Source organism: Stenotrophomonas ginsengisoli, from assembly GCF_001431485.1.
In the GTDB taxonomy this organism is placed as follows: Bacteria; Pseudomonadota; Gammaproteobacteria; order Xanthomonadales; family Xanthomonadaceae; genus Stenotrophomonas; species Stenotrophomonas ginsengisoli.
Genome location: NZ_LDJM01000014.1, coordinates 1 through 113,235 on the forward strand (window position 1 = coordinate 1; position 113,235 = coordinate 113,235).

The 113,235-nt window shown below is 66.4% G+C and carries 107 protein-coding genes, 2 tRNA genes and 1 riboswitch; of the genes, 40 read left to right on the plus strand and 69 right to left on the minus strand.

Annotated elements, in window-relative coordinates; genetic code table 11:
- Positions 1-313: 313 nt before the first annotated feature.
- Entirely contained in the window at positions 314-1,522 is a 1,209-nt protein-coding gene (gene tyrS, locus ABB30_RS05760) for a tyrosine--tRNA ligase (protein WP_057637365.1), read from the minus strand.
- A gap of 169 nt (positions 1,523-1,691) precedes the next feature.
- Here tyrS and ABB30_RS05765 point away from each other — a divergent pair, with 169 nt between their 5' ends.
- Positions 1,692-3,113, plus strand: coding sequence for a peptidoglycan DD-metalloendopeptidase family protein (locus ABB30_RS05765; protein ID WP_057637460.1), 1,422 nt, complete (start codon positions 1,692-1,694; stop codon positions 3,111-3,113).
- A 3-nt stretch (positions 3,114-3,116) separates the two neighbouring features.
- The gene (locus ABB30_RS05770; RefSeq protein WP_057637366.1) at positions 3,117-4,241 is read left to right on the plus strand and encodes an anhydro-N-acetylmuramic acid kinase; all 1,125 of its coding nucleotides are present in this window, start codon (positions 3,117-3,119) and stop codon (positions 4,239-4,241) included.
- Positions 4,242-4,247: 6 nt separating this feature from the next.
- Here ABB30_RS05770 and ABB30_RS05775 read toward each other — a convergent pair whose 3' ends face one another.
- The 3 genes from ABB30_RS05775 to ABB30_RS05785 form a co-directional block, all read right to left on the minus strand.
- A complete protein-coding gene (locus ABB30_RS05775; RefSeq protein WP_057637367.1) occupies positions 4,248-4,460 on the minus strand; it encodes a hypothetical protein in 213 nt (70 codons plus the stop codon).
- Positions 4,461-4,532: 72 nt separating this feature from the next.
- Positions 4,533-5,837, minus strand: a complete 1,305-nt coding sequence (locus tag ABB30_RS05780; RefSeq protein WP_245626433.1) for an AmpG family muropeptide MFS transporter — start codon at positions 5,835-5,837, stop codon at positions 4,533-4,535.
- Positions 5,834-6,634: an exodeoxyribonuclease III gene (locus ABB30_RS05785; protein WP_057637368.1), complete on the minus strand. Its 801-nt coding sequence runs from the start codon at positions 6,632-6,634 to the stop codon at positions 5,834-5,836. The genes ABB30_RS05780 and ABB30_RS05785 overlap by 4 nt, the downstream gene beginning before the upstream one ends.
- A gap of 102 nt (positions 6,635-6,736) precedes the next feature.
- Between ABB30_RS05785 and pyrE the strand changes: the two genes are divergently transcribed.
- Both pyrE and ABB30_RS05795 read left to right on the plus strand, forming a co-directional pair.
- Positions 6,737-7,393, plus strand: coding sequence for an orotate phosphoribosyltransferase (gene pyrE / locus ABB30_RS05790; RefSeq protein WP_057637369.1), 657 nt, complete (start codon positions 6,737-6,739; stop codon positions 7,391-7,393).
- 21 nt (positions 7,394-7,414) lie between these two features.
- Positions 7,415-8,071, plus strand: a complete 657-nt coding sequence (locus tag ABB30_RS05795; protein WP_057637370.1) for a hypothetical protein — start codon at positions 7,415-7,417, stop codon at positions 8,069-8,071.
- Between the two features lie 97 nt (positions 8,072-8,168).
- On the opposite strand, the gene ABB30_RS05800 is transcribed toward ABB30_RS05795, so the two are convergent.
- From ABB30_RS05800 to coaBC, 3 genes are read right to left on the minus strand one after another with little or no spacing between them, the layout of a single operon-like run.
- Positions 8,169-10,505 (minus strand): phosphomannomutase/phosphoglucomutase, encoded by a 2,337-nt coding sequence (locus tag ABB30_RS05800; protein WP_057637371.1) that lies wholly within the window; start codon positions 10,503-10,505, stop codon positions 8,169-8,171.
- 36 nt (positions 10,506-10,541) lie between these two features.
- Positions 10,542-11,000: a dUTP diphosphatase gene (dut, locus tag ABB30_RS05805; RefSeq protein WP_057637372.1), complete on the minus strand. Its 459-nt coding sequence runs from the start codon at positions 10,998-11,000 to the stop codon at positions 10,542-10,544.
- Positions 10,997-12,250 carry a bifunctional phosphopantothenoylcysteine decarboxylase/phosphopantothenate--cysteine ligase CoaBC gene (gene coaBC / locus ABB30_RS05810; RefSeq protein ID WP_057637373.1) on the minus strand — a complete coding sequence of 418 codons (1,254 nt, stop codon included), beginning with the start codon at positions 12,248-12,250 and terminating at the stop codon, positions 10,997-10,999. Before coaBC ends, dut begins: the two co-directional genes overlap by 4 nt.
- A gap of 111 nt (positions 12,251-12,361) precedes the next feature.
- Here coaBC and radC point away from each other — a divergent pair, with 111 nt between their 5' ends.
- The 9 genes from radC (at position 12,362) to ABB30_RS05850 (ending at position 20,855) form a co-directional block, all read left to right on the plus strand.
- Positions 12,362-13,036, plus strand: a complete 675-nt coding sequence (gene radC, locus ABB30_RS05815) for a RadC family protein (RefSeq protein WP_057637374.1) — start codon at positions 12,362-12,364, stop codon at positions 13,034-13,036.
- A 95-nt stretch (positions 13,037-13,131) separates the two neighbouring features.
- Positions 13,132-14,820: an arginine--tRNA ligase gene (gene argS / locus ABB30_RS05820; protein WP_057637375.1), complete on the plus strand. Its 1,689-nt coding sequence runs from the start codon at positions 13,132-13,134 to the stop codon at positions 14,818-14,820.
- Between the two features lie 25 nt (positions 14,821-14,845).
- On the plus strand, positions 14,846-15,745 hold the full coding sequence (locus tag ABB30_RS05825; protein ID WP_057637376.1) for an SPOR domain-containing protein: 900 nt from the start codon (positions 14,846-14,848) through the stop codon (positions 15,743-15,745).
- A 105-nt stretch (positions 15,746-15,850) separates the two neighbouring features.
- Positions 15,851-16,603 carry an SDR family NAD(P)-dependent oxidoreductase gene (locus ABB30_RS05830; protein ID WP_057637377.1) on the plus strand — a complete coding sequence of 251 codons (753 nt, stop codon included), beginning with the start codon at positions 15,851-15,853 and terminating at the stop codon, positions 16,601-16,603.
- A 189-nt stretch (positions 16,604-16,792) separates the two neighbouring features.
- Positions 16,793-17,002: a hypothetical protein gene (locus ABB30_RS16165; RefSeq protein WP_152980598.1), complete on the plus strand. Its 210-nt coding sequence runs from the start codon at positions 16,793-16,795 to the stop codon at positions 17,000-17,002.
- A 135-nt stretch (positions 17,003-17,137) separates the two neighbouring features.
- Positions 17,138-17,590, plus strand: coding sequence for a hypothetical protein (locus ABB30_RS05835; RefSeq protein ID WP_057637378.1), 453 nt, complete (start codon positions 17,138-17,140; stop codon positions 17,588-17,590).
- A gap of 371 nt (positions 17,591-17,961) precedes the next feature.
- Positions 17,962-19,059: a helix-turn-helix transcriptional regulator gene (locus ABB30_RS05840; protein ID WP_211263460.1), complete on the plus strand. Its 1,098-nt coding sequence runs from the start codon at positions 17,962-17,964 to the stop codon at positions 19,057-19,059.
- On the plus strand, positions 19,056-20,069 hold the full coding sequence (locus ABB30_RS05845) for a GTPase family protein (RefSeq protein ID WP_057637380.1): 1,014 nt from the start codon (positions 19,056-19,058) through the stop codon (positions 20,067-20,069). Before ABB30_RS05840 ends, ABB30_RS05845 begins: the two co-directional genes overlap by 4 nt.
- Positions 20,070-20,078: 9 nt before the next feature.
- Complete coding sequence (locus ABB30_RS05850) at positions 20,079-20,855, plus strand: YaaW family protein (RefSeq protein WP_057637381.1); 777 nt, start codon at positions 20,079-20,081, stop codon at positions 20,853-20,855.
- Positions 20,856-21,064: 209 nt separating this feature from the next.
- Here ABB30_RS05850 and speA read toward each other — a convergent pair whose 3' ends face one another.
- Positions 21,065-22,954 (minus strand): arginine decarboxylase, encoded by a 1,890-nt coding sequence (gene speA / locus ABB30_RS05855; protein ID WP_057637382.1) that lies wholly within the window; start codon positions 22,952-22,954, stop codon positions 21,065-21,067.
- Between the two features lie 241 nt (positions 22,955-23,195).
- Between speA and speE the strand changes: the two genes are divergently transcribed.
- Together speE and ABB30_RS05865 are read left to right on the plus strand one after the other, a co-directional pair.
- A complete protein-coding gene (speE, locus tag ABB30_RS05860; protein ID WP_057637383.1) occupies positions 23,196-24,053 on the plus strand; it encodes a polyamine aminopropyltransferase in 858 nt (285 codons plus the stop codon).
- A gap of 245 nt (positions 24,054-24,298) precedes the next feature.
- Complete coding sequence (locus ABB30_RS05865) at positions 24,299-24,952, plus strand: RIO1 family regulatory kinase/ATPase domain-containing protein (RefSeq protein ID WP_057637462.1); 654 nt, start codon at positions 24,299-24,301, stop codon at positions 24,950-24,952.
- A gap of 62 nt (positions 24,953-25,014) precedes the next feature.
- Here ABB30_RS05865 and ABB30_RS05870 read toward each other — a convergent pair whose 3' ends face one another.
- On the minus strand, positions 25,015-25,353 hold the full coding sequence (locus ABB30_RS05870) for a P-II family nitrogen regulator (RefSeq protein ID WP_057637384.1): 339 nt from the start codon (positions 25,351-25,353) through the stop codon (positions 25,015-25,017).
- Positions 25,354-25,509: 156 nt separating this feature from the next.
- On the opposite strand from ABB30_RS05870, the gene ubiK reads away from it, so the two are divergent.
- The 4 genes from ubiK to ABB30_RS05890 all read left to right on the plus strand — a co-directional run bounded on the left by ubiK (position 25,510) and on the right by ABB30_RS05890 (position 29,116).
- A complete protein-coding gene (ubiK, locus tag ABB30_RS05875; protein WP_057637385.1) occupies positions 25,510-25,770 on the plus strand; it encodes a ubiquinone biosynthesis accessory factor UbiK in 261 nt (86 codons plus the stop codon).
- Positions 25,771-25,782: 12 nt separating this feature from the next.
- Positions 25,783-27,294 (plus strand): YifB family Mg chelatase-like AAA ATPase, encoded by a 1,512-nt coding sequence (locus ABB30_RS05880; protein WP_057637386.1) that lies wholly within the window; start codon positions 25,783-25,785, stop codon positions 27,292-27,294.
- 142 nt (positions 27,295-27,436) lie between these two features.
- On the plus strand, positions 27,437-28,159 hold the full coding sequence (locus tag ABB30_RS05885) for a hypothetical protein (protein WP_152980599.1): 723 nt from the start codon (positions 27,437-27,439) through the stop codon (positions 28,157-28,159).
- 9 nt (positions 28,160-28,168) lie between these two features.
- The gene (locus ABB30_RS05890; RefSeq protein ID WP_057637388.1) at positions 28,169-29,116 is read left to right on the plus strand and encodes a TrbL/VirB6 family protein; all 948 of its coding nucleotides are present in this window, start codon (positions 28,169-28,171) and stop codon (positions 29,114-29,116) included.
- On the opposite strand, the gene ABB30_RS16590 is transcribed toward ABB30_RS05890, so the two are convergent.
- Both ABB30_RS16590 and ABB30_RS05895 read right to left on the minus strand, forming a co-directional pair.
- Entirely contained in the window at positions 29,067-29,324 is a 258-nt protein-coding gene (locus tag ABB30_RS16590) for a hypothetical protein (RefSeq protein WP_162531802.1), read from the minus strand. The genes ABB30_RS05890 and ABB30_RS16590 overlap by 50 nt on opposite strands.
- Positions 29,325-29,346: 22 nt before the next feature.
- Positions 29,347-29,423: transfer RNA gene (locus ABB30_RS05895), tRNA-Arg, on the minus strand.
- 194 nt (positions 29,424-29,617) lie between these two features.
- On the opposite strand from ABB30_RS05895, the gene ubiA reads away from it, so the two are divergent.
- Positions 29,618-30,520, plus strand: a complete 903-nt coding sequence (ubiA, locus tag ABB30_RS05900; protein WP_057637389.1) for a 4-hydroxybenzoate octaprenyltransferase — start codon at positions 29,618-29,620, stop codon at positions 30,518-30,520.
- A gap of 2 nt (positions 30,521-30,522) precedes the next feature.
- Here ubiA and ABB30_RS05905 read toward each other — a convergent pair whose 3' ends face one another.
- Entirely contained in the window at positions 30,523-31,212 is a 690-nt protein-coding gene (locus ABB30_RS05905; protein ID WP_211263461.1) for a ComFC family protein, read from the minus strand.
- Positions 31,213-31,396: 184 nt separating this feature from the next.
- On the opposite strand from ABB30_RS05905, the gene ABB30_RS05910 reads away from it, so the two are divergent.
- Genes ABB30_RS05910 through bioC form a run of 3 tightly spaced genes read left to right on the plus strand, consistent with a single transcriptional unit; the run spans position 31,397 to position 34,241 of the window.
- The gene (locus ABB30_RS05910) at positions 31,397-32,545 is read left to right on the plus strand and encodes an aminotransferase class I/II-fold pyridoxal phosphate-dependent enzyme (protein ID WP_057637390.1); all 1,149 of its coding nucleotides are present in this window, start codon (positions 31,397-31,399) and stop codon (positions 32,543-32,545) included.
- Positions 32,546-32,549: 4 nt separating this feature from the next.
- Positions 32,550-33,314 carry a pimeloyl-ACP methyl ester esterase BioH gene (bioH, locus tag ABB30_RS05915; protein ID WP_057637464.1) on the plus strand — a complete coding sequence of 255 codons (765 nt, stop codon included), beginning with the start codon at positions 32,550-32,552 and terminating at the stop codon, positions 33,312-33,314.
- 45 nt (positions 33,315-33,359) lie between these two features.
- Positions 33,360-34,241, plus strand: a complete 882-nt coding sequence (gene bioC / locus ABB30_RS05920) for a malonyl-ACP O-methyltransferase BioC (RefSeq protein WP_057637391.1) — start codon at positions 33,360-33,362, stop codon at positions 34,239-34,241.
- 37 nt (positions 34,242-34,278) lie between these two features.
- Here bioC and ABB30_RS05925 read toward each other — a convergent pair whose 3' ends face one another.
- Both ABB30_RS05925 and ABB30_RS05930 read right to left on the minus strand, forming a co-directional pair.
- Positions 34,279-34,698, minus strand: a complete 420-nt coding sequence (locus ABB30_RS05925) for a ketosteroid isomerase-related protein (protein WP_057637392.1) — start codon at positions 34,696-34,698, stop codon at positions 34,279-34,281.
- Between the two features lie 11 nt (positions 34,699-34,709).
- A complete protein-coding gene (locus tag ABB30_RS05930; protein ID WP_083489727.1) occupies positions 34,710-35,336 on the minus strand; it encodes a YdcF family protein in 627 nt (208 codons plus the stop codon).
- A gap of 245 nt (positions 35,337-35,581) precedes the next feature.
- Here ABB30_RS05930 and ABB30_RS05935 point away from each other — a divergent pair, with 245 nt between their 5' ends.
- Both ABB30_RS05935 and mnmG read left to right on the plus strand, forming a co-directional pair.
- Entirely contained in the window at positions 35,582-36,196 is a 615-nt protein-coding gene (locus ABB30_RS05935) for a hypothetical protein (RefSeq protein ID WP_057637394.1), read from the plus strand.
- A 484-nt stretch (positions 36,197-36,680) separates the two neighbouring features.
- Positions 36,681-38,573, plus strand: coding sequence for a tRNA uridine-5-carboxymethylaminomethyl(34) synthesis enzyme MnmG (mnmG, locus tag ABB30_RS05940; RefSeq protein WP_057637395.1), 1,893 nt, complete (start codon positions 36,681-36,683; stop codon positions 38,571-38,573).
- 88 nt (positions 38,574-38,661) lie between these two features.
- Here the strand turns inward: mnmG and ABB30_RS05945 are convergent, their stop codons facing one another.
- The 16 genes from ABB30_RS05945 to ABB30_RS06020 form a co-directional block, all read right to left on the minus strand.
- Positions 38,662-39,072, minus strand: a complete 411-nt coding sequence (locus tag ABB30_RS05945; protein ID WP_057637396.1) for a hypothetical protein — start codon at positions 39,070-39,072, stop codon at positions 38,662-38,664.
- Positions 39,073-39,301: 229 nt separating this feature from the next.
- On the minus strand, positions 39,302-40,195 hold the full coding sequence (gene rarD, locus ABB30_RS05950) for an EamA family transporter RarD (protein ID WP_057637397.1): 894 nt from the start codon (positions 40,193-40,195) through the stop codon (positions 39,302-39,304).
- Positions 40,192-41,091 carry a drug/metabolite exporter YedA gene (gene yedA, locus ABB30_RS05955; protein ID WP_057637398.1) on the minus strand — a complete coding sequence of 300 codons (900 nt, stop codon included), beginning with the start codon at positions 41,089-41,091 and terminating at the stop codon, positions 40,192-40,194. The genes rarD and yedA overlap by 4 nt, the downstream gene beginning before the upstream one ends.
- 64 nt (positions 41,092-41,155) lie before the next feature.
- Positions 41,156-42,811 (minus strand): M28 family metallopeptidase, encoded by a 1,656-nt coding sequence (locus ABB30_RS05960; protein ID WP_057637399.1) that lies wholly within the window; start codon positions 42,809-42,811, stop codon positions 41,156-41,158.
- A 69-nt stretch (positions 42,812-42,880) separates the two neighbouring features.
- Positions 42,881-43,948, minus strand: coding sequence for a DUF4344 domain-containing metallopeptidase (locus ABB30_RS05965; RefSeq protein WP_057637400.1), 1,068 nt, complete (start codon positions 43,946-43,948; stop codon positions 42,881-42,883).
- Between the two features lie 57 nt (positions 43,949-44,005).
- Positions 44,006-44,956, minus strand: coding sequence for an MBL fold metallo-hydrolase (locus tag ABB30_RS05970; RefSeq protein WP_057637465.1), 951 nt, complete (start codon positions 44,954-44,956; stop codon positions 44,006-44,008).
- A 41-nt stretch (positions 44,957-44,997) separates the two neighbouring features.
- Entirely contained in the window at positions 44,998-45,288 is a 291-nt protein-coding gene (locus ABB30_RS05975) for a hypothetical protein (protein WP_057637401.1), read from the minus strand.
- Between the two features lie 24 nt (positions 45,289-45,312).
- A complete protein-coding gene (locus tag ABB30_RS05980) occupies positions 45,313-46,611 on the minus strand; it encodes a tryptophan--tRNA ligase (RefSeq protein ID WP_057637402.1) in 1,299 nt (432 codons plus the stop codon).
- 102 nt (positions 46,612-46,713) lie between these two features.
- A complete protein-coding gene (locus tag ABB30_RS05985) occupies positions 46,714-46,926 on the minus strand; it encodes a CsbD family protein (protein WP_057637403.1) in 213 nt (70 codons plus the stop codon).
- A 190-nt stretch (positions 46,927-47,116) separates the two neighbouring features.
- Positions 47,117-47,251 carry an entericidin A/B family lipoprotein gene (locus ABB30_RS05990; RefSeq protein ID WP_057637404.1) on the minus strand — a complete coding sequence of 45 codons (135 nt, stop codon included), beginning with the start codon at positions 47,249-47,251 and terminating at the stop codon, positions 47,117-47,119.
- Positions 47,252-47,303: 52 nt separating this feature from the next.
- Entirely contained in the window at positions 47,304-47,456 is a 153-nt protein-coding gene (locus ABB30_RS05995) for an entericidin A/B family lipoprotein (protein ID WP_057637466.1), read from the minus strand.
- A 112-nt stretch (positions 47,457-47,568) separates the two neighbouring features.
- A complete protein-coding gene (rocF, locus tag ABB30_RS06000) occupies positions 47,569-48,489 on the minus strand; it encodes an arginase (protein WP_057637405.1) in 921 nt (306 codons plus the stop codon).
- A 196-nt stretch (positions 48,490-48,685) separates the two neighbouring features.
- Positions 48,686-48,761: transfer RNA gene (locus tag ABB30_RS06005), tRNA-Thr, on the minus strand.
- 8 nt (positions 48,762-48,769) lie between these two features.
- Positions 48,770-49,546, minus strand: a complete 777-nt coding sequence (locus tag ABB30_RS06010; RefSeq protein WP_057637406.1) for an SPOR domain-containing protein — start codon at positions 49,544-49,546, stop codon at positions 48,770-48,772.
- Between the two features lie 9 nt (positions 49,547-49,555).
- Positions 49,556-50,293 (minus strand): type III pantothenate kinase, encoded by a 738-nt coding sequence (locus ABB30_RS06015; protein ID WP_057637407.1) that lies wholly within the window; start codon positions 50,291-50,293, stop codon positions 49,556-49,558.
- Positions 50,290-51,252, minus strand: a complete 963-nt coding sequence (locus tag ABB30_RS06020; protein ID WP_245626434.1) for a biotin--[acetyl-CoA-carboxylase] ligase — start codon at positions 51,250-51,252, stop codon at positions 50,290-50,292. The genes ABB30_RS06015 and ABB30_RS06020 overlap by 4 nt, the downstream gene beginning before the upstream one ends.
- Before the next feature lie 165 nt (positions 51,253-51,417).
- Between ABB30_RS06020 and ABB30_RS06025 the strand changes: the two genes are divergently transcribed.
- Both ABB30_RS06025 and ABB30_RS06030 read left to right on the plus strand, forming a co-directional pair.
- Positions 51,418-51,675, plus strand: coding sequence for a hypothetical protein (locus ABB30_RS06025; RefSeq protein WP_245626435.1), 258 nt, complete (start codon positions 51,418-51,420; stop codon positions 51,673-51,675).
- Positions 51,642-52,454 carry a M90 family metallopeptidase gene (locus tag ABB30_RS06030; RefSeq protein WP_057637409.1) on the plus strand — a complete coding sequence of 271 codons (813 nt, stop codon included), beginning with the start codon at positions 51,642-51,644 and terminating at the stop codon, positions 52,452-52,454. The genes ABB30_RS06025 and ABB30_RS06030 overlap by 34 nt, the downstream gene beginning before the upstream one ends.
- 3 nt (positions 52,455-52,457) lie before the next feature.
- Here the strand turns inward: ABB30_RS06030 and ABB30_RS06035 are convergent, their stop codons facing one another.
- The 4 genes from ABB30_RS06035 to dusA all read right to left on the minus strand — a co-directional run bounded on the left by ABB30_RS06035 (position 52,458) and on the right by dusA (position 56,213).
- Positions 52,458-53,834, minus strand: coding sequence for an ATP-binding protein (locus ABB30_RS06035; protein WP_211263464.1), 1,377 nt, complete (start codon positions 53,832-53,834; stop codon positions 52,458-52,460).
- Between the two features lie 65 nt (positions 53,835-53,899).
- The gene (locus tag ABB30_RS06040) at positions 53,900-54,583 is read right to left on the minus strand and encodes a response regulator transcription factor (protein ID WP_057637411.1); all 684 of its coding nucleotides are present in this window, start codon (positions 54,581-54,583) and stop codon (positions 53,900-53,902) included.
- A 78-nt stretch (positions 54,584-54,661) separates the two neighbouring features.
- A complete protein-coding gene (locus ABB30_RS16960) occupies positions 54,662-54,994 on the minus strand; it encodes a hypothetical protein (RefSeq protein WP_211263462.1) in 333 nt (110 codons plus the stop codon).
- Between the two features lie 220 nt (positions 54,995-55,214).
- Complete coding sequence (gene dusA / locus ABB30_RS06050; RefSeq protein WP_057637468.1) at positions 55,215-56,213, minus strand: tRNA dihydrouridine(20/20a) synthase DusA; 999 nt, start codon at positions 56,211-56,213, stop codon at positions 55,215-55,217.
- A gap of 242 nt (positions 56,214-56,455) precedes the next feature.
- Between dusA and ABB30_RS06055 the strand changes: the two genes are divergently transcribed.
- A complete protein-coding gene (locus ABB30_RS06055; RefSeq protein ID WP_057637413.1) occupies positions 56,456-58,285 on the plus strand; it encodes a cyclic nucleotide-binding and patatin-like phospholipase domain-containing protein in 1,830 nt (609 codons plus the stop codon).
- 18 nt (positions 58,286-58,303) lie between these two features.
- Here the strand turns inward: ABB30_RS06055 and ABB30_RS06060 are convergent, their stop codons facing one another.
- The 4 genes from ABB30_RS06060 to ABB30_RS06075 are packed head-to-tail and all read right to left on the minus strand — an operon-like array spanning position 58,304 to position 64,115.
- Positions 58,304-58,654: a DUF3307 domain-containing protein gene (locus ABB30_RS06060; RefSeq protein WP_057637414.1), complete on the minus strand. Its 351-nt coding sequence runs from the start codon at positions 58,652-58,654 to the stop codon at positions 58,304-58,306.
- 36 nt (positions 58,655-58,690) lie between these two features.
- A complete protein-coding gene (locus tag ABB30_RS06065) occupies positions 58,691-60,898 on the minus strand; it encodes a CHASE2 domain-containing protein (RefSeq protein WP_152980601.1) in 2,208 nt (735 codons plus the stop codon).
- Entirely contained in the window at positions 60,895-62,709 is a 1,815-nt protein-coding gene (locus ABB30_RS06070) for a FecR family protein (protein ID WP_057637416.1), read from the minus strand. The genes ABB30_RS06065 and ABB30_RS06070 overlap by 4 nt, the downstream gene beginning before the upstream one ends.
- An 8-nt stretch (positions 62,710-62,717) precedes the next feature.
- The gene (locus ABB30_RS06075; protein ID WP_057637417.1) at positions 62,718-64,115 is read right to left on the minus strand and encodes a surface lipoprotein assembly modifier; all 1,398 of its coding nucleotides are present in this window, start codon (positions 64,113-64,115) and stop codon (positions 62,718-62,720) included.
- A gap of 164 nt (positions 64,116-64,279) precedes the next feature.
- On the opposite strand from ABB30_RS06075, the gene pncA reads away from it, so the two are divergent.
- The gene (gene pncA / locus ABB30_RS06080) at positions 64,280-64,921 is read left to right on the plus strand and encodes a bifunctional nicotinamidase/pyrazinamidase (RefSeq protein WP_057637418.1); all 642 of its coding nucleotides are present in this window, start codon (positions 64,280-64,282) and stop codon (positions 64,919-64,921) included.
- Positions 64,922-65,428: 507 nt separating this feature from the next.
- Here the strand turns inward: pncA and purU are convergent.
- The 6 genes from purU to ABB30_RS06110 all read right to left on the minus strand — a co-directional run bounded on the left by purU (position 65,429) and on the right by ABB30_RS06110 (position 70,191).
- Entirely contained in the window at positions 65,429-66,280 is an 852-nt protein-coding gene (gene purU / locus ABB30_RS06085) for a formyltetrahydrofolate deformylase (protein WP_057637419.1), read from the minus strand.
- Between the two features lie 68 nt (positions 66,281-66,348).
- Positions 66,349-66,597: a DUF2798 domain-containing protein gene (locus tag ABB30_RS06090; protein WP_057637420.1), complete on the minus strand. Its 249-nt coding sequence runs from the start codon at positions 66,595-66,597 to the stop codon at positions 66,349-66,351.
- A complete protein-coding gene (locus ABB30_RS06095; RefSeq protein WP_057637421.1) occupies positions 66,594-67,688 on the minus strand; it encodes an NADH:flavin oxidoreductase/NADH oxidase in 1,095 nt (364 codons plus the stop codon). Before ABB30_RS06095 ends, ABB30_RS06090 begins: the two co-directional genes overlap by 4 nt.
- Before the next feature lie 92 nt (positions 67,689-67,780).
- Positions 67,781-68,587 (minus strand): NAD-dependent protein deacetylase, encoded by an 807-nt coding sequence (locus ABB30_RS06100; RefSeq protein WP_057637422.1) that lies wholly within the window; start codon positions 68,585-68,587, stop codon positions 67,781-67,783.
- 41 nt (positions 68,588-68,628) lie between these two features.
- Positions 68,629-69,048: an acyl-CoA thioesterase gene (locus ABB30_RS06105; RefSeq protein ID WP_057637423.1), complete on the minus strand. Its 420-nt coding sequence runs from the start codon at positions 69,046-69,048 to the stop codon at positions 68,629-68,631.
- A gap of 144 nt (positions 69,049-69,192) precedes the next feature.
- A complete protein-coding gene (locus ABB30_RS06110; protein ID WP_057637424.1) occupies positions 69,193-70,191 on the minus strand; it encodes a ribonucleotide-diphosphate reductase subunit beta in 999 nt (332 codons plus the stop codon).
- A 137-nt stretch (positions 70,192-70,328) separates the two neighbouring features.
- Here ABB30_RS06110 and ABB30_RS06115 point away from each other — a divergent pair, with 137 nt between their 5' ends.
- Positions 70,329-70,679: a four helix bundle protein gene (locus tag ABB30_RS06115; protein WP_057637425.1), complete on the plus strand. Its 351-nt coding sequence runs from the start codon at positions 70,329-70,331 to the stop codon at positions 70,677-70,679.
- Positions 70,680-70,794: 115 nt separating this feature from the next.
- On the opposite strand, the gene ABB30_RS06120 is transcribed toward ABB30_RS06115, so the two are convergent.
- On the minus strand, positions 70,795-73,179 hold the full coding sequence (locus tag ABB30_RS06120; protein ID WP_057637426.1) for a ribonucleoside-diphosphate reductase subunit alpha: 2,385 nt from the start codon (positions 73,177-73,179) through the stop codon (positions 70,795-70,797).
- A gap of 195 nt (positions 73,180-73,374) precedes the next feature.
- Positions 73,375-73,602, minus strand: a riboswitch (cobalamin riboswitch).
- A 166-nt stretch (positions 73,603-73,768) separates the two neighbouring features.
- Here ABB30_RS06120 and ABB30_RS06125 point away from each other — a divergent pair.
- Both ABB30_RS06125 and dapA read left to right on the plus strand, forming a co-directional pair.
- The gene (locus tag ABB30_RS06125; RefSeq protein ID WP_057637427.1) at positions 73,769-75,604 is read left to right on the plus strand and encodes a Na/Pi cotransporter family protein; all 1,836 of its coding nucleotides are present in this window, start codon (positions 73,769-73,771) and stop codon (positions 75,602-75,604) included.
- A 193-nt stretch (positions 75,605-75,797) separates the two neighbouring features.
- Positions 75,798-76,697 (plus strand): 4-hydroxy-tetrahydrodipicolinate synthase, encoded by a 900-nt coding sequence (gene dapA, locus ABB30_RS06130; RefSeq protein ID WP_057637428.1) that lies wholly within the window; start codon positions 75,798-75,800, stop codon positions 76,695-76,697.
- 76 nt (positions 76,698-76,773) lie between these two features.
- Here dapA and ABB30_RS06135 read toward each other — a convergent pair whose 3' ends face one another.
- The 4 genes from ABB30_RS06135 to ABB30_RS06150 form a co-directional block, all read right to left on the minus strand.
- A complete protein-coding gene (locus ABB30_RS06135; protein ID WP_057637429.1) occupies positions 76,774-77,004 on the minus strand; it encodes a hypothetical protein in 231 nt (76 codons plus the stop codon).
- A 112-nt stretch (positions 77,005-77,116) separates the two neighbouring features.
- Positions 77,117-77,752, minus strand: a complete 636-nt coding sequence (locus tag ABB30_RS06140; protein WP_057637430.1) for a class I SAM-dependent methyltransferase — start codon at positions 77,750-77,752, stop codon at positions 77,117-77,119.
- A 21-nt stretch (positions 77,753-77,773) separates the two neighbouring features.
- Complete coding sequence (gene zapE, locus ABB30_RS06145) at positions 77,774-78,871, minus strand: cell division protein ZapE (protein WP_057637431.1); 1,098 nt, start codon at positions 78,869-78,871, stop codon at positions 77,774-77,776.
- Between the two features lie 2 nt (positions 78,872-78,873).
- The gene (locus tag ABB30_RS06150; protein WP_057637469.1) at positions 78,874-79,545 is read right to left on the minus strand and encodes an alpha/beta hydrolase; all 672 of its coding nucleotides are present in this window, start codon (positions 79,543-79,545) and stop codon (positions 78,874-78,876) included.
- Positions 79,546-79,610: 65 nt separating this feature from the next.
- On the opposite strand from ABB30_RS06150, the gene ABB30_RS06155 reads away from it, so the two are divergent.
- Positions 79,611-80,477 (plus strand): hypothetical protein, encoded by an 867-nt coding sequence (locus ABB30_RS06155; RefSeq protein WP_057637432.1) that lies wholly within the window; start codon positions 79,611-79,613, stop codon positions 80,475-80,477.
- A gap of 74 nt (positions 80,478-80,551) precedes the next feature.
- Here ABB30_RS06155 and ABB30_RS06160 read toward each other — a convergent pair whose 3' ends face one another.
- The 3 genes from ABB30_RS06160 to ABB30_RS06170 form a co-directional block, all read right to left on the minus strand.
- Positions 80,552-82,276, minus strand: a complete 1,725-nt coding sequence (locus ABB30_RS06160) for an ExeM/NucH family extracellular endonuclease (RefSeq protein WP_083489719.1) — start codon at positions 82,274-82,276, stop codon at positions 80,552-80,554.
- A 104-nt stretch (positions 82,277-82,380) separates the two neighbouring features.
- Positions 82,381-82,899 (minus strand): c-type cytochrome, encoded by a 519-nt coding sequence (locus ABB30_RS06165; RefSeq protein WP_057637434.1) that lies wholly within the window; start codon positions 82,897-82,899, stop codon positions 82,381-82,383.
- 125 nt (positions 82,900-83,024) lie between these two features.
- Positions 83,025-83,567: a thermonuclease family protein gene (locus tag ABB30_RS06170; RefSeq protein WP_211263463.1), complete on the minus strand. Its 543-nt coding sequence runs from the start codon at positions 83,565-83,567 to the stop codon at positions 83,025-83,027.
- Between the two features lie 217 nt (positions 83,568-83,784).
- Here ABB30_RS06170 and ABB30_RS06175 point away from each other — a divergent pair, with 217 nt between their 5' ends.
- The 3 genes from ABB30_RS06175 to ABB30_RS06185 are packed head-to-tail and all read left to right on the plus strand — an operon-like array spanning position 83,785 to position 88,604.
- Entirely contained in the window at positions 83,785-84,954 is a 1,170-nt protein-coding gene (locus tag ABB30_RS06175; protein WP_057637436.1) for an isovaleryl-CoA dehydrogenase, read from the plus strand.
- Positions 84,955-84,958: 4 nt separating this feature from the next.
- Positions 84,959-86,569: a carboxyl transferase domain-containing protein gene (locus ABB30_RS06180; RefSeq protein WP_057637437.1), complete on the plus strand. Its 1,611-nt coding sequence runs from the start codon at positions 84,959-84,961 to the stop codon at positions 86,567-86,569.
- A gap of 4 nt (positions 86,570-86,573) precedes the next feature.
- Positions 86,574-88,604, plus strand: coding sequence for an acetyl/propionyl/methylcrotonyl-CoA carboxylase subunit alpha (locus tag ABB30_RS06185; protein ID WP_057637438.1), 2,031 nt, complete (start codon positions 86,574-86,576; stop codon positions 88,602-88,604).
- Here the strand turns inward: ABB30_RS06185 and ABB30_RS06190 are convergent, their stop codons facing one another.
- A complete protein-coding gene (locus tag ABB30_RS06190; protein ID WP_338062341.1) occupies positions 88,605-89,783 on the minus strand; it encodes a putative peptide maturation dehydrogenase in 1,179 nt (392 codons plus the stop codon).
- A 68-nt stretch (positions 89,784-89,851) separates the two neighbouring features.
- Between ABB30_RS06190 and ABB30_RS06195 the strand changes: the two genes are divergently transcribed.
- Positions 89,852-90,172 (plus strand): NHLP-related RiPP peptide, encoded by a 321-nt coding sequence (locus ABB30_RS06195; RefSeq protein ID WP_083489722.1) that lies wholly within the window; start codon positions 89,852-89,854, stop codon positions 90,170-90,172.
- Between the two features lie 16 nt (positions 90,173-90,188).
- On the opposite strand, the gene ABB30_RS06200 is transcribed toward ABB30_RS06195, so the two are convergent.
- The 4 genes from ABB30_RS06200 to aceB form a co-directional block, all read right to left on the minus strand.
- Entirely contained in the window at positions 90,189-92,681 is a 2,493-nt protein-coding gene (locus tag ABB30_RS06200) for a putative peptide modification system cyclase (protein WP_057637441.1), read from the minus strand.
- Between the two features lie 19 nt (positions 92,682-92,700).
- Positions 92,701-93,747, minus strand: a complete 1,047-nt coding sequence (locus tag ABB30_RS06205; RefSeq protein ID WP_057637442.1) for a GGDEF domain-containing protein — start codon at positions 93,745-93,747, stop codon at positions 92,701-92,703.
- A 190-nt stretch (positions 93,748-93,937) separates the two neighbouring features.
- Positions 93,938-95,272 (minus strand): isocitrate lyase, encoded by a 1,335-nt coding sequence (gene aceA, locus ABB30_RS06210; protein ID WP_057637443.1) that lies wholly within the window; start codon positions 95,270-95,272, stop codon positions 93,938-93,940.
- 56 nt (positions 95,273-95,328) lie between these two features.
- Positions 95,329-96,969, minus strand: coding sequence for a malate synthase A (gene aceB, locus ABB30_RS06215; protein WP_057637444.1), 1,641 nt, complete (start codon positions 96,967-96,969; stop codon positions 95,329-95,331).
- 111 nt (positions 96,970-97,080) lie between these two features.
- Between aceB and ABB30_RS06220 the strand changes: the two genes are divergently transcribed.
- A complete protein-coding gene (locus ABB30_RS06220) occupies positions 97,081-98,046 on the plus strand; it encodes a LysR family transcriptional regulator (protein ID WP_057637445.1) in 966 nt (321 codons plus the stop codon).
- A gap of 12 nt (positions 98,047-98,058) precedes the next feature.
- Here ABB30_RS06220 and ABB30_RS06225 read toward each other — a convergent pair whose 3' ends face one another.
- From ABB30_RS06225 to ABB30_RS06260, 8 genes are all read right to left on the minus strand, one after another.
- Complete coding sequence (locus ABB30_RS06225; protein WP_057637446.1) at positions 98,059-98,724, minus strand: hypothetical protein; 666 nt, start codon at positions 98,722-98,724, stop codon at positions 98,059-98,061.
- Between the two features lie 202 nt (positions 98,725-98,926).
- On the minus strand, positions 98,927-99,529 hold the full coding sequence (locus tag ABB30_RS06230) for a 1-acyl-sn-glycerol-3-phosphate acyltransferase (protein WP_057637447.1): 603 nt from the start codon (positions 99,527-99,529) through the stop codon (positions 98,927-98,929).
- A 4-nt stretch (positions 99,530-99,533) separates the two neighbouring features.
- Positions 99,534-99,965: an alternative ribosome rescue aminoacyl-tRNA hydrolase ArfB gene (gene arfB / locus ABB30_RS06235; RefSeq protein ID WP_057637448.1), complete on the minus strand. Its 432-nt coding sequence runs from the start codon at positions 99,963-99,965 to the stop codon at positions 99,534-99,536.
- A 17-nt stretch (positions 99,966-99,982) separates the two neighbouring features.
- Positions 99,983-100,930 (minus strand): hypothetical protein, encoded by a 948-nt coding sequence (locus ABB30_RS06240; RefSeq protein ID WP_057637449.1) that lies wholly within the window; start codon positions 100,928-100,930, stop codon positions 99,983-99,985.
- A complete protein-coding gene (locus tag ABB30_RS06245; protein WP_152980604.1) occupies positions 100,927-103,356 on the minus strand; it encodes an LTA synthase family protein in 2,430 nt (809 codons plus the stop codon). The genes ABB30_RS06240 and ABB30_RS06245 overlap by 4 nt, the downstream gene beginning before the upstream one ends.
- A gap of 4 nt (positions 103,357-103,360) precedes the next feature.
- A complete protein-coding gene (locus tag ABB30_RS06250) occupies positions 103,361-104,623 on the minus strand; it encodes a YaiO family outer membrane beta-barrel protein (protein ID WP_152980605.1) in 1,263 nt (420 codons plus the stop codon).
- On the minus strand, positions 104,620-106,134 hold the full coding sequence (locus ABB30_RS06255) for a glycosyltransferase family 2 protein (protein ID WP_083489724.1): 1,515 nt from the start codon (positions 106,132-106,134) through the stop codon (positions 104,620-104,622). Before ABB30_RS06255 ends, ABB30_RS06250 begins: the two co-directional genes overlap by 4 nt.
- Positions 106,131-107,180: a HEAT repeat domain-containing protein gene (locus ABB30_RS06260; protein ID WP_057637452.1), complete on the minus strand. Its 1,050-nt coding sequence runs from the start codon at positions 107,178-107,180 to the stop codon at positions 106,131-106,133. Before ABB30_RS06260 ends, ABB30_RS06255 begins: the two co-directional genes overlap by 4 nt.
- 168 nt (positions 107,181-107,348) lie before the next feature.
- On the opposite strand from ABB30_RS06260, the gene ABB30_RS06265 reads away from it, so the two are divergent.
- Positions 107,349-107,849, plus strand: a complete 501-nt coding sequence (locus tag ABB30_RS06265; protein WP_057637470.1) for a DUF2059 domain-containing protein — start codon at positions 107,349-107,351, stop codon at positions 107,847-107,849.
- 9 nt (positions 107,850-107,858) lie between these two features.
- Here the strand turns inward: ABB30_RS06265 and ABB30_RS06270 are convergent, their stop codons facing one another.
- The 4 genes from ABB30_RS06270 to ABB30_RS06285 form a co-directional block, all read right to left on the minus strand.
- Positions 107,859-108,740, minus strand: coding sequence for an NAD-dependent epimerase/dehydratase family protein (locus ABB30_RS06270; protein WP_245626436.1), 882 nt, complete (start codon positions 108,738-108,740; stop codon positions 107,859-107,861).
- A gap of 81 nt (positions 108,741-108,821) precedes the next feature.
- Positions 108,822-109,559, minus strand: a complete 738-nt coding sequence (locus tag ABB30_RS06275) for a pseudouridine synthase (protein WP_057637454.1) — start codon at positions 109,557-109,559, stop codon at positions 108,822-108,824.
- Positions 109,559-111,181: a ubiquinone biosynthesis regulatory protein kinase UbiB gene (gene ubiB / locus ABB30_RS06280; RefSeq protein WP_057637455.1), complete on the minus strand. Its 1,623-nt coding sequence runs from the start codon at positions 111,179-111,181 to the stop codon at positions 109,559-109,561. The genes ABB30_RS06275 and ubiB overlap by 1 nt, the downstream gene beginning before the upstream one ends.
- Positions 111,181-111,825, minus strand: coding sequence for a ubiquinone biosynthesis accessory factor UbiJ (locus ABB30_RS06285; protein ID WP_057637456.1), 645 nt, complete (start codon positions 111,823-111,825; stop codon positions 111,181-111,183). The genes ubiB and ABB30_RS06285 overlap by 1 nt, the downstream gene beginning before the upstream one ends.
- Positions 111,826-112,058: 233 nt before the next feature.
- Here ABB30_RS06285 and ddlA point away from each other — a divergent pair, with 233 nt between their 5' ends.
- On the plus strand, positions 112,059-113,153 hold the full coding sequence (ddlA, locus tag ABB30_RS06290; RefSeq protein WP_057637471.1) for a D-alanine--D-alanine ligase: 1,095 nt from the start codon (positions 112,059-112,061) through the stop codon (positions 113,151-113,153).
- Positions 113,154-113,235 lie beyond the last annotated feature (82 nt).

The window sequence follows — 113,235 nt, forward strand, 5'->3', positions numbered from 1 at the left end:
CAGCGCCTGTTCCGCTTCGCGTTGACTTTCGTCGTAGCGAGCCGCCCATTATAGCGGACTTTTTGCTTCCGTCAACACCTCATTTCGAGGACGTTGCGATCGCGACTTTGACGTAGCTACGAGAGCTTTTGCCGAAGCGAGCCGCACATTATGACAGGATTTTCATCCTTGTCAACACCTTGCCGGCTTGGCGTGCTGTCGTGTTGGCGGTGATGCGCGCCAGTCGCGACGGGAGGTGAACTATGCGCCTTTTCAGCGGTGATGGGAAGGGGTTTTACTTCGCCATCACCGCTTCGTTCAGCAAACTGCGCGGTCAGCCCGCCACCAGCAGGACACGGGCGAAATTGCGCTTGCCCACCTGCAGCAGGCCCTCGAAGCCCGGCAGGTACAGCTGCTGGGCATCCTCGACCACCTCACCATTGACCTTGACCGCACGCTCCTTGAGCTTGCGCGAGCCTTCCGAGTTGCTGGCGGTGATGCCGGCAGCGGTCAGCAGGGCGGCAATGCGCAGGCCTTCGGCCGGCACCACCACCTCGTTGAGTGGCAGCAAGGACACATCGCCCTGCCCGGTCACAGCCGCCTGCCAGCCGGCAATGGCCTTCTCGGCGGCGCCGGCATCATGGAAGCGCGTGGCCAGCTCACGGGCCAGGCGCAGCTTGACCTCGCGCGGATTCAGGCCTGCAGCGACCTGCTCACGCAACGACACGGCCTCGGCCTGACTGATATCAAAGGACAGCAGCTCGATCCACTTCCACATCAACACGTCATCGATCTTCATCGTCTTGGTGACGATGTCGATGGCCGCTTCGTCGATACCAATATAGTTGCCCAGCGACTTGGACATCTTGTTGACGCCGTCCAGACCCTCCAGCAGCGGCATGGTCAACACCACCTGCGGCTTCTGCCCGTGGTGTTCCTGCAGGCCTCGGCCCATCAGCAGGTTGAATTTCTGGTCGGTACCGCCCAGTTCGACGTCGGCCTCCAGTGCCACCGAGTCATAGCCCTGGACCAGCGGGTACAGGAACTCATGGATGGAAATGGACTGCTGGGCGGCGTAGCGCTTGGCGAAATCGTCGCGCTCGAGCATGCGCGCCACGGTCAGCTGGCTGGCCAGGCGGATCATGTCGGCCGCGCCCATCTTGCCGAACCATTCGGAATTGAAGCGGACCTCGGTCTTTGCCGGGTCCAGCACCTTGAACACCTGTTCCTTGTAGGTCTCGGCATTGGCCAGCACGTCTTCGCGGGTCAGCGGCTTGCGGGTGGCGCTCTTGCCGGTCGGGTCACCGATCATGCCGGTGAAGTCGCCGATCAGGAAAATGACCTGATGGCCCAGATCCTGGAACTGGCGCAGCTTGTTCAGCAGCACGGTGTGCCCCAGGTGCAGGTCCGGGGCAGTCGGGTCGAAACCGGCCTTGACCCTCAACGGACGGCCACTGGCCAGCTTCTCGCGCAGCTCCTCGACCTTGAGCAGCTCTTCGGCACCCCGCGAGATCAGGGCAATGGATTCGTCAATCGTGGACATCTTGGTCGTTCTCCCGGCAGTGCCGTCAAATTACTGAACCATGTTAACGGCTGGTTAAAGCTCCGACAAACCGGCAAAGCCAATGATGACAAGGGTTTGACGGGGTGTTTCCAGCCCACTATGGTAGCCCGGTTTGCGAAAACCATACGCTTCAGTCAGGAATTTGATGATGACCAACCGCAATCCGGACGCCCTGCGCAAGCAGCGTTTCAAAGCCCGTTTGTCGGTACAGCACGAAAACAGCCTGCACAGCCGTATCAAGCAACACCTTCCGGCCGCCTTCAATGAACGCTGGACCCGCCGCCACTGGATCCACGCCGGCCTGTTCGCCAGCATCGGCATCATGGTGGCCACCATCATCCCTGGCTTCTCCCAGCCCCACGAGGGCGCCGGCTACAGCCACGCCAGCCTGCCGCTGGAGCTGCCGGCCCTGCAGGAGCTGCAGGACGGCCAGCCAACCTCGACCTGGCAGACATTCCAGGTCAGCGCCGGGCAGACCCTGGGCGCGATCTTCAACGAACTGCAACTGCCGGCCTCGGTGATGCACCGGGTGCTGGAGAACGAACACGCGCGTACCGCCTTCGCCCGCCTGCGCCCGGGCACCGAAATCGCCTTCAACATTCCGCGCGATGGCCAGTTGCACGGCCTGCGCTTCAACCGCGATGCCGGCCACCGGGTCGAGTTGAACCTGGAAGGCGAGAACATCGCCGCCACCGTCACCGCCCGCGAGACCACCACACGCACCGCCGTAGCCACCGGTGAAATCCGCAGCTCGCTGTATGCCTCGGCCAGCCGCGCCGGCCTGCCGGCCAGTGCGATTTCGGTGCTGACCGATGAAATCTTCAAGTACGACATCGACTTCTCCAAGGACGTACAGCCGGGCGACCGCTTCAACGTGGTCTACGACGAGTCCTGGCGCGAAGGCGAGCGTGTTGATGGGGCCAAGGTGCTGGCCGCCACCTTCACCACCGGCGGCAAGACCTATACCGGCTTCCGCTTCGAGCGCAACGGCAAGGCCGAGTACTTCGATGCCGATGGCCGCCCGTTGAAGAAGAGCTTCATCCGCTCGCCGATCCAGTTCGCCCGCCTGAGCTCCAACTTCGGCGCCCGCCACCACCCGGTGCTGGGCCGCATGCGCATGCACAAGGGTGTGGACTACGCCGCCGGCACCGGCACCCCGATCATGGCCGCCGGCGATGCCCGGGTGCAGTTTGCCGGAGTCCAGCGCGGCTACGGCAACACCGTGATCCTGGACCACGGCCGCGGCCACACCACCCTGTACGCGCACATGTCGCGCTTCGGCAAGTACCGTGCCGGCCAACGCGTCAACCAGGGCGAGGTGATCGGCTATGTGGGTTCCACCGGCCTGTCCACCGGCCCGCACCTGCACTACGAATTCCGCGTCAATGGCGTGCACCGCAACCCGCTGTCGGTGACCATGCCGCCGCCGGAACCGCTGCGCGGTGCCGACCTGGCCGCCTTCCAGGCCCAGGTGGCCCCGGCCATGGCCCGCATCCGTGGCATGGAAGAAGTGATGTACGCACAGGCCCAGCCCAAGCCGCAGGCGCCGGCCACCCGCAGCCAGGGCTGATCCATGCACGACAACCTGCAGGCCCGCTCCCTGTACGTGGGCCTGATGTCCGGCACCAGTGCCGATGGCATCGACGCGGCCCTGGTCCGGATTGACGACCAGGGCCGCTGCCGTTTTGTCCACGGCATCACCGCGCCCTGGGATGCGGCCCTGCGCGCGCAGCTGATCGCCCTGGGCCAGGGCCAGGAGCCCGCCGGGCTGGACGCGGTGGGCGAACTGGACGCGCGCATCGGCCTGGCCTTCGCTGATGCCACCAATACCCTGCTGCAGCAGGCCGGGGTCAGTGCCAGGCAGGTGGCTGCGATCGGCTCGCACGGGCAGACGGTGCGCCACCGGCCGCAGGCCGCGATCCCCTTCACCCTGCAGCTGGGCGATGCCAGCCGGATTGCCGAACACACCGGCATCACCACGGTGGCCGACTTCCGCCGCCGCGATGTCGCCGCCGGTGGCCAGGGCGCGCCGCTGATGCCGGCCTTCCACCTGGCCATGCTCGGCAGCAGCGACCAGCACCGCGCCGTGCTCAACCTGGGCGGTATCGCCAACCTGACCCTGCTTTCGCGCGAGGGCCACACCGGCGGCTTTGATACCGGCCCGGCCAATGCGCTGTGCGATGCCTGGTGCCAGCGCCACACCGGCCAGGCCTACGACGCCGATGGCGCGCTGGCCGCCCAAGGCCAGGTCGATGCCGAACTGCTGGCCGCCCTGCTGGCCGAACCGTGGTTTGCCAGCCCGCCGCCCAAGAGCACCGGCCGCGAACAGTTCCATCTGGACTGGGTGGACAGCCACCTGCACGGGCGCAACCTGCCCGTGGCCGATGTCCAGGCCACCCTGCTTGAACTCACCGCCACCACCGTGGCAGATGCCCTGCGCCGCAGCCAGTCCGATACCCGGCAGCTGCTGGTGTGCGGTGGTGGTACCCACAATGCGCTGCTGATGCGGCGCCTGGCCGCCCACCTGCCGGGCGTGCAGATTGCCTCGATCGCCGAGGCCGGGCTGGACCCGGATTATGTCGAAGCGATGGGCTTTGCCTGGCTGGCCTGGCGTGTACTGGCCGGCCTGCCCGGCAACCTGCCGGCGGTCACCGGCGCGGCCGGGCCACGCCTGCTTGGTGCGATCTACCCGGCCTGAGCCGGCTCAGGGCAAGGACTGCAGGGCGGCAATGGCTTCGGCCAGCGCGCTCTGCTCGGGGTTGGCAAAGCTGCTGTCACCAGCACGCTCGCCGTGGAACAGCCCGCTTTCGAGCAGGGCGATCAAGGTCTGGCCCTGGGTCCAGCCGCGGGTCAACGAGATACGTCGAACCCGCTCCACCAGCAGCGGGTCGACATCGGCAATGATCAGGTCGGGCACGCAACAACTCCTCAAGCTGCCCGTTGCGCCCCCTGTCGCGCAACGGCGGGCAGGAGCCATGCCCTGCCCGGATCAGCCCCCCTGCTCCTCCGGCCTGGCCGAGGATACGACAAGCCCGTGGCGTTTGCGTAGCACAAAGAACAGCCCCACCGCCGGCAGGGCCAGCACCGTGGACAGCCAGAAATAGCTGGCATAGCCCGAATAGGCCTCCACGATCGCCCCGGAGTAGAAGCCCAGGATCTTGCCCGGCAACATGATCAGCGAGGAGAACAGGGCGTACTGGGTGGCGGTGTAGCGCAGGTTGATCAGCGCGGACATGAAGGCCACCGCGCAGGTGCCCAGCAGGCCCTGGGCCAGGTTTTCACCGGAAATCACCAGGGTCAGCAGGCCAAGGTCACCGTTGGCCCCGATCAGCAGCAGGTACAGCAGGTTGCTGGCCGCACCGCAGATGATGGCCACCAGCAGCGGCCAGTACACCCCCCAGCGGGCCACCGCCAGGCCGCCGAGGAAGGCCCCGGCCAGGCCGATCCAGATGCCGTAGACCTTGGTCACCCCGGCAATCTCGGTCTTGGTGAAGCCCTGGTCCAGGTAGAACGGGCCGATGATGCCGCCGACCAGGGCCTGGTCGGAAATCTTCATCGACAGGATGAACAGCAGCAGCAGCGCCGCCGTGCCCCAGCCGAAACGCTGGAAAAAATCGGCAAACGGGGCCACCACGCCCTCGCGCAGGCCCTCCATCCAGCCCTCGGTGCGCACCCGCAGCACATCCGGCTCACGCGCCAGCAGGCAGGCCAGCAGCGGGATGGCCATGGCCGCTGCCATGATCCGGTACACCCAGTGCCAGGCGATGTGGTCGGCCAGCACCAGGGCCACGGCACCGGTGACGATCAGGGCGATGCGGTAACCCAGCGAGTAGGTGGCCACCAGCGCGCCCTGGAACTCGGGCGGGGCAATCTCCACCCGGTAGGCATCCACGGCGATGTCCAGGGTCGCCCCGGCCACCGCCACGGCGATGGTCACCCACACAAACAGGGCCAGCTGCTGCGGGCCGACCAGCGACATGCCGACCAGGCCGGCAATCACCGTGCCCATGGCCAGCAGCAGCCAGCTGCGGCGCTGGCCGAAATGGCCCAGCAGCGGCAGGCGCAGGCGATCCAGCAGCGGCGCCCAGAGGAACTTCAGCGAGTAGGCCAGGCCGGCGCTGGCGATCATGGTGATCTGCTTGAGCTCCAGCCCGCCCTCGCGCAGCCAGTAGGCCAGGGTGCCGGCCACCAGCAGGAACGGCAGGCCGGAGGCGAAGCCGAAAAAGAACAGGGTCCACGCCGAGGGCTGGGCAAAGGCCTGCCACAGCGAGGGTTTGGCGGCGGCGGTGGTCACGGGCGGTAGTCCACGGTGAACGGGGCATGGTCGGAGAAGCGGTCATCGCGGTGGATCGAGCAGCCGGCCAGACGCTGGCGCAGGCCCGGGGTCACCAGCTGGTAGTCGATGCGCCAGCCCACGTTGTTGGCACGGGCCGCGCCGCGGTTGCTCCACCAGGTGTAGTCCTCGCCACGCGGGTTGAGCGCGCGGTAGGCATCGACCCAGCCACGGTTGCCGGCCAGGTCTTCCAGCTCGGCGCGGTCGGCGCAGAAGCCGTTGAACCAGTCGCGCTCCTCGGGCAGGCAGCCGGAGTTTTTCTGGTTGGACTTCCAGTTCTTGATGTCCAGCGCGCTGCGCACGATGTTCCAGTCACCGCACAGCACGTAGTCGCGGCCGCTGGCCAGCCACTGGTCCAGGATCGGCTTGAGCCAGGCCATGACTTCGAACTTGAAGCCCTGACGCAGCTCGCCGGACGAGCCGGAAGGAATATAGAAGGAGACCACGCTGAGGTTGCCGAAGCGCGCCTCGATGTAGCGCCCCTCGTCATCGAACGGGGCCCAGCCCAGCGAGGTGATCACCTCATCGGGCTCCTGCCGGCTCCAGATCGCCACCCCGCTGTAGCCCTTCTTGGTGATCGCATCGCGGTAATGGCAGTGGTAACCGGCCGGGCGGAACTGCGGATCGCCCAGCTGGTCGATCTGCGCCTTGGTTTCCTGGATGCACAGGACGTCGGCGTCCTGGCCGGCAAACCACTCCATGAAGCCCTTGGTGGCGGCGGAACGGATGCCGTTGGCGTTGAAACTGATGATGCGCATGGGACACGGATGGATAACGTCGAAGCGGCAAGCGTACCGCAAGCGCCGCAGCAGACCACCGGCAACCGGTATCCTTGTCGGCACCTGTTGCTGGACACCCCCATGACCGACCATCAAACCCGCTTCTTGAACCTTGCGCTGGCCGCCGATGCGCTGCGCTTTGGCCAGTTCACGCTCAAATCCGGCCGTGTCAGCCCCTACTTCTTCAATGCCGGGCGCTTTGACTCCGGCGCCCTGATGGCCGGGCTGGCCGCTTGCTATGCCGATGCCATCGACGCGGCCGGGCTGGAATTCGACCTGCTGTTCGGCCCGGCCTACAAGGGCATTCCGCTGGCCACCGCGATTGCCTGCCAGTTTGCCGGCAGCGGCCGTGACCTGCCGCTGGCCTTCAACCGCAAGGAAGCCAAGGACCACGGCGAAGGCGGCACCCTGATCGGCGCCCCGCTGGCCGGCAAGCGCGTGCTGATCGTCGATGACGTGATCACCGCCGGCACCGCCATCCGCGAAGCCCTGGCCATCATCCGCGCTGCCGGTGGCATCCCGGCCGGCATCGTGGTGGCCCTGGACCGCCAGGAGATCGCCAGCGACAACGACAGCCGTTCGGCCGCCCAGGCCGTGGCCGCCGAGGCGCAGATCCCGGTGGTGGCCGTGGCCGGGCTGGGCGACCTGCTTGCCTTCGCCGACGGAAACCCCGACCTTGTCAGCTTCCGTCAACCGCTGCTTGACTACCGCACCCGCTACGGCTGCCAGGCCGCTTGATCCCGCGCTGAAGGAAGGCCCATGTCCGCTATCCGCCTGTTGTCCCTGATTCCCGTGCTGGCCACCGGCCTGCTGGCCGGCCCCGCGCTTGCCCAGCAGGCGCCGCCGGCCAAGAAGCTGTACTGCTGGGACCAGGGCGGGCAGCGTGTCTGCTCGGACACCCTGCCCCCGGAGGCGGTCAATGCCGCCCGCGACGAGTTCAACGCCCGCAGCGGCCTGCGCAGCCGGCAGGTGGATCGCGCCATGAGCAGCGACGAACGCACCGAGGCCGCCCTGGCCAAGGTCCAGGCCGACAACGAGCAGGCCGCCGAGCAGTCACGCCGCCGCACCGAGCAGGCCCTGCTGTCCTCGTTCAACAGCGAGGCCGAGCTGCGCCGGGTGTTCGACGAGCGCATCGCCATGGCCGACAACAACATCAACACCGCCCGCTACAACATTGCCAACCTGCGCCGCGCCCTGGTCAGCCAGCTCAGCCAGGCCGGTGATCGTGAGCTCAATGGGCAGAACGTGGCCGACAAACCGGCCGCCGACATCATGGAGCGGCGGCGCGAACTGGCCACCCAGCTGCGCCTGCTGTCTGCCTTCGAGCAACAGCGCAGCGAACTGGATGGCGAGATCGAACAGACCCTGCAGCGCTACCGCAGCCTGAAGGGGCTGGTCGCCGCGCACAACGGCTGATCCACCGCTCTCCGCTACCACAACCTGCCCTGCAAACAAGACACCCCGGCTTCTGGCCGGGGTGTCTTGTTGTGGGCAACCGGCAGGCATCGCTGCCTCAGAAGCTGTCGGCCGCCTCGGGCAGCAGCTGGGCCAGCTGGCGCCGGAAGATGTCACGAATGCGATCCAACGCCTGCTGGTCATCCCCCTCGAAGCGCAGCACCAGGGCCGGTGTGGTGTTGGAGGCCCGCAACAGGCCCCAGCCATCGGGGAAATCGGCGCGCAGGCCATCCACGGTGGACAGGCGGGCAGCAAAGAACTCGCTGTCCTGCACCTGGGCGGCGGCCGTGAACAGGGTCACCAACGCGTGCTGGGTGCCCTCTTCCACCGCCACCTTGATCTCCGGGGTGGAGACCGGGTCGGGGATCTCCTCCAGCACCTCCTCCATGGTCTCCTCGCGCTGAGCGAGGATTTCCAGCAGGCGGGCGGCGGCGTACAGGCCGTCGTCAAAGCCGTACCAGCGCTCCTTGAAGAAGAAGTGGCCGCTCATCTCGCCGGCCAGCTCGGCATCGGTCTGGCGCATCTTGGCCTTGATCAGCGAATGGCCGGTCTTCCACATCAGCGGGCTGCCGCCGTTGCGCAGGACAAAGTCGGACAGCTTGCCGCTGCACTTGACGTCGTAGATCACCTGCGCGCCCGGGTTGCGCATCAGCACATCGGCGGCGAACAGCATCAGCAGGCGGTCGGCGTGGATCAGCCGACCCTCGGCGGTGACCACGCCCAGACGGTCGCCATCGCCGTCGAAGGCCACACCCAGGTCGGCACCGAAGCGCTTGACCGTGGCCACCAGGTCTTCCAGGTTGTGCGCATCGCTGGGGTCGGGATGGTGGTTGGGGAACTCCCCGTCCACATCGCAGTACAGCGGGATCACTTCGGCACCGATGGCCTCCAGCAAGGCCGGCGCGATCATCCCGGCCACGCCGTTGCCGGCATCGGCCACCACCTTGAGCGGGCGCTCCAGCTGCACATCACCGGCGATGCGCTGGATGTAGGCATCGGTCACATCATGCTGCTGCACGCTGCCCGGCACGGCGGCCTGCAGCAGGCGGCCTTCGGCAATGCGCGTGTGCAGGGCGGTGATCGCCTCGCCGGACAGGGTCTCCCCGCCGAGCACGATCTTGAAGCCGTTGTATTCGGGCGGGTTGTGGCTGCCGGTGACCACCACGCAACTGCCGGCGCGCAGGTGGTAGGCGGCAAAATACGCCACCGGGCTCGGCGCCAGGCCGATGTCATGGACCTCGCAGCCACTGTTGCGCAGGCCCTCGATCAGGCCGGCCGACAATTCCGGCCCGGACAGGCGGCCATCGCGGCCGACCACGATGTCGCGCAGGCCACGCTCGATCAGCTCGCTGCCGATGGCCTGGCCGATCATCTCGGCAACCGCGCCGTTGAGATCACGCCCGACCACACCGCGGATGTCATAGGCACGGAACATGCCGGCGGCCACGTTGATGGCCGGCACCACGGCCACCGGCGGCGGTGCCTCCACGGCCGCCACCTCCGGCTGGGCCTGGATGTGCTCCTGCATCGCCTCGCGCAGGGTTGCCCCCTGTTCTTCCGGCTCGGCCGGCTTGCGCCGCCGCTTGACTGCGGCAGCCACCGGCAGCCGCGAGGGGCCCAGCAATGCCAGTACGGCGACCAGGAACAGCAACAGGGCCACCACCGCGCACGACAGCGCGCCCAGGCCCAGTGGTGCGGCGGACACTTCCGGCAGGGCCGCCACCACGCGCAGACCGGTATCGGGCACGGCGCGGGCCATCGCCTCGCCGCCGCTGCCCAGTGCGCGCTGGCCCTGCTCGACCACGGTGTAGCCCCCCTGACGCAGGCCCAGATAGGCCGCCTCGGGCACCACGGCACCATCCAGGGCAGCGGTCAGGCGCGGCAACTGCAGACGGATGTAAACCAGCGACGGCTGCTCACCGAACTGGATCGGTGCGGCCACACCCAGGCGCGGTGCGCCGGCGTCCTTGACCACGCGGACCGCCGCCTGGCCATCCAGTACGGCCTGCTCCAGCAGGGCCAGACGCGACCAGCCGAAGGCGGCCGGATCGGCATAGGCGTCCCCCAGCCGGGCCGGATAAATCTTGACGTCTTCCACATCGCGCATGCCGTCGCGGAAGGCCAGTTCGAAAGCGGTCATGTCACCGGCGGCCGCGGCAGCCTTGACGGCCGGCAGCTCCAGCTGGCGTGCCATTTCCTGCTGGTGCGCCCGCACCGCATCTGCCGTGCCGGTGACCACCGCATCGCGGGCCAGTTGCAGCTGCCCGGCGGTGCGCTCGGCCTGCCACTGGTTGACCGCATTCCAGGCAAACAGCCCACCCAACAACACCAGTGCGCCCGCCAGCAACAGCGTGGAGCGACCGGGACGCTTCCCGGTACCTCGGCCAATGTCCATGATTTCCCGCTCCCCCTTATTTTCCTGCGTACGCCGTCAGCCTACGCCGGTATGACCGAAGCCCCCGGCACCACGCGCAGTGGCAACAAATGTATCCACGACCTCAAGCTGCACACGCGCAACCGGCATGACCACCAGCTGCGCGATACGGTCCCCAGGCTGAATAGTGAACGCTTCGCGCCCGCGGTTCCAGACACTGATCAACAACGGGCCCTGGTAATCGGCATCAATCAGGCCGGTGCCGTTGCCCAGCACGATGCCATGCTTGTGGCCCAGACCCGAGCGCGGCAGGATCACCGCGCACAGGTTGGGATCACCGATATGGATGGCCACCCCGCTGGGCACCAGCGCCGCGTCACCCGGTGCCAGCACCAGCTCGGCCTCCAGGGCCGCGCGCAGGTCCATGCCGGCGCTGGCCTCGGTGGCATAGGCCGGCAATGGCCAGTCCTGGCCAAAGCGCGAGTCCAGCAACTTGATCTGCAACGGGATGCTCATGCGTCCAACCTCTGTCCAATCAGTTCCAGCAATTGCCCGGCCAGCTGCTGCTTGCTGGTGCTGGCAAACTCGCGTTCGCCATCGGCCCAGTAGGCAGTGGCGGCATTGTCATCACTCTCAAAGCCCGAACCGGCCATGCCGACCCGGTTGGCGATCACCAGGTCCAGGCGCTTGGCGGTGAGTTTGCCACGGGCGTACTTCTCCACATCGTGGGTTTCGGCGGCAAAGCCCACCACCAGCTTGAGGGCACCGGTCTGCTCGGCCACCTCGGCCAGGATGTCCGGGGTACGCACCAGCTCCAGGGTCATGCCGGTGGTCTGCGCGGTCTTTTTCAGCTTCTGGTCCGACACCACCCTGGGCGTGTAATCAGACACCGCTGCCGCACCGATATAAATGTCGGCCGGCAATGCCGACAGCACGGCCTGGCGCATCTGCGCGGCCGAACGCACATTGACCCGCTCCACCCCGTCCGGGGTTGCCAGCTGCACCGGGCCGGCAACCAGCACCACCTGGGCACCACGGGCGGCGGCGGCCGCCGCCAGGGCAAAACCCATCTTGCCGCTGGAACGGTTGCCGATGTAGCGCACCGGGTCCAGGTCCTCGTAGGTCGGGCCGGCACTGATCAGCACCCGCAGCCCCTGCAGACGGCTGTCCACCACGGCCGCCGCCGGCGCTTCAGTGCGGCCACCGGTTTCGGCCTGGGCCAGGCCGGCAATGATCGCCGGCACCTGGGCCAGACGCCCCGGGCCGGATTCGCCTTCGGCCAACGGACCGTCTTCCGGGCCGATCACCTGGGCCCCCCGCCCGCTCAGGGTGGCGATGTTGGCCTGGGTGGCCGGGTGCAGCCACATGTGGTGGTTCATCGCCGGGCAGACCGTCAACGGCGCCGCACTGGCCAGGCACAGGGTGCTGACCAGGTCATCGGCGTGGCCACCGGCCAGGCGGGCGATCAAGTCGGCGGTGGCAGGGGCGATCACGATGCGGTCGGCCCAGCGCGCCAGCTCGATATGGCCCATGGACTGCTCGGCGGCGCTGTCCCACAGGCTGGTGCGTACCGGCAGCCCGGACAGGGCCTGGAAACTCAAGGGGGTGACGAACTGCTGCGCCCCTTCGGTCATGGCCACCTGCACGATGGCACCGGCATCACGCAGACGGCGCACCAATTCCAGCGCCTTGTAGACCGCAATCCCGCCGCCGACACACAGCAGCAGTTTCTTACCGGTCAATGCCCCGCTGAAGGGGGCCTCCACAGTGGCGTTACTCACGGGCGCGAAGTCCTACAAAATCGAAGGCCGCTAGCTTACCCGATGGCTTGCGCGGCCCTGATGCCCCAGCGGCATGAGCAGCGCCATTTTTGGCATATGCACATCCGTGACTGGCCCAGCGACGAACGCCCCCGTGAAAAACTGCTCGCCCGCGGTGCCGGCGTGCTGTCCGATGCCGAGCTGCTGGCCATCTTCATCGGCTCGGGCAGCCGCGGCCTGGATGCGGTGCAGACCGCGCGCCAGCTGCTGGCCGGGCATGGCCCGCTGCGCGCCCTGCTGCAGACCCCGCCGGCCGCACTGGGCAAACTGCCCGGGCTGGGCCCGGCCTGTGCCTGCCGCCTGGCCGCTGCGCTGGAGCTGGGCCAGCGTCTGCTGGCCGCCGAGCTGAGTCGCGGGGTCCTGGTCAGCGACCCGGACGCGGCCGGGCGCCACTTCAGCCAGCGCCTGCGCCACCAGCCGCGTGAGGTGTTCGCGGTGCTGTTCCTGGATACCCGCCACCGCGCCCTGGCCTTCGAGGAACTGTTTGCCGGCACCATTGACGGGGCCGAAGTGCATCCGCGCGAGGTCATCCGCCGCGCCCTGGCCCACAATGCGGCCGCGGTCATCGTTGGCCACAACCACCCTTCAGGCAACCCGGAGCCGTCGGCAGCCGACCGCGCCCTGACCCAGCGCCTGCGCCAGGCCCTGGAACTGGTGGACGTGCGCCTGCTGGACCACCTGGTCATCGGCGACGGGGCACCGGTGTCGCTGGCCGCCCGCGGCTGGGTCTAGAAGCCTCCCCGCGCCGCCCATTTGGGAGCGATTGGGCCCCGCGGCGCTGGCTAAGGTAAAATGGGCGATTCCGCGCTCCAAATGCAGATACTTACGTGAAACCACAACTCCGCGCCCTCATCGGCCAAGGCATCGCCGCCTTGCGCGCCAACGGCACCCTGCCTGCCGACCTCCTGTCGCCGGATTTCGTGGTCGAACGACCCAAGACCCGCGAGCATGGTGATTTCGCCACCAATGCAGCCATGCTGCTGGCCAAGGCCGCGCGCACCAACCCGCGCGCAGTGGCCCAGGCCCTGGTCGATGCCCTGCCGGCCAATGAACTGGTGGCCAAGGTCGACATCGCCGGCCCCGGCTTCATCAATTTCCACCTGTCCCCCAGCGCTTACCAGCGGGAAACCGCCCTGGTCCTGAAGGACGGCACCGATTACGGCCGCAACCTGAGCGGCAACGGCAAGACCGTGGGCGTGGAATACGTCTCGGCCAACCCGACCGGCCCGCTGCACGTCGGCCACGGCCGCGCCGGCGCGATCGGCGACTGCATCGCCCGCGTGCTGGAAGCCAACGGCTGGAATGCCAAGCGCGAGTTCTACTACAACGACGCCGGCGTCCAGATCGACAACCTGGCCCTGTCCACCCAGGCCCGCGCCAAGGGCTTCAAGCCCGGCGATGCGCAGTGGCCGGAATCGGCCTACAACGGCGACTACATCAACGATGTGGCCCAGGCCTACCTGAGCGGGGCCAGCGTCGAGCTGGAAGGCTCCACCGTGGTCGGTGCCGGCGATGCCGACGACCTGGAAGCGATCCGCCGCTTTGCCGTGGCCTACCTGCGCAACGAGCAGAACCTGGACCTGGCCGCTTTCGGCGTGGATTTTGACATCTACTTCCTGGAAAGCTCGCTGTACAAGGACGGCAAGGTCGCCGAGACCGTGGCCCAGCTCAATGCCTCCGGCCACACCTACGAGGAAGGCGGCGCGCTGTGGCTGCGCTCCACCGATTTCGGTGACGACAAGGACCGCGTGATGCGCAAGTCCGACGGCACCTACACCTACTTCCTGCCGGACGTGGCCTACCACCTGTCCAAGTGGCAGCGCGGCTACGTGCGTGCGATCACCGAACTGGGCGCCGACCACCACGGCTCGCTGGCCCGCGTGCGCGCCGGCCTGCAGGCCCTGGACGTGGGCATCCCGAAGGGCTGGCCGGAATACGTGCTGCACCAGATGGTCACCGTGATGCGTGGCGGCGAGGAAGTGAAGCTGTCCAAGCGCGCCGGCTCCTACCTGACCCTGCGTGACCTGATCGAGGAAGTCGGCGCCGATGCCGTGCGCTGGTTCCTGATCGCGCGCAAGCCGGATTCGCAGCTGACTTTCGACATCGACCTGGCCCGCCAGCAGAGCAACGACAACCCGGTGTTCTACGTGCAGTACGCCCATGCCCGCGTGTGCTCGCTGCTGCGTCAGGCCCAGGAAAAGGGCCTGGGCTACGTGCAGGCCGACGGCATTGCCAAGCTCAACACGATCGACGATGCGGTCTCGATGACCCTGATGTATGAAATCTCGCGCTACCCGGAAGTGGTGGAAACCGCTGGCGAAGCGCTGGAGCCGCACCTGATTGCCCAGTACCTGCGTGAATTGGCCAACGCCTTCCACACCTGGTATGCCGGCACCCCGGTGTTGGTGGATGATGCTTCCGAGCGCAATGCCAAGCTGGCATTGGCCGGCGCAGCCCGTCAGGTTCTGGCCAATGGCCTGGGTCTGCTGGGTGTGAGCGCACCGGAAAAGATGTAAGCGCAGACCGGAGACCGTACAGCCCATGGCTGGAGCACGACGCAACAAGCGCCAAGCAAAACGCAACACCGATACCGGCACCCCGGCGTGGGTCTGGCTGATTGCCATCGCGGCCGTGGCCGCGGTGGTGTTCATGGCCATGCCCGGGTTGTTCAAGGGTGAAGGCGACGGCTTCCTGCGTGCCGGTCCGCGTCCGAACCCGGATGCGGTGCCGGCCCCGGTGGCCGATGCCGATATCGACGCCCCGGCCTCGCTGCCGCGCCCGGCCACCAACCGTGGCAACAGCGCGGCCACCGGCAGCAGCGAACGCCCGGCACAGCCGTCGTATGACTTCTACACCCTGCTGCCCGGCAGCGAGGTGCAGATGTCCGACGCCGAGCTGGCCGCCACCGCGCGTGCCGAGGCCGAGCGCCTGGCCCGCAACCAGCGCCAGGCGGCGGCCAGCGAATCGCCGCTGCCCACGCCCAGCCAGCCGGTGCCGTTGAACGAGAACCCGGCACCGGTCAGCGAGGCCCAGCGGGCCCTGGCCGCGCTGGAAGGCCGGGCCGTACCCAAGCCGGCAGCCCAGCCGGCACCGGTCAATGAACGCCCGGCCGGCAACGAGCGTCCGCCTGCCAGCGCACCGGCAACCGCGCCGGCCAGCGCCAGCCGCCCGGCTGCCGTGACGGCCAGCACCACCGAGCCGGCCGGCAACGTGCGTTACCTGCTGCAGGCAGGTGCGTTCTCTGCCCAGGGCGAGGCCGAAGGCACCAAGGCCCGCCTGGCCATGGCCGGGGTGGGCGCCCGGGTCGAACCGGCGCAGATCAATGGCACCACCGTGTACCGGGTGCGCATGGGGCCCTACAACTCGGCCAGTGAACTGGCTGCGGCCAAGGCCAAACTGGAGGCCGCCGGCCTGCAGGCCATGGCGATCAAGGCCCAGTAAACCCACGCAATACCCACAACGCCCGGCCCGCCCGGGCGTTGTACTGTCTGGCAGCGTCCATTGGTGCGAAAATCACCGTTCTTTACTGCTGCTGGATCACCTTCCATGACTCGTACTGCCCTGATCACCGGTGCCACTTCCGGTTTCGGCGCCGCCGCCGTGCGCCAGTTCGTTGCCGCTGGCTGGCAGGTGATTGCCACCGGCCGCCGCGCCGAGCGCCTGGCCGCTCTGGCGGACGAACTGGGTACGGACAAGGTGCACGCGGCCTGCTTTGACATCCGCGATGCCGATGCCATGGAAGCAGCGCTGTCGGCACTGCCGCCGGCCTTTGCCGGCATCGACCTGCTGGTCAACAACGCCGGCCTGGCCCAGGGCACCGCCCCGGCCCAGCGCGCCAGCCTGGATGACTGGCGCACCATGATCGACACCAACATCACCGCCCTGGTCACCCTGACCCACCGCCTGCTGCCGGGCCTGATCCAGCGCCGTGGTGCGATCATCAATGTCAGCTCCACCGCCGCCACCTACCCCTACCCCGGCGGCAATGCCTACGGCGGCACCAAGGCTTTCGTCAGCCAGTTCTCGCTGGGCCTGCGCAGCGACCTGCACGGCACCGGCGTGCGCGTCACCGCGATCGAACCGGGCATGGCGGAAACCGAATTCACCCTTGTGCGCACCCACGGCGACCAGGCCGCCTCCGATGCCCTGTACGGCGGCGCCAACCCGATGACTGCCGAAGACATCGCCGCACAGATCCTGTGGGTGGCCAACCTGCCGGCCCACCTGAACATCAACCGGATCGAACTGATGCCGGTCAGCCAGTCGTTTGCCGGCTTCCAGGTCGCCCGCGAAGGCTGATGACCCATGTACCTGGAGGCGACACCGGTTGTCGCCTCGTACCGGCACGCTGCACTCCCCAGCCAGTCACGGCCTGCAGGAGAGCAGCACATGTTGAAAGTCATTGGTGGTGTAGTGGTCTACGGTTTCGCCCTGTTCGGCTTGGCCACCTACATCGAAAAGCTCCACAACGACTGCCGGGACTGAGCCATGGCCTTCCCCGTTCCGCCACAAACCTTCCGCTGTAACGATTGCCAGTGGAAGAAGACCATTCCGCATACCATCGGCGATGTGCGCATGCCCGGGCTTAATCACATCGACTGCTGCAGCCGCTGCGGCAGCAGCAATATCCAGCGCTTCCCCGCTTCCCCACTGGAAATAACCCTTGCCCGGCTGGGTGGCTTGCTCGGCCCGCGTTGAGCTAGGCAATTATTTTGTCCAAGACACCACTCCCATGGGAAGGCGGCCCAAGCCGTGAGACCTCCCCCATTCGGGGGAGAGTTCATCGCAGCTTCGCCCTGCAATCATCGCTGCAGCTCACCTACTGCTTCCGCGATGTCTTACTTGCGCATTGAAAACCGCCATTTGTTGCTCGCCTTGTTGCTGCCAGCCGGCGCCATGGCTGCCTGCCCGTCCGGGCAGGACACGCTGTTTGCCTGCAGCACCACCAATGGCAAGCAGGTCCAAGTCTGCGATGCCGGCCGCAGCATTGGCTACACCTTCGGCCGTCCCGGGCGGGCACCGGAACTTGCCCTGAACGTGCCGCGCAACCGTGCCAGCACCTACCAGTGGCCCGGTGCCGGGCGCACCACCACCTATTCCGTCACCGTACCCAACGGCGACACCACCTACACCGCGTATTCCACCTTTGACCGTCTGGCCGACGAGCTGGATTTCCAGCACGGCATCCAGGTCGAAGTGCGCGGCCAACAGGTCGCCAACCTGCGCTGCCGCGAGCCCGGCCTGATCGACAACCTGGAAGGCGTGGACTTGCCACCGGCCGGATGAGCGCGAACCCACTCCGCTACCAAAACCACGGCTATGCCGTGGTTTTTTCATTAAGCCTGCTCCACGACTCAAGTAGAGACGACACCGACCGCTAACAGATTGATAGAAAATTTCGAGATGCAATCACTGATAGAGGCGTGATGTATTGCTCAATTTGCTCACAGAAGGCATATTCAGCCAAGGGGACCGGCAAGGAAATGCCGGAAGCAAGCAAACGACGTAAGGAAGCTGCAGTGGTGGCATCTCTGATTCTGCTCAAGTTCTTGACGATGGACAGCGTCCTAGACCGGTGCGTTGTTCCGCCACCGCACGAGCGGACACATTCAGCGACACCCACTGTCGCCTGCTGGCACTAGTTTGTGGACGACACCATGGAAGAGTTCGTCGCCGCCATGCCGCACCGTACCTCGCTGGAATCAGCCAGGGATCCCCTGCTCAGGAACCTCATCCTGCTGCGGATGATTCCCCGCTACCCCAGCAGCATCTCCACCACCGAATTGCATGAGGCCCTTGCACGCGAGGGCTTTGAGATCAGCCTGCGCTCGCTGCAGCGCGACCTCGATGGCAAGCTCAGCCAGCACTTCGACCTGCTCTGCAGCAAGGACGACCTCGACCCGGCCATCGCCAGCCTGCGCCCGTACCGCTGGAGCTACCAGCCGCATGTGCGCCCCGGCCTGCCGTTGATGAGCGCGGCCGAAGCCATGGCCTTCCAGCTCTGCGAAGGTCACCTGCGCCACCTGCTGCCACCCGGCGTACTGGGCCAGCTGGAACCCCACTTCGCCGAAGCCAGGCAAACCTTGAGCAAGCGAGAAGGCAGTCGCCACGCCCACTGGCTGGAGCGCGTGCGCAGCCTGCCCAACGGCAAGGCCCTGCTGCCGGCCGTGGTGGCACCGGATGTCTGGGAAAAGGTCGCCATCGCCGTACTGGAACAACGCCAGCTGCAGGTGGACTACTTCAGCCGCGCCAAGGGCGAGGTCAAAACCATGACCCTGCACCCCAAGGGCCTGGTTTCCCGCGGCCCGACCACCTACCTGATTGCCAGCGTCGGCGATTACACCGATATCCGCCATTTCGCCCTGCACCGCATCCAGCAGGCGCAGCTGCTGACCATCAGCTCCCGCGACGGGGAATTCAACATGGACGCCTACCTGCCGGAAGCCGCGTTTACCCCGAGGCAGGGAACCGGGATGGTCGAGCTGGTAGCCGACGTGCATCCGGATATCGCCAGCATATTGCGCGAAACCCCGCTCGGTGAAGATCAAACCTTGGAGCCTCTGCCGGGTACCGTTTGGCTGCGCCTGACGGCTTGTGTGCCGGATGACCAGGAAACGTACTGGTGGGTCATGGCCCTAGGGGCAGGCATCCTCGTTCACGAGCCATCTTCGTTGCGAAAATCCATCATTAAAAATAATCAATCCCTGCATTTCATGTACACGCCCAGCGTCATGCAGAAATCCACCACTGGATGAAATTCAGCACCAATGACATACATCAACAAACAAAGGACATCTCAATGAAAAATACTGAATTCCTCTCCAACCTCAGCACGGCCGACGCAAAAAAACTAAGGGACCGCATCCGCGAAACCAAGATCAACGTGCTGCTGGTTGGCGGCACCGGTGTCGGCAAAAGCTCAACTATTAATGCGCTTTTTGATAGCCAAGGAATGGATAATCGCGCCAAGGTCGGCGACAGCACCAAGCCTGAAACGATGGAGATCGATTCGTATGAGATGGAAAACCTGATCATATGGGACACGCCCGGGCTGGGCGACAGTATTGAAAAAGATGCGACCCACAAGATAAAGATAAGCGAAATACTCAGGCGCAAGGATGCAAATGGGCAACCTCTTATTGACCTGGTATTCCTCATACTGGACTCCAGTAGCCGTGATTTCAGCTCTGCTTTCACTCTTATTGAAAAAGTCATCTTGCCGAACCTGATTGAAGGCGATCGCGATCGACTCCTGATTGGCCTCAACCGGGCCGACAACGCGATGAGTGGCCATTTTTGGAACAAGAGCGAGAACAGGCCAGAACAGAAACTGATTGAACGACTGGAAGAGCAGGTCAAGACGGTCAGCGAGCGCATCAAGGCCGACACAGGATTGGATATTGAGCCCATTTATTATTCTGCCGGTTGCGAGATTGATGGAGAAATCCTCTCACACCCCTACAACCTGCAAAAACTACTGAGCTTTATCATGGACCGCCTGCCGAAGAAAAAGCGCGCAGCCATTGCCATGCACATCAATGAGAACGAGGCAAACTTTCGTTCAAACGACGAAAAGGCCGATTATGCGGAGAAAATAGAAAAATCTATTTTCGACTCGGTAACCTACTGGATAAAGGACGTCATTGGCGATGTGGCCGGCCAAGTCGGCAGCATGGTCAAGACCGTCGTCACCGACCCTAAAAACATCAAAATAGCTGCTGGCTGGGCCTTTTCCGCAATCACCGCATTCCTCAAGAAAAAATAAGGAAATAAAATGGCCTACCGCTTTGATGAAGACCTGGAGTTCCTTAGGGAAATTTCTAGCTGCGACCTTAATGATCTTGTGGAATGCCTGACCAAAGACAAAGATGGCGGTGCACTTTGGACCGAGGAACTAACCAGCAATCCTACGTACAAAAAATATCACCCCGATCATTCAAAATACTGGGAACTTATTGCCGCCGAGTGCCAATGCTTTGGCGCTAACAGCCTGATGACTGCATTGCGCGGCGGAAAAGGGGTTTTGTATCGAGAGGTACTTGCCGATGTTTGTGACAACCTGAAAGTCAAAGGGATTGTAAAAAACGATCACACACTGGATATCGAAAACAAACTTTTGACTAAGGTTCTTAGTGATGCGATCGAAAAAATGCCAGAAGAGGATCGTATAGATTTCGCAAAGACCATTGGTATGAGCAGCTTAAAGTCATTGACTCCTGCTGCCATGACTGCTGCAATCCAGCTTGCATTCAAAGCCGGCGGATTCAAGTCGTACCAATTAACATTGATAGCTGCCAACGCTATCTCCCGCGCCATTCTTGGGCGCGGCCTAGCACTGGCAGGAAATGCAGCATTAACACGAACGGCATCCATGCTGGCAGGGCCTGTGGGATGGGCCATCGCAGGCGCTTGGACCGCCGTAGACATCGCAGGGCCGGCTTATAGAGTCACGATGCCTGCAGTAATCCAGATCGCCCTCCTGAGAAAAAAGCATCAGACTGAACGTGACGGAATCTTGAAGGACATTGAACGGGAATTGGGGGAGGCGTGAGAGAGTGGTCGGCCATAGCCGACAACTTGGCCATCATCGATCAGCACCATTCTGGAACTGACGCGGCGCTGCCCAGGTGCCACAAAGTCGACGAAGCCTTCACTCAGGTGAAAGCGAATAGGATTTCAGTGAATCCATCGCGATTTTCAGTACAGCTGTAAAAAAGCCACGCTGCTACAGCGTGGCTTTTCCATACGCTTCACTACGGCTCAAACCAACGGCTCATCACTCAGGTAGGTGTAACCGGTCAGGCCTGCTTCCAGCGCGGCATCCAGTTCGGCGGCGCGTTCGGCATCCAGATTGGCTGCCGCCACGCGGGCCTTGTAGGCATCACGCAGGTCATCGAGCTTGTAGCCGACGTAGTCCAGCATCACGTCGGTGGTGTCGCCGCGGCGCTGCTGGGTGATGACATAACCATCGTCATCGACCAGCACTTCCACCGCGTCGGTGTCACCGAACAGGTTGTGGATATCACCCAGAATCTCCTGGTAGGCACCGACCAGGAAGAAGCCGAACAGGTAGCTCTCGCCGTGGCCCAGGCTGTGCACCGGCAGCGAGGTATCCAGCGACTCGTTCTCCACATAGGTCTTGACCACACCATCGGAGTCGCAGGTCATGTCGCACAGGATGCCGCGGCGGTCCGGGGTCTCGTTCAAGCGCTGGATCGGCACGATCGGGAACACCTGGTCGATCGCCCACACGTCCGGGATAGATTCGAACACCGAGAAGTTGACGAAGTACTTGTCCACCAGGCGGTCGTTGAGCTCGTCCAGGATCGGGCGATGGCTCTTTTCCTCGTGGCTCAGGCGTGCACGCACGCCGTGGGCGATGGCATAGAACAGGTCATCGATGCGCGCGCGGTGGGTCAGGTCGATCTGGCCCAGGGCGTAGGCGCTCAGGCCTTCGGCATGGAAGTGCTGGGCTTCCTGGTACAGCTCCACCGCCGGGCGCACGTCCAGCTCTTCGTGGATCTCGCGCAGGTGGCGGATCGCGGCGGGCTCGTCATCAAATGCTTCCGGCACGCGGCCTTCCGGAGCCTGTTCCACTTCGGCCACATTGGCGATCAGCACCGCGTGGTGGGCGGTCATGGCGCGGCCACATTCGGTGACCACGCGCGGCTGCGGCAAGCCATGCGCCTCGCAGGCCTCGGCCAGCGGCTGCACGATGTTGCTGGCGTAGGCATGCAGGCCATAGTTGATCGAGCAATAGCTGCGCGAGCGGGTGCCTTCGTAGTCGATACCCAGGCCGCCGCCCACGTCGACGTGGCTGATCTTCGCGCCCAGGCGCGACAGCTCGACGAAGTAGCGGGTGGCCTCGCGCATGCCGTTGGCGATGTCGCGCACGTTGGAGATCTGGCTGCCCATGTGGAAGTGCAGCAGGTTCAGGCAGTCGGCGTACTCGCTGTCGCGCAGGGTCTTCCACAGGTCCAGCACCTGGCGCGGGGAGAGGCCGAACTTGGCCTTGTCACCGCCGCTGTTCTGCCACTTGCCTGCACCCAGCGACGCCAGACGCATGCGCACGCCCAGGCCCGGCTTGACGTCGAGCTTGCGCGCCTCGTCCAGCACCAGCTTCAGCTCGGACGGCTTCTCAATGACGATGAAGGTCTGCAGGCCGAGCTTGCGCCCGATCAGGGCCAGACGGATGTACTCGCGGTCCTTGTAGCCGTTGCAGACGATCAAGCCACCCGGGCGCGACAGCGCCAGCACGGCCATCAGTTCCGGCTTGGAGCCGGCTTCCAGGCCAAAGCCCTCACCGTGGTTGCTGGCCAGGGTGCCGGCCACGCCACGGTGCTGGTTGACCTTGATCGGATACACCGCGGTGTAGCCACCGGTGTAGTCCCAGTCGGCCTGGGCCTGGGCGAAGGCGGCCTGCAGCTTGCCCAGGCGCTCGTTGAGGATGTCCGGAAAACGCACCAGCAGCGGCAGCTTGGCGCCATTGGCGCGGGCGGCCTGCACAACCTGTGGCAGCGAAACAACCGTACCGGATGTACCGGAAGGCTTGACCACGATGTGGCCGTTGGCGTCCACATCAAAATACCCATCAGACCAGTGGGGAATGGAATAGGTCTTGCGGGCCTGGTCGGCGGACCAATCGCTCATCGGCGTAAGAACTCGGTGGTGGGTGAAAGGACGCGCATTCTACCCCCCATCGCCGCCAATATTCCTATACAATCCGCGCCCGCGCCGGCCCCCTCGGGGGAACCCCCGGCCGCGTGAAAGATGAACGCGCGCCACGCGTCTGTCCGCGGTCCTCCAAGGCAGTACGTCCGAAGCGACTTTTTTGAGTCCCCTTGGCCCCTCGTTGTTCCCGCAACCCCAAGGCCAGCTTGCAGGAAACACCATGAGCGACAACTCCCAGTGGTACATCGAACACTTCCAGCCGACCGGTTCGGCCATCGGCTTCCGTATCAACGGCAAACTCGATGAAGTGCAGTCCCCGTTCCAGAAGATCGAAATCTACGACTCCACCGATTGGGGGAAGTTGATGATCATCGACGGCGCGATGATGCTCACCACCAAGGACAACTTCTTCTACCACGAGATGATCAGCCACCCGGTGCTGTTCACCCACCCCAACCCGAAGCGGGTGGTGATCATCGGCGGCGGCGACTGCGGCACCCTGCGCGAAGTGCTCAAGCACCCGGGCGTGGAAAGCGCCACCCAGTGCGACATCGACGAGCAGGTCACCCGCATGGCCGAGAAGTACTTCCCGGAACTGTGTGAATCCAACGGCGATGCGCGCGCCGAACTGCTGTTCGACGACGGCGTGGCCTACATGGCCAACCTGGAGCCGGGCAGCGTGGACGTGGTCATCGTCGATTCGACCGACCCGGTCGGCCCGGCCGAAGGCCTGTTCAACAAGGCCTTCTTTGAAAGCTGCTTCCGCGCCCTGAAGGACGACGGCCTGCTGGTGCAGCAGAGCGAATCGCCGCTGGCCCTGCTGGACCTGATCCGCGACATGCGCGCGGAAATGGGCAAGGCCGGCTTTGCATCCTTCAAGACCCTGCCGTTCCCGCAGCCGTGCTACCCGACCGGCTGGTGGTCGGTGACCGTGGCCAGCAAGCAGGCAGGCTTCGGTTTCGGCTTCCGTGCCGACGACTCGGCCAACAAGCCGTTCGACACCCTGTACTACACCGCCCACCAGCACAACGCGGTGCTGGTTGCCCCGCCGTTCGTGGCCAAGGCACTGGGCGAATAAGCCACATCCAGGCACTGCCCCGGCACCCCGCAGCCTCGCGCTGCGGGGTGTTTTTTTGTGCCGCAGCGCACGGAACGGAGCGTTTCATGTGCGCGCTCTCACATTTTTTTTACATTCAGGGTTTCTGAACCGGTCGGTATTAAAATTACCGGCATCGGCGCACTCCCCCTCTGCGCCCCAATCACCCCGGCAGTGACGGCGTTTGCCCGCTGTGCGGTGTGGAGAAGCCCATGAATGCCATTGTGATGCTGCCTGACCATGCGGTCGGCCGCCCCGTTGCCGAAAACCAGCTGCTCAAGCGCGGTGAACGCCTGCTCGAACCGGACGTGTACCGGGCCCGCATCAATGGCCGTCTGGCCGTGATCAAGGACTACCGCCGCTACCGCGGCACCGTGCTGGCCCCGTTCGCTCGCCTGCTGGTGCGTCGCGAGGCCCGCGTGCTGCGCCAGCTGGCCGGCTGGAAGCATGCGCCGGCCCTGCTCGGGGTGATCGGCGGCCTGGCCCTTGGCATGGAGTACGTCAACGGCCAGACCCTGAGCAGCCTGCAGGCCGCCGATGCGCAGGTCTTCGACCAGCTGCACAAGGCCCTGGAGCGCCTGCACCAGCAGGGCATCACCCACAACGACCTGCACGGCACCAATGTGATGGTGGCGGCCGGTGTGCCGGTGTTGATCGATTTCACCTCGGCCTGGCGCACGCCGCGCTGGCGCCACAACAATCCGCTGGCCCGCCAGCTGCGCCGCAGTGACCTGAAGAACCTGCTCAAGCTGCGCAAGCGTGTCACCGGTACCGAGGTACCCAGCGAGCTGGCCGCCAGCCTGGCCGAGCCGGGCTGGGTCCGGCTGATCCGCCAGGGCTGGAAGCAGGCCTACCGCCGTTTCAAGGCCCACAACGCCTGAAACCACAACGCCCCGGCCTGGTCCGGGGCGTTTTTTTGCAAGACGTCATTGCGGGCGGCCGCTTACAGCGCGTCGGCATCCATCTCGCCGGTGCGGATGCGCACCACCCGGCCCAGCTCGTAGACGAACACCTTGCCATCGCCGATCTTGCCGGTGCCGGCGGCCTGCACGATCGCCTCGACCACTTCCTCCACCTGCTCGTCGGTGACCGCCACTTCCAGCTTCACCTTGGGCAGGAAGTCGACCACGTACTCGGCACCGCGGTACAGCTCGGTATGCCCCTTCTGGCGCCCGAAGCCCTTGACCTCGGTGACAGTGATCCCGGTCACCCCGCGTTCGGCCAGTGCCTCGCGCACGTCATCAAGCTTGAACGGCTTGACGATGGCCATCACCATTTTCATCGGTTCTCTCCCGCTGTTGCTGCAATTCCCACAGCATACCTGCCGGCCCGCGCCCCGGCAGCCGGGCGTTGGCCTTACCATCCTCCCCAGCACCTGCCGATGGCTGCCAAGCCTTCTTTCCCGGCACGCTCGCAACCATGTCCACAGGAACCTCCCATGATTGATCTGAAGCACATCGACGAGATGGCACGCCGCCTCAGCGACCTGGTCCCGCCAGGCCTGCGCCAGTCCCAGCAGGACGTGCAGGAGGCCTTCAAGGGCGCCCTGCAGGCCGGCCTGTCCAAGCTGGACCTGGTCACCCGCGAGGAATTCGACATCCAGCGCGCGGTACTGCTGCGCACCCGGGAAAAGCTCGAGGCACTGGAAAAGACCGTCGCCGCCCTGGAAGCGGCCAGCCATGGTGACAAGACGCCCTGACCGAGGCACGGCATGAGCCTGGCGCTGGTGCACAGCCGTGCCCGCGCCGGCATCGATGCCCCGGCCGTACGGGTGGAGGTCCACCTGTCCGGCGGCCTGCCGGCGGTGCAGATCGTCGGCCTGCCTGAGGCAGCGGTACGCGAATCGCGTGACCGGGTACGTGCGGCCCTGCTCTGTGCGCGTTTTGAATGGCCACAACGGCGCATCACCATCAACCTGGCACCGGCCGACCTGCCCAAGGAGGGCGGCCGTTTTGACCTGCCCATTGCCCTGGGCATCCTCGCCGCCAGCGGCCAGATCCCGCTCGACTCACTGGACGGCAAGGAGTTTGTGGGTGAGCTGGCCCTGACCGGCGAGCTGCGCCCGGTCGATGCGGTGATCCCGGCCGTGATGGCCGCACACAGCGCCGGCAACACCCTGGTCCTGCCAGCGGCCAATGCCGACGAAGCGGCCCTGGTCAGCCAGGCCAGCACCGCAGTGGCCACCACCCTGCTCCAGGTGTGTGCCGCCCTGCAGGGCCAGCAGCCCTTGCCCGCACCGCAACCCGGCACACCCAGCCCACCGCCCGGGCTGCCTGACATGCGTGATGTGCGTGGCCAGGCCCTGGCCCGGCGGGCGCTGGAGGTCGCTGCCGCCGGTGGCCACCATCTGCTGCTGGTCGGCCCACCCGGCTGCGGCAAGAGCATGCTGGCCGGCCGCCTGCCCGGCCTGCTGCCGGCACTGGAGCAGCAAGCCGCACTGCAGACTGCCGCCATCCACAGCCTGAGCCAGGCCCGCCCGCACACCGCCGGCCACTGGTGCCAGCGGCCGTTCCGTGCCCCGCACCACAGCGCCAGTGCGGTGGCCCTGGTCGGCGGTGGCTCGCACCCACGCCCCGGCGAGATTTCCCTGGCCCACAACGGCGTGCTGTTCCTCGACGAACTGACCCAATGGCAGCGCGCGGTACTGGAGGTACTGCGCGAGCCGCTGGAGACCGGCCAGGTGACCATCGCCCGCGCCGCCCGCAGCACCACCTTCCCCGCACGTTTCCAGCTGGTGGCTGCGATGAACCCCTGCCCCTGTGGCTGGGCCGGCGACAGCAGCGGGCGCTGCCACTGCAGCCACGAGCGCATCGCCCGCTACCTGGGACACCTTTCCGGCCCGCTGCTGGACCGTATCGACCTGCAGGTGCGTGTTGCCCGCCTGCCACTGGAACTGCTTTCCAGCCAGGTCAGCGAAGCCGAAGCCAGCGCCTGCATCGGGCAACGGGTGGCCGCGGCACAGCAGCGGCAATCGCACCGGCAGGGCTGCGTCAACGCGCACCTCGATGCTGCCGGCACCTTCCGCCATTGCCCCTTGGCCAGCCCCGAACAGCACTTGCTGGAACAGGCTGCCGAGCGCCTGCAGCTGTCCATGCGGGCGGTGCAGCGCAGCCTGCGCGTGGCCCGTACGATTGCCGATCTGGAAGGCCATGAGCAGATCCAGCGCGCGGACCTGGCCGAGGCGCTGGGTTACCGGCAAAACGCCACGGCAATACCACGCTGAGCCGCCCGGCGGAAAAACACCGCGGCGCACAGCCCGGTAACACCACCCCGCCGCCCGGCATTCACCGACAGCCAGCCGCCGCAGGCACGTGCACAGTGAACTTGCCGCATGCGGCAACGCCCAGTCATCGTCGGGAGCCATCATGACCAGATCACGGAAGATCTCGCGCGCGTTGCACGCATGCGGCCACAGTCTGGCCCTGCTCGGCCTGCTGCACGCCGGCCAGGCCCGGGCCTCGGGCATGCCGGTGTTCGATGCCAGCAACTGGGCCGAAAGCATCGCCCAGCTCAAGCAACTGCAGGCACAGCTGCAGACGATGAAGCAAATGGCCGAGACCAGTGCACGCGGCCATGCCCAGCACCTGATCGACAAACACGTCTACCGTGGCCGGCGCAGTCTTCGACATGAGCAGACGCTACTGGCCGAGGACCATGCCGTGGACCTGCGCTGCAGCGCTTCGCGCACCCCCTCGCACCTGTTGCGTGATGCCTGTACGCAGTGGGTGACTGCCCAGAACCGCCGCTACAACACCGCCATCCAGCTGCAGCAACAGCTGCAGCAACGTGAGCAGCATTGGCTGGAACTGCTGGAGCAGCGCAGCCAACTGGAAAGTGAGCACAGTGGCCTGCTGCAATCCCACAACAGCCAGATGGCGGCATTCCAGGCGCAATTGCAGATCGACCTGCAATTCAGCCAATCGCTGATCCAGTCCCACAACATCCACGTGGACACCCTGCAGCAGCAGTACGTGCAGCAATTGCGCACCTACTTCCATGGCCAGGCCGCACCGGATCCCTTGGCCCGCCAGGCGCAGCTGCTGCTTTTCCAGGCCAGCCTGCGTCTGGCTGCCGACAAACGCCGCTGAGCCACGCCCATGCACAGCCAATGGTCAGGACAACTGGAAGATGCGCTGTATTTCTCGCTGATCAAGCGCTTCATCGACAGTGAGCTGGAGCAATACGCCAGCAACCTGCTTGATCGCGTTGGCGGGCTGATGGTCAGCGTGGCACTGCCACTGCTGACCCTGTGGATCATTTGGCGCGGCTGGGAAATCATTACCGCGCGCCAACGCGATTCGATGATGGCGCAGGTGGTGGACCTGCTGCGCGTGAGCGTGGTGGTGATGGTGGCCAGCACCGCTGCCCTGCATCACGACTCGTTGTATCGCCTGCTCACCGATGGCATCAGCGACACCGCCGTGAGCCTGGTATCAGGCAAGCCAAGCGGGGCAATCCTGGGCGATATCGACCGGGGCTTTGCCGTGATGGACCTGGCCTATTCGCGGCTGCAGCAGATTGAAACCGGCGATGACACCCAGGCCGGCAACCTGCGCGACAAGAGCAGCGAGCTGGCCAGCCTGGGTGCCGCCAGCCCGGCGGTGGTGGGCAGCGCGATGATGGTGCTCAACCGTTTCATGCTGGCCCTGCTGATCGGCCTGGGTCCGTTCTTCGTGCTCTGTCTGGTGTTCAAACAGGGAGAAAGCCTGTTCCGTGGCTGGCTCAGCGCCTTGGTTGCCTGTCAGGTCTCACTGGCGGTACTGAGCGTGGCCATCAGCCTGGCGATGGACCTGGTGGTGGCCATGGGGGCCACCCTGTGGCTCAGCGATACCCTGCTGGCACCCGGCCTCGGGCTCGATGCCGGCGGCATCTACAACATGGCACGCCTGCAGGCAGCCACCGGGCTGATCCTGAGCACCTTGATTCTGGGCGCGCCACCGGCAGCGGCCGGGCTGTTCCGCAGCGCGCTGGCCAACTTCTCGCCATACAGCCCGTTCAACAAGGGCAGCGAGACGGCCGCGGCCAATCGCGGCAGGAGCCATTGAGCATCAGCATCAGCATCAGCATCAGCATCAGCATCAGCATCAGCATCAGCATCAGCATCAGCATCAGCATCAGCAGGATCGTCATCCTGGCCCGCCCGGCAGGACAAGCAGGCACAGCCATATACGCCAGCCAGTAAGCGGCAAGCAGCCGCCTGCCGGGGAGCAGAAACGCAAAAACCCCCGATTGCTCGAGGGTCTGGCGGAACAACGGACAACAGCCGTTGCATGCATGGCGCGCCCGGAGGGATTCGAACCCCCGACCAATGGCTTCGGAAGCCACTACTCTATCCGGCTGAGCTACGGGCGCATTGTCTGCATGACACCACACATTGGTACGGGACCGGATGCGATGGCGGACGGCGATTGTAGCTGAAATTGCCGACGCTGCGTAACAAGGCGCGGCTTTTTTGCATCACCCACGCATCCCCGGGCCAGTACCAGCCGTGCCGCCCGCTGCAGCCCGCAGCTGCCGCCACCGCGCCCCGCTGGTAACCTTGGACCATGTCTTACGAACGTTATTCCCAACCTGCCGCACCGCGGCCTTCCCGGTTTGCGCTGTACTGGAAACTGATGCGCGCCGACCGACCGATCGGCACCTTGCTGCTGCTCTGGCCCACCTGGTGGGCTTTGTGGCTGGCCGCCGATGGCACCCCGCCACTGTGGACGCTGTTCGTGTTTACCGCCGGGGTCTGGCTGACCCGCTCGGCCGGCTGCGTGATCAACGACTATGCCGACCGCTGGCTGGACCCGCACGTGGAGCGCACCAAGGACCGTCCGTTGGCCAGCGGCGCGCTGCGTGGACGCGATGCGCTGACCCTGTTCGCCGTGTTGATGCTGGCCGCGCTTGCCCTCGTGCTGACCCTGAACTGGCAGACCATCGCGATGAGCGTGGTCGCGGTGTTGCTGGCCGCCTCGTATCCCTACATGAAGCGCTATACCCATCTGCCCCAGGTCTATCTGGGCCTGGCCTTCGGCTGGGGCATCCCGATGGCGTTCACCGCCATCACCGGCACGGTGCCGGCAGTGGGCTGGCTGCTGCTGATCGCCAATGTGCTGTGGTCCACCGCCTATGACACCTGGTATGCGATGGTCGACCGCGAAGATGACCTGAAAGTCGGCTCGCACTCCACTGCCATCCTGTTCGGCGAACTGGACCTGGTCATCCAGGCCATCCTCTACGCCTTGTTCGTGGCCACCCTGGCCATGGTCGGCCAGCAAGCCGGCCTGGCCTGGCTCTACTGGGCCGGGCTGGGCACAGCCTGCGTGCTGATCGGCTGGCAATTCTGGATTGCGCGCAAGCGCGAACGCGGCCCTTGCTTTGCCGCCTTCCTGCACAACAACTGGGTCGGTGCGGCCGTTTTTGCCGGCCTGGCGGCAGCGATCTACCTGCCGGACATCGCCTGATCTCACACGGTACGGGCCGCCACCCAGGCCCGTACCTGGCCTACCCCGGCACGCTGCAGGGCCTTCGCGGCCGCCTCCAGCGTTGCCCCGGTGGTCATCACATCGTCCACCAGGATCACCGAGGCCGGCAGCGTTGCGGCGATGGCAGTAAATGCCCCGCGCAGGTTGCGACGGCGTTGCTCCCTGTCCAGCGCCGACTGCGCGGTGGTGTCCCGACGCCGTTGCAGGCAAGCCCGCACCGGCAGGCCGGTTGCCCGCCCCAGCTGGCAAGCCAGCTCATGGGCCTGGTCATAACCACGCTGGGCCAGTCGCTGGCGATGCAGCGGCACCGGCACCAGCACCTGCCCGGACAACCAGGGCGGCCGGCATTGGCCCATCAACCCGGCCAGTACTGCGCCCGCCGCCAGATCGTTGTCAAACTTGTAGCGGCGCACCAGCACATCAATGGTCGGCCCGTAGCACCAGGCGGCATGGCAGGCCAGCAACGGCCCGGGCCGGCGCTGGCATTGGCCACAAAGCACACCATCGGCCAACGGCAATGGCAAAGCGCATCCCTGGCAGGCCGGCAGGTTGCGGCGCGCTGCCGCATGGCAGGCCGGGCACAGGTCCAGGCCATGGCTACCGGGCTGGGCACAGACCCGGCAACGCAGCGGCAGCAGACAAGCGGCAAGCCAATGGATCCATCCCTGCATCGCGTTCTCCGCCGCCGTCGCCGGACCAGTACTGCCACATCCTGCGCTGTGGTGAGCCGGCGCAGGATCGGGATCTGCCGTCGATCCGGCCTCCCGTGCACCGGACCAAGTGTCGGGAAAGGGTGTCGCCACGGTCGGCAAACGTTACCCTAGCGCCTCATTCGCACCGTACCTGCCGTCTGCCATGAGCCGCCCGAACCTGTCTGAACGCCTGGAACAGCATCCGCTGGCCTGCCTGCCGGTCGAGCCGCTGCAGACCCGCGCCATGCCGGTGCTGGATTTCGCCAGCCCCGATTACCTTGGCCTGGCCAGGCATTTCCAGGTCCTCGGTGCGCTGCAGGACCATGCCGCCCGCCAGGGCATGCAGGCCGGCGAGCACAGCCGTGAGCATGGCCGGCTGGAAGCCGAGCTGGCCCAGTGGCTGGGCTTTGACGCCGCACGCAGTTACCAGAGCCTGGCCCAGGCACGGTTGGCGGTCCAGCAGGCCCTGCTCAGCGAAGAAGAGGATCTGTGCCTGCATGACCACCTCAATGGCCAGTCGCTGATCCAGGCCACCCATCTCACCGGCTGCCGGCTGCGCCATTACCCGCACCGTGATGCCGAGGGTGCGGCCTGGCAGTTGCGCCAGTCGCCGCGCGGCCTGGCCCTGCTGGTCAGCGAAGGCCTGTTCCAGGCCGATGGCCAGCTGGCACCCTTGCGTACGTTGTCCCTGGTGGCCGAACGTCACCAGGCCCACCTGCTGGTGGATGACGTGCACGCCATCGGCGTATGCGGCGAACAGGGCGGCGGCAGTCTGGAGCTGACCGGTCTGCCGGCCAGCGCGGTCACCGCCCTGGTGATCTCGCTGGAACATGCCTTCGGCCTGCAGGGAGCGGTGGTGCTGTCCAGCGCGGCCTTGATCCAGCGCCTGGAACAGGTCGGCGCGATGCACGAACATCCGCGCCCGCCCATCGCCATCGCCGCCGCCGCCCAGGTCGCGGTCAAGCTGGCACGACGCGATGGCTGGCGCCGGCAACGTCTGCAGGAGCTGTCCCAGCACCTGCAGCAGCGCCTGTCCAGCCTGGGCATGCGTGTCCCGCACGCACCCGGCCCCCTGCTGTGCCTGGATGTGCCGGGTGATTCAGGCCAGTGGCAGGCGGCCCTGGCCCGGCGCAGCCTGCGCGTGATCACCTCGCCCTGCGGGCGCGATCCGGCCGAACCGATGACCCGCCTGCGCCTGCAGCTCACCGCCCTGCACGAAACCACCCAGCTGGACCAGCTGGCCGAGTCGATTGCCCGCCTCAACGACAGCACCCGCCTGCGCGTGCCCCTGCTGCAACCTGCAGAGGCCTGAAATGCTGCACATCGATGTACAGGGCCGTGGCCCGGCCCTGGTGTTGCTGCATGGCTGGGGCCTGCATGGCGGCGTGTTTGCCCCGCTGTGCGAGCGCCTGGCCGCGCACTTCACCCTGTACAACGTCGACCTGCCCGGGCATGGCCGCAGCCGCCATGTCCCGGTTCCGGACGATCTGGCCGGCTGGGCCCACGCGGTGCTGGCCGAAGTACCGCCGGCCCTGTGGCTGGGATGGTCGCTGGGGGGGCTGGTTGCCCAGCAGGCCGCCCTGCAGGCAGCAGCGCAGGTACACGGTCTGGTCGCGATGGCCACCAGCCCCTGCTTTGTGCGGCAACCGGATTGGCCCTGGGGTATGGATGCCGGCGTACTGGACGGTTTCAGCGCGCATCTGCAGGCCCACTACAGCGATACGGTGGACCGTTTCCTTGCTCTGGACCTGATCAACCTGCCCGGCGGCCAGCAGGCCGCTGCCAGCCTGCGTGATGCCCTGCTGGCCGTTGGCCATCCCAGCGCCCAAGCCATCACCTGCGGCGGGCAGTTGTTGCGCCATACCGATCTGCGCGGGCAGCTGCCCGGCCTTGCCGTCCCCAGCCTGTGGCTGGCCGGCCAACGTGACCGTCTGGCCGCACCGCCGGCGATGCAGGCGGCAGCAGCCCTGGCCCCCGATGCCCGCTCAATCGCCTTGCCCGGCACAGGCCATGCCCCGTTCCTCGGCGATACTGCCGCGGTGACCCAGGCCATCATCGCGTTCCAGCAGACGCTGGCCTGATTTTTCGTAATCCTGCCGCCCGCCGGCCCCCTGGTTGGATGCCCCATGTCCCTGCTCGACCCCCTGCTGATCCGTCGTCACTTTGGCCAGGCTGCTGCCGGCTTCGATTCGGCCGCCGTGCTGCCACGCGAGGCGGGCAAGCGTCTGTTCGAATCCCTGGATTATCTGGATGACCGCCAGCCGGAGGTGATCGTGGAAGTGGGCTGCGGCACCGGGCACACCGCCGCACTGCTGAAAAAACGCTGGCCCAAGGCCCGGGTCATCGCCATCGATGCGGCCCTGCCGATGCTGCAGCAGGCCAAGGCCCAGGCCGGCTGGTGGAAACCGTTCAACCGCGTGGCCGCCGATGCCGCCCACCTGCCGCTGGCCGAGGCCAGCGTGGACCTGCTGGTCTCCAACCTGTGCCTGCCCTTCGTCAACGACCTGCCCGCCGCGCTGGCCGGCTTCCGTCGCGTGCTCAAGCCCGAAGGGCTGCTGCTGTGCTCCACCTTCGGCAGTGAGACCCTGGGTGAGCTGGACCATGCCTTCGCCCAGGCCGACAGCGCCCCGCACGTGCACCCCTTCGCACCGATTGCCACCTTCGGCGACGCGCTGATGCGCGCCGGCTTCCGCGACCCGGTGATCGACCGCGACCTGTTCACCCTGACCTATGCCGACCTGCCGGCACTGATGGCCGAATTGCGCGCGCTGGGTTACCGCAATGCCCGCGCCGACCGCCGCCGCACCCTCACCGGACGCGGCCGGTTTGCCGCCGCCAGTGCAGCCTACCAGGCACTGCGCACCGCCGACGGGCGTCTGCCCAGCACCTGGGAGGTGCTCTACGCCCAGGCCTGGGCACCGCAGGCCGGCACCCCGATCCGCCAGCAGGGCCAGGACATCGCCGCAGTGCCGATCAGCGCCATCCCGATCCGCCGCAAGCAGCCCTGATCCACAACCCGCGTGCCCGCCCGGGCCAACGGCCCGATCAGTAGACCTGGTCGATCCAGTCTTCCAGGTTGTAGTAATTGCTGACCCGGGTAATGCGACCATCGGCAATGGCGAAGAACGCCCCGCCCGGCAGCTTGTAAGGCTGGCCCGTGGCCGGCGGCAGGCCTTCGTCGGTACTGATGTAGTGGCCGTGGACCACATATTCGGCGGCGCCGCGGCTGCCGTCATCGGTGGCCATCAGCACCACCGGGTCCAGCTGCTCGCGGTAGCAGGTAGCCATGCGCGCCAGGAAGGCGGCAAAGGCCGGGCGGCCGATCTCGCGCACGCCCTGGTTGAGGTCATGGGCCACGTCTTCGGACAGGCAGTCGAGCATGCCGGCCCAGTCAGCGCGGTTGAAGGCATCGTAATAGCGTTGCAGCAGGGCCAGGCTGGCACTGCGGGCGGAGGTATCGGTCATGGCAAATCCCCTCAGGGGTGGGTCTGGACCCAGTGGTTGCGGGCCTGTTCGAACAGGTCGCGGTGGAAGAAATACACTTCCTGGGCAAGAAAACGCCAGCTGCCGCGCAGCGAGCGGAAACGTGTGCTCGGGGTGGCGCTGGCCACTGCATCAATGCCCAGTTCCTTGCTCAGGCGCAGCGCGCGCGCCATGTGCAGCGGGTCGCTGACCAGGATGACCTTGCCGATGCCATTGGCCTGCATCAGCTCGCGCGCGTACAGCAGGTTCTGCCGGGTGCTGCGCGAGTGGGTCTCGATCAGGATCGCCTCGTCGGGAATGTCATGACGCAGGGCGTAGCGGCGGGCCACTTCAGACTCGGCAAAGCGCGCCCCACTGCCTCCAAAGCCACCGGTGAAGATCAGCCGCGGCGCCAGGCCACGCTGGTACAGGGACAGGCCATGCCGGATGCGCTCCTCGAACACCGGCGAAGGGCGCGCGTCATAGGCCGCTGCGCCGAGCACGATGATCGCGTCGGCCGGTTCGGCCTGGTCATCATGGCCCACCCAGACCACCCACGCACCGACCCCAACCAGCCACAGCAGCAGCAGCAACAGCACGCGCCAACTCCAGCCCCACAGCCCGCGTTGGCGCTTTTTCATGCCGCTGCCCCCGACAGTGACACCTGCACCTGCCAGCCGCAGCATGGGCATGCCGTACACCGGCAGAGGAAAAATGCGATGGGGGCAGGCAATGGCCGGATCATCTGCCAAGATTAGCCCAGCCTTCACATGACTGCGACTGGCACGAAGCCAAACCCCGGCCAACCGGCACCAACGGGTTAAGTGGCGATTCAATGCAACGAACCGATGCTGCAGGCTGCAACCATCCCACAGGGGGAACGGTAATGATCAAGCGTTTGGCAATTGGCGCCGCGGCACTGCTGGCGTTGTCAGGCTGCACCACCTATGACTATGTCGGTGGCGGCAGCGGCTACTACCACGGCAACGGTGGCGGCACCCGCGTGTATGGCGGCAGCTCGTATGGCTATGGCGATTACGGCTATGGCCCGTACAACGACTATGGCTACTACGGCAACAACGGCTATTCGATCTACCGGCCTACCGTGGTGCGTCCGGTGATCGTCAAGCCGCAGCATCCAGGCAACCGCCCGGACAACCGTCCGCGCCCGCCGCAGCATCAGGGCCAGCGCCCGCCCAAGCCGGGTATGGGTGGGCCGCGTCCGCCGCAGGTGCAGCCAGGCCAGGGCAACCGCCCGTACCCCGGCAACGGCCAGCGCCCTCCGCAGCGCCCGCCCATCGGCACTGGCAACAACGGTCACCGACCGAACCCAGGCACCGGCCAGCGCCCGCCCCAGCAGCGTCCTCCACAACAGCGACCGCCTCAGCAGGCACGCCCGCCGCGCAACGAGTCTTCCAATGGCTCGCCCTGGCGCAACATGGACCAGCTGCAGCGTCCGCGCCGCGATGCGGCTCCACGTGAGCGCCGTCAGGAGCCCTGAGCCCCGCTGACAAGCGAACTGGGATTTGCCTCACAGAAACACAACAAAAAGTGACGCAGTGCTTGCCCCAGGCCATCGATAACGGCTATCAATAGCGAAAGGTGACCAAACGCGTCGGTTTATGACGCACAAGCACCCCCCGCTTTTATGTCGACTTCCGGCGGATTCACTGGATCCCCCCTGTTCCGGCCCTGCCGGATGTCGGCGCCTACACCACGACCCGCCTGCCCGGCGGGTCGTTTTTTTGCCTGCCTGGGCGGGCTCCGGGCACAAAAAAGGCCAGCGGCATGATCCATGCCGCTGGCCCTGGGCTTCCCCCTGCTGCACCGTGCCGGTCCCTGTTCCAAACCCGGCAACGCCCGCAACCGGGCGCTGGTCAGCTGGGGTGCTGGCAACAATGCAGCATGAAGCATGCCAACTGCGGCGCACTGAGCACGGCCGGCTGGCGCTAAAATGCGCGGTCCCCTGCCCTGGCTGCACGCCCATGCACGATTCCTTCTTCCACTATGACGTCATCGTGATCGGCGGTGGCCACGCCGGTACCGAGGCCGCCCTGGCATCGGCACGCGCCGGCGTGCGCACCCTGCTGCTCAGCCACAACGTGGAAACCATCGGTGCGATGAGCTGCAACCCGGCCATCGGCGGTATCGGCAAGGGCCACCTGGTCAAGGAAATCGACGCCTTGGGCGGTGCGATGGCCAAGGCCGCCGACCACGCCGGCATCCAGTGGCGCACCTTGAATGCTTCCAAGGGCCCGGCCGTGCGCGCCACCCGCTGCCAGGCCGACCGCAACCTGTACCGCATGGCCATCCGCGGCATGGTCGAATCGCAGGAAAACCTGACCGTGTTCCAGGCCGCCGTGGATGACCTGATCATCGACGGCGATGCGGTGCGCGGCGCCATCACCCAGACCGGGCTGAGCTTCCACGCTAGCGCCGTGGTGCTCACCGCCGGCACCTTCCTGGCCGGCAAGATCCACATAGGCCCGACCCAGTACACCGCCGGGCGCATGGGCGACCCGCCGGCCACCACCCTGGCCGCGCGCCTGCGCGAGCGTCCGTTTGCGATCGACCGCCTGAAGACCGGCACCCCGCCGCGCATCGACGGCCGCTCGCTCGACTATGCGGTGATGGAAGAGCAGCCCGGCGATACGCCGCGCCCGGTGATGTCCTACCTGGGCTCCACGGCCGACCACCCGCGCCAGGTCAGCTGCTGGATCACCCACACCAGCCAGCAGACCCACGACATCATCCGCGGCTCGCTGGACCGCTCGCCCCTGTATTCGGGCCAGATCGAAGGCATTGGCCCGCGTTACTGCCCGTCCATCGAAGACAAGGTGGTGCGCTTTGCCGAGAAGGACAGCCACCAGATCTTCGTCGAGCCCGAAGGCCTGGACGTGGTGGAGATCTACCCCAACGGCATTTCCACCTCGCTGCCGTTTGATGTGCAGCTGGCCCTGGTGCGTTCGATCCGCGGCATGGAAAACGCCCACATCACCCGCCCCGGCTATGCCATCGAATACGACTTCTTCGACCCGCGTGGCCTCAAGCACACACTGGAAACCAAGCTGGTGTCCGGCCTGTTCTTTGCCGGCCAGATCAACGGCACCACCGGTTACGAAGAGGCCGGCGCGCAGGGCCTGCTGGCCGGCCTGAATGCCGCCCGCCATACCCGTGGCCTGGAAGGCTGGTACCCGCGCCGCGACCAGGCCTACCTGGGCGTGCTGGTGGATGACCTGATCACCCACGGCACCAGCGAGCCATACCGGATGTTCACCAGCCGCGCCGAATACCGCCTGCAGCTGCGCGAGGACAATGCCGACGTGCGCCTGACCCCGGCCGGGCGCGAGCTGGGCATCGTTGATGACACCCGCTGGAAGGCGTTCTCCGCCAAGCAGGACGCGGTGGCGGCCGAGACCGAGCGCCTGCGCGGGCTGTGGGCCACCCCGGCCAATGCCCTGGGCCGCGAGGTGGTGGACACCCTGGGCGTGACCATCAGCCGCGAAACCAATGTGCTGGACCTGATCAAGCGCCCGGAGCTGGACTACGCCAGGCTGATGACCGTGCCCACCCTGGGCCCGGGCGTTGACGATGGCAAGGTCGCCGAGCAGGTGGAGATCAGCGTCAAGTACGCCGGCTACCTGGACCGCCAGCGCGAGGAAATCGAGCGCCAGCAGCGTCACGAAAACACGCCGATCCCGGACGGCTTCGACTACGCCAACGTGCGTGGCCTGTCGGCCGAAGTGCTGCAGAAGCTGGTCAAGGTGGCACCGTCCAGCATTGGCCAGGCCCAGCGCATCCCCGGCGTCACCCCGGCCGCAATCTCCCTGCTGCTGGTGCACCTGGAGCGCGCACGGCGCGGCAAGCAGGTCGCCTGATCGCCTGCCGGCCGCACTGAAACAACAAGTCCGCTCGATGCGGGCTTTTTGTTGAACGTGGCGCGGGATTGTCAGCCCCGCATTGGCATCACGCGTCGCGCTGCCTCGGCACCGGCGCCGACCACAGCAGCAGGACCAGGCCGGTGATCAGGAACAGGGCGATGCCGGAAAGCAGGAACGGGTCGATCCACCACTTCTGGGCGAAGGCGAATTCGCCGGCGCTGATCTTGCTCCAGCCGCCGAAGTGCTGGCGGCTGGCCACCTGGGCGCCGAACACGGCCAACACCGTGGCCAGCCAGCGCACGGCCCAGTGGCCCAGTGCCGTGACCGGGAGCAACAGCAGCAGGCCCAGCAGGCCGATCACGGTGCGCTGCGAGCGGCAGTACGGGCAGGTGTAGACCACCCCGGCCAGGTCCACCGCCCAGGTAAGCACGCTGATGACGATGGCAGCCAGGGCGATCCAGCGCAGGTGGCGGTGCAGGGTTTGCAGGGTGGGCATGGGGTCTCCGGAGGCGGTGGATGCACAGGGTCGATGCCATGGGCGGCTGCCCGTGGCCTGGCCAGATCATGCCCTCGCCCGCCATGCATTGACCAGCGCAAAAGGTCACATCCGGCCTGGACAGTGCCCCTCGGGGCACCCGGTCAAGGCGGGCTGCGCACCGCTGCCGGCATGCGCTCACCTGCCAGCGGATGCCGTGACAGCGCCACTGCCGGCGCCGACACAGCGCTCAACGCCGGCGTGAGGCCCGCCAGCCATCGGCGGCGAAGATCAGCAGCGCTGCCCAGATGCAGGCAAAGCCGACCAGGCGGTCCGGCCCGAACGGCTCGCGGAAGAACAGCACCCCGCACAGGAACTGCAGGGTCGGGCCGATGTACTGCAGCAGGCCCACGGTGGACAGCGGCACCCGCTGCACCCCGTAGGTGAAGGCAATCAACGGGATCGCACTGACCGCGCCGGCCAGCACCAGCAGACTCATCACGCCTACGCCCCAGTCACCGGCCAGGAAGCTGCCACCGTGACCGGCTTCGGCCCACAGCAGCCAGCCCAGTGCCGGCAACAGCAGGAACAGGCTTTCCACGCCGATGCCGGCCACCGGCTCGACCTTGACCAGCTTGCGCAGCAGGCCATAGAAGCCGAAGGTCAACGACAGGCCGATGGCAATCCACGGCGCACGCCCGGCCTGCCAGGTCAGCCACAGCACACCGATCGCGGCGATCGCCACCGCCAGCCACTGCAGCCGGCGCAGGCGCTCGCCCAGCACCAGCACCCCCAGCAGCACACTCAGCAACGGGTTGATGAAATAGCCCAGGCTGGTTTCCACCACATGGCCGGCGTTGACCGCCCAGATGTACAGGCTCCAGTTGGCACCGATCAGCACACTGGCCGCGCCCAGCAGCCAGAACGTGCGCGGGCTGGCCAGGATCGTACGCAACCAGCCCAGGCCATCACGCACGCACAGCAGCAGGCACAGCAGCACCGCACTCCAGACGATGCGGTGGGCAATGATCTGGTCCGACGGCACCGCCTTGAGCAGGTGCCAGTACAGCGGGAACAGGCCCCAGATGACGAAGGCCAGGGCCGCCGCGGCCAGGCCCTTGCGGGTTTGATCGTTGGTGTTCATCGCTTGCTCCGCTGGGCCAGGGTGATCACCACCACGCCGGCCAGGATCACCGCCATCGCCCCGAATTCACTGGCCGAGAAGCGCTCGCCGGCCACCCAGCTGCCCAGCGCAACGGCAATCACCGGGTTGACGTATGCATAGCTGCCGGCCAGCACCGGGCGCACGTTGTGCAGCAACCAGACATAGGCGGTGAAGGCGATCACCGAGCCGAACAGGCACAGGTAGGACACCGCCAGCACCCCGGCCAGCGGTGGCGGCGTGTTCCAGCGCTCACCGCTGACAAAGCCGATGGCCATCAGCAGCACCCCGCCGCACAGCATCTGCCCGGCCGCGGTCATGAACGGCGGCGGCAGGTTGCGCCCGCGCGACCAGATCGAACCGAAGGCCCAACCCAGCGGCGCCACCAGCAACAGGGCCAGGGCCAACGGCGAGCCGGTCAGGCTGGAACCGGCGTTGAGCCAGACGATGCCGGCAAAGCCGATGCCGATGCCCAGCCATTCCAGCCGGCCCACGCGCTGGCCACGGATCACGGTGAAAAGGGCCATCCACAGTGGCACCGAGGCCACCGCCACCGCGGCCAGGCCGGAGGACACATCACGCTGGGCCAGCACCACCATGCCGTTGCCCAGCAACAGCAGGCACACGCCCATCACCAGCATGTTGCGCCACTGCACCAGGCTGGGATTGGGCATCCCGCGCCAGCGCAGGAAGGCATACAGGATGCTGCCGGCCATGACGAAGCGGCTGCCGGAAATCATGCTCAGCGGCTGCATGCCGGCTTCCAGGGCCAGGCGGATGCCCAGAAAGGTCGAGCCCCAGACCACATAGACCAGAAACAGGGCCAGGACGACAAAACCGCCCTTGGGGGCGGTGGGTGAAAGCGTGGATGCGGACATCAATACAACTCAGCTGGACACGGCCAGGGCCGCAGGGCTGTCGCTTTGGCGGCAGGAGGAAGGATCAGGGCGAACGCTGGTCGTTGCTGGCCTGGCGGGTAGCCGCAAACTCGGACTCGGCCTGCCACTGCGGCCAGTGCCGGCTGTTGGCCAGGCGCTGGGCCAGGTCGTAGACCAGCAGGGTATCGGCGGCCAGGCCGGCAGGGTTCCAGCTGGCATCCCAGCCATCGCAGGCCTGGTGGTAGCAGTTGGCGAAGTAGGCCTGACGGCGCTGGCGCCCGGCCTCGATGCCGCCGTCCAGTGCATCCAGGCCGGCACCGATGGTGATGGCCGGCACGCCGAGGCGGGCGAAGGCGAAATGGTCGGCGCGGTAGAAGAAACCAGCTTCCAGATCCGGATCCGGGCTGTAGTAACGCCCGCGTGCCTTGGCCGCTTCGGCCAGGTCCGCCTCCAGCGATACCCGGCCACGGCCCCAGCTGGCGATATCAGCGCTGGCGCCGTCCGGGCTGAACATCTCGATGTTGAGCACGGCGGCCAACTTGGCCAGGGCCACCGGTGGATGGGTGGCGAAGTAGTTGGCGCCGAGCAGGCCCTTTTCCTCGGCGGTGAAGCCGACAAAGTACAGGCTGCGCTGCGGCACCGGGCCGGCAGCAAACACCCGTGCCAGCTCCAGCACCGCGGCCACGCCGGTGGCGTTGTCCACCGCGCCGGGGCGGATGGTGCGGCCCTGGGCGTCTGCCTGGCCAATGCCGTAGCTGTCCCAGTGGGCGGAGATCACCACGGCCTCGTCGGCATGGCTGCTGCCGCGCAGACGGGCAACCACGTTGCGGCTTTGCACCGGCTCCTGCACCAGCTGCAGCCGCGCCGACAGGCCGACCCCGGCCAGCGCCACCGGCTGGAAGTCCGCCTGCATGGCCTGGCGCGACAGCGCCTGGAAATCCTGCCCGGCGGCGGCAAACAGCTCCTGCGCCAGTTCCGGGGTGATCCAGCCACGCAGGGGCGTATGGGCCGCCATGGCCTCGGCATGCGGGCGCTGGATGTCAAACAACGGCGAGGTGCCCGAGGCACGCACCGTCGCCCACGGGTAAGCGGCCGCCGCGGTGTCGTGCACGATCAGCACGCCGGCGGCACCGCGCCGCGCCGCTTCTTCGTACTTGTAGGTCCAGCGGCCGTAGTAGGTCACCGCACGGCCATCAAAGGCCCCGGGCTGCTCGGCATGGAAGTCGGCATCGTTGATCAGCACCAGGGCGATCTTGCCGCGCAGGTCCTGCTGCTTGTAATCGTTCCAGCCACGTTCCGGCGCATCGATGCCGTGGCCGACGAACACCAGCGGCAGGTTGTCCAGCACGATCTCGGCCTGCGGCTGCAGGCTCTGCAGGGTGATGTCCTGGCCATTGACCAGGGCGCGGGTCTGCGCACCGATGTGCAGCTGCGCGGTCGGCGTGCCGCGGGTGCTGGCACGTACCAGCGGCACCTGCTGGACCCAGCCACCGTCATCGCCACCCGGCTCCAGCCCGGCCGCGCTGAACTGCTCGATCAGGTAATCCACCGTGCGCTGCTCACCGGCCGTGGCCGGGGCGCGGCCTTCGAACGCATCGGAGGCCAGCACCTGCACATGCCGGTTCAGTGCCTGCGGGTCGATACCGCCACCGGGCAGGTCATTGGCGGCCTGGGCCAGCCCTCCGACAAACAGGCAGGAGGACAGCAAAACGATGTGCATCGGGTTCACAACGGGCACCGGCTGGCAGGGCAACAAGCCTTGGATGATAGCGCCAGCCGGGCCCGGCCATCACTGCCGGTAAGGCGCAGGTGTGTTCTGCCGGCGCCGCTGCACGGCCTCGGCATGGATCTGCTGCGCCTCCTCGCCCGTGCGCTGGTAGCGCGGCGCAAAGTGCGGCACCAGGGTGCGCGACCAGGAGCGGGTGATGCGCTTGCTCTCTTCCGGGCAGCGCAGAGCGCGTGCCTCGGGCAGGCGGCCGGAAGTGACCACCCGCAGGTAGCGCCCGGGATCGGCGCCGTAGAGCATGCACATCAGGTTGAAGTAGCGCTGTTCGCCCAACGAATGCTCGCCGGCATAGTGGGCCAGGCCATAACCGGCCTCGCTGGTGTTGACCAGAAAAAAGCGCCCGGCCATGTCCAGGTTGCTGGCCACATCGCCTTCGGATTCGTCCGGATCGATCAGGGTCAGCATCAAGGTGGTGGCCAGCTGGTCCACCGCATCCTCCTCGCGCCCGGTGACATTGAGCTCAAGCTGGTGCACCAGGGCATGGCCGACCTCATGCAGCAGCATGAAACGCAGGTTGGCCAGCAGGAAGCGCGCGGCCTGGCTGGTGTCGCTCTGCCCGTTCTGGTCGGTATGCAGCTGCACGCCCAGCTCGACCAGGTAATTGATCATTTCATAGCACAGCACGATCTCGCGCCGGTCCGGCACGTAGTAGGCGTTGATCGCCTCGCACTCGGCGGTGAGCACACGCAGCGGCCCGGGCAGCATCAGCACGCCGTCCAGCGCATTGACCTCGTTGAGCTTGCGCAGCACATCCATGTCGCGGCTGAAGTTTTCCACCGTGCGCATGGCCTTGCTGTGCGCCGGCAGGTACTCATACACGAACGCCGGACCCTTGGCCGCCTCCACCGGCTCGGCATCGGCCAGATCGGCAGCATCATCGGCCGCGGCCGGCTCTTCCGGCGGGGCTGCAGGCTCCTCATTGGCCACGGCCTGCTCCACCGCCACCAGCGGTGTGACCGGCACCTGCGCAGCCTGACGCTGCTGCCACAACAAAAAGCCCAGCCCACCGGCCACGGTGCACGCCAGCATCAGGGCCACCACCAACACGCCTACCAATATCTTGGATTTCATCACCACTCCTTTGCCTGATACCGACATCCTTGCCGACAACCCGATGGTTGCGGCCTGTTACGCGCTGCCCCGCTGCAACCAGCACACCAGCCCCTGGGCATTGAGCCGGATATCAATGGCCAGCACCTTGAGCACCGCTTCCGGCGCCAGCCCTGCCGCCGCCGCGCGCTCGCCGTAGTAGGCCGACAACGCCGCAAACAAACGCTCTTCCAAGGCCTGGGTACCGGCGTCCAGCACCTGCCGGCCAATGGCCACCATCGCATCGATCTGTTCGATCAACTGCTGCCCCAGGCGTGCTACATCGCCCACGCTGCCATAGTGGGTCAGGTGCATGGCCTGCGGTTGCTGCTCCAGCAGGCGGCCAATGGAATGCTTGAGCGGCTCCGGCTCGAACTGTACCGGCGAGGTGGTGGGAATGATGAAATGGCCGTGGGTGCCATCCAGTTCCCGGTAGGAGATGCCGAAGGTGTCACCGGTGAACCAGCTGCGCGTACGCGCATCGAATACACACTGGTGGTGGCGCGCATGGCCGGGGGTGTCGATGCACAGCAGCGGCCGGCCGGCCAGGTCGATGTGCTGGCCATCGTGCATCTGCACTATCCGCGCCGGGTCGATCGGCAGCACCTGGCCGTAATGGCGGGCCATCTCGGCCTGGCCATACACCGCGGTGGCGCCGGCGACCAAACGCGAAGGATCGACCAGGTGCGGGGCGCCGCGCGGATGCACCAGTACCTGCGCGTTGGGAAGATGGGCCAGCAGGGCACCGGCACCGCCGGCATGGTCCAGGTGGACATGCGTCAGGATCAGCCAGTCCACAGCTTCCGGGCCGAGGCCGGCAGCTGCCAGCGCCTGCAGCATGGCCGGCACCGCATGGCTGGTGCCGCAGTCGATGAAGGCCGCCCGCCCCTGCTCGACCACCAACCAGGCCGCATCAAAGCCCGGCCGTTGCAGCTCGGTATCGATGCAGTGGATGCCCTGCGCACGGAAGGCGGATTGCGATGTCGGCATGCGGGTCTCCTTGATCATGTGTCTGCAGGCTTGGCTGCTGCTCACCAGCAGCGGCGGCGCAGCCAGACCGCACTGCACAGCACGGCCAGAAAGGCCCCATAGGCATACAGCACGGCCAGTACCTGGCGCCAGATGGCACCGGCGTTGGCCGCATTCTCGCCCAGCTCATGGCCCCAGTGCATGGCCAGCAGGCTCAGGCCCAGGGCCAGCAACAAGAACGCCGCATCGACCCAGGATCGACGCGGCGTACGCGGCTGGCGCGGGAAATACCAGAACAGCCCGCCCAGCACCACGAACCACGGCAGGAACAGCAACAACGTCAACCACGCCATCGGTGCTGCTCCCCCGCAAGGTCCTCAGTCAGCCACAGCCTCGCGCATTGCGGCCAGTGCTTCAAGCACCTGGCCCGCCTCGACCTGCAGCTTCAGGTCAGTGCCACCCAGGGCTTCGGCCTGGTCGGCCTGCTTGAGCCCGGCAATACGTTGACCGGCGTCTCGCGGCGACGGGTAGCCGGTGCTCTGCAGCAACAGGTTGCCCTGGCCATCGAGCAGCTTGAAATAGAACTGGCCATCGGCCTCGCGGTACTGCTTGAACAGCGGCAGCGCCACCTTGGCCGCGGCCTTTTCCTGCGGCTTGTCGCCCACGCTGGACAGGTCACGCAGGCCCACGGCATTGCGCAGTTCGCGCAGCAGCGGCACGGCGAACTGCTCGCGCAGCTGGGCACCACGACGGCGCAGCAGGGCTTCGATCTTTTCCGGCTCGGCCATCAGGGCGTTGTAGCGCTCGCGCATCGGTGCCAGGTGGCCATCCACCACATCCAGCAGCTGCGCCTTGGCATCGCCCCAGCCGATGCCGTCGGCAAAGGCCTGGGCAAAGGCCGCGCTCTGCTCGGCACTGGCAAAGGCCTGGTAGAGCTGGAACAGGGCCGAGCCCTCGGTGTCCTTCGGCTCACCCGGAGCGCGCGAGTCGGTGACGATCTGCGCGATCAGCTTCTTCAGTTCAGCCCGGCTGGCGAACAACGGGATGGTGTTGTTGTAGCTCTTGCTCATCTTGCGGCCATCCAGGCCGGCGAGCACGGACACCTGCTCGTCCACCACCGCCTCGGGCAGGGTGAAGAACTCCTTGCCGTAGACGTGGTTGAAGCGCTGGCCGAAATCACGCGCCATCTCGATGTGCTGGATCTGGTCGCGGCCGACCGGCACCTTGTTGGCGTTGAAGATCAGGATGTCGGCAGCCATCAGCACCGGATACATGAACAGACCAGCGGTCACGCCGGCATCGTCATCGAGCTGTTCCTCGCGGTTCTTGTCGATGGCCGCCTTGTAGGCGTGGGCACGATTGAGGATGCCCTTGCCGGCCACGCAGGTCAGCAGCCACATCAGCTCGGTGGTTTCCGGGATATCGCTCTGGCGGTAGAACCACACCTTGTCCGGGTCCAGCCCGCAGGCCAGCCAGCTGGCGGCGATCTCCAGGGTGGAGCGCTGGGTGCGGTCCGGCTCCTGCGCCTTGATCAGGCTGTGCAGGTCGGCCAGGAAGAAGAAGCTTTCGATGCCTTCGGCCTGGCTGGCAGCAATGGCCGGGCGGATCGCGCCGACGTAATTGCCCAGGTGCGGGGTGCCGGAAGGGGTGATGCCAGTGAGGACGCGGGTGGTCATGCGAAAAAATCGTGCTTGCCGTTAACCGCCCAAGTGTACCGCCGATGGGCAGGACACGCCCTGCCGGCACTCACCGGCAGGGCTGCGCAGGCTCGCGCTGGATCAGGAGTTGTCGCGCTCCCAGCGTTCGCTGAAGTCCTTGACCTCGCTCTCGGCACGGTCCTTGGCCCAGCCGTAGCGCTCCTGCAGCTTGCCGGCCAGGTACTGGGCATTGCCCTCGGCCACGTCGAAATCGTCGTCGGTCAGATCGCCCCACTTCTCCTTCAGCTTGCCCTTCATCTGGGTCCACTTGCCGGCAATGATGTCCTTGTTCATCAGGTCTGACTCCAAAAAACGAGGCGGCCAATCGCCGCGTCACCAGCATCGCCCCGGAGGCATAAGCGGGCGGTAAAACATTCATAAAATTGCGCATCAACTCTCTGAAGCGCACCCAAACCAAGGGCGGACGGCCAATAAAAAAGGCCGGCTCAAGGCCGGCCCTTCCTTACGCGACAGATCCGGGCGATCAGCCCTTGGCTGCGCCCTCGATCTTGTCACCAGCCTTCTGGATGTCCTTGCCCGCACCGGCCATGGTGTTGCAACCGGCCAGCAGCACCAGCGAGAACATCGTCACCGTCATTGCCATCAACGTACGCTTCATCAATCGGCTCCTTGGTTGGAAGTGGGTAACTGCGGTTGTTGCCCGGCCTGCCTCAGCAGCGGCCGTCCTTGCAGTCCTGGGCCTTGTCCTCGATCTTGTCGCCGGCCTTCTGGATGTCCTTGCCGGCACCGGCCATGGTGTTGCAGGCACTCAGGGTGCCAGCGGAAAACAGGGCCAGGGCCAGCAGAATCAGTACACGCTTCATGGTCATCTCCACTGTGGGTCAATGCCCGGGAGCTGCTTGCCTGCCAGCTCCCGTCGACAATGCAATCTGTCGGCAGCGGCGTGCAGCGCATGTGAACCGGCGAGCCTGCGGTTCAGTCGCGCATCAAGGTGGATTTGCCGAACAGGCTTTCCACCAGGTCCACCGCCAGCTCGGCCGTGCGGTTATGGTCATCGAGCAACGGGTTGAGCTCGACAATGTCCAGCGAGCCCATCTGCCCGGTGTCGGCGATCATCTCCATCACCAGCTGCGCCTCGCGGTAATTGACCCCGCCCGGCACCGTGGTTCCGACCCCGGGCGCGATCTGCGGGTCCAGGAAATCCACATCGAAACTGACATGCAGGTGGGTATTGGCATCGATCCCGGCCAAGGCGGCCTGCATGGTGCGCTTCATGCCGTTTTCGTCGATGTAACGCATGTCATACACATCCACCCGGTGCTGCTTGATCAGGCGCTTTTCCTCCGGGTCGACCGAGCGGATGCCGATCTGGCGGATCTGCTCGGCCTGCAGCACCGGGCTGTGCTGGCCCATCGCAGTCAATGCCTGCGGCCCGAGACCACACAGGCAGGCCACCGGCATGCCGTGCACATTGCCTGAGGGGGTCACCGCACTGGTGTTGAAATCGGCATGGGCATCGAGCCAGAGCACCCGCAGGGCCTTGCCCTGCTGGCGGCACCAGTCGGCCACGGCGGTGATCGAGCCCACCCCCAGGCAGTGGTCGCCGCCGAGCATCACCGGCAATCTCCCGGCCTCCAGCTCGGCACGCGTGGCCTGCATCAAGGCCCGGTTCCAGGCCACCACCTGGTCCAGGTGGCGGTAGCCATCCACCGGCCCCTGCCAGGGATTGACCGGCCCGGCCAGGTTGCCGCAATCACGTACATCCACCCCGCGCAGGGCCAATGCCTCGGGCAGGCCGGCAATGCGCAGGGCTTCGGGCCCCAGCCGCGCCCCACGGTGTCCCGCCCCCACATCGGTGGGGACGCCAATCAAGGAGACCGCCTTGTTGCCTGCCATCTGCTGCTTCCTGCGTGATCAACCAGGCCGGCAGTCTAGCCAGAGCGTGGGCCGAGCTCCCGTCGCGGCGCAGCACACAAGACACGGCGATGCCCTGTTCCGATGCCACCACCACAACCGGAGAACAGGCACAAAAAAACCCGCTTGCGCGGGCTGACATCAAACGATGGCGTTGCCGCCATCCATGTCCAAATTCTGGTGCCGCTTATCCGAATCGAACGGATGACCTACTGTTTACAAGACAGTTGCTCTACCAACTGAGCTAAAGCGGCGTAGCTGGCTAGTCTAACGCAAAAACCTTGCAATCAAGCGATTGCACGCGCTCGCTGCCACTGGCCTGACGCGCCTGTGCAGCGCTGCTGCCTGCGGCAAGGCGTGCATCCAGCCACCAGCGTGATGCGGCTGCTTCGGAGGACACTATCTGGGCCGGGAAACCGGCTTCCTGCAACTGGTCCAGGCGGCGCTGGGCACCGTCACGGTTGCGGAACTGGCCCAGGGCCACCGCATTGGCCAGCTCGCCCTGGCCGATGATGAAGTAATCACTGATGCCAGCAGCCACGATCCGCTTGACCGTGGCCTGGGCGGCCTCGCGACTGGCGGCCGGCGGCAGCATCACGCGGTAACTGGCATTGCCGCCACTGGCTGCCAACTCGCGCGGCTGCGCCGCCAGAAGCATCGCACCGGCACGCGTACGTGCCTGATCCAGTAGTGCGCGCTCGGCAAATGGCCCCAGGCTGACACACGCCGCTGGCGGTGCCGGCGGCTCGGCCGGCGCCATGGCAGTCACTGGCGCGGGTTCGGCCGCTGCGGCCGCTGCCACAGCCGGCTTGGCAGCGGCCGGAGCCGGAGCCGGTGCAGTGGCGGCCGTGTCCGCGGCGGGGTCAGCAGCCGGGGCCGGAAGTTCGGGCTGTTCGGCACGCAACTGCAACAGCGGCACCCCATCGGGCGGGCTCATCGCCGGCACCGGCGCGTCGCTCACCGGCGGGCTGCGCCACCACCACAGGGCAACGCCGGCGTTGAGGATCGCCAGGACAACAATCAGGGCACGAATCAGCATGCCGCCATGCTACCTGCTCGCCGCGTTTTGATGCAGCGCCCAGGCGGCCAGACCATCCAGCACCAGCGTCGGAACGTGACGTGCATCAAACAAATACGGCAGCAACTGTTCGGCACCGCCCCCGTGCACCACCAGTTGCGGCACCCGGCCCAGACGGGACGTGGCCTGGCCCAGGCTGCGCTGGATCAGGCCCAGTGCCGCACCGAGGCTGCCGCCGGCCAGGGCATCGAGCGTATTGTTGGCAAAATCATTGATCTGGCCGCCATCAACAGGCAAATGCCGGGCCTTGGCATGGATGGCCTGGCGCATCGAGGTCGGCGAAGGGGCAATCAGGCCGCCATGGTGCTGGCCATCAGCCGCCAGCAGATCCACCGTCAACGCCGTGCCCACCCCGACCAGCAGGCAGTCGGCCTGCCATTGCGAACAGGCCAGCAAGGCCAGGAAGCGGTCCACGCCGAGTTTTTCCGGCTCGGCATAGCCATTGCGCAGGCGACCGCATTGGGCACTGCTGGTGGCCAGCTCGACCCGGGCAAAGCGCTCGCCCAGGCGTGCACGCAATTGATCGCGCAACGCCGGATCGGCCACGCTGGCCAGCCAGGCCACGTCTCCACCGGGCAACTGCGCCGGTTCGGGCAACGGGCGCTGCTGGTCCTGATGGGCCCAGACGGCAACCTCCCCGGCCACGCCAGCAAGGCTGGGGGCGTATTTCAGGCGGGTATTGCCCAGATCAAACAACCACTGGCTCATTGCTTCCTCACACTGACATCGCCGGCATGCAGGCGGCGCTCGCCGTGGCAGTCCACCACCCGCAGCGCGCCGTCCTCGGCCAGGCCAATGGCCTGCGCCGCTTGGCGCTGGCCGTTTTGTTCTATCCACACCGGCGCACCGGCCAGCACATCCAGCGCAGCATAACGCTGCACAAAGGCCGGCAGCCCGAGCTGTTTGAACTGGTGCAAGCCCGGCAACAGCGATTCCAGCAGCACCTGGACCACCCGGTCCCGGCTGGCCAGTGCCGCGCAATGCGCATCGATACTGGTCCATGGCTGGTCAATCGCCGGATGTCCGGCCTGGGTCCCATGCACGTTGATGCCGATACCGATCACCGCCAGCGCCGGCCCCTGTGCACTGCCACGGGACTCGACCAGGATGCCGCCCAGCTTGTGCCCATCCAGCAGCAGATCATTGGGCCACTTCACCCCCACCCCCGCCAGCCCGGCACCGCGCAAGGCCTCACCGGCCAGCACACCGACAACCAGGCTCAAGCCGGCCATCGCGCGGATGCCCTGCTCGAAGGGGCAGGCCAGGGACAGGTAGACATGCCGGGCCAGCGGTGAGCTCCAGACACGACCACGCCGGCCACGGCCACCGTGCTGGCGCTCGGCCAGCAGCACCGTTACCCCATCGTCCGGCGGCGCCCGGCGCAGCAGCTCGCTGTTGGTTGAATCCACCTGCCAGCACACCTGCAGTTGCCCCAGGCCGGCCCGGGCCGTTGCGCCCAACCCCTGCACAATGCGCAGGGCGTCATGCAGATCAGGCACATGGCACAACTGCCAGACTTCGTCCGGGAGGGGCTGCACGATTCCGGCCTCGGCCAGCGCCTGCAGCGGCGCCCGCACCGTGTCGACCGGCGCAGCCAGATCGCGGGCCAGCTGGCCCACGGATTGCGGGCCAGCCATCAACAGCGCCAGCAAGCGTTGCTCGTCCACACCGGCACCTCGATCCAAACCATTGATTATGCGGCATCAGGCCATCGGCCACCCCGCCATCCCCCACTTGACAGACAAAAGCAGGCTAGAATCGGGGGATACCGGTTTTCCCTCCGACCGCTGGACGTGACGATGCGCCGCTTTGCCCATTGCCTGATCCTGTTGATGGCCCCATGCCAAGTGGCCTGGGCTGATGATGCCTTCAGCCAGTCACAGCGTGGTGCCTGCGTCTATTCCGACGCCTCGTCCAGCAAACCGGCAGCACCGGTCCGTCCCACCGCGCATGAAGCCAGCAGCAGCGCCGCTGCCCCGCGTGCCAACCGCAGCGGCGAGGCCTCCGGCGGTGGCGGCAGCGAAGACGACCTGATGCAGCGCATGCGCGCCCCGCGCTGGCACAGCTTTCTGCCGGGAATGTTCCGCTGATCCAGCGTTTTCTGCGTTGGTTGCGGCCTGCACCGCCATCCATTGACGATGCGTTGTGGCAACAGCTGCGCCAGCGCAGCCGTCTGTTGACCGGGCTCGATGCCCCGCGCCAGCAGCAACTGCGCCAGCTTGCCGGCGCGTTCCTGGCGCAAAAGACCATTACCCCACTGGCCGGACTGGAACTGGATCCCACCGACCGCGCCCTGCTGGCCGCCCTGTGCTGTCTGCCCCTGACCCAGCTCGGGGTTCATGGTCTGCAAGGCTGGTCACAGCTGCTGGTGTATCCGGATGCATTCCGGGTCCAGCGCAGCCATGTCGATGCGGCCGGCGTGCTGCACCAGTGGGAAGACGAGCTGATCGGGGAATCCTGGCAGGACGGACCACTGATCCTGTCCTGGGCCGATGTGCAGGCCGACCTGGACGAGCCGGATGCCGGCTTTTGCGTGGCCGTGCACGAGATGGTGCACAAGATCGATGCCCTGGACGGCGCTCTGGACGGAACCCCGCCACTGGACCGCGCCTGGCAGCGGCAGTGGGCCCGCGATTTCCAGCACGCATTCGATGCGCTCAATGCCCTGCTCGATGCCGGCCAGGACAGCCTGATCGACCCGTATGCGGCCGAGGCCCCGGAAGAATTCTTCGCCGTGGCCAGCGAATACCACTTCTCCGACCCGCAGCGGCTGGCCCGGGCCATGCCGGCCGTGGCCGCCCACCTTGCCCGCTATTACGGGCCGTCACCAATGGCCGGCAGCGACGCCCCGGCCCTGCCCGGCCATTGAGCCTTACAGGCCCGGCGGCAAGGTCACCTGGAAACGGGCACCGCCCATTTCCTCGCTGCGGCTGACCTGCAGCTCGCCACGGTAATCCTTGATCAGGTCCTGCACGATCGACAGACCGATGCCGTGGCCCTGCACGCGCTCATCGCCACGCACGCCACGCTGCAGCACCTTGGCAATGTCCTCGTCGGCAATGCCCGGGCCATCGTCTTCGACCACCAGCAGCAGGCCAGTACGGCGGTTGCCTTCGACCTGGGCACGGGCGGTGAGCAACACGCGCGAACGCGCCCACTTGAAGGCGTTTTCCAGCAGGTTGCCGAGCAGTTCCTGCAAGTCACCTGCCTCGCCGTGGAAGCAGGCCTTCTCCTCGATCTCGAACTCGCACAGCACGCCCTTGCGGGCATAGACCTTCTCCAGCCCGCCGACAATCTCCTCGGCCGTGGACTCGATCGGGATCGCCGCCGAGAACAGCTTGTGGCCACCGGAAGCCGCACGTGCCAGCTGGTAGGACACCAGGTTGCCCATGCGCTTGAGCTGGGTATCCAGTTCCTCGCGCAGGGTGGTCTCGTTCTGGCCACTGTCCAGTTCGGTGCGCAGCACCGCCAGCGGCGTCTTCAGGCTGTGCGCCAGGTCGGCCAGGGTATTGCGCTGGCGCTCCAGGTGGGCACGCTCGGATTCGATCAGGGCATTGATGCTGGTGGTCAACGGCTCCAGCTCGCGCGGGTGGTCATCGCTCATGCGCTCGGATTCACCCCGTTGCACGTGGGTCAGCTCGTTGATCACATGGCGCAACGGGCGCAGGCTCCAGCGCAGCACCAGGGTCTGCAGCAGCAGCAGGATGATGCCCGCACCGCCCAGATAGAACCACAGCGCACCACGGAACAGGCGCAGCTGGGCACCCAGCGCGCGCGAGTCTTCCATCACATAGATGGTGTAGGGAAATTCACTGGCAGGGTCGCCGTCACCGCCCCAGACCAGGCCCAGGCCGTAGCGGTAGACCTGGCCTTCGCTGCCGTCGATCTGGGTCATTTCCAGCGGGCCTTCGAACACTTCCTGGCGCGGTGCCAACAAACGGCCCTGGTTGTCGGGCAGCAGCGGACCTTCGGCCGACATCGAATTGCCCTGCCCGTCGGGCATCACCACTTCCAGGTACAGGCCACTGCCGGGCACGTCGAAGCGCGGATCCGGTGGCTGCTCGCGAATGTACAGCGAACGGTCGCGGGTGAAATCGATACCGGCCGCGTAGGAGGTGGCGTAGTTCTTCAGCCGCTCACGCAGGTTGTTGCGCGCGGTATCGGCAAAGGCCGCATTCAGGGCATAGCCGGCCAAGGCCAGGAAGGCCACCAGGCCGGCTGCAGCAGCCAACATCTGCCGCGCCTGCAACGAGCGCAGCCGCCAGCGGTCAAACAATCCAACCTTGCCCGCCACGCGGCTGCCTCCAGGAACAATCAACCTTCGTTGCGCGGGATCGCGAAACGGTAGCCGCGGCCACGCACGGTCTCGATCGGCTTGAGTTCGCCATCGGCGTCAAGCTTCTTGCGCAGGCGGCCGATGAAAACTTCCAGCACGTTGGAGTCGCGGTCGAAATCCTGCTGGTAGATGTGCTCGGTCAGGTCGGCCTTGGAGACCAGCTCACCGGCATGCATCATCAGGTATTCCAGCACCTTGTACTCGTAGCTGGTGAGGTCGACATTGCTGCCGGCCACGCTGACCGTCTGTGCGGCCAGGTCCAGGGCCACCGGGCCGCATTCCAGGGTCGGCTTGGACCAACCGGCAGCGCGGCGCAGCAGCGCATTGACGCGGGCCAGCAGCTCTTCGACATGGAACGGCTTGACCAGGTAGTCATCGGCGCCCTGCTTCAGGCCCTCGACCTTGTCCTGCCAGCTGGAACGGGCGGTCAGGATCAGGATCGGGAACTTCTTGCCTTCATCGCGCAGGGCCTTGATCAGCTCCATGCCCGACATCTTGGGCAGGCCAAGGTCAATGATGCCGACGTCGAACGGCACTTCGCGGCCCATGTACAGGCCTTCCTCGCCATCCTGTGCGGCATCGACTGCAAAGCCCTCACGCTTCAGGCGTGCAGCCAGGGTTTCCCGCAGCGGGGCTTCGTCTTCGACCAGAAGGATACGCATGAACTCTCCCTAGAACTGTTGGCCGGACGATGCCCGGCAGATGGTGGCCTGTCGTTCCCGCGACACTGTGCGCAATGCTCAGTGATTGCCGCGTCGCGGAACCGAAGCGGGATCAACTCGTGGATTATTCACCGGTGCATCCATGTAGCGCACGCGTCCGCGGTCATCCATGTACTTGACGCGATTGATGTCGCGCCCGTCGTAGGGAACACGCTCGGCGCCGAGGATACGGCCACCGGTCGTACGCTGCACATGCCTGACCGCATCGGACAGGGACCGGTCATGGCCACCACGCACGCCGCGCTCCTCGGACTGGCCGGCACCCTCCTGGGCCAGGGCAACCCCTGACAAGGACAGCGCGGCACTGAGTGCCAGCAGGGTCAACGGGCGATGATGGGAGCCAGAGCACATGGTCAAAATCCTAGCGAACTACGGACAATCGTTCAAAACCAGCGAAAAACCACAGGCCGGTGGAGCAGGCTGCAGAGGGAGGTTCTGGGCGATTCTTGGCGTGATGCAGTGAATCCGATCTGAACTTTTTTGCCCTGTCAGGGCAGCTGGTTCAGCTCCATGAACACTGTAACAGGCAAAGATGAATACGGGATCAAGAAAGCTGAACGACCGCTCGTATTCAGCAAAGCTCCCGTCCTTCCCCGGTCACCGCAATGGCCGCTTCGACCAACTCCCAACCAGCGCCGGGACGGTGAGCCCCCTCGCTGAGCACCTGGCGGAAGGCCCGCCCGCCGGGCTGGCCGGCGTACAGGCCGAGCAGGTGCTTGCTGATGTGCTTGAGCGCCACGCCGCGCTCCAGCCAGCCCTGCACATACGGCTGCATCTGTCGCAGCAGCTCGGTACGGCTGCGCACCGCCATGCCGGTCTGCGCCGCCTCGACCAGGTGCAGCACATACGGGTCGTGATAGGCGATACGGCCCAGCATCACCCCGTCCACCTGCTGCAGGTGGGCCTGCACGGCTTCCAGGCTGGCGATGCCGCCATTGAGCACCACCGGCAGCTGCGGGCGTTCGGCCTTCAGGCGGTAGGCCCAGTCGTACTTGAGCGGCGGAATCTCGCGGTTTTCCTTGGGCGAGAGCCCTTTGAGCCAGGCGTTGCGCGCATGCACGATGACCATGTCCGCGCCGGCGGCCACCTGGGCATCGACAAAGGCGGCGAACTGCTCGTAATCATTGTCCTCGTCCACTCCCAGGCGGCACTTCACCGTGACCGGGATGTCCACCGCGGCCACCATCGCCGCCACGCACTCGGCCACCAGGGCCGGCTCGCGCATCAGGCAGGCACCGAAGCGTCCGGCCTGGACCCGGTCGGACGGGCAGCCGCAGTTGAGGTTGATCTCGTCATAGCCCCAGGCCGCTGCCACCTGCGCGGCCTGGGCCAGCAGGGCCGGATCACTGCCGCCCAGCTGCAGCGCCACCGGGTTGTCGCAAGCATCGTGGCCGAGGTGGCGTTCGCGGTCGCCATGCAGGATGGCATTGGCATGCATCATCTCGCTGTACAAGCGCGCGCCCGGGGCCAGAAGGCGATGGAAATAGCGGCAATGGCGGTCGGTCCAGTCCAGCATCGGGGCGACAGACAGTCGGAGCGAATCGGTATAGGCGCGGTTGGCGGTGGTCACGATCTCAGGGTCCTGCGGCGGGGTGCCCACCCAGTCCGGACAACCATGGCGGCGCAACAATTCAACGAAGGCGACAGGATAAACGATGCGCTTTTAATCCCGCCCTGCTGGCCCGGGTGCTGCCCGCCCTTGAGGGTGGTGCGGCAGTGGCAGACAATCGTCGGCTTGTGACCGTCCTCGCAGAAACGGGCCACACGCCCACACCATCCGTGATCCATCGCACCCCTACAGGCAGTCCACGCATGCTCAGCGACAGCAACCACGATCCCCTGGCCCTGGTGCCGTTGTTCGCCAGCCTCCAGGCCGACGACCGTGCCCTGTTGCTGGAACAGATGCAGCTGGTCAGCCTGCGCAAGGGCGAGTACCTGGTGCGCCAGGGCGAAGAGGCCGATTGCCTGTACTACGTGCTGCGCGGGCGCCTGGATGTGCTGCGTGACGGCCACCAGCTGGTGGCGGAGATCGGCAGTGGTGAACCGGTCGGTGAGATTGCCTTCTTTGCCGACACCCTGCGCACCGCCGATGTCATGGCCAGCCGCGACAGCCAGCTGTTGCGCCTGGGCCGCAGCGAATTCGAGCAGGTCAGCGCACTGCAGCCGCAGCTGGTGCAGTCGATCCTGCGCACCTTCGGCCGCCGCCTGGCCAGCGCCACCACCGGTGCACCGGTCCTGCCACCGCGGGTACCTGACACCATCGGCCTGTGCCCGGCCGGTGCCGACACCCTGCCGCCGGACCTGGTGCAGGACCTGTGCTCGGCCTTGATCGCCCAGGCCGGCAGCTGCCATGTGCTGGAGGCCGGGCACCTGCCGGAAGGGCTGGACCCGGACAACGAATACCTGCTCTCTGACTGGTTGGCCGCCCAGGAAAAGGCCCATGGCCGCCTGCTGATCGTTACCGGCCAGGGCAACCCGCACTGGGACAAGGCCGCGCTGCGCCACTGCGACCAACTGCTGCTGTGCGGCCAGCTCGACCGGGCCGATGAGCACACCGATGCCGCTGTGCCGTTGCACGCACTGGAGGCGGACATGCTCGGCCGCTTCCGCAACCGGCATATCGGCCTGCTGCTGTGGCGGGCACACAGTGGGCAGGCCATCGCCCATACCCGGCGCTGGTTGGCCAACCGCCCGGCCCATCTGCACCACCATGTGGTGCGCGGCAACCCGGCCCATTTCCAGCGAGTGGCCCGTCTGTTGACCGGACGCGCCCTGGGCGCGGTGTTCGGCGGCGGTGGCGCCCTGGGCGCCGGGCACATCGGCGCGCTGCGGGCACTGTTGAATGCCGGCCTGGAGCTGGACATCGTCGGCGGCACCTCGATCGGCTCCAGCGTGGCGATGGCCTGCGCTGCCGGTGAGACGCCACAGCAGATGATGGAAGCGTTCAACTACTTCTTCCTGGACAAGAAGGCCTTTGGTCACTATGCCCCGCCGCTGTATGGCCTGATTGACCAGCGCCATGTCGATGCCAGCCTGCGCGAGCGCTACGGCGACACCCGCCTGGAAGACCTGGACCTGAACTGCTACGTGGTGGCGGCCAACCTGAGCACCAACCAGAGCGAGATCCTGCGCAGCGGTCCGTGCTGGGAAGCCATGCGCATGTCGGCCTCGATCCCGGTGGCGCTGGCGCCATGGATCAACCGCAACGGCGATGTGCTGGTGGATGGCGGGCTGATCGACAACGTGCCGGCCTCGGTCATGCACGGCATCAAGCCGGGCCCGAACCTGGTGTTCATGCTCTCCCCCGGCGAGCGCTGGCAGGTCAAGACCGCCTACGACCAACTGCCCTCACGCCTGCGCCAGCTGTGGCAGCTGCTGCGGGGCGGCAAAGGCCAGGGCGACTTCCCGCGCATCGGCCAGACCGTGGCCCGTTCGATGCAGATCGCCTCCAACAGCGCCCTGGTGGCCAGCCGCCGCAGTGGCGACCGCCTGGTGCAGCCACCGACCGTGCCGGGCATGGCCCTGACCGCCTGGAAGATGGGCAATGCCCAGGAGCAGGCCGGCTATGACTATGCCTGCCGCTGGCTGGAGCAACAGGGCGGCCTGGACGCCCTGCTGGCCTGGCGCGACGGCCGGCACTGAGCGAAGTGCCCCGGTGGCTTACCAGCCGCCAGTCAAACCGGTCGCCAGCAACACCACCCACACGGCCTTGCAGGCCACATGCAGGGCCTGGTCGGTATTGAAACCGATGCGCCGGGCACACTTGCAGTCATCAATGACAAAGTGCGCCAGCACCTCCAGCACGCCCAGCAACAGGCTGCCGGTGATCAGACCGACCATGCCGCCATGAATGACCGCATGCGCGCCCAATGCCTGGTACCACGGCACGCCCGGCACGGGATTGAAACGGTTCTTGGCCCGGGCCAGGAACTCGCCCTGCAAGGGATAGTCGGCCAGTGCATGCGCGGCCACCAGCAACGCAAACAGGCCCAACGCGGCGTAATGATCCATAACCCTCCCGACAACGCTTGCAGTGACCCGACAGGCTTATTTGCTGCCGGCCACATGGACCCCGGACCAGTGCCCGGGAGGTGATTGTTCCAGCCCGGCCAGACGCTGGCGCAGGATGCCATAAAAGCCTTGCAGCTCTGACCACGGCTCGGCGGACAAGCGATCCAGTGCGGCCAGTGCGGCGGCAAACTGGCCATCCAGGTACAGGCCGATCATCGCCATGTGGCGCTGCGCGAAAGCCTGGAACTGCGGGCAGGCAGCCAACTCTGCATCCCCGAGCAGCACATGCAGATCAACCGCTTCGGCGCGCCCGACCACCTGCACCCGGTCCAGCATCAGGGTGGCCAGATCCGGCACCTGCGCCTGCACCGCCCCGGTGATGAGCACATCCACCGCGTACTGCTTGGTCAGCCCCTCGACCCGGGCGGCGAGATTGACGGTGTCGCCGATGGCCGAATAGGAAAACCGCTGGGTCGAGCCGAGGTTGCCCACGCAGGCCAGGCCGGTGTGGAGCCCGATCCCTACCTGCAGTGCCTGGGCCTGGCCGGCGTTATGTGCCCGCACTGCCGCCACCATGCCCAGTGCCCCCAGGCAGGCCTTGCGCGGATGCGCATCGATGTCCAGTGGCGCATTCCAGAACGCCATGATGGCATCACCGATGTACTTGTCGATGGTGGCCTCGTGGGCCAGCAGGACTTCGGTCATCGGCGTCAGCAGGCCGTTGAGCAGGGCGGTCAGGGCATCGGGCGCCAGCGATTCGGACAGGCTGGTGAAGCCACGGATATCGGAAAACAGCACGCTGATCTGCCGGCTCTCACCGCCCAGACGCAGGGCTTTGGGATCCTCGGCCAGGCGCTGCACCAGGGTCGGTGACAGATAGCGCCCGAAAGCCTCGCGCACCTGGCGCTTTTCACGGTTACCTGCAAACAGCAGCAAGGGCATCATGCCGATGAACAGCAGGCCCAGGCTGAGCACGCCGGGCAACGGATCAAGCAGCCAGTGCTGGCGGCTGTATCCCCACCAGCTGGCCGCCAGCAGGCCACCCAGCAGCACCAGCAAGGCCAGGCTGGCCGGCAGCGCGCGGCCGGGCAGCATCGCCAGCAACAACACCCCCCCGGCCAGCAGGGCCAGCAGCACTTCTGCCCCGCGTGCCCAGTCCGGGCGGATCAGGTACTGGCCATTGAGGGCCTGGTCCACCAACTCGGCATGCACGTTGACCCCGGGCACGGCCGCGGCCAGCGGTGTGGCCACGATATCGCGCAGGCCGATGGCCGAAGTGCCGATCAACACCACACGCCCGTCCAGCACGCCATCGTCCAGCGCCGGTGCGTCCTGCAGCAGCTGCCAGGCCGGAATCACCGGCATGTGCGGCATGCCCGAATAATGGATGCGCACGCTGCCATCGGCCTGGCTGGGGATGTCCAGCATGCCCACGCGCAGATCGGTCAAAGCCGGCTGCAGGCCGGCCTGCTCGCCACTGGCATCGCTGCTGCGCAGCTGCACGCCACTGGCTCCCTGGGCCACACGCAGCGCCTCCACCGCCAGACCGGGGTACAACTGGCCACCGCCCTGGGCGATCAACGGCATCTGCCGGATCACATTGTCCGCCGCCGGGGGAAAGGAAAAACTGCCGATGCCACTGGCCGCGGCGCTCAGTGATGGCAGGTTGTCCAGGCCACCGCGGTAGTCGGGCAGGTACTGGCGCGGGTCACTGCCGGCATGGGCGATGCCCGCCAGCGGTGCGCCCACGCTGCCGGATCCTTCGTTGCTCAGCGCCACCCCCATCACCACGCGATTGCGGGCAATGGCGGCGGCAAAGGCCAGATCGTTGTCCAGCAGCTCCGGTGCCAACCCGGCCTGCAGATGGATACCGCGCTGCTGCAGGCGTTCCACCTGGGCCAGCAAGGAGGTGCGGTCGGCTTCGGTAAAGGCCATGTCGAAGGCAATCACGGCCGCACCGCGCTGGCCCAGCGCATCAACCAGTGCCCCCACGCGGTCGCGTGGCCACGGCCATTGCCCCAGCCGTGCCAACGAGGCCTCGTCGATGTCCACCACCACCACCCCGGGCTCCAGGGTAGCGCTGCGGGGCTGGGCACGCTGCCAACCATCGTGCAGCAGGGCCGTCAGGCGACCCATGCCGTCACGGAACACCACATCCAGCAGCAGGGCCAGCACCAGCAGCAGCATCCCGACCAGCACAAAGCGCAGCCGCTGCGGCAAGCGGGAAAAGCGTCGACGGCTCACGGCTGTTGTGCCCCGCCACTGCCATCACGGGTGCCACCGAACACCCCGCTGGCCGACCAGCCCGCATTGGCATCATCAGCCGAGAAGGTACCGATCATCGCGGCCGCCGGGTCGCTGCCATCGGAGGCAAAACCGGCCTGGTACTGGCCGTTGATATCGGCACCGTCACTCAACTCCCCCTGGAAGCCCCAGGCCAGCATGCCGCTGTTGTTGATGTCCAGATTGCTGCTGCCAAAGCTGCGGCCATCGAAATTACTGATCTGCAGGCTGCCCTGGCCACTGCCAAAATCCACCACCGCCTGGAAATCGCCCTGTACGCCATGGGTGATGTCCACCCCATCACTGACCATGCCCACCGCATGGCCGTTGTAGGTGGCCTGCCCGCTCTGCGGCAGCTCGGCCACCTCGCTGAGCTGGCCTGCCACCCAGTAACCATCAAAGGGGCCATAGCTGGTGCCATTGCCCTCGATGCCGGCATTCCAGCGGCCCCAGGTCAGGTAATCGCAGTCACACAGCAGGGTCGGATCGGCAGCCGACTGCAGGGTATTGGGCGCATTCGGATCAAGGGTGATGTTGCTGCCATCAAAATCATTGTCAGCGGCATAACGGCCCTCGCTGCCTTCCAGCTCCCAGCTCAGTCCCTCCCACTGCATGGGGGAAATCCGTGCACTGACCGTGCTGTTGGCGGTGCTGAAGGTCAGCTCTGCGGTACCCGGCATACGCGTCTGGCCACTGGCATCCAGCGCCCCGGCAAAGCCGCGATAGCTGCCCTCCAGGGTTTGTGCGGGTGCCGGCGCAGGCGCAGGCTCTGGAGCGGGTGCAGGCGCAGGTTCCGGGGCCGGCGCGGGAGCAGGCTCTGGAGCGGGTGCAGGCGCAGGTTCCGGGGCCGGTGCGGGAGCAGGCTCTGGAGCGGGTGCAGGCGCAGGTTCCGGAGCAGGTGCCGGCGGCTGCGGCATTGGCGAAGGCACATCGACAGGAGGCAATTGACGGATCAACTCCAGCAACTGCTGCTGCAGCTGCTGCTCGGCCAGTGCCAACCCGGGGCTGCCATCGGTCTGCAGCGGTTGGCTGCGGTCGGTGGTGTCCTCGGGCATCGGTGCCCCACTGAATCCGGCCAGCCCATTGGGCGCAGCGCCCAGGCCACCTGCATCACCGGCCAGGGGTTGGCCGGCACCCGGAGCACCGGCAGGCACCTGACCGGGGTTGAGCGGTTGCTGGATCGACGCATGGCGGATCACCCCGCAGCCATCGCCATCGGTACTGACCAACATCGATTGCCCGCCTGCCGACAACGCGCCACCGGCACCGTTGTTGCAGCTCAGGCTGACCCCATCACCGTAATGCAGGTCGATGCGCAGCGGCCCCGGGCCGTCACCGGGCAGGGCGAAATCCACGATCGCGCCACGGATGCCGGCGACCCCCACCGGCGTCTTCACCGTGGCCGACCCGCCCGGCTTGGATGCGGCGCCACCGATGAAACGCAACACACCCCTGCCGGCACTGGCCGCTACCCGCGCAGTCCCGCGCCGTGGGTCGTAGACGAACTCATCAATGGTCAGCGCCGAACGCGGGCCGATGGTGAAACTGGTGCCATCGGCCAGCAGGATCTGGACCACGCCGTTGGCATCGGTCTGGAAGTGCTGGTTGTGCAGCACATGGTCGCCCAGGCGGACCTGGCGCAGTGCGCCTTGGCCGCTGCGGCTGCTGGCCGCCGGCGAAACACCGGCAGCGGTGCCCACCTGTTGCGCCCAGGCCGGCACGCTGAGCAGCAGTGCGCTGGTGATGGCGATGGTCTGTGTGTGCTTGGCCATGGGAATCCTCAAAACTGCCAGGCCAGCGACATGCCGGCATAACGGTTGCTGTAGTCACGCAACGCGTAATTGGACTGCACGCGGCGCCAACCGGCGTACAGCTGCAACTGGGTGGCCGGTGTCAACGGCACGCTGGTGACCCACTGCAGCAGCTGCTCATCGCTGCGCTGGGCATGCTGCGCATCGATCACCGGCATCGGCGCGTCGGCATGCCGCCAGGCCTGCTGCAGGCTCAGCGAACTGGTCCAGGGCTTGCCGCCCTGGCCCAGCAGCGGACGGTGGCGATGGCTGGCGCCCAGCTGCAGACGTGGCTCGTGATAGCTGTCCCACGCCGTGCGTGCATTGCGCTGTTCCCAGACCAAGCCGGCCATCCATTGCCAGTTGTCGCTGCCCTGCTGCGAGAACAGCACACTGCTGCGCCAACGCTGGCCGGAAAAATCACGTGCCGAGGCCGAAGCCGCCTGCGGGGTGTAACGCTCATCGCGCCAGTCCAGCCCCAGCTGCAGCGCCGACTGGCGCGCCACCGACCAGCGCAGGCCACTGCTGATGCCGTGGTTGTTCTGGTAACGGCTGCCATCGAGCCAGCTCTGTGCCAGCACCAGCGAGGTCCACCAGCGTCCCTGGCGCAGGCCTGTCGCCTCCACCGACAGGTCCGGGCCGATGCGCAGTTCGGCCATCTGGCTGTCCAGCCGGTCCAGCTCGCGGTAATGGTTGCTGCTGGCATTGAAGGCCACATCCAGCAGGTGGCCGCTGCCGCCCAGGGGCTGGCGCTGGCGCAGGCCCAGGGCCAGCTGGGTGCTCTGGTCACTGGCCGCACGGGCTTCGGGAGCCAGCTCGAACTCCAGCCCGTTGAGGCTGATGCTGCCGATATCCGGCGCGGCGTTGGCATTGCTCTCCGCCCGCAGGCCGATGCTGGCGCGGCCACTGAAGCCCCCTTGCTGGCGGCGCTGCCCGGTGATCTGGGCCAGATAGCCGTTGATGCGCAGGCGCACATTGTCCGGAGTGTCGGCACGCGCCAGTACCTGCGCAAACAAGGCCTCGGCCTGGGCCTGGGCGCCAAGGCGGTAGTACAGCGCGGCCAGCTCCAGCTGCAGGCGTGGCGTGTCCGGATGCTGGATCAACAGGCGCTCGTAGGTGGCAATGGCCGCCTCGTAATCACCCAGCCGGGTGGACAGCACCGCATAGGCGAAGCCGGCGTCGATATCGCCCGGTTCGGCCAGGATGCGCTCGAACAACTGCCGCCGCTGCGCCTCCAGCACATCGACCTGGGCCGCATCGACCTGCGCCGGCAGGTTGTACTGCTGGTGCTGGGCATTCGCACTGCCGGCAAACACCCCGCCCAACACCGCCACCATCCAGGCGGCCTTGCCACGCCCTCGCACGACCTTGCTGCAAGCCTTTGCCATCCCCGTTTCCCTGCCCCCGGATTGCCGCTGGACAACCGTCAATGTTCGATAAACGTCACATTCTCGCCGAGCGTGGCATGCCTGCGTAAGAGCACAGTCAGACAAGGACTGGCCAGACCAGCAACCGCACGCTACCGTGCGCCGACCTCCCCGTGTGTACTGCCATGTCCCGCCACCCTGCCGATACCGCCCTGATCGTCGTCGACCTGCAGCCGGACTTCATGCCCGGCGGGGCCCTGCCCTGCCACCAGGGCGACGCCATCGTTGCACCGATTGCCGCGCTGCTGGCCAGCGGCCGCTACCAGACCGTAGTGGCCACCCAGGACTGGCATCCGGCCAACCATGCCTCCTTTGCCAGCCAGCACCCGGGCCACGCCGCCTTCGAGCAGATCATGCTGCACGGCCAGGCGCAGACCCTGTGGCCGGACCATTGCGTGGCCGGCAGCGCCGGTGCCGCGCTTGCAGAAGCAGTCAACTGGGATGCGGCCGACCTGATCCTGCGCAAGGGCAGCAATGCCCAGGTCGACTCCTACAGCGCCTTGTTCGAAAACCATGGCCCGGATGGCCAGCGCCCGGCCACCGGCCTGGCCGGCTGGCTGCGCGAACGCGGCATCAGCAGCGTCCACGTCTGTGGCCTGGCCCGCGACTACTGCGTGCTGTGGAGCGCCCAGGACGCCGCCGCTGCCGGCTTCAAGGTGACGTTCCTGTGGGACCTGACCCGACCGGTCAGCCCCGATGGCGACGCCCCGACCCGCACCGCCCTGGAAACGGCCGGCATCCGGATCGTTGAGGGGGAGTGCCAGTAACGAGTTGCGAGGAAAGAGAAACGAGTGAAGCCACAGCCGGCTCCCCCTCGTTCCTCGTTACTCCTCCGGGCAAGTAACGAGTAGTGAGGAAAGAGGAACGAGTGAAGCCACAGCAGGCTTCCTCTCGTTTCTCGCTACGCTTCCGGGCAAGTAACGAGTAGTGAGGAAAGAGGAACGAGTGAAGCCACAGCCGGCTCTCACTCGTTCCTCGTTACTCCTCCGGGCAAGTAACGAGTTGCGAGGAAAGAGGAACGAGTAAAGCCACAGCAGGCTTCCTCTCGTTTCTCACTACGCTTCCGGGCAAGTAACGAGTAGTGAGGAAAGAGGAACGAGTGAAGCCACAGCCGGCTCTCACTCGTTCCTCGTTACTCCTCCGGGCAAGTAACGAGTTGTGAGGAAAGAGGAACGAGTGAAGCCACAGCAGGCTTCCTCTCGTTCCTCGTTACTCCTCACTCGTTGCTCGCGGTTACCCACTCGTTCCTCGCCACCCCCACTCGTTCTTCGCTACTAACGGAACACCACCGTGCGGTGGCCGTTGAGCAGGATGCGGTGCTCGACATGGCGTCGGACGGCACGGGCCAGCACCTGGGATTCGGTATCACTGCCCAGGCGGACCAGGTCGGCCGGGGTCATGGCGTGGTCCACACGGGCCACGTCCTGCTCGATGATCGGGCCTTCGTCCAGGTCGTCGGTGACGTAGTGGGCAGTGGCGCCGATGATCTTGACCCCACGGGCGTGGGCCTGGTGATACGGCTGGGCGCCCTTGAAGCTGGGCAGGAAGCTGTGGTGGATGTTGATCGCCTTGCCGGCCAGCGTCTGGCACAGACGTGGCGAGAGGATCTGCATGTAGCGGGCCAGCACCACCAGATCGATGTTCTCGCGCTGCACCAGGTCGATGATCTGCTGCTCCTGCGCCGCACGGCTGTCCGCATCCACCGGCAGGTGGTGAAACGGCACACCGTAGGAAGTAGCCAGCGGGCCGAAGTCCGGGTGGTTGGAGGCCACCGCGGCAATCTCCACATTGAGCTGGCGGCTGTGGCTGCGGAACAGCAGGTCATTCAGGCAATGGCCCTGCTTGCTCACCAGCACCAGCAGGCGCGCCGGCTTGCGCGCATCGTGCAGTTGCCATTGCATGTCGAACTCGGCGGCAAGCACGGCAAACTGCGCCTGTACCGCCTCCCGTGCGGCCTGGCCGAGGGAGAAGTGCACACGCAGGAAGAAGCGCCCGCTCTCCTCGTCGCCGAACTGCTGGGCATCGAGGATATTGCAGCCGGCCTGGAACAACAGGCCGGAAACACGGTAGACAATCCCGGTGCGATCCGGGCAGGACAGGGTCAGGATGTAATCGTTCTGGCTCATCGCCTGAAGTCTAGGGCAAGCAGATGCTGCTCTGCACAACGGTCACCACTGCAACCGTTGCTGCCGGCTCAAGGCACATCACGCACGCACAGGCGCACCAGCCGGGCCACCAGCGGGCGCACCAGCAGCACGCAGGCAAAGGCCACCGGCATCGCCAGTACATAGGCGCGTCCAACCCGGCCCGGCAAGCCCGCATCAATACCGGTATTGGCCACGGTGATCACCGTACACATCAGCAGCGCCATGATCGCCGCCATCCAGAAGGCGAACACCAGCGGCATCATCTTCGGCGGCAGCCGCCAGTCACGCCGGCTCATGCGAACACCCCGCGCGCAGTGCGCGGCTCGCAACGCCGGTACTGCGGGGCCGCGGTCACCGTGGCGCCCAGCGCAGCGGCGGCATGCCAGGGCCAGCGAGGGTTGTAGAGGATGCCGCGGGCAATGCCGATCGCATCGGCCTGGCCACTGGCAACAATGCCTTCGGCATGGGTCGGCTCGGTGATCATGCCCACCGCGATCACCGGCATGCCCACCTGCGCCTTGATCGCCTGGGCCAGCGGCACCTGGTAACCCGGGCCGACCGCAATCTGCTGGCGCGCATCCAGGCCACCGCTGGAGACATGCAGGAAATGGCAGCCACGCGCGTCCAACACACGGGCCAGTTCGATGCTCTGGGCCAGGTCCCAGCCGCCTGCCACCCAGTCGGTGGCCGAGATTCGCACGCCCACCGCCATGCCATCGCCGACTGCAGCCTTGATGGCATCAAACACCGCCAGCAGCAGGGCCATGCGGTTTTCCAGGCTGCCGCCCCAGCGGTCGCTGCGCGTGTTGCTCAATGGTGACAGGAACTGGTGCAGCAGATAACCGTGGGCGGCATGGATCTCGATCAGCTCCAGGCCAAGCGCCTGCGCCCGCGTTGCCGCACTGACGAAGTCGGCAATCAGCGCATCGATACCCGCCTGGTCCAGGGCCTGCGGGGCAGCTTCGTGCGCGGCATATGGCTGCGCACTGGCCGACACCGTCGGCCAGCTGCGCGCATCGTCAGCGGCCATCTGTGCCCCGCCCTCCCAGGGGCGGTGGCAGGATGCCTTGCGTCCGGCATGGGCCAGCTGGATGCCCAGCGGCATCGCCGACCACTGGCGGATGCCGGCCAGCACCGGCTGCCAGGCCGCCTGGCAGGCCTCATCCCACAGGCCGGTATCGGCCCAGCTGATGCGCCCGTTGGCCTGCACCGCGGTGGCTTCGATGATCAACAGGCCAGCTCCGGACTGGGCCAACTGGCCGTAATGCATGGCATGCCAGCTGCCGGCATGACCGTTGTCGGCCGAGTACTGGCACATCGGCGCAATCACGATGCGGTTGGACAGGGTCAGCGGGCCCAGGGCAAGGGGCGAGAACAGGTGGCTCATGGGAATTCCAGCGGCAGGGCGTTCAGCCTGTCATTGCAGCGCGGCGGCCGCCGGCCGGCAAGGGGCAGCGGCGCAACAGCGTGTTGTGGGCCTCAGCCCAGGGCCCGGGCCAGGGCGGTGGCGATGTCGTCCTCGCACTTGAGCTGGGCCAGGTCATCGGCCCGGGTCACGCCACGGTTGAGGATGGCGATGGGCCGCTGCGCAGCGGCGGCCGCCTTGAGGAAGCGGAAGCCGGACCAGACCATCAGCGAGGAACCGACCACCAACACCGCATCGGACGCGTCAAGGTGGGCCTGCACCGCGGCGACCCGCTGCCTGGGCACAGACTCGCCGAAGAACACCACGTCGGGTTTGAGCAGGCCGCCACAGCGCACACAGGCCGGCACGTGGAAGCTGGAAAAATCGACCTCGTCCAGGTCGGCATCACCATCGGGCGCCAGACCGGCCGGTCGGTCCACCCAGGACGGGTTGGCGGCCACCAGGGCCTGCTGGAAATCCGTACGTGCACTGCGCGTGCCACAGCCCAGGCAGACGATGGCATCGAGCCGGCCGTGCAGGTCGATGACACCGGTGCTGCCGGCGGCCTGGTGCAGCCCATCCACGTTCTGGGTCACCAGGGCCTGCACGCGCCCACGCTGTTGCAGCGTGGCCAGCAGATGGTGGGCGGCATTGGGCCGGGCCATGCCGAAACGTGGCCAGCCCACCAGCGAACGCGCCCAGTAACGGCGTCGCCCCGCCTCGCTGCCGGTGAAGGCCTGGAAGGTCATCGGCGGCGGCCGTTTCCAGGCCCCGTCACGGTCGCGATAGTCGGGGATGCCCGAGCCGGTGCTGATGCCGGCACCGGTAATCACCAGCAGGCGCCGGTGGGCAGCAATGAAGGCGGGAAGGGTCTGGGTCATCGACCCAGCCTGCCGCCTCACGCCAGTGCTGGCAAGCAGGCTCAGGCCTGGTCTGCGTCGTGGGTTGCCGGCATGCGCGGCACCGCCGTCGGATGACCGTCAGCATCCAGTGCGATCATCACAAACTCACCGCGGGTACACAGCTTGCGGGTACCGGTCTGCAGGTCTTCGGTGACCAGTTCCACTTCCACTTTCATCGAGGTGCGGCCGACCGAGACGATGCGGCCGATGGTTTCCACCATCTGGCCGACGCGGATCGGCAGCTTGAAATCCACCTGGTCCGAGCGGGCGGTCACCACGGTGCGGCGCGAGTAGCGGGCCGCGGCGAGGAAGGCCGCCTTGTCCATCCAGGCCAGGGCCTGGCCACCAAACAGGGTGCCCATGTGGTTGGTGTGGTTGGGGAACACGATCTCGGCCATGCGTACTTCCAACGGCGGATCAGTCTGCGGAATCGGGGTCATGTGATGTCTTTGGCTGTGCACCGCAGGCCACGGTAAGCGATACCGTGGCATGGGGCTGTGTGGGGACGCCAATTTTACGCCCCCACCTGCTGAATACGGGCCAGCGGCATGTACAGCCATATTCAGCATGGGCGTTTTCCCGGCTCAGAACGCCATGTCGAAGGCCACTTCACCCTGCACGCCGACCTGGTAGGCCGAGGCCCGGCGCTCGAAGAAGTTGGTCAGTTCCTGCACGTCCTGCAACTCCATGAACGGCAGCGGGTTGCGCACGTTGTACTTGCGCGCCATGCCCAGCTTGGCGAAGTGGTTGTCGGCGCAGTGCTGCAGGTACTGGCGCATGTCGTTGGTGGAAATGCCGGCCACCCCGCCGGAGAGCACATCTTGCGCAAACTGCAGTTCGCAGGCGATCGCCTCCTCCAGCATCTGGTAGACCTGCTGCTCCATCTGCGCATCGAACAGGTCCGGCTCTTCGGCACGGATCGTGCGCACGCATTCAAAGGCAAATTCCATGTGGCAGCTTTCGTCGCGGAACACCCAGTTGGTGCCCGAGGCCAGGCCCGGAAGCAGGCCACGCGAACGGAAGTAGTACACATAGGCGAAGGCGGCAAAGAAGAACAGGCCTTCGATGCAGGCGGCAAAGCAGATCTGGTTGAGCAGGAACTGGCGACGCTGCTCGCGCGTTTCGATCCGGGTCAGGCCCTGGATCGAATCGATCCACTTGAAGCAGAAATCGGCCTTGGCCTTGATCGAGGCAATGTTTTCAACGGCCGAGAATGCCTTGTTGCGCTCGTCCGGGTCGGGCAGGTAGTTGTCCAGCAGGGTCAGGTAGAACTGCACATGCAGCGCTTCCTCATACAACTGGCGCGACAGGTACATGCGCGCTTCCGGCGCATTCAAGTGCTGGTACAGGTTTAGCACCAGGTTGTTGGACACGATCGAGTCGCCGGTGGCGAAGAAGGCCACCAGGCGGTGGATGAGATGGCGGTCGGCCGGGCTCATCTTGTCGTGCAGGTCGGTGATGTCGATCTGGAAGTTGATCTCCTCCACCGTCCAGCTGTTCTTGATCGCGTTGCGGTACATCTCGTAGAAGTCCGGGTAACGCATCGGGCGCAGGGTCAGCTCGAAACCCGGGTCGAGCAGCATCTGGCGGGGAACGAGTGTAGAGGAACGAGCAACGGGAGCAGAGGTGGTATCAACTGGGTTGGACATGGGGTGTTTCCTGATTCGCGGTGGGGCAGCCATGCGCGATGGTGCCCAGGGAGAGAGAGAGGGCCGTGGCAATGCACTACCGCAATGCCGTCATCTGGCAAAAAGCCATGGCACTGGCAGAAGCAGCCTGCCGCTGTTCGATACAGATCCCGGCCGAAGAACGCTTTGGTGTTCGTCTGCAGATCACCCGCGCTTCCGTGTCCATTCCCAGCAACATCGCCGAAGGCTGGTCACGCGAACCACGCAAGGAAAAATCACAATTTCTGGCCATTGCACAGGGCTCACTTTCCGAACTGCATACCCAGTTGCTGCTGTGCGAACGCCTTGGCTGGATAAGCTGCGCCGAGCTGCAGCCGACATACGGGCTGATAGATGAAGCCAGCCGCATGCTGACCACGCTCAGACGCAGATTCAGAAGCTAGAAACGAGTGAAGAGAAACGAGAAACGAGGAACGAGGAACGAGGAACGAGTGGAGCGGATCAATCGCTTTTGCATTGCCTTTACTCGTTTCTCTTTCCTCACCACTCTTTCCTGCTTTACTGGCATGCCTCGCAGGCTTCCGGGTTCTCCAGCGAGCAGGCCACCGCTTCGGCAGGGCTATAGCTGGACACGGTGGTCTTGGCGATTTTGGTGGCCGGGCGCGAGCGCAGGTAGTAGGTGGTCTTGATGCCCTGCTTCCAGGCGTACATGTACATGGAGGACATCGCGCCGATGTTCGGGCTTTCCATGAACAGGTTCAGCGAGGCGCTCTGGTCGATGAAGGCACCGCGCTCGGCGGCCATGTCGATCAGCGCACGCATCGGCAGTTCCCACGCGGTGCGGTAGATGTGGCGCAGCACCTGCGGAATCTGCTCCAGCTGCTGGATCGAGCCATCGGCCAGCTTGATCGCATCGCGCATCGGCTCGGTCCACAGGCCCAGGGCCTTGAGCTCGGCCACCAGGTGCTTGTTGATCTGCAGGAAGTCGCCGGACAGGGTTTCGCGCTTGAACAGGTTGGAAACCTGCGGCTCGATGCACTCGTAGCAGCCGGCAATCGAGGCGATGGTCGCGGTCGGTGCAATGGCGATGATCAGCGAGTTGCGCAGGCCATGGGTGGTGATCCGCTCACGCAGGGCATCCCAGCGTGCGGGATCATTCGGCACCACATTCCAGGCATCAAACTGCAGCTGGCCCAGGGCGGCGCGGGTGTCGTCGAAGGTCGGGTGGCGGCCACGTTCAATGGCCAGCTCGCACGAGGCTTGAAGCGCATGGAAATAGATTTCCTCGGCGATCTTTTTGGACAGCTCGCGGGCAGCTTGCGAATCAAAGGCCAGGCGGTTGCGGAAGAACACGTCCTGCAGGCCCATGCAGCCCAGGCCCACCGGGCGCCAGCGCAGGTTGCCGTGGCGGGCGGTTGCGATCGGATAGAAGTTCAGGTCGATCACCCGGTCCAGCTGGCGCACGGCCAGGCGCACGGTTTCGGCCAGCTTGTCGAAATCGAAGCTGCCATCGGCACCCACATGGTTGGCCAGGTTGATCGACCCTAAGTTGCACACCGCGGTTTCCGCGTCGGAGGTGACCTCCAGGATCTCGGTGCACAGGTTGGACAGGTGGATCACATTGCCCGGGCGCAGGGTCTGGTTGCTGGCCAGGTTGCACTTGTCCTTGAAGGTCATCCAGCCGTTGCCGGTCTCGGCCAGGGTGCGCATCATGCGCGCGTAGAGCTTGCGCGCCGACACCTGCTTGGCCGCCAACCCTTGCGCTTCGGCCTGCAGGTAGGCCTGCTCGAAGGCCGGGCCGTACAGGTCGGTGAACTCCGGCACCACCTTGGGGTCAAACAGCGACCAAGCCTCATCACGCTCGACGCGGGCCATGAACAGGTCTGGCACCCAGTTGGCCAGGTTGAGATTGTGGGTGCGGCGCGATTCGTCGCCGGCGTTGTCACGCAACTCCAGGAAGTCCTCGATGTCGGCATGCCAGGTTTCCAGGTAGACGCAGGCCGCGCCCTTGCGCTTGCCGCCCTGGTTGACCGCCGAAACCGACGAATCCAGGGTCTTCAGCCACGGCACGATGCCGTTGGAATAGCCGTTGGTGGAGCGGATCAGCGAGCCGCGCGAACGCACCCGGGTGTAGCTGACACCGATGCCGCCGGAGAACTTGGACAGCTGGGCGATGTCGCCGTACTTGGCATAGATCGAGTCCAGCGAATCGGTCGGCGAATCGAGCAGGAAGCAGGACGACAGCTGCTCGTGGCGGGTACCGGCATTGAACAGGGTAGGGCTGGACGGCAGGTAATCCAGGCTGCCCAGACGCTGGTACAGGGCCAGGGCCTCGGGCACATCCTCGCTCAGCGCGCTGGCAATGCGCAGGAAGAACTGCTGCGGGGTTTCAATGACCTTGCGGTTGTGCGGGTGGCGCAGCAGGTAACGGTCATACAGGGTGCGCAGGCCGAAGTAATCAAAGTTCAGGTCATAGGCCGGGTCTATGGCATCGTTGAGCTTGCGTGCGTTGACCTGCACGAACTCCAGCAGGCGGTCGTTGATCAGGCCGACCTCATGGCCATGGGTGACCGATTGGGAGAACGCATGGATGCCCTGGCCGGACACTTCCTTGGCAATGAAGTTGGCCAGCAGGCGCGCGGCCAGGCGGCCGTACTCGGGCTCTTCGCCGATCAGCAGGGCCGCGGTGCGGATGGACAGTTCGTCCAGCTCGGCGGTGGTGGCGCCGTTGTACAGGCCGGAGATGGTGCGCGTGGCCACCCGCATCGGGTCCACTGCATGCAGGCCCTCGCAGCAGCGGCCGATCGCGCGCACGATCTTGTTCAAATCCACCGGTTCGATGCTGCCATTGCGTTTGGTCACGCCCATCGCAGTGGCGGTGGGGGGCGGGGTCAATTCAAAACCGGCCTGGGCCGGAGCGGTGGCAGTATCGATAGCGGTCATGTGGGCGCCTGCGGTTGATCAGGAATGCACACAGGCTCCTGCCCGCGCAGGAAGCCCTGGCCAGCCAGCAGGTCGATGATCGGGATCAGCGGTGTCGCGGCTGCAGCGCTCAACGGCTGTGCTCCAGCCGCGCGCATGCTGCCACTTCACCAGCCGTCTTCCCCTCGAAGACTCCGCAGCCGGCACCGCGCGTCGTGCATCGCGCGGCTGTCGGCAGGTCTTCGGACTTTGGGCGCGAAGGTGGTTCCACCTTCTCCTTGCCCGTCGCTTCCCAGGTCGCCGTTGGCGTCCCAGTGCATTGACGGGTTCGTTCCCATTTACCGCTGCGGGGCAGTGCTGGAATGGCCTTGGCAGGCGTCACCAGCTTCCCTTTTCATCCTGCCAACCCGTGGGCCGGCAGGAACCGACGACCACAAGATACGGTGCAGATGTGACAACTGCAACACCAGATGTTGGGCACAAACTTGTGGACAACCCACGCCACGCCTTGCCCTGCAAGGTTTGCCCGGGTTTGCCCGCGCCGGCAGCAAGGCTGGCGCAAACGAAGGCAAAACCTGCTTCAATGCCGGCCCGCATCCGGAAGCCTGGCGTGAAGCAGAAGATCAAATGGATTGGCGTGGCCATGGTGGCCGTTGCCCTGGGACTGTCCTTCCACTACAGCAACGGCTGGCTGCAGCTGTGCGCCGGGCTGGCGCTGTTTCTGTTCGGCATGCAGTGCCTGGAGCAGGGCCTGAAGGCCCTGGCCGGCGGGGCGATGGAGCGCTGGCTGGGGCGCAGCACCGCCACCCCGGCACGCGGCCTGCTGTTCGGCGCTGCCGCCACCATGGCGCTGCAGTCCTCCACCCTGGTCTCGCTGCTGACCATCGCCTTCCTCAGCACCGGCTTGATCCAGCTGGCCGGGGCCATTTCGGTGCTGCTCGGGGCCAACCTGGGGGCTACCAGCGGTATCTGGCTGCTGGCCCTGGCCGGGCAGAACCTCAGCCTGTCCGCCGTTGCCCTGCCCCTGCTGGTGTTCGGCGTGCTGGCCCGCTACACCGGCAAGCGCGGCAGTGCCGCCGGCCAGCTGATCATCGGCATCGCCTTCATCTTCCTGGCCATCGACCAGATCAAATTCGGCTTCCAGGCCATGGCCAGCATCGACCTGGCCCGTTACAGCGCCGAAGGACTGGCCGGCACCGTGTTGTTTGTCGCTGTCGGCGCCCTGCTCACCGTGGTGGTGCAGTCCTCCCATGCCACCTTGATGCTGACCCTGAGCGCGCTGGCCGCCGGCCAGCTGGCGGCCGAGCAGAGCCTGGCCATTGCCATCGGCTCGAACGTGGGCAGCAGCGTCTCCACCGCAGTGATGGGCTGGATGGGCGGCAACCGCGCCGGCCACCGCCTGGCCGTGGCCCATGTACTGTTCAATGCCAGCACCGCCGTGGTGGCCCTGCTGTGCCTGCCCCTGCTGCAACTGGCCGTGCAGGCCATCACCGCCTGGTTCGGCATGGGCAGCAATACCCTGATCCAGCTGGCCCTGTTCCATACCCTGTTCAATGCCATCGGGGTGGCCCTGTTCTGGCCACTGCAAAGCGCCCTGGCCGGCACCCTGCTGCGCTGGATGCCCGACCCGGATGCCCCCACCAGCCTGATCGGCCAGTTGGCCGCCGGCAGTGTGCAACAGCGCTCGCCACACCTGAGCGACAGCGCCCTGCACAGTGCCGACAGCGCCACCCTGGCCATCAACCAGGAGCTGCGCCGCCTGGGCCGGTTGAGCCTGGAGGTGATCGGCCAGGCCCTGTACTGCCCACCGGATGAACTCGATGCTCCGGTTCGCGACAGCCCGGCCCTGCGCCAGCGCATCGCCAGCAGTGGCATGGACAGCGATGCGCTGTACCGGCAACTGGTCAAACCGGTATGGAGCGAGCTGCTGCACTTCATCAGCCGCTTCGAACTACCGCTGGATCCGGCCCAGCAGCAGCTCTGGCGCAATGGTCAGGGCGCCGGCTCGCAGCTGGTCAAGGCGGTCAAGGATGCCCATGCCCTGCAGGCCAACCTGCAGCGTCAACTGCAACCGGCGCACGCCGACAGCGCTGCAGCCGCCGCTTGGCTGAGCCTGCGCTGGGAGCTGCTCTGTGCCCTGTCCTGCCTGCGCAGTGGCAGCCGCCACAGCAATGATGCGCAACGCTGGCGGGCCCAGTTGCAGCAGCTCGGTCCGCAGCTGCTGCAGTTCGAGCAGCAGTTCAACGCGCGGCTGTTTGCCGATGTCCGCCAGGGCAGTATCGACAGCCATCAGCTCAGTTCGCTGATCAATGGCCTGGGCTACACCAAGCGCATCGTGCACAACCTGCAACAGGTGATGCTGCTCGGCGACGGCCACAGCCAGGCACTGCCCTGGCGCGGGTTGTTCAACCGCGACGAACCGACGTCAGCCCCCCACCCCGACTGAGCCGCCACATCCCCCAAGACTCCTGCCCGGCCCCCGTCGGCAGGGATTTTGGGTGCCGGCAGCAGCGCCACCCGCTGCCGCCGGCAGGCCTGAACGGCTGAAGCTGACTGCAATCACCCATGGCCGCCGGCAGGTTCGTATTGCAGTGCACAACCTGCCCTAGAATCGGGCTTCCTCTCCCGTGATGGTTCCAATGAACAGCCCTGACGTCTTCCTGCGCGGCAGCATCGTTGCCCTGGTTACCCCTTTCCATGAAGACGGCAGCGTTGACTACCCCACCCTGCGCAAACTGGTGGACTGGCATGTGGCCGAAGGCAGCGACTGCATCGGCGTGGTCGGCACCACCGGGGAATCGCCCACGGTCAACGTGGAAGAGCACTGCCAGATCATCCAGGTCGCGGTGGAACAGGCTGCCGGGCGCATCCCGGTGATGGCCGGTTGTGGCGCCAATTCCACCAGCGAGGCCATTGCCCTGGCCGAACATGCGCGCAGCGTCGGCGCCCACAGCCAGCTGCAGGTGGTGCCCTACTACAACAAGCCCGGCCAGGAAGGCCAGTACCGCCATTTCCGCGCCATTGCCGAGGCCACCGGCGACCTGCCGATCGTGCTGTACAACGTGCCCGGGCGCACCGCGGCCGACCTGCAGCACGACACTGTGCTGCGCCTGGCCCAGATCGACGGCATTGCCGCGATCAAGGAAGCCACCGGCAACCTGGAACGTGCCCAGTGGCTGATCGCCCAGGCGCCGAAGGATTTCGCCATCTTCTCCGGCGATGACGCCACCGCCATCGCCCTGATGCTGCTCGGCGGCCATGGCAATGTCAGCGTCACCGCCAACCTGGCGCCGCGCCTGATGCACCAGCTGTGCGCCGCCGCCATGAGCGGCGACCTGGCCACCGCCTGTGGTATCCAGCAGCGCCTGCTGCCGCTGCACAAGGCCCTGTTCTGCGAGGCCAACCCGATCGGTGTGAAGTGGGCCGCCGCCCGCCTCGGCCTGTGCGGCCCGGCCCTGCGCCTGCCCCTGACCGAACTGGAACCGGCCAACCAACCGGTACTGGAAGCGGCCCTGCAGCAGGCCGGCCTGCTCGGCTGAAGCCCGCCGGCAGGTTCCCCCGCCGGAAAACAAAACGCGCCGTTAGCGGCGCGTTTTTCATGGGCATCGTCCTGACTCAGGCCGGGTCGGTATGTTCAGCATCCGCCGCAGTAGATCCCGATGTGCGGTACAGGCGATACAGGACCACCGCAAACACTACGCCCACACCCAGCGCTGCCAGCCCACGCCACAGCGCACCCTCGTGCCACGCCGTCAGCGCCTGATCCAGTGCGGCGACCATCACCAGCCCGAATACAGCGCCGCGCAGGGCCGCGAACAGAACCTCCGTCTTTGTTGCCTTGTGCATGTTCCCCCCTGAGCAATCGTGTTGCAGGATCAGCGGGCTATTGAACGGGCAAACACGCCAGCACGCACGCGTGGGAACTGGGTTGTGTGATCGGCCACGGATTTTTCCCGGCTCAACCAGGCCGCTGCGCCACCAGGCTGAGCAGGCGCGGCGGCCCCTGGCGGTCGTCCTGCGCATGCCAGTGCTCGTCCACGGCCTGCAGTTGCAGGCCCACTGCGGCAATGGCCTGCAGGTAATCACGCAGATGGTGCAGATGGGCGGTAACCGGCACCGGATTGCCGGCTGCATCCAGGTAGTGCGCCTGGCCGCCACGGTACTGCCGTGCCGGATGCAGCTCGCTGATGATCAACTGGCCGCCGGGCTTGAGCGCCGTGGCCGCGTGACCCAGCACCGGCACCAGGTCGGCAATGTGCTCGAGCACCAGATGGAAGCAGACCCGATCGGCACTGGCCGGCACGCACGGCCACGCCGCCTGCAGGTCGGCCTGCTCGAATTGCACCTGCGCCAAGCCAATGCGCTCGCGGGCGATGGCCAGCATCCCGGCTGAAAAATCCAGCGCCAGCACGGCGCTGCTGGTACCGGCGTAGTGCGTGGTGTTCTTGCCGGTGCCACAACCGGCCTCGATCAGCAGCGCCAACGGCCCGGAAGGAGTCAGTGTCCGCGCCACCTGCGCATCCAGGTCACGGGTACGGTTGAGCTGGCTGTCATAGCTGGGCGCCCAGGCATCGTAGGCGGCATCAATGCGCATGCTCTCTTTCCTGCCCAATTCTCAGCTGCGGTGGGCCGTGGCCAGGTACTCGGCGCTCTGCATTTCGATCAGGCGGCTGGCGGTGCGCTCGAAGGCGCCGGCCAGACGGATGCCCGAATACAGCAGCGGCGGTGCATCGTTGGCGGTGCACACCAGGTTGACGTGGCGGTCGTACAGCTCGTCGATCAGGTTGACGAAACGGCGCGCAGCGTCTTCGTTCATGCGGTCAAAATGCGGAATGCCGCCGACCAGCACGGTGGTGAACTCGGTGGCGATCTCGATGTAGTCGGCCGGCCCGCGCGGGCCTTCGCACAGGGCAGTGAAATCGAACCAGGCAATCGACTTGCCGCGTGCGCGCACCGGAATCTTGCGCCCTTCAATCTCGATGTTGCCGGCACGTGCCTCGGCACCGCCGGTCAGCTCGCCCCAGCGCCCGGCCAGCCAGGCATCGCTGCCGGCTTCCAGTGGCGCGCGGTACACCGGCGAGCGGGTCAGCGCGCGCATGCGGTAATCCTCGGTGCCCTCGGCGTACAGCTCCACGCAGTGCTGCTGCAGCAGGGCAATGGCCGGCAGGAAGCTGTCGCGCTGCAGGCCGTTCAGATACAGGTTCTCCACCGCCGTATTGGAGGTGGTGACCAGGGTCACCCCTTCGGCGAACAGGCAGTCCAGCAGGCGCGCCAGCAGCATCGCATCACCGATGTCGGTGACGAAGAACTCATCCAGCACCAGCACCCGCAGGCGGCTGCTCCACTGTTTGGCGATCATGGACAGCGGATCGGCCTGCCCCTGGTGTTCGCGCAGCTTCTCGTGGATGCCGCGCATGAAACGGTGGAAATGGGTGCGGTACTTCTGCTCGATCGGCAGGCCGTCGTAGAACAGGTCGACCAGGAAGGTCTTGCCACGCCCCACCCCGCCCCAGAAATACAGGCCCTTGACGGCTTCCGGCTTGCGCAGGCGGGCAGCCAGCTTGCCCAACAGACCGGAGGCCGGGGCGGCCTGCAACAGGCCGTTGTGGATACGGTCCAGCTCGCGCAGGGCGGCGTGCTGGGCAGGGTCGTCCTTCCAATCACCGCTGGCAACGCCGGCGGCATAACGCTGGGTGGGGGTCATTGCAGACATCGTCAAACCGTGGGATCAGGCAGCCAGTGGCGCACTTCGTGGCCGATCACCCCGCGCAGGTCGATCAGCTTGCGATGGAAGAAATGGGTGGTGTCGGGCATGCGCACCAGCACCGGCGGCTGCGGCTGGGCGGCAACCCAGTCGAACACGCCCTGCGGCGGCACGATCTCGTCGGCCTCGCCCATGATCACCAGCCAGCGGTCCGGCGGGTTGACCGCCTCGAAGTTCCAGTCACGCCGGCCGACCGGCGGGGCGATGGAAATCAGCGCTGCCGGGGCCAGCGCATCGCAGGCCCGCAGCGAGACGTAGGCGCCGAAACTGAAACCACCCAGCCACAGCTGGTAGCCCGGCAGCTGCGCGCGCAGCCACTGCGCCACGCAGGCCAGGTCGTCCTGCTCGCCCACCCCGTTGTCATAGTGGCCGGCCGATTCGCCCACCCCGCGAAAGTTCATCCGCACCACGGTGACGCCCAGCTCGCGCAGCGCGCGCGCGGCCATGGTCACCACCTTGTTGTGCATGCTGCCGCCCTCGATGGACAGTGGATGGCAGATCAGCGCCACCACCGGGCGGGCCGCGTCAGCGGCCTCGGGCAGGTCAATGGCCACTTCCAGCGCGCCGGCCGGGCCGGACAGCATCACGGTGGAGGAAATTGCGGGAAAAGTGGGGGTATCCATGCCGGCATGATACCGTCCCGCGGCATCGGCCTTCACGGCCAGTACGCAAGTCGAGGATGGTGGCAATGCTGTATCTGATGGTCAGTGTGCTGTGCAGCGTGAGCGTGGGGGTGCTGCTCAAGCACTGGGGCAGCCGTGGCATGGACGCGGCCCAGCTGGTGACCTGGAACTACCTGGCCGCCGCCGGCCTGGCCTGGGGCGTGCTGCAACCTTCCCCGGCCGTGCTCACCGCAGCCACTACGCCATGGCCGCTGTTGCTCGGCCTGGGCCTGGCCCTGCCGCTGGTGTTTTTGCTGATGGCACGCAGCCTGGCCACGGCCGGCATCGTGCGTACCGATGCAGCCCAGCGGCTGTCCCTGTTGATCTCGCTGGCGGCCGCGTTCTGGCTGTTCGGCGAGGTCGCCAACGCGTGGAAACTGGCCGGGCTGGGCGTGGGGCTGGTCGCCATCGGCTGCCTGCTGGCCCGCCCGACCGCGCGCAGTGTCTGGGCCGACCGCGGTGGCCGGGCCTGGCCCTGGCTGCTGGCCACCTGGGCCGGCTACGGCCTGATCGACATTGCCCTGAAGCAGGTCGCCAGCAGCGGCACCGCTACCACCGCCGCTCTGGCCGTGAGCTTCAGCCTGGCCTTCGTGCTGATGCTGGGGCTGCAGCTGCTGCGCCAGGCGCGCCGACGCACCCGCATCGATGCCCGCCAACTCGGCGCCGGGCTTCTGCTGGGCGGGCTCAACTTCGCCAACATCCTGACCTACATCCGCGCCCACCAGGCCATGAGCGAGAGCCCGGCCACGGTGTTTGCCGGCATGAACATCGGCGTGGTCGCGCTGGGCACCCTGGCCGGGGTGCTGCTGTTTGGCGAGCGCACCAGCCGCCTGAACCAGGCCGGCCTGTTGCTGGCCATCAGCGCCATCGTGCTGATCGCCCTGGGCAGTTGAACCTGCCTGCTTGATACGAAAACGCCCGGCAACATTCCGTTGCCGGGCGCAGCAGACATGCCAGCCGTGTGGCCTTACAGGTCCAGCCCCAGCAACAGCGGGTCATGGTCGGAGGAGCGCCACGGCCCGGCCTGGTTGTCGCGGGCATAGCCATGGGTTTCCGGCTCGTCGGCATTGATGTGCCATTCGGCCGCACCGCGCAGCAGGCCGGCCAGCGACGGGCTGAGCAGGGCATGGTCCAGGCGGCCGAGCTGGCCGTTGTAGACGTAGCTGTAAGGCTGGTCGACCCCGGCAATGGCGAAGGCATCGCGCCAGCCGGCCGCGTCCAACGCGCGCAACGGCTGTTCCATCGCATAGGCATTGAAATCGCCCAGCACCACCGCATGCGGGCTGCCGCTGCCGGTCGGGTCACTGCCCAGCCAGCGCACGATGCGCTGGGCGCTGTCGGTGCGGGTGGCGTTCCAGCAGCCCTGGCCATCGCCCTGGTCGGCATCGGCCCCGGCCACGTCGCGGCAGCCCTTGGACTTGAGGTGGATCGCGGTCACCGTGAAGGCCGGGCCATTGCCGCGGCGGAAGGCCTGGGTCAGCGGTACCCGGCTGTGTTCGACGAACGGTCCGTCCTCCAGCACCGCCGGCTTGCCGACCGGAGTCAGCACCCCGGCGCGGTAGATGATCCCAACCCGGATCGGGTTGCTGCCCGGCCCCTGGCCGGCATCGACAAAGCGCCAGTCGCCCGGGCCCTGGGCATCGGCATTGAGCGCATCGACCAGCTGGGCGATGGACGATGCCGGGCCGTAGCCGTCGTTTTCCAGTTCCATCAGCGCGGCCACGTCGGCTCCCAGGCCATTGATGCTGGCCACCAGCTTGGCCTGTTGCGCGGCCAGCTGGGCAGCATCGGTGGCGCCGCGCAGGGTCGGGAAGCCGCCGCCGGCGCCATCACCGTTGAAATAGTTTTCCAGGTTGAACGCGGCCACCTTCAGGGAGCCGGCCACCTGCGGTGCGGCGTCCGGGCGCGCGGAGGCCGGCAGGGTCAGCGGCCTTGTCAGCTGCAGGCGCCAGGCCGCACCGTAACGCTGCTCGACAATCCCTTCCACTGCCTGCAGCTGCATGCCGCCGCGCGGCAGCTGGCCGGCCGGCAGCAAGGCCAGGGTGTCCGGATCACGCGCATCATCGGCATCGTCCAGCACCAGCAGACGGCGCTGGTTGTCCTGTTCCACCGCCCGCGCCTGCTCGCTGCCGGGCAGGGCCACTTCGCTGGGCTGCCACAGCGGGCCGCCGAAGGCAGCCCAGATCTCGCCACTGCGCTCCAGGTTGTGCAGGCCGACCACGCTCAACGGCACGTTGATGCGCACCAGGCGGCCTTCCAGTGTTTCCCAGTCGGCCGGCGCGGCGTCCAGCAACAGCGGCCCGGCCACCGGCAGGCCACGGCAGCTGGCAGCCTGGATGGTGTCGGCCTTCAGCGCGGTCATGCTCTGGCCACTGCGCCCGGCCGCCTGCTCCACCACTTCGCCGCGCACGCGCAGGCAGGCCGCTGCCGGCAGCGGCTGGTCTTCATCGGCCAGCACCAGCAGGCCCTCGGAGGTGAGCGGATTGCCGTCCTCGCGGCCATGCAGGTAGAAGCCATCCAGGCCCTGGCGCAGGTCGGCCGTGAGCCGGCCCTCGACGGTGACCGTCTGCCCTGCCAGCGGGCTGGTCGCGCCCTCGCCCTGGACGGCCCCGATCAGGGTGATGACGGGCCGGGCCTGCAGCGGCAACGCCGTCAGGCAGGCAAGAGTGAGCAAACCAATACGCAGTGACATCACAAACCTCGGCAACAACGCAGCACCGTCAAGGTGCGCTAAGGACAGGACACAAATGCCAACGCCGCCCTACGGCGGCGCTGGCGGTCGATCAGCGGCAAAGCTTACTTCAGGTTGCCCAGCATCCAGTCAACCGTGGCCTTGACCTGTTCATCGGTGAGCCCGGGATTGCCGCCCTTGGGCGGCATGATGCCGCCATCGGCACCGGTGAAGCCTTCGATGGCGTGGCGGTACAGGGTGTCATTGCCCTGGCCGATGCGCGCGGCCCACTTGCCGCGTTCCAGGGTCGGGGCCAGGCCCACGCCATTGGTATGGCAGGCCCCGCACAGGTTGTCGTAGATGACCTTGCCGTCCAGGGTGCCGCCATAGGCGGCATTGGCCGAGGCAGCGGCCAGGGCGGCGGCCTGCGCCGCGGCCTGGGCGGCGGCACCGGTGGCCCCGGCATACACCGCACCGGCCGGGGCGATGCGCGCTTCCAGACGTGCCTGCGCGCTGGGCGCGACCTCGTCGGGCAGGCTGCGGTGCAAAAAGGCTGCCAGCACGATCAAGGCCAGGGTGACCGCAGCCAGGAACACAATGACCAAGGAAAACCGTTTCAGGAACTCAAGATCGTAATTGCGCACGTTGCATAACCCCAAGGCAGGTGGCAGCCGGACCGCAGCAGTGCAGCGAGTATGAACAGACATCCACCCCCGCTGCAACGCCTTGCCGGCAACTGCCGTTGACGCAGCGCAGCACCCGGCTGCACTTACGGGGTGGCCGCTGCCGCCTGTTCGCGTGCCTCGCGCTCGGCCTTGCGCCGGGCCGCCTCGTTGCGGCGGAACTCCCACGGAGCCATGGCCTGCTTGTCCGCCCACAGCCCGCGCCCGGCGCGCTTGGCCCCCGTCTCCAGGCGCAGCATGGCGCTGTCATTGAGGTACTGGCGGTAGGCCCAGGCCATGCCGGCATGGACCATTTCCTGGTTGGCATTGACCTGGTCGACATGGACCACCCCGATCACCCGGCCATAGCGGTCGCTGCCCTGTTCTTCGATGCGTACCTGGCGCTCGAACACCAGCTTGGCCAGGTGCTCGCGCGAACGGGTGCCGTAGGCCTGGCGGCGCTCGGGGGCATCGATGCTGGACAGGCGCACCCGCACCTGTTCCTTGCGCCCGTCGGCATGCTCGCGCAGCACGGTCACCGTGTCGCCATCGGCCACCCGCACCACCCGCCCATCGAAATCGGCCCAGGCCAGGGCCGGCCAGCCGCACATCCCTGCCAGCAACATCGTCCAGAAAACCGTCTTGCGCACTGCCACTACCTGAAAACTTCCAATAACCGTCAAGGATAACCGCCGCTTCAGCCACCGGCTTTCCCGCACTTGCCTGCTTGCAATGGCGATTCCTTGCGCGCTGCACGATGCGTCCTGCGATCACGAAAGTTACGCTTGATACCAATTGGCCCCGTGCTGGCGCTTGCCGCGCCATCCCCCACCCGGCGCTTGCGACCACCGTTGTTCGGAGCTTTGCATGCACGTACCCATGCTGGACTTCGCCCTGGGCGAAGAAATCGACCTGTTGCGCACCACCGTGGCCGGCTTTGCCGCCGCCCAGATTGCTCCGCTGGCCGAAGCGGCTGATCGCGACAGTGCCTTCCCCAATGCGCTGTGGCCGCAACTGGGCGAGCAGGGTCTGCTGGGCATCACCGTGGAAGAGGCTTACGGCGGCAGCGGCATGGGCTACCTGGCCCATGTGGTGGCGATGGAGGAAATCTCGCGTGCTTCCGGCGGCATCGGCCTGAGCTATGGCGCCCACTCCAACCTGTGCGTCAACCAGCTGCGCAAGAACGGCAACGAGCAGCAGAAGCAGCGCTGGCTGCCCAGGCTGTGCAGCGGTGAGCACATCGGCGCGCTGGCGATGAGCGAGCCGGGCGCCGGCTCGGACGTGGTCTCCATGCGCCTGCAGGCGCGTGCAGCCGATGGCGGCTTCGTGCTCAACGGCAACAAGATGTGGATCACCAACGGCCCGGATGCCGATGTGCTGATCGTCTACGCCAAGACCGACCCGGCCGCCGGCTCGCGCGGCATCACCGCCTTCATCATCGAAAAGGGCATGGCCGGCTTTGCCACCGCGCAGAAGCTGGACAAGCTGGGCATGCGTGCCTCCAACACCTGCGAGCTGGTGTTCACCGACTGCTTCGTGCCGGAAGCCAACGTGCTGGGCAGCGTGGGCGGCGGCGTGCGCGTGCTGATGAGCGGGCTGGATTTCGAGCGCATCGTGCTGTCCGGTGGCCCGCTGGGGCTGATGGCCGCAGCCATGGACGTGGTGCTGCCCTATGTGCACCAGCGCTGCCAGTTCGGCCAGCCGATCGGCAGCTTCCAGTTGATCCAGGCCAAGCTGGCCGACATGTATGTGGCCCTCAATGCCACCCGTGCCTACGTGTACAGCGTGGCCCGGGCCGCCGATGCCGGCCGCGTGACCCGCCAGGATGCGGCCGGGGCGATCCTGTTTGCCGCCGAGAAGGCCACCTGGCTGGCCGGCGAGGCGATCCAGATCCTGGGCGGCAACGGCTACATCAACGAGTACCCGACCGGGCGCCTGTGGCGCGATGCCAAGCTGTACGAGATCGGTGCCGGCACCTCGGAGATCCGGCGCATGCTGATCGGCCGCGAACTGTTCAACCAGACCCAGCAGGACTGAGCCGATGAGCGTGTTGAGCACCCAGCTGCAGCCGGGCAGCGAAACCTTCCAGCACAACGTGCAGGCCATGAACGCGGCACGCGACACCCTGCGCGCGGCCCTGGACGTGGCCATGGCCGGCGGCGGCGAGGCGGCCCGGGCCAAGCACCTGGCCCGCGGCAAGCTGCTGGTGCGCCAGCGCATCGATGCCCTGCTCGACGCCGGCAGCCCGTTCCTGGAAATCGCCCCGCTGGCCGCACACGGCATGTACGAAGGCCAGGTGCCCTGCGCCGGGGTGGTGGCCGGGATCGGCCGCGTCTCCGGGGTGGACTGCCTGATCGTGGCCAACGATGCCACCGTCAAGGGCGGCACCTACTACCCGATGACGGTGAAAAAACACCTGCGCGCACAGGAAATCGCCGGCGAAAACCGCCTGCCCTGCATCTACCTGGTCGATTCGGGCGGCGCCTTCCTGCCGCTGCAGGACGAGGTGTTCCCGGACCGCGAGCACTTCGGCCGCATCTTCTACAACCAGGCCACCCTGTCGGCGGCCGGCATCCCGCAGATCGCCTGCGTGATGGGCAGCTGCACCGCCGGTGGCGCCTACGTGCCGGCGATGAGCGATGAGACGGTGATCGTCAAGGAGCAGGGCACCATCTTCCTCGGCGGCCCGCCACTGGTGAAGGCCGCCACCGGCGAGGAGGTCAGCGCCGAGGACCTGGGCGGCGGCGATGTGCACACGCGCATTTCCGGCGTGGCCGACCACCTGGCCGATGACGATGCCCAGGCCCTGGCCCGGGTGCGGCAAATCGTGGCCAACCTCAACTGGCAACAGCCGCCCTGCCCGCTGGCCCTGCGCGCTGCGCTGCCGCCGCGCTATCCGGCCGAGGAGCTGTACGGGGTGATCCCGGCCGACACGCGCAAGCCCTTCGATGTGCGCGAGGTGATCGCGCGCATCGTCGATGATTCGGCCCTGGACGAATTCAAGGCCCGCTACGGCACCACCCTGATCTGCGGCTTTGCCCATATCGCCGGCATGCCGGTGGGCATCATCGCCAACAACGGCATCCTGTTTTCCGAGTCCGCCCTGAAGGGCGCGCACTTCATCCAGCTGTGCTGCCAGCGCGGCATCCCGCTGGTGTTCCTGCAGAACATCACCGGCTTCATGGTCGGGCAGAAGGCCGAACACGGTGGCATCGCCCGCGACGGCGCCAAGCTGGTGGCAGCGGTGTCCTGCGCCCGCGTGCCCAAGTACACCGTGGTGATCGGCGGCAGCTTCGGTGCCGGCAACTACGGCATGTGCGGGCGCGCTTATTCCCCGCGTTTTCTGTGGATGTGGCCCAACGCGCGGATCAGCGTGATGGGTGGCGAACAGGCCGCCAATGTGCTGGCCACGGTCAAACGCGATGGCCTGGCTGCCCGTGGCCAGGACTGGCCGGCCGAGGAACAAGCCGCGTTCAAGGCGCCGATCCAGGCCCAGTTCGAAGCCCAGGGCCACCCGCTGTACGCCAGCGCGCGGCTGTGGGACGACGGGGTGATCGACCCGGCCGATACCCGCCGCGTGCTCGCCCTGGCGCTGGCCGCCAGCCTCAATGCCCCGGCCGAAGCCACCGGCTTCGGCGTATTCCGGATGTAAGCCGATGCAGCCCGTTGCCCCGCTGTTTTCCAAGATCCTGATCGCCAACCGTGGCGAGATCGCCTGCCGCGTGATCGCCACCTGCCGCCGCTTGGGCATTGCCACGGTGGCGGTGTATTCCGATGCCGATGCCCAGGCCCGCCATGTGCGTCTGGCCGACGAGGCCGTGCACATCGGCCCGGCCCCGGCAGCCGAAAGCTACCTGCGCGGCGAGGCGATCATCACCGCCGCCCGCACCTGTGGCGCCCAGGCCATCCATCCCGGCTACGGCTTTTTGTCCGAGAACGCCGGCTTTGCCCGGGCCTGTGCGCAGGCCGGGATCACCTTCATCGGCCCGCCGGTGGCCGCGATCGAGGCGATGGGGTCCAAGAGTGCGGCCAAGGCCTTGATGGGCGGTGCCGGGGTGCCGCTCACTCCCGGCTACCACGGCGACAACCAGGAGCCGGCCTTCCTGCAGCAGCAGGCCGATGCCATCGGCTACCCGGTACTGATCAAGGCCAGCGCCGGCGGTGGTGGCAAGGGCATGCGCCGGGTCGATGCGGCGGCCGATTTTGCCGCCGCCCTGGCCAGCTGCCGGCGCGAGGCGGCCAATGCCTTCGGCGATGACCATGTGCTGGTGGAAAAATACGTCCTGTCCCCGCGCCATATCGAAATCCAGGTGTTTGCCGACAACCACGGCAACGTGGTCCACCTGTTCGAGCGTGACTGCTCGGTGCAGCGCCGCCACCAGAAGGTGCTCGAAGAAGCCCCGGCCCCGGGCATGACGCCCGAGCGCCGGGCGGCGATGGGCGCAGCGGCGGTGGAAGCGGCGCGTGCGGTCGGCTATGCCGGTGCCGGCACGGTGGAATTCATCGCCGCCCCCGATGGCAGCTTCTACTTCATGGAAATGAACACCCGGCTGCAGGTGGAACACCCGGTCACCGAGCTGATCACCGGCCTGGACCTGGTGGAATGGCAGCTGCGCGTGGCCGCCGGCCAGCCGCTGCCACTGCGCCAGGAGCAGCTGCAGATCAGCGGCCATGCGATCGAGGCACGGCTGTATGCCGAGGATGCCGACCACGGCTTCCTGCCCTCCACCGGCACCCTGCAGCACCTGCGCCTGCCCACGCCCGGTGCGCATGTGCGGGTGGATGCCGGGGTCGAGCAAGGCGATGTGATCAGCCCGTGGTATGACCCGATGATCGCCAAGCTGATCGTCTGGGATGTGGACCGCGATGCCGCCCTGCGCCGCATGGATGCCGCCCTGGCCGCCTGCCAGGTGGTCGGGGTCACCACCAATGCCGGCTTCCTGCGCCGCCTGGTCAGTACCGGCTCGTTCGCCCAGGCCCAGCTGGACACGGCCCTGATCGAGCGCGAACAGGCCGCCCTGCAGGTGGATGACACACCACCGCCAGCGCCAGTGTGGGCACTGGCCGCTGCCTTGGCCCAGGTGCAGCAGCAGGCCGGCCACAACAGCACCTCCACGGCCTGGGCCAGCCCCTGGCAGGCCGGCGATGGCTGGCGCCTGCATGGCCAGGCGCAGTGGCCGGTGACGCTGCAGCATGCCGGGCACCAGCAACCTTGGGGCGTGGCCGGTGGCAACGGCCGCTGGCAGTTGTCCGGGCCGGATCAGACCGGCATTGCCCTGCAGGGCCACATCGGCAGTGATGGGCATTTCGCCGTCCAGGCCGGCAGCGGCCACTGGCAGGGTCAGGCCGTCTGGCTGGGCCATGAGCTGCACCTGTTCTGCGCCAGCGGACACTACCGTTTTACCCGCATCGACCCGCTGGCCGGGCAAGCCGCGGCAGCCCATGGTGGCGACCTCACTGCACCGATGCCCGGGCGCATAATCAGCCTGCTGGTCGCACCCGGCAGCGACGTCCAGGCCGGGCAAGCGCTGCTGGTGATGGAGGCGATGAAGATGGAGCACACCGTGCATGCGCCCAGAGCCGGCACCGTCACTGGCTACCGCGTGGTGGTGGACCAGCAGGTGGCCGAAGGCAGCCTGCTGCTGGACTTCAACACCGACGGCCAGGCAAACAGCAGCGCGGCCTGATCACTCCCCGCCCGGCTGCCAGATGGCACCGGCCGGGTCCAGTTCGGCGATATGCATCTGTGCTGCGCGTACACCGAAGCCAGCAATGGCCAGCGGCCCATCACCGAAGGGCTGCAAGCCCAGATCCTGCTCGACATCGCACTCGTTGATCGCTGCCGTGACAAAAGCCCCCAGACCTGCCTGGGTAGCTGCCAGGTAGAGCGTCTGCGACTGATGCCCGACGTCAAGTATCGCTGCCCGGTATGCCTTGGAATGGTTGCGATATTTCCATTGCAGGCGGTCATAGCGCGGTGCCATCACCACCAGTACCTGAGCATTGGCGAACCAGTATTGGCCAGCCAGCCAGCGACTGGCCATGGCCTGCCAATCCGTACCGGCAACCACGCCACTGCCCAGCGGCACCATTCGATGACCTTCGGCCTGGTAGTGGTACAGGCCATCATCTATGCCCCGCACATTGCGCACGAGCAGGTAAGTCTCAACAGGGTGCAGGCCGCCCGCCGATGGACTTCCCTTTTTGGCAAACCGCGCACCGCTGACATGCTCCACAGCTGCGCGCTCAGCCAGGCCGGCCCACAATACCGAGGAAAAATCGGCCAGATCCAACCACTGCTGGCCATCAAAATTCCGGCAACTGACGCGACGTTCGAGCAACTTTTCCAGTGTTGACTCGGTTACCGGCGGCAACTGCACAGCACCTGTTGACGCAGCACCACTGGGAGGCGGCGTTCCCAGTGTGGCAATCAAGCCATCCAGTCGATCCAGGCCTTGTTCGGCCAACTGCTGCACACTGTCCTGCGCACTCCAGCGCGATTGCGCATGCAATACCGCCGCGGGGCCCCACCAATGAGCCTGACGCAACTGCAGATCACGCATCGCACAAGGACGCACATCATCCTCGGCCAACAACAATCCCGCCTCAAACAGTTGCCTCGCCGTATCGGGCAATGCCTGCAGGTTGGTCCAGCAGGAGCGATCCAGATTCCCCAGCAGCTCCAGCTGCTGGGCATCCACGACAATCGGTCCATCCAGATGAGCAGCCAGTGCCTGCCACTGGCACAACGCATTCAACAGCGGCTGACCGGCACCGGAAAACAGCGCCGCCACATCCAGTTGCAGGGTCTGTACCGGCTCACACAGCAAATGCCAACAGCGGCGTACACGCATGCACGCATACATGATTTCCGTCACACATTCCTCACAATAGTGTTAGGCTCCGCGCCATCATCACCGTCACGACAACCGATATGACGCAGAAGGATTCAGGACAAGAATATCCCGCGCTGGATACCCAACAGGCCGATGCCTTGCTGGACAGGCTCGCCAATGACGATGACTTCCGTCGCCTGTTCTGCGAAGACGGCCCAGCAGCTCTGGCAGCGATTGGCTACACCGGCCCCACAGAAGGGAAAACCTGCTTCAAGGTAGGCCAGCTGGCTTCCAGGCAGGAACTCCTCGATGCGCGTGACGCGCTGCGCCAGGCACTCACCAGCAAGGCCCAGATGTCAATGTCGGTCGTGTTTTTCTTCGAAGCCGGCAAGCTGGAACAGCATCTGAGCAAACGCTGATCAGCAGGGGGCGAACTCAACCGGGTTGGCTGGCCATCAGGTCCAGCACATTGATCGGTTGCAGTTGCTGGGAAATAACCACTTCGGCCCAGGCCCTGCCCCCGTTCCTGGCCAACCATCGGCTCTGTTCATCAGCCTCCCGCAGATTTCCCATCCGCTGGTAAGCGTCACGCAACACGACTCGGGCCTGATACAACTCGGTTCCATCGAGTTGCGCACGCAGCCTTTCAATCACATTTTCCGGATGCCCCTGATCCAGCTGCTGACGTGCCAGAACCACCCCCAACAGCTTGACCGTGACCGGATTACCGATTTCCATCATCTTGGCCGAATGCCGCTGCACGATTCCATCGGCAATGCCTGGCTGGCTACCGCGCTGTGCGACATAAGCAAGTGAGAGCAGACGCTGGTGCAGGTCGTTGATACCCAGCTGTTCCTGCTTCATTTCCTCACTTATCTGGGCTTCAAAACGCGCCGTCAGATCCTGCATCGGGCCGGCTGGCAACGGCTGCCGTGCATCACACAGCTTCACCAGCTGCATCATCACCTCGCCATGCAACGGCAAAGCACCCGGCGCGCCCTTGAGCGAATTGGAAAAGTTGCGCGCTGATTGCTGCATCTGGCTGCAGTCATTGCGTGCCGCAGCAAGAATGATCAAGCCGCGCAATCCCATCGAACGCGCACCAGTGTCATTGCCGGTAGATGTGGCCTGGAACAGCGCAGCGGCCTGGGAAAAATCCCCTCGGGCCGCCAGCACATCCCCACGCAGGTCATGCTGACGACCGGTGCCCAGCAAGCCTTCAACCTCATCAAGTACCTGCAGCGCCTGGTCGTATTGTCCCTGGGCCAAATGTGCACGGGCCAGATGTACCAGAGGGAAAGCCCGCATTGGATGGCGACTGTAACCCGCTTGCCGCGCATAGCTCTCAGACTGACCGAAGCGGTTGTCCATCAACAGGTACCACGAGGCATTGGAGGGGCCTGCGGCGAAATCCGGATACAGTCTTGCCAATGCTTCCCAACGCTCGGTAGCCCAGCCCCGCAGCGACAACTCCTCACTCCATGCGTCCAGGTACAGGCGTTCACGCAATGGCAGGGCATCGCGGCGATGCAGGGCCTGTTCAAGATGTGCACGTGCCTGTCCAAGATCACGCATCCGCCACATAAGCCGTGCCTGACCCACCCGGGCCAGGGCAAACTCCGGATCGGCCTCAAGCGCTGCCGAATACAATTCAGTGGCAGTGACGTAATCGCGCTGGCCGATGGCCTTTTCAGCCAAAGCATAGGCACGCAGTGCTGGCAGGCTACTGGTGGAGACCTGCGGCAACGGCTCGGAACTGCTGATGTTGCGCGGCGCCTCCCCTAATTGCGCGCGCATGCTGCGTACGCCCTGGTCTACGGCCTCAAGCAATTGCTCGGAAGTTTCAGCCACCACCTGCACATGACCATTGCGCACAGTCCTGCCGCTGAGTGGGTCGATCAAATCCAGACTCAAGCGCCACTTCTGGTCACGCTTCTCCAGCGAAGGCAACACCACCAAGCGGGCGCCTTCTCGCTGTGCCACATCGCCAGCCAACTCCCGGCTCAAGCGCGTTTCCCGCTCATGCCCCAGCAATTCCAGTGCCCCGGCCACCTGCTCGGAACTGACCACGTTCAAATATTGCGATTGTTCCAGAGCTATGCGTAGACCCTGCTCCAGCGACAGATTCAATCCGTCGTCGGTAGCGATGTTTTCCACATCCGCCAAGACAACCCAATCACGCTGGGAAAAAGCAATCGCCGATTCACTGCGTGTTGCATACCAGAGGCCAGACAGCCCACCTGCAACTGCAACGAGCTGCAGCGCCACCGCCAACGGCCGCCGCCACAGCGGCCGTACCGGCTGCGCCTTGGCGCCAGCCAGTGGTTGCCGCAGCGGTGCCTTGCCGGTTTCGCCAACCTCGTAAACCTCCTGCGGCTTGGGCACGCCCTTGAACTGCCAACGGCCATGCGACTTCCAGACCAGACGCTCGCCCAGGCTGCCCAGCTCTTCCTTGCTGGCGCGCCGGGCCAGTGCTTCGGCCACGGCCGAGACCAGCACCTGGCCGGGCCGGGCCAGGCCCATCAGGCGAGCGGCCATCGGCTTGGCCAGGCCCTCCACTTCCAGCGGCTTGGCCCCCGCATCTATGGCCTGCTGGCTGTTTTCCCACAGCAGCACCTCGCCCACATGCAGGCCGGCACGGGCCTTGAGCGTGAGCTTGCGGTCACGCCCCAGCCCGTCCAGGCCGGCCATGTAATCCAAGGCAAAGCCAATGGCGTGCAGGGGGCGCTCGAACACCAGCAGCATGCCGTCGGAGCGGTCGATCAAACGGCCACTCCAACGCTGCTGCAGCTCCAGCACCAGCAGGTCATGGCTGCGGAACAGCTCGGCCGAGGCCACATCGCCGATGCGCTCGACCAGACTGACCGAATCGCACAGGTCCGTCAGCAACAGGGCCCGGATCACCGGGGCGGAAATGGTCTGCGTCATGGTTGCTCTCCCGCCCGGCTCAGCCGGTCTGGATCGTGGCCTGCGGCTCATGCCAGGTCAGGCCGTTGCCACCAGCATTCTTGGTCCGGTACAGCGCCCCGTCGGCCAGCGCGTACCAATGGTTCCAGTCATCCATCGGGCTGAGCAGGGTCGCCCCGATGCTCACCGCACAGGCACGTGGCACCTGGGTAGAGCGCTCCACCAGCCCGCGCATGGCCGACAGGATGAAATCGGCCCGTTGCTGCAGGGTATTGCGGTCGGCATCGGCCACCACCAGGCAGAACTCATCCCCGCCCAGGCGGCAGGCCAGGTCGCCACGCAAGGCGATGGAGCGCAGCACGTTGGCCACGCTCTGCAACACCCGGTCACCGACCAGGTGGCCATAGATATCGTTGATCTGCTTGAAGTTGTCGCAGTCGATCAGGAGCAGGCCCTGTGGCGGGCTGCGCCCCTGGTTGCGGCAGGCCTGCAGATACAGCGACAGCCCACGACGGTTGCTGACCCCGGTCAGCTCGTCGGTGCGCACCAGCTCTTCGGTATGGGTCAGCCGGCTGGTGGCGCTGTACAGGTTGTCAAGCGCCGCTTCCAGTTCGTTGTTGCGCCGGCGCAACTGACGGATCAGCGAGGCCTCGTGGCTGGTCACGCGCATGATCGTGCGGCGCAGGAAATAGGCCACCAGCCCCGGGGCATGCTCGATCAGGCTGCAGAACTGGCTGTGGTCCAGCTCCAGCAGCTCGACATCGCCATTGGCGCGGGCATCGGCGCTGCGCAGGTGGTTGCCGATCAGCAGGCCCAGCTCGCCGAAGAATTCGTGCATGCCCAGGTACTTGGGCAGTACTTCCTGGCCAAAATCCAGTTCGACCATGCCCTGGGCAATGACATACATCGCCCGGCCGGCCGTGCCGCGTTCGAAGATCACTTCGCCGTTGGCAAAATGGCGCCGGTTGGCATGCTGGGCAAACAGGGCAAACTCATCCGGCGACAGCGTGGCATGGACAATATCTGCCATCGCGGTATCCGCGACAGAGGGCGATATTTCCAGGACGTTTGCCGAAGGGCCGGTCATTGCCAATCCTGCATGGAAGGTGAGCCGAGCAGATCAATGCCAAGAATAGCACTGCTTTATTCATCTTCGGTCAAGATTCCAACTATCTGAATCCGCAAAAAAGCGACACCCGATCAATGCCTTGGCCCTGATCGGGTGTTTTGTAGGAATAGCCCTACAAGCTATCGGGCAAATTTCCCCAGCCGCACCATCAGGCCAGGGCGTGCGCGTCGTGGAACTGCTCCTCCTCGGTGGAGCCGGTCAGTGCGGTGACGCTGGAAGCGCCGCCCTGGATCACCGTGGTGACATCGTCGAAATAACCGGCGCCCACTTCCTGCTGGTGCGAAACGAAGGTGTAGCCCTGCTCGCGGGCCTTGAATTCCGGCTCCTGCACCTGCTCCACGTAGTGGCGCATGCCCTCGCCACGGGCGTAGTCGTGGGCGAACTTGAAGGTGTTGAACCAGTTGATGTGGATGCCGGCCAGGGTGATGAACTGGAACTTGTAGCCCAGTGCGGACAGCTCGTCCTGGAACTTGGCAATCGTCCTGTCATCCAGATTCTTCTTCCAGTTGAAGCTGGGCGAGCAGTTGTAGGACAGCAGCTTGCCCGGGGAGGCGGCATGCACGGCCTGGGCGAACTCACGGGCAAAGCCCAGGTCCGGGGTACCGGTTTCACACCAGACCAGGTCGGCATACGGGGCGTAGGCCACACCACGGCTGATCGACTGCTCCAGGCCATTGCGCACCTTGTAGAAGCCTTCGGCCGTGCGCTCGCCGGTGATGAACGGCTTGTCGTTGGGATCAAAATCGCTGGTCAGCAGGTTGGCCGCCTCGGCATCGGTACGCGCCAGCACGATCGAGGGCACGCCCAGCACGTCAGCGGCCAGGCGGGCGGCGGTCAGCTTCTGCACCGCTTCCTGGGTGGGCACCAACACCTTGCCGCCCATGTGCCCGCACTTCTTCACCGCGGCCAGCTGGTCTTCGAAATGCACGCCGGAAGCACCGGCGATGATCATGTTCTTCATCAGCTCGTAGGCGTTGAGCACGCCACCGAAGCCGGCCTCGCCATCGGCCACGATCGGCAGGAAGAAATCGATGGCGTCGGCTTGCTTGACCTTGCCGTCGATGATGTTCTTCCACTGGATCTCATCGGCACGCTGGAAGGTGTTGTTGATGCGGCGGACCATGGTCGGCACCGAGTCGTAGGCATACAGCGACTGGTCCGGATACATGGTCTCGGAAGTATTGCCGTCCGCGGCCACCTGCCAGCCGGACAGGTACACCGCTTCCAGCCCGGCCTTGGCCTGCTGCATGGCCTGGCCGGCCGAGATCGCACCGAAGGCATTCACATAGCCCTTCTTCGCATCGCCATTGACCAGCTTCCACAGCTTTTCGGCACCGCGCTTGGCCAGGGTGTGCTCCGGCTGCACGCTGCCACGCAGGCGCACCACATCGGCGGCGCTGTAGTCGCGCTTGACCCCCTTCCAGCGCGGGTTGCTGTCCCAGTCCTTCTGCAGGTCGGCGATCTGTTGGGTAATGCTGCTCATGGTTGCGTCCTCGATGTGTTTGAAGGGGGCTACAGCAGGGCAAAGCACGGGGTTGATCAGTTGATGCGGGCGTAGGCCGGCAGGGTCAGGAAGTCTTCCAGCACCGGGCTGGCACTGAGTTCGGCCAGCAGGGCGATGGCCTGGGCAATGCGCCCGCCACCGGGCAGCGCGGAGGTGTCGCCAAGCCGACCCGGCAAGGCCTGCAGGCTGGCCTGGAGCAGGGCCAGGTCGATGGCGGTGCCGTCATCAAGCTGGCAGCTGCCGGCATGGATCCACTGCCAGATCTGGGTACGGCTGATCTCGGCGGTGGCCGCGTCTTCCATCAGGTTGTGGATCGGCACGCAGCCATTGCCATCCAGCCAGGCGGCCAGGTAGCGCACGCACACTTCCACGTTGTTCTCGAAACCGGCGCGGCTGATGCTGCCGCTGCAGGCGGCGATCAGCTCGTCGCGGCTGACACTGACGTCCTTGCGCAGCACGTGGTGCTGGTTGGGCGTGGGCATGTGCTCGTTGAACACTTCCATCGCCACCGCGATCAGGGCCGGGTGCGCGACCCAGGTGCCGTCGTGGCCGGCAGTAACCTCGCGCAGCTTGTCCGCGCGCACCCGGGCCAGGGCCTGCTCGTTGGCGACCGGGTCGTGGTTGATCGGGATCTGCGCGGCCATGCCGCCCATCGCGTGCGCACCGCGCTTGTGGCAGGTGGCGATCAGCAGTTCCGAATAGGCCTTCAGGAAGGGCTGGGTCATGGTCACCTGGCCGCGCTCGGGCAGGATCCGGTCGGCATGCCGGCGGAAGGTCTTCAGGTAGGAAAAGATGTAGTCCCAGCGGCCGCAGTTCAGGCCGACGATGCGCTCGCGCAGCGCATGCAGGATCTCCTCCATCTCGAACACCGCCGGCAGGGTCTCGATCAGCACGGTGACCTTGATCTGGCCCTGGGCCAGGCCGGTGGCGGCCTCGATGTGCGACAGCGCCTGCTCCCACAGGGCCGCCTCTTCCATGGACTGCAGCTTGGGCAGGTACAGGTAGGGGCCACGATCGGCCGCGGCCAGCGCGCGGCCGTTGTGGAAGACGAAGCTGGCCGCATCGAACAGGCCACCGGCAATGGCCTGGCCATCGATCAGCACATGCTTCTCGTCCAGGTGCCAGCCACGCGGGCGCACGATCAGCACCGCACGCTGCTCTGCCGGCTCGAGTTGGTAATGCCTGCCCGGCTTGTCGCCGACCGCCGGCGCGGTGAATGTCAGGTCGCCACGCACCGCACCGATCATCGAGCGCTGGCCGGCCAGCACATTGGCCCAGGTCGGCGAGGTCGAATCCTCGAAGTCGGCCATGAACACCTTGGCCCCGGAGTTGAGCGCGTTGATCACCATCTTGGCGTCGGTCGGCCCGGTGATCTCGACACGGCGGTCGGCCAGTGCGGCCGGGATCGGCCCCACGCGCCAGGCGGCCTCACGGATGTGGCGGGTATCGCTGCGGAAATCCGGCAGCTCGCCGGCATCGAAACGGGCCTGGCGGGCAATCCGGGCGGCCAGGGCGGCCTGCCGGCCCGGCTCGATGGCCCGGTGCAGCGACACCAACAGGGCCAGCAGCCCGGGCGGCAGCAGATCCTGCTGGCCGGCCACGTTCAGGGTCAGGCTCAGGCCCGGGGTGGCAGTGCCGGCGGCAGCGGCGGGGACATCAAAGGCAACGGCTGACATGCTCTGGACTCCTGTGATTCCGGAGCTCCAAACTGCCGTCGCTGCAAGGTATTTAACAAAACAGTTTTTGCAATGAGTTACATAAGTTGTGCAAATACTTGGTTCTCAGCCATGCCAAAGACGGCCGCAAGCCCTCGTTTTTCCTACAAATCCGATCGACTCAAACCACTTCGCGCGTTCTGCCAGACGGTGCGTCTGGGCTCGGTGTCGCGGGCGGCGGAGGCGCTTTTCATCAGCCAGCCGGCCGTCACCCTGCAGCTGCAGGCGCTGGAACGCGAATTCGGGGTGGTGCTGTTCGAACGTGCCGGCCGGCGTCTGGTACCCAGCCGCGAAGGCCAGCTGCTGTATGAAATGGCCCAGCCACTGGTGGAGAACCTGGACGGGCTGGTCGAACGTTTCCGCGACAAAGTCAGCGGGCTGGATGCCGGCGAGCTGCGCATCGCCGCCAACTCCACCACGATCCTGTATCTATTGCCGGCAATTGTGGCCAAGTTCCGCGAAAGCCAGCCAAACGTACGGCTTTCACTGCACAACGCGATCACCGCCGACGGCACCGACCTGCTCCGCAACGACGACGCCGACCTGATTGTCGGCTCGCTGCTGGATGTGCCCAGTGACCTCAGCTACGAGACCGTGCAGCGCTTCGAGCAGATGCTGATCACCCCGCCCGGCCACCCGCTCAGCCAGCTGCCACGGCTGGAGCTGGCGCAGATCGCCCAGTACCCGCTGATCCTGCCGCCACGCCGCCAGGTCACCTGGCGCCTGGTGGACCGGGTGTTCCAGCAGCAGCGCGTGCCCTACAGCGTCAGCCTGGAGGTGGGCGGCTGGGAAGTGATCAAGCAATACGTCGCCCTGGACATGGGCATCTCGATCGTACCGGCGCTGTGCCTGGCCCCCGACGATGCCCGCCAACTGGCGATCCGCCCGGTCGGCACGCTGTTTCCGCCACGCACCTACGGGGTGGCGGTACGCCGCGGCCGGCCCCTGTCGGCCCAGGCCCGCGCCTTCATCGAATGCATCCAGCCGGATCTGCTCAGCCCCCGCAGCTATGACCAGACCGGCCACTCCGAGCGCTAGGCCGCCGGCTTCTTACAGGCGACGCTCGGCCGCCAACCGGGTGCCGGCGACCTTGCCCAGGCCACGCCGCTCGCGCACCTGGGCGCGCACGCGCTGGGCCAGATAACGCAGGCTGGCGGCCAGGATCACGCTGTAGCCCAGCAGCTCGCCGGTTTCCTCGATCGCATTCTTGGCCGTGCGCACGTAGCCATCGCCGAGCACGGCCGCCCAGATCTCGGTCATGCCGAACAGGCGCGAGAAGCACAGCAGGATCGCCAGGCCCAGCAGCATCATGGTGCCGGCATGGGCAGCCAGGAAGCGGGCGATGCCGGCCAGCAGCGCGCGTGCATCACGCAAGGCCCACACCAGGCTGGCAATGACCAGCGGTGCGACCAGGTACTTCCAGGCCCCGTGGAACAAGGCCTGGTCAAACACCGCATCGTTCTCGCGGATCAACATGCAGGCGAAAAACACCGCAGCCAGCGCGGCAAAGCGGCGGTCATCGGCACGGCACCAGGCCAGCAGCGCAAAGGCCAGTGCGCTCAGGCCCAGCAGGGCGAGCTGGCATGCCTCCACCAGCGAGTCCTCGCCCACGGCATTGCCCAGCACCAGGATGTCCTGGCGCAGCATCAGCACGGGGAACGCGGCCAGCAGCGCGTAAGCAAAAAAGCGGCCGACACCAGCCGCAACCTTCTTCAAATCCTGATCCACAACAACATCCCGGCGCGAACCTGGCGCGCTCAACAACGAAAACGCACACCGCGCCCTGGGGGCAGGCAGCCCTGTCGGCTGCCCGGCGTGGCGTCCATTATCGGCCGTCCGGAAATGTCAAAAAAGTGTAAAAACTGAACATGCCGTCCCACGGCAGGGGCACATTCAGACGGCCTGTGTACAGCCAGGCTTATTCGCTGCCGCGATTCTTGCCCTGCCAGGGCCGGTACATCTGCCGGATCGCGGCCATGTCCCGGGCAAAATCCCCGGTCGGGTGGTAGGCCGGCATGAAGCCGATGATCTTTTCCGGGTAGTGGATGTAGGCCGGCACGATCGGCACCCCGGCCTGGACGGCGATCTTGATGAAACCGCCCTTCCAGTCGGTGACCTGCTTGCGCGTGCCCTCCGGTGCCAACACGTACCAGATCTTGTCCGAGCGCTTGATCAGCTCCACCGCCTGGCCAACGGTGCCCTGCGGCGAGGCACGGTCCAGCGCGATGGCCCCCAGGCGACGCATCAAAATGCCCAGCGGCCACCAGAACAGCTGTGACTTGGCCAGCACCTTGCCGTCCACGCCCATGCCCAGCTTGACCGCAAACCCCCACAGGCCGTCCCAGTTGCTCGAATGCGGGGCGAAGATCACCACCGCGCGCCCTTCGGTGGGCATCGGCGCCACCACCTTCCAGCCCCCCAGGCGCAGCACGCTGCGGCCGAACCAACGGCCAAAGCGCCCGGGCGGCACCTGCGGCAAGGACGCCGGCATCGGCGGAATGGTCTGGTCGGTCTGGCTCACTGTTTCAATCCCACTGGTTCGAGCTGCGCCCGCGCTTGAGCTGCGAGCGGCTGCGTTTGTCGTCCACCCGGCGCCGCTGCGAGGCCCGGGTCGGCTTGGTGGCAATGCGCGGTGCCTGCACAACGAGGCCTTCGCGCAGGATCGCGGCCAGGCGCTCGCGGGCATCCTCGCGGTTGCGTTCCTGGGTACGGAAGCGCTGGGCATCGATCACCAGCACGCCATCGCCGGTCAGGCGGCGGTCGCGTCGGGCCAGCACCCGTTCGCGCAGGGTCTGCGGCAGGGACGGCGAATTGAGCACATCAAAGCGCAGCTCCACCGCCGAAGAGACCTTGTTGACGTTCTGCCCGCCGGCACCGGACGCACGCACAAAGCGCTCCACCAACTCATCGTCGGGGATGCGGATGCGGGAATTGATGATCAGAAAGCCGGCAGACATCACGCCATTGTATGGGCCTAGCGCGCGTGCTGCTGCTCCCAGCGGCGCCAGGCCCGGTAGTGGTGGATGGCAAAGCCGGCAAACGCCGGGTCCTGCGCCAGCGCCGCCTCGACCTTGGCCACCTCGGCCTCGAACACCTGCGGGCCCTCTTCGGCAAAGGTGACCTTGTCGATGTCATTGGGCGAGACCTCCAGCCCGATCACCACCGGCTTGCCGTGCTGGCGTGCATAGGCCAGCTCGCTGGCCGCATGGGCCAGGATGCTGTCCCTTCCTTGCGCAAAGTCGCGGTAGTCCATCAGCGCGACATAGTCCCAGGTGTCGATCATGTGCTCACTGACCAGGGCCTTGCGGCCGTTCCAGTGCAGCTCGTAACCATCCAGCCAGAACGGGATGGCCGGGCCCAGCAGCAGGGTCTGGCCGCTGGCCTGCTTGGCCGCCATCAAGGCCTTGCTCAGGTCCAGGAACTGTTTGAGCAGGCCCAGCCGGGTATGCTCGTTCCAGGCATCCAGGATATGCGGCTCGATATCCAGGTTGGCGCCGGAAAAGCGTGCCTGCTGCGGGGCGGCTGCGTTGTAGTCCAGCACCTGCTGCAGCATGGCCAGGGCATCGGCACGACGCTCGGGCAGCACATAGGCCTCGGTATGCAGATAGGCCGACCCCAGCAGGGCGTAGGTATCGATGCCGGCCTGCCGCAGGCGCTGGATCAGGGCGTGGTAACGCTGCGGCTGGTCGCGCAGCAGGTGACGGCCACGGTAGGCATCGGCATACAGGTACAGGCGGTCAAAGCCGCGCGCGCGCAGGTAGGCAATGGCCTCCTCGGCCACGGCAGGGTCCTGGACCATCGCATAGGACTCTGCCTCCCAGGTCCACAGCGCGCGCTCGGCCCGCGGGGCGGCGGCCCAGCCGGGAGCGACCGCGCACAGCAGCACGAAGATCCAGGGCAGGCGCTTGTACAGGGCATTCATGGTGCTGGCTCCGGATTGCCGGCGGGCAACGGCAAGGCAATCCGGTACTGGCCACGTCCACTGGCACGGCCGGTCTGCGGGTCCGAGGGGCGCAACGACACCGACCAGGCCGCATCGGCCCCGGCCGGCAACGGCAGGGTCAGGCCGAGCTGGCGGCGTTGATGGGGCGCCAGCTGCACGGCGGCGGCCGATACTTCGCCGCGTTCGCTGCCCTGGGCATCGAGCAGCACGGCCAGTGGCACGAACCAGGCACTGGGATGGTCATCGCCATTGATGAAAGCCGCACTGACCTGCAGCCGGTTGCCCTGGCGACGCAGCTGCACATCCTCCACTCCCAGCCCGGGCAGGGCCTGGCTGGCCGGCTGCGGCAACGGCGGCGCATCCACCTGGTCCTGCGCATAGGCCTGCAGCGGGGCGCGGCTGGCCAGCACCTGGCCCTGGGCCAGCAAGGCGGCATTGGCCTGCTGGTAGCGGTGCAGGCGGGCCTGCACCCGGGCCAGCGCCTGCGCATCATCCACCGCGCTCAGGCGCATGCCTTTCTCCAGCGCGTACAGCTGGCCATCGCGCAGCCACCAGCGGCCATCCAGGTACTCCTCTGCACTGGTCTTGGTCTGCTTGAGCGGAAAATGGCCGGTACTGGAAAACGCCGTGGACATGTCCAGGCCACGCCCCAGCCACGGTGTCTGCGCCGGCCGCTGCAGGCCGTAGTGCGCCGACAGCAGGGCCATCAACGATGGCAGCACGTCCATCTGCGAGGACACCGCGCCGATTCGGGCCGGCTGCCGCAGCAGCGGCGAATGGATCAGCAGGGGCACGTGGTAGCGCTCGATGTGCTCGCCGATCGGAATCTCCGGCAGGCGGTGATCGCCGCTGATCAGGTAGATGGTGTCGGCATGCCAGGGCTGCTGGCTGGCGGCCTGCAGCAGGCGTTGCAGCTGCGCATCGGTGTACAGGATGGTGCTGTAGATGTCGCTTTGCGCCTGCACCGCCGCCTGTCGCGCCGGCGGCAATCCCAGCGCCTGCACATGGCCCTGCAGCTGCTGTTGCCAGTGCGCCTGGCCGGGGAAGCGGTAGCTGGTGTGCATGGAAATGGTCTGCACGCCAAGCAGGAAAGGCGGCTTGAAGCCGGCCATGTCGGCAATCACCCGGCTGGCCAGGGCCTCGTCGGCATAGCCCCACTGGCTGTGCGGGTTGGTCTGGTAGCCTGGACCGAAATTGCCCAGGTCCACGATCTGCTCCACGCCCTGCGCCTGCAGGTAGCCGCGCTCGTTGTCAAAACGGGTATCGGTGCCGTTGTAGAACAGGCGCTGGTAGCCCTGCTGGCCCAGCACCTGGTACAGGCCTGGATGGTCCGGCAGCGGTTCGGGCAGGGCCAGAAATCCCTGCTCGGCAAACGGCAGCGAACCCAGCAGCGAGGGCAGCACGCCGAAGGTGCGGCCCTGGTTGGCCAGGAAACTGTCGAAGTACAGGCTCTGCGTGGCCAGCCGGTCCAGAAACGGAGTGAAACTGCCCAGCGCCGCATCCGGCCCGGAAAACGAACGCCCCAGCCCTTCGACGATGACCACCACCACGTTGGGAGGGCCGCCATGGCTGGTCGGGGCGAAATACCGCCCCAGCACGTCCGGCGTGCGCTCGGCATGCAACAGCGGATGCCCGGCATCGAGCACCTGGCTTTGGCCGGTGACCTGTTCGACGGAGGCCGGCTCGTGCGCCTGGGCCGAGGCCAGCGGCCCCCGCTCGCGCTGCTGCCAGCGCCACAGATCAGCAACAAACCAGGCCAGTTTGCTGCTGGCCTGCTCGCGCCGGGCTTGGTCCGGCAATTGCGCCAGGCCGGCATCCAGCGGCAGCCACCAGGCCAGCAGGCACAGCCCGGCCAACAGCAGCCAGTGGCGTCTGCTGGGCAGCGCCGCCCTCACCTGCCCGCTGGCACGCGCCGACAATGCCCAGGCCACGCCAAACGGCAGCAACAGGCAGGGCAACAGCAGCCACCAGCCGGCCGCCTGGCCAGCGGAGACCCCGGCGCCAGCCAGGGTGGTGCGGATTTCCTCGGCGCTGTAGCCGAGCAGGTCGGCGCCCAGGGGCGTGCCGGCCTGCTGGAAATAGCCTTCCAGGCCAGCCTGCGGCAACAGCCACAACAGCCACAGCAACGACAGCGTCAGCCAGCGCAGGATCGCCGATGGCAGCCGCAACAGCGGCCAGGCCAACAACAGCAGCGGCAGGCCGCGCAGCAGCACCATGCTGGCCTGCCAGATGGCCAGCCCCAATACCGGCCAGCGCTGCGCCCCTGCCTGCCCTGCCATGGCCGGGCCAGCCAGGGTGGCCAGCAGAACCAGCAGCCACTGCGCCAGCAGCAGTACCAGCAGCGCCCGCAGCAACCAGCGCCAACGCAGCCGCGGCTCGCTACCGCCCATCAGCGAGGCAGCCACCGGCTCACCAGCGGTGATACAGCGCTGCGGAGGCGCGCTGTTCGGTCAGGCCATCGGCGTCATCGGCATAGCCCAGCCCCAGGCGGAACCCCCATTGCGGGTGCGGGTAACGGGTCCAGGACAGGCCCACGGCGGCATTGCTGTCACGCACCGTGGTGCCAAAACGGTCGACATCGGTGCTGCGCCCGCTGCTCAGGCTCAGCTGCCAGAAATCATCGGCATTGCCCAGGTAGTAATGACGCAGCTGCAGGCGGTGGCTCCAGCTGCCCGAGCCGACGCCGGGCACATGCTGCAGCTTGTAACGGCCATACCAGTTGCCGCTGTAGCGGCCGATGCCCAGGCCGTAGAACTCGATGCTGTCGGAGAAGGTCAGCCGGTCCACGCTGGCCGACAGCTCCCAGCCCGAGCCCACGCCTTGGAACACCTCCATGCGCCAGGCCCGCTGCGGCAGGATGCCCGCATCCGGGCCGTGCTGGTAACGCACATTGGCATAGGCTCGCGACCACAGCGGCACGTATGCGTCCAGGGCAACCGCGGTATCGGTGGTGTCGAAATGGTCGGCATGCAGCACTTCCAGGCCCAGCGAACCGCGCGGGAAGTAGCGCCGGATGGCCAGGTCGGCATCACGCCAGGACGAACGCCCACCATCAAAGCCGGTCCAGTCCAGGCCTACCCGCGCTCCCCAGGTGTACCCGCCCGCTGCAGCCACCTCGGCCGGCATGCCGGCCTGTGGCAACGGCGCTGCCTGCAGGCTGCTGATGTCGGCCCCGCGCGCCGCCGCAGCGGCAAAATCGGCCTGCGCCGCTTCCTCGTTGCCCAGCGCCCGCTGGGCCCGGCCACGGGCCAGCCAGGCATCGGCCTGCTCCGGCTGCAGCTGCACCCAGCGCGCGTAGGCCTGCAGGGCCTGCTCCGGGCGGTCACTCCAGCGGTACAGGTCGCCCAGTGCCGACCAGGCATCGGCATAGCCGGGGCTGTTGTCGACCACCTGTCGCAGGTCGGCCTCGGCCTCGGCATGGCGACCTTCCCAGGCCAGGGTGCGGCCGCGTGCCAGCAGCACATCGCCATTGCCCGGCGAGCGCTGCAGCAACCGGGCGTAACCGGCCAGGGCCTGCTCGCGCTGGCCGGAGGTGGCCAGCTCGCGCAGCTGGGCCAACTCCTGCTCCACGCTGGGCACTGCCGGGCTCTGCGCCAGCAGCGGCGGGCTCAGCACGAGCATGCCCAGCAGCAGACTCAGTGGGGACAGGGACAGCGGTGGACGTTGGCTCATGACCTGCCTCGTGGTGAACGGTGTGCCTGGGTGGTACCTGCCGCATCGGCCGCGTCGCCGGCCTGCTGCCAGGAACCATCACGGCTGATCTGGCCCCATTGGTGCGGCCGCCGGGGCCGCAGCAGCCAGCGCAGGGTGCCGGTCAGGCGCCAGACCGAGGTCAGCTGGCGGTAGCCGAAGTTTTCCAGCACCGCAAACAGGAACAGGCGCAGCTGCTGGCCACTGCGCGGGTACAGGCGGAAGGAGATTTCCTCCAGCAGCATGGCATTGACCGAAAGCAGGATGCCCATGCCGATCGAGGCGGCCAGGAAGATCCAGAACAACGACCATGGCACCAGCCCGAGCAGGCCCAGGATGATCAGTGCCAGGTACCCGGCCACCTCGATGATCGGGCCGAAGAACTCGAAGAACAGCATGAAGGGAAAGGCCAGCCAGCCCGGTTTGCCGCCGTTGCGGCTGAACATCAGGCCCATGTTCGGCCACAGGCTCTCGGCCAGGCCGTGCTGCCAGCGCACACGCTGGTTGCGCAGCGAGTGCAGGTCGGAGGGCACTTCGGTCCAGCACACCGGGTCGGGAACGAACACGATGCGGTAATCGCGCCCCTGCTCGCGCAGGTTGCGGTGCAGCCGTACCACCAGGTCCATGTCCTCGCCGATGGTGTCGCGGCGGTAGCCACCGATGGCCATCACCCGCTCCTTGTAGAACACGCCGAAGGCACCGGAGATGATCAGCAGGGCGTTGAGCTGGGACCAGCCCATGCGCCCGAACAGGAATGCGCGCAGGTACTCGATCAGCTGGAAACCGGGCAGCAGACGGTCAGGCAGGCCCACCTCGTCGAGCATGCCGTCCTTGACCCGGCAGCCATTGAGCACGCGCACCACGCCGCCGCTGGCCACCACCCGGGCATCTTCCAGGAACGGCCGCACCACCCGCGCCAGGCTCTGCGGATGCAGGATGCAGTCGGCATCGGTGGCGCAGTACAGCGGGTAGCGGGCGCAGTTGATCGCCGCGTTCAAGGCATCGGCCTTGCCGCCGTTTTCCTTGTCCAGCAGACGTACCCGCGGATAACGGGCCGATCCATACAGGCCGCGTACCTTTTCGGTGGGCAGGCGCTGGCGATAGGCCTCGGGAATGCGCTCCAGGCCGAAGGCCTCGATCAACAGCTCGCAGGTGCGGTCGGTGGAGCCATCGTTGACCACGATGATCTCGTAGTTGGGATAGGTGGTCTTGAGCAGCGAGCGCACCGTGGACACCACCGTGGCCTGCTCGTTGTAGGCCGGCAGGATGATGCTGACCGGTGGCTGGTAGCCGCGCAGTGCCTCGGGCAGGTAGTCGGCCCGGTACTCGCGCATGTAGCGCACCACGCGCACCGCCGAGACCCAGTTCAGCAGCAGGTAGGCCAGGTTGATGGCAAAGAAGTAGAGCAGGAACACCCACTGGAAATCGACCAGGAAGTGCACCCAGCTGGCCTGCTGCAACCAACCCATCAGGTCGTGCCAGTAGCTGCTCATGTCGACAGCCCACCCATGCGCTGTTCGGCCAGGACCTGGGCAATGATGTCGCGGCCGTAGCGGTCGGTCACGCTGCCCTGGATGCCGGCCAGACCGGCAGCCCCCACCCCGGGCAGGGCCGCCAGTGCCTGCGCCGCCCGGTAACGCACCCACCACACCGGGTCGGTCAGCAGCGGCTGCAGCGCCGGCTGGTCGGCCGCACTGCCGAGCCGGCCCAGGGCACTTGCCGCATGCATGCGTACATGCCAGCGCTGGGCACCCAGCAGTTCACGCACCCGCGGCAGGTCGGCACGATCCTGCAGCACCTGCAGGCACACCGACAGCACCTGGTCATCAATCGGCTCGTGCAGCAGCCGGCGTACCACCAGGGCCGACTGTTGCGGGTCGATGTCACTGAGAAAGCGCAGCAGCTTGACCGAGGTTTCGGCGCTGGCATGCAGCAGGGCATTGGACAGCTCGCGCACCGCCACGTGCTCGCCGTTTTCACCAAGGATGCGCGCCACGCTGCCCGGCGCCCATTCCGGGCGATGCTCGATCAGTGGAATGAAACGGGCCATGGCCGCCGGAGGATCGATCATCGACAACGCCCGCGCCGCGCACAACGAGACAATCGGACTGTGGTCATGCAGCAGGGCCTCGACCTGGCCGAAGCTGCCGGTGTCGCCCAGGTGACCGAGAGCCACCACGGCCAGCGCGCGGTCGTGATAGCCGCCATCGAGCAGGCCGGCACAATGCCGCGGCAGTTCCAGCACCTGCCCCAGTGGCCGCAGCCGTTGCGCCTGCTCGGCCGGCAGGCGCTCGTGCAGCACATTCCAGGCCTCCAGCAGGCCGGTCAGCTCACCGCCATCGATCCGCATGGGCAATGAAGACAGCGGCGCCCCGCCGGCCGCCTGTTCAAACACCGCATGCCAGCGCTGGTAGGCCGCGCGGTCACGCCGCTGGCGCGCATCGGCCAGACGCCGCAGCAGCAGGATGGCCAGCAACACCAACGCCGCCAGACACAGGGTGGCCAGGGCCACCCACTTGGCGATGGTGACATCACTCATTCCCCAGTAAGTCCATGGCATGGCGCCGTCCCTCCGGCCCGTTCCCGCCGGGCGCCAATCCATTCAATTCCCGTACATATAAAAACGGCGTGAGGAACAGCCCGGCCGCGGCGGCCTGTCGTTTAGCGGGTATGCTCAGGGGCCGCTTTCTGACGGTATGTGTTGACCATGCGTGCAGCTCCCCTCTACCGCCTGCTGTTGCTGACCACGACCCTGTTGCCGGCACTGGCCCTTGCCGCCCCGGCCTCGGATGCGGAGATCAACCGCCTGCTCTCGGCTTCGCGGGCCCAGGCCATGCTTTCCACCCTGCTGCCGCAGATGGAAGCCAACCAGAAACAGCAGTTTGAACAGGTCCTGCAGCATCCGGGCCTGAGCGCGGCGCAGAAGCAGCAGGTGCAGGCCCTGTTCGAGCGCACCCGGCAGACCATGCAGCAGCGGCTGGCCTGGTCACAGCTGCGGCCGGTCTACCTGGCCCAGTACCGCCAGCATTTCAGCCGTGAGGACATCCTGGCGATGGCCGAATTCTACGAATCCGATGCCGGCCAGCGCATGCTCGACAAGACCCCGGAGCTGATGGCCGGCACCAGCGCCGGGATCGAGCGCCACCTTGCCCCGCACATGCAGCAACTGCAGCGCGAGCTGGAAGGCATCATCGCCAGCAAGCCCTGAGCAGCGGCCTCACTCGGTAGTACGGTCGGCGAAATCGGTCTGCAACGGCAGCACTTCCAGGCTGCGCCGGGCGGCCTGCTCGAGCACTTCCTGATAGCCATGCCGGCTGCGCCAGCCCCACTGCTGCCAGGCCGCCGAGGCGTCGTAAACGCGGTCGATCCGCACCGGCAAGGGCCAGCCACGGGCCTGGAATTCGGCCTGCAAGGACGGGCAACGCCGGGCCAGCACGGCTTGCGGCGCGCCCCACAATTCGGCCAGATCTTCGGTCTGGAACGGTGTGTGGCCGCTGGCAATGCAGCACTGGAAGTTGGCGCCATCGGCGACCAGGGCGGCCAGATGGGCATCGGCAACATCACGCACATCGATGCCGCGATGCAGGCGGTACAGCGCCATGCGGTCCACCGGCTCGGGGAAGCAGCGCGACATGCGCACCACCCGCACCTGCAGCGTCGTATCGGCATGCTCGGCCAGCACCTGCTCGGCCGCCAGCTTGCTGCGGTGATAGATGGTGGTCGGCTGCGGGCGCACGCCCTCGTCAATCCAGCAGCAACGCCCGCCATCCACGGCCGCGCCATACAGGGCGGTGGTGGAGGTATAGACAATGCGCTGCACGCCAGCCTGGCGGGCCAGCGCCAGCAGGGTCTGCACGCCCTGCACATTGACCCGCTCGAACTCGGCCTCACTGGCCAGGCCCACATGCGGGGCATGCAAGGAAGCGGTATGGATCACCGCATCCACCCCGTCCAGTGCACGCTTGAGCAGCTCGGGGTCGGCGACATCGCCGATCAGGGTGGTGGTGGAAAACGGGCTGCGGTCCAGCCCGCGCACGCTGTGCTGCGCGATGGCAGCGGCATGGATGGCGCGGCCGATACGGCCTGCGCTTCCGGTCAACAACAGTTTCATCCAGACAGACGGATGTGGCGCCCGGGAGCTACTCAGGATCGCCACAGTTTACTGCTTATGGACCCGGCTTCAGGGCACTTCGGGCACGTCCCAGCCGAACAGGCCCATGGCCTTGAGGAACTCCGCATCCAGCGGCGCCTGTACCCGCAGGCGCTGGCCATCGGGATGGTCAAAGCTCAGCGCCTCGGCATGCAGCAGCATGCGGTGCACGCCCTTCATGCGGAAGTTGCGGTTGTGGCGGCCATCACCGTGGCTGGTGTCGCCGATCAGGTGATGGAAGCAGTGCTTCAGATGGCGGCGGATCTGGCGGAAACGCCCGGTCTGCGGCTGGCAACGCAGCAACGCGTAGCGCGAGGTCTCAAAGCCACTGCCGGGCATGTCCAGCTCGCCGCTGGCCAGGTGCTGGAAATGGGTGATGGCGGTCTTCTTCACCGGCTTGCCCGGGCCACCGTCCAGCTCGTGGTCGATGGTGAAAGCACTTTCTGCCGGCCAGCCACGGCAGATGGCCAGGTAATCCTTGCGCACGAGGCCTTCCATCAGCTGCTTGCCCAGCACACTGGCCGTCTCGCGGTCGAAGGCCAGCAGCAGGCAGCCACTGGTGGCGCGGTCCAGGCGGTGGACCAGGAAGATCGGTTTGCCCAGCTGCTCACGCAGGCGGTCGGCCAGGAAGTCATCCTCGCCACGGGCCAGCTTGCTGTCGTGGACCATCAGCCGCACCGGCTTGTTGACCACGGCCAGGCGCTCGTCGCAGTACAGCAGTTCCAGCGGCGGCTCGACGGCCACCGGTTGTTCAATCACGTCGTTCATTACTTCCACCAGGCACGGATCAGGGCAAGTGCGCCGACCACGCCACAGACAATCTTCACTACCGGCACCACCGCCAATACCGCGGCCACCACCATGCCGACACCGACCACCGCCGCGATCACCCGCCGCTGCATCTGCTGCAGGCTGGCATTGATGGTCTGCAGGTCATCCGAGCGCATGGACAGCTGGTGCTGGCCATCGACCTGCTGCTGCAGCCACTGGTGCAGCAGACGCGGCATTTCCGGGGCCTGGGTGGCCAGCTCCGGCAGGTGCCGGCGTGCCTCCTTGAACACCCGGCGCAGGCTGTAGCGCTCGCGCAGGATCTTCTCCAGCACCGGCTGCGCCTCCTTCCAGATGTCGATGTCCGGATCCAGCGTGCGGCTGACGCCCTCGATGTTGAGCAGGGTCTTCTGCAGCAGGATCAGCTGCGGCTGCAGGGTCAGCTGGTAGCGCTGGGCGGTGCGGAACAGTTTGAGCAGCACCTCGGCCAGCGACACCTGCGACAACGGCCGGGTGAAGTACGGCTCGCAGACGCCGCGCACGGCGGCTTCCAGCTCTTCCAGGCGCACCGTGGCCGGCATCCAGCCGGCCTGCACGTGCAACTCGGCAATGCGCCGGTAGTCACGCTGGAAGATGGCCATGAAGTTCTCGGCCAGGTAGTACTGGTCGGACGGTGAGAGCTGGCCGACGATGCCGAAGTCCAGCGCGATGATGCGCGGGTCGGCCTTGCGCGCCGGGTCACTGTCTACCCAGATGTTGCCGGCGTGGGCATCGGCGTGGAAGAAGTTGTCGCGGAACACCTGGGTATAGAACAGGCGCACCGTGTTGGCGGCCAGGGCGCGGCGGTTGATCCCGGCCGCGTCCAGGGCGGCGATGTCATCGGCCGGAATGCCGTGCACGCGCTCCAGGGTCAGCGCCCCCTCCCCGCTGTAGTCCCACATCACCTCGGGGATGTACAGCTCGCGCGAACCCAGCCAATTGCGCCGCAGCACGCTGGCATTGGCGCCTTCGCGGTGCAGGTCCAGCTCGGCGGCCAGGGTGGCCTGGATCTCGGCCACCACCTCGCGCGGGCGGATCTTGTCGGCGCGCGGATGGGTACGCTCGACCACCCCGGCCAAGGCATTGAGCAGGGCGATGTCCTCGTCGATCTGCTTGTCGATGCCCGGACGCAGCACCTTGACCACCACCTCACGGCCACCGGGCAGGCGCGCGGCATGCACCTGGGCAATCGAGGCCGAGGCCAACGGCGTGGTGTCGAAATGCTCGAACGCCTCGCTCACCGGGCGGCCCAGTGCCTGTTCCACCAGACTGCGGGCCAGCTGCCCGTCAAACGGCTTGACCCGGTCCTGCAGCAGGACCAGCTCGGCGGCGATGTCCGGCGGCACCAGGTCGCGGCGGGTGGACAGGACCTGGCCGAACTTGACGAAGATCGGCCCCAGTTCCTGCAACGCCAGGCGCAGGCGCGCGCCGCGCGGCTGGCTGGCGATCTCGCCACTGGCGCGCGGTACGAACGGGCGGGCCAGCTTCATCCAGCGCGCGGCCGGGGTTCCGGCCAGCAGGTCATCCAGGCCATAGCGCAGCAGCACGGTGCCGATGCGGCGGGCGCGCAACAGTGATTTCATCAAGATTCTCCAGCCGCCCGCAGTCGCGCCACCCGCGCTGCCAGGCGTTCCACGTCATCGCGCAGGCCATCCACGTCATCGTGGAAGGCATTGAGTTCAAAACGGCCGAGGACATCGCGCGACTCCTCGGTGACAAATTCGGCGGCCATGCCCAGCACATCACGGCTGCCATCGCGCAGGTGCCCCAGGGCCTGGCGCAGCACCCGCGCCACCTGCACCCCGATCACCGGCCCCAGCGCGGCCACGAAGGGCTGCTGCCAGTCCGGGTCGAAGCCGGCGGCCAGCTGCTGCAGCCGACGCGCCAGCTCGGCATCGCCGGAAACATTGATCCGCCCCGCATCCGCACCTTGCTGCCGACGCTTGGCCAGCATCGGCAACTGCCCCAGCAATGCGCCAAGGCGGCTGCCGTGCACGGCCAGGTCGGCCGCGTTTTCCGCATCGATCGGCCCGACGGTCAGGCGCGCCCCGGCCACACCGATACGCAGGCCCAGGTCCGGGCTGTCCAGGCGCAGGCTGACCGAACGGCCATCCAGCGGTGCCAGCGCATCGCGGGTATCCGGGTCCAGCGCCAGCGCGCGGTTGAGCGCGGCTTCCAGCGCACGGCCGGCCACGGGCTTGAGGGAGGGGAACAGGGAAGGACTCATCGACCCATTCTACCGGTGCCCATTGGCCGATCACCGAAAAACTGCCCGATGCCGCTGCAGCAGCCACAACACGCCACCTGTGGGCAGGGCGCCCCCCCCTGACCGCCGTGGCCGGGCCTGTTCTACGCACTGGCCGAACCGGCGCTGAGCCAGCCGTGCACCGCAGCGCCCACGAACGGCCTGCAACGCGGCATGCTATGCACTTCCATACGCATTGGCAGGAGCACATCGGCATGAGCAAGACCCGGGTTGGCATCATCTTCGGCGGCAAGTCGGCCGAACACGAGGTCTCGCTGAAGTCGGCGCGCAACATCGTGCAGGCACTGGATGCCACGCGCTTCGAAGCGGTGCTGATCGGCGTGGACAAGACCGGGCGCTGGTTCCTGTGCGATCCGGCCAACTGGCTGGCCAATGCCGATGACCCCAATGCCATTGCCCTGGTCAGCAGCGGCCCGCAGCTGAGCGTGGTTCCCGGTGCCAGCGGCGCGGCGCGCCTGCAGGCCGCCGACGGCAGCGCGGTACCGGCCATTGATGTGATCTTCCCGATCATCCACGGCACCGGTGGCGAGGACGGCGCCCTGCAGGGCCTGCTGCGCCTTCTCGAACTGCCCTTTGTCGGCTCGGACGTGATCGGCTCGGCCGCCGGCATGGACAAGGACGTGGCCAAGCGCCTGCTGCGCGATGCCGGCCTGGCCGTGGCCCCGTTCGTCTGCTTCAACGCCACCACGGCCAAGGCCGCCGACTATGACGCCATCGTGGCCAGGCTCGGCCTGCCGCTGTTTGTGAAGCCGGCCAACCAGGGTTCCTCGGTCGGGGTGAGCAAGGTGCGCAACCGCGCCCAGTTCGATGCCGCCATGGCCCTGGCCCTGTCCTTCGACCGCAAGGTGCTGGTCGAATCGGCCATCGTCGGCCGCGAAATCGAGTGCGCGGTGCTGGGCAACGATACGCCCCAGGCCAGCGTGTGCGGCGAGATCGTGCTCAATGACGATTTCTACGCCTACGACACCAAGTACCTCAGCGCCAGCGGTGCGGACATCGTGATCCCGGCTGCCATCGGTGATGACACCCATGCCCGGATTGCCGACATCGCCGTGCGTGCCTACAGCGCGCTGGAATGCGCCGGCCTGGCCCGTGTGGATGTGTTCCTCACCGCCGACGGCCAGGTGGTGATCAACGAGATCAACACCCTGCCCGGCTTCACCTCGATCAGCATGTACCCGAAGATGTGGGGCGCCAGCGGCCTGGGCTACAGCGCACTGATCAGCCGCCTGATCGAACTGGCCCTGGAGCGCCACCAGGCCGCCAGCCAGCTGCGCAGCGTGATGTGAAACCGACCTGCATTGCAGGCAAAAAGCCGCCCGTTGGGCGGCTTTTTTGTGGCGGCCATCCAAGGCAGCCGGATTGATTCTG

Bases quoted from the DNA above. Each gene is read 5' to 3' on its own strand.
- rocF (WP_057637405.1), bottom strand. From the start codon at position 48,489: ATGGCAGGCAACAAGGCGGTCTCCTTGATTGGCGTCCCCACCGATGTG.
- ABB30_RS05930 (WP_083489727.1), bottom strand. From the start codon at position 35,336: ATGAAAAAGCGCCAACGCGGGCTGTGGGGCTGGAGTTGGCGCGTGCTG.
- ABB30_RS06095 (WP_057637421.1), bottom strand. From the start codon at position 67,688: ATGAGCCACCTGTTCTCGCCCCTTGCCCTGGGCCCGCTGACCCTGTCC.
- ABB30_RS05825 (WP_057637376.1), top strand. From the start codon at position 14,846: ATGGCTGGAGCACGACGCAACAAGCGCCAAGCAAAACGCAACACCGAT.
- ABB30_RS05990 (WP_057637404.1), bottom strand. From the start codon at position 47,251: ATGAAGCGTACGTTGATGGCAATGACGGTGACGATGTTCTCGCTGGTG.
- ABB30_RS06155 (WP_057637432.1), top strand. From the start codon at position 79,611: ATGCTGTATCTGATGGTCAGTGTGCTGTGCAGCGTGAGCGTGGGGGTG.
- ABB30_RS05905 (WP_211263461.1), bottom strand. From the start codon at position 31,212: ATGCAGGGATGGATCCATTGGCTTGCCGCTTGTCTGCTGCCGCTGCGT.
- tyrS (WP_057637365.1), bottom strand. From the start codon at position 1,522: ATGTCCACGATTGACGAATCCATTGCCCTGATCTCGCGGGGTGCCGAA.
- ABB30_RS06110 (WP_057637424.1), bottom strand. From the start codon at position 70,191: ATGCTGCTCGACCCGGGTTTCGAGCTGACCCTGCGCCCGATGCGTTAC.
- ABB30_RS05910 (WP_057637390.1), top strand. From the start codon at position 31,397: ATGAGCCGCCCGAACCTGTCTGAACGCCTGGAACAGCATCCGCTGGCC.
- ubiA (WP_057637389.1), top strand. From the start codon at position 29,618: ATGTCTTACGAACGTTATTCCCAACCTGCCGCACCGCGGCCTTCCCGG.
- ABB30_RS05840 (WP_211263460.1), top strand. From the start codon at position 17,962: ATGGAAGAGTTCGTCGCCGCCATGCCGCACCGTACCTCGCTGGAATCA.
- ABB30_RS06025 (WP_245626435.1), top strand. From the start codon at position 51,418: ATGGCCCCATGCCAAGTGGCCTGGGCTGATGATGCCTTCAGCCAGTCA.
- ABB30_RS05925 (WP_057637392.1), bottom strand. From the start codon at position 34,698: ATGACCGATACCTCCGCCCGCAGTGCCAGCCTGGCCCTGCTGCAACGC.
- ABB30_RS16165 (WP_152980598.1), top strand. From the start codon at position 16,793: ATGGCCTTCCCCGTTCCGCCACAAACCTTCCGCTGTAACGATTGCCAG.
- ABB30_RS06115 (WP_057637425.1), top strand. From the start codon at position 70,329: ATGCACTACCGCAATGCCGTCATCTGGCAAAAAGCCATGGCACTGGCA.
- ubiK (WP_057637385.1), top strand. From the start codon at position 25,510: ATGATTGATCTGAAGCACATCGACGAGATGGCACGCCGCCTCAGCGAC.
- ABB30_RS06285 (WP_057637456.1), bottom strand. From the start codon at position 111,825: ATGAGTCCTTCCCTGTTCCCCTCCCTCAAGCCCGTGGCCGGCCGTGCG.
- dapA (WP_057637428.1), top strand. From the start codon at position 75,798: ATGAACAGCCCTGACGTCTTCCTGCGCGGCAGCATCGTTGCCCTGGTT.
- ABB30_RS05845 (WP_057637380.1), top strand. From the start codon at position 19,056: ATGAAATTCAGCACCAATGACATACATCAACAAACAAAGGACATCTCA.
- ABB30_RS06190 (WP_338062341.1), bottom strand. From the start codon at position 89,783: ATGTATGCGTGCATGCGTGTACGCCGCTGTTGGCATTTGCTGTGTGAG.
- ABB30_RS06075 (WP_057637417.1), bottom strand. From the start codon at position 64,115: ATGGCAAAGGCTTGCAGCAAGGTCGTGCGAGGGCGTGGCAAGGCCGCC.
- ABB30_RS06060 (WP_057637414.1), bottom strand. From the start codon at position 58,654: ATGGATCATTACGCCGCGTTGGGCCTGTTTGCGTTGCTGGTGGCCGCG.
- ABB30_RS05795 (WP_057637370.1), top strand. From the start codon at position 7,415: ATGTCCGCTATCCGCCTGTTGTCCCTGATTCCCGTGCTGGCCACCGGC.
- purU (WP_057637419.1), bottom strand. From the start codon at position 66,280: ATGAGCCAGAACGATTACATCCTGACCCTGTCCTGCCCGGATCGCACC.
- aceB (WP_057637444.1), bottom strand. From the start codon at position 96,969: ATGTCAGCCGTTGCCTTTGATGTCCCCGCCGCTGCCGCCGGCACTGCC.
- ABB30_RS06185 (WP_057637438.1), top strand. From the start codon at position 86,574: ATGCAGCCCGTTGCCCCGCTGTTTTCCAAGATCCTGATCGCCAACCGT.
- ABB30_RS05870 (WP_057637384.1), bottom strand. From the start codon at position 25,353: ATGAAAATGGTGATGGCCATCGTCAAGCCGTTCAAGCTTGATGACGTG.
- yedA (WP_057637398.1), bottom strand. From the start codon at position 41,091: ATGTCCGCATCCACGCTTTCACCCACCGCCCCCAAGGGCGGTTTTGTC.
- pncA (WP_057637418.1), top strand. From the start codon at position 64,280: ATGTCCCGCCACCCTGCCGATACCGCCCTGATCGTCGTCGACCTGCAG.
- ABB30_RS06160 (WP_083489719.1), bottom strand. From the start codon at position 82,276: ATGTCACTGCGTATTGGTTTGCTCACTCTTGCCTGCCTGACGGCGTTG.
- ABB30_RS06250 (WP_152980605.1), bottom strand. From the start codon at position 104,623: ATGAGCCAACGTCCACCGCTGTCCCTGTCCCCACTGAGTCTGCTGCTG.
- rarD (WP_057637397.1), bottom strand. From the start codon at position 40,195: ATGAACACCAACGATCAAACCCGCAAGGGCCTGGCCGCGGCGGCCCTG.
- ABB30_RS06090 (WP_057637420.1), bottom strand. From the start codon at position 66,597: ATGAGCCGGCGTGACTGGCGGCTGCCGCCGAAGATGATGCCGCTGGTG.
- speE (WP_057637383.1), top strand. From the start codon at position 23,196: ATGAGCGACAACTCCCAGTGGTACATCGAACACTTCCAGCCGACCGGT.
- ABB30_RS06105 (WP_057637423.1), bottom strand. From the start codon at position 69,048: ATGACCCCGATTCCGCAGACTGATCCGCCGTTGGAAGTACGCATGGCC.
- ABB30_RS06135 (WP_057637429.1), bottom strand. From the start codon at position 77,004: ATGCACAAGGCAACAAAGACGGAGGTTCTGTTCGCGGCCCTGCGCGGC.
- ABB30_RS06200 (WP_057637441.1), bottom strand. From the start codon at position 92,681: ATGACGCAGACCATTTCCGCCCCGGTGATCCGGGCCCTGTTGCTGACG.
- ABB30_RS05970 (WP_057637465.1), bottom strand. From the start codon at position 44,956: ATGCCGACATCGCAATCCGCCTTCCGTGCGCAGGGCATCCACTGCATC.
- arfB (WP_057637448.1), bottom strand. From the start codon at position 99,965: ATGTCTGCCGGCTTTCTGATCATCAATTCCCGCATCCGCATCCCCGAC.
- ABB30_RS06195 (WP_083489722.1), top strand. From the start codon at position 89,852: ATGACGCAGAAGGATTCAGGACAAGAATATCCCGCGCTGGATACCCAA.
- ABB30_RS05980 (WP_057637402.1), bottom strand. From the start codon at position 46,611: ATGACCACCCGCGTCCTCACTGGCATCACCCCTTCCGGCACCCCGCAC.
- ABB30_RS06070 (WP_057637416.1), bottom strand. From the start codon at position 62,709: ATGGCCAAGCACACACAGACCATCGCCATCACCAGCGCACTGCTGCTC.
- ABB30_RS05995 (WP_057637466.1), bottom strand. From the start codon at position 47,456: ATGAAGCGTGTACTGATTCTGCTGGCCCTGGCCCTGTTTTCCGCTGGC.
- ABB30_RS05880 (WP_057637386.1), top strand. From the start codon at position 25,783: ATGAGCCTGGCGCTGGTGCACAGCCGTGCCCGCGCCGGCATCGATGCC.
- ABB30_RS05945 (WP_057637396.1), bottom strand. From the start codon at position 39,072: ATGCCCACCCTGCAAACCCTGCACCGCCACCTGCGCTGGATCGCCCTG.
- ABB30_RS05800 (WP_057637371.1), bottom strand. From the start codon at position 10,505: ATGGACATTGGCCGAGGTACCGGGAAGCGTCCCGGTCGCTCCACGCTG.
- ABB30_RS05960 (WP_057637399.1), bottom strand. From the start codon at position 42,811: ATGCACATCGTTTTGCTGTCCTCCTGCCTGTTTGTCGGAGGGCTGGCC.
- ABB30_RS06205 (WP_057637442.1), bottom strand. From the start codon at position 93,747: ATGACCGGCCCTTCGGCAAACGTCCTGGAAATATCGCCCTCTGTCGCG.
- ABB30_RS06255 (WP_083489724.1), bottom strand. From the start codon at position 106,134: ATGAGCAGCTACTGGCACGACCTGATGGGTTGGTTGCAGCAGGCCAGC.
- ABB30_RS06120 (WP_057637426.1), bottom strand. From the start codon at position 73,179: ATGACCGCTATCGATACTGCCACCGCTCCGGCCCAGGCCGGTTTTGAA.
- ddlA (WP_057637471.1), top strand. From the start codon at position 112,059: ATGAGCAAGACCCGGGTTGGCATCATCTTCGGCGGCAAGTCGGCCGAA.
- ABB30_RS05835 (WP_057637378.1), top strand. From the start codon at position 17,138: ATGTCTTACTTGCGCATTGAAAACCGCCATTTGTTGCTCGCCTTGTTG.
- bioC (WP_057637391.1), top strand. From the start codon at position 33,360: ATGTCCCTGCTCGACCCCCTGCTGATCCGTCGTCACTTTGGCCAGGCT.
- ABB30_RS05865 (WP_057637462.1), top strand. From the start codon at position 24,299: ATGCTGCCTGACCATGCGGTCGGCCGCCCCGTTGCCGAAAACCAGCTG.
- dut (WP_057637372.1), bottom strand. From the start codon at position 11,000: ATGAGCATCCCGTTGCAGATCAAGTTGCTGGACTCGCGCTTTGGCCAG.
- ABB30_RS05765 (WP_057637460.1), top strand. From the start codon at position 1,692: ATGACCAACCGCAATCCGGACGCCCTGCGCAAGCAGCGTTTCAAAGCC.
- ABB30_RS06180 (WP_057637437.1), top strand. From the start codon at position 84,959: ATGAGCGTGTTGAGCACCCAGCTGCAGCCGGGCAGCGAAACCTTCCAG.
- ABB30_RS06220 (WP_057637445.1), top strand. From the start codon at position 97,081: ATGCCAAAGACGGCCGCAAGCCCTCGTTTTTCCTACAAATCCGATCGA.
- aceA (WP_057637443.1), bottom strand. From the start codon at position 95,272: ATGAGCAGCATTACCCAACAGATCGCCGACCTGCAGAAGGACTGGGAC.
- ABB30_RS06240 (WP_057637449.1), bottom strand. From the start codon at position 100,930: ATGAATGCCCTGTACAAGCGCCTGCCCTGGATCTTCGTGCTGCTGTGC.
- ABB30_RS05985 (WP_057637403.1), bottom strand. From the start codon at position 46,926: ATGAACAAGGACATCATTGCCGGCAAGTGGACCCAGATGAAGGGCAAG.
- ABB30_RS06055 (WP_057637413.1), top strand. From the start codon at position 56,456: ATGCTCAGCGACAGCAACCACGATCCCCTGGCCCTGGTGCCGTTGTTC.
- ubiB (WP_057637455.1), bottom strand. From the start codon at position 111,181: ATGAAATCACTGTTGCGCGCCCGCCGCATCGGCACCGTGCTGCTGCGC.
- ABB30_RS06100 (WP_057637422.1), bottom strand. From the start codon at position 68,587: ATGACCCAGACCCTTCCCGCCTTCATTGCTGCCCACCGGCGCCTGCTG.
- ABB30_RS16960 (WP_211263462.1), bottom strand. From the start codon at position 54,994: ATGTGCTCTGGCTCCCATCATCGCCCGTTGACCCTGCTGGCACTCAGT.
- ABB30_RS05885 (WP_152980599.1), top strand. From the start codon at position 27,437: ATGACCAGATCACGGAAGATCTCGCGCGCGTTGCACGCATGCGGCCAC.
- ABB30_RS05935 (WP_057637394.1), top strand. From the start codon at position 35,582: ATGATCAAGCGTTTGGCAATTGGCGCCGCGGCACTGCTGGCGTTGTCA.
- pyrE (WP_057637369.1), top strand. From the start codon at position 6,737: ATGACCGACCATCAAACCCGCTTCTTGAACCTTGCGCTGGCCGCCGAT.
- radC (WP_057637374.1), top strand. From the start codon at position 12,362: ATGCACATCCGTGACTGGCCCAGCGACGAACGCCCCCGTGAAAAACTG.
- ABB30_RS06015 (WP_057637407.1), bottom strand. From the start codon at position 50,293: ATGAGCCAGTGGTTGTTTGATCTGGGCAATACCCGCCTGAAATACGCC.
- ABB30_RS05770 (WP_057637366.1), top strand. From the start codon at position 3,117: ATGCACGACAACCTGCAGGCCCGCTCCCTGTACGTGGGCCTGATGTCC.
- ABB30_RS05975 (WP_057637401.1), bottom strand. From the start codon at position 45,288: ATGGCGTGGTTGACGTTGTTGCTGTTCCTGCCGTGGTTCGTGGTGCTG.
- ABB30_RS06150 (WP_057637469.1), bottom strand. From the start codon at position 79,545: ATGGATACCCCCACTTTTCCCGCAATTTCCTCCACCGTGATGCTGTCC.
- ABB30_RS05785 (WP_057637368.1), bottom strand. From the start codon at position 6,634: ATGCGCATCATCAGTTTCAACGCCAACGGCATCCGTTCCGCCGCCACC.
- ABB30_RS06260 (WP_057637452.1), bottom strand. From the start codon at position 107,180: ATGAGTGATGTCACCATCGCCAAGTGGGTGGCCCTGGCCACCCTGTGT.
- ABB30_RS06040 (WP_057637411.1), bottom strand. From the start codon at position 54,583: ATGCGTATCCTTCTGGTCGAAGACGAAGCCCCGCTGCGGGAAACCCTG.
- mnmG (WP_057637395.1), top strand. From the start codon at position 36,681: ATGCACGATTCCTTCTTCCACTATGACGTCATCGTGATCGGCGGTGGC.
- ABB30_RS05890 (WP_057637388.1), top strand. From the start codon at position 28,169: ATGCACAGCCAATGGTCAGGACAACTGGAAGATGCGCTGTATTTCTCG.
- ABB30_RS06010 (WP_057637406.1), bottom strand. From the start codon at position 49,546: ATGCTGATTCGTGCCCTGATTGTTGTCCTGGCGATCCTCAACGCCGGC.
- ABB30_RS05850 (WP_057637381.1), top strand. From the start codon at position 20,079: ATGGCCTACCGCTTTGATGAAGACCTGGAGTTCCTTAGGGAAATTTCT.
- speA (WP_057637382.1), bottom strand. From the start codon at position 22,954: ATGAGCGATTGGTCCGCCGACCAGGCCCGCAAGACCTATTCCATTCCC.
- ABB30_RS06265 (WP_057637470.1), top strand. From the start codon at position 107,349: ATGCGTGCAGCTCCCCTCTACCGCCTGCTGTTGCTGACCACGACCCTG.
- ABB30_RS06275 (WP_057637454.1), bottom strand. From the start codon at position 109,559: ATGAACGACGTGATTGAACAACCGGTGGCCGTCGAGCCGCCGCTGGAA.
- ABB30_RS06140 (WP_057637430.1), bottom strand. From the start codon at position 77,752: ATGCGCATTGATGCCGCCTACGATGCCTGGGCGCCCAGCTATGACAGC.
- ABB30_RS05830 (WP_057637377.1), top strand. From the start codon at position 15,851: ATGACTCGTACTGCCCTGATCACCGGTGCCACTTCCGGTTTCGGCGCC.
- ABB30_RS05965 (WP_057637400.1), bottom strand. From the start codon at position 43,948: ATGAAATCCAAGATATTGGTAGGCGTGTTGGTGGTGGCCCTGATGCTG.
- zapE (WP_057637431.1), bottom strand. From the start codon at position 78,871: ATGTCTGCAATGACCCCCACCCAGCGTTATGCCGCCGGCGTTGCCAGC.
- ABB30_RS06175 (WP_057637436.1), top strand. From the start codon at position 83,785: ATGCACGTACCCATGCTGGACTTCGCCCTGGGCGAAGAAATCGACCTG.